The organism is Pseudarthrobacter enclensis, assembly GCF_001457025.1.
Taxonomy (GTDB): Bacteria; Actinomycetota; Actinomycetes; order Actinomycetales; family Micrococcaceae; genus Arthrobacter; species Arthrobacter enclensis.
In genome coordinates this window covers 228,722-325,830 of sequence record NZ_KQ758604.1, presented here as the reverse complement: position 1 = coordinate 325,830, position 97,109 = coordinate 228,722, and the positions used below count along the sequence as shown (strand labels likewise).

At 68.1% G+C, this 97,109-nt stretch carries 96 protein-coding genes and 3 tRNA genes (1 of these 99 cut by a window edge); 59 read left to right on the top strand and 40 right to left on the bottom strand.

Annotated elements, in window-relative coordinates; all coding sequences use genetic code 11:
- From AS031_RS15435 to AS031_RS15415, 5 genes are all read right to left on the bottom strand, one after another.
- Positions 1-386 (bottom strand): DUF3618 domain-containing protein (locus AS031_RS15435; RefSeq protein ID WP_141688847.1); only part of this gene is annotated, 386 nt, incomplete at its 3' end.
- Positions 383-811, bottom strand: coding sequence for a phage holin family protein (locus tag AS031_RS15430; protein WP_058269029.1), 429 nt, complete (start codon positions 809-811; stop codon positions 383-385). The genes AS031_RS15430 and AS031_RS15435, both read right to left, overlap by 4 nt.
- Positions 811-1,824, bottom strand: a complete 1,014-nt coding sequence (locus AS031_RS15425; RefSeq protein ID WP_058269028.1) for a hypothetical protein — start codon at positions 1,822-1,824, stop codon at positions 811-813. The genes AS031_RS15430 and AS031_RS15425 overlap by 1 nt, the downstream gene beginning before the upstream one ends.
- A gap of 199 nt (positions 1,825-2,023) precedes the next feature.
- On the bottom strand, positions 2,024-2,662 hold the full coding sequence (locus AS031_RS15420; RefSeq protein ID WP_058269027.1) for a hypothetical protein: 639 nt from the start codon (positions 2,660-2,662) through the stop codon (positions 2,024-2,026).
- 130 nt (positions 2,663-2,792) lie between these two features.
- The gene (locus AS031_RS15415; RefSeq protein ID WP_058269026.1) at positions 2,793-3,833 is read right to left on the bottom strand and encodes an NAD-dependent epimerase/dehydratase family protein; all 1,041 of its coding nucleotides are present in this window, start codon (positions 3,831-3,833) and stop codon (positions 2,793-2,795) included.
- Between the two features lie 147 nt (positions 3,834-3,980).
- Here AS031_RS15415 and AS031_RS15410 point away from each other — a divergent pair, with 147 nt between their 5' ends.
- The 11 genes from AS031_RS15410 to AS031_RS15360 all read left to right on the top strand — a co-directional run bounded on the left by AS031_RS15410 (position 3,981) and on the right by AS031_RS15360 (position 15,941).
- On the top strand, positions 3,981-4,952 hold the full coding sequence (locus AS031_RS15410) for a sigma-70 family RNA polymerase sigma factor (RefSeq protein WP_058269025.1): 972 nt from the start codon (positions 3,981-3,983) through the stop codon (positions 4,950-4,952).
- Between the two features lie 159 nt (positions 4,953-5,111).
- Entirely contained in the window at positions 5,112-5,645 is a 534-nt protein-coding gene (locus AS031_RS15405; protein ID WP_058269024.1) for a D-glycero-alpha-D-manno-heptose-1,7-bisphosphate 7-phosphatase, read from the top strand.
- The gene (locus tag AS031_RS15400; RefSeq protein WP_058269055.1) at positions 5,645-6,739 is read left to right on the top strand and encodes a glycosyltransferase family 9 protein; all 1,095 of its coding nucleotides are present in this window, start codon (positions 5,645-5,647) and stop codon (positions 6,737-6,739) included. Before AS031_RS15405 ends, AS031_RS15400 begins: the two co-directional genes overlap by 1 nt.
- Positions 6,736-7,764, top strand: coding sequence for a glycosyltransferase (locus AS031_RS15395; protein ID WP_058269023.1), 1,029 nt, complete (start codon positions 6,736-6,738; stop codon positions 7,762-7,764). The genes AS031_RS15400 and AS031_RS15395 overlap by 4 nt, the downstream gene beginning before the upstream one ends.
- Positions 7,761-9,026 (top strand): glycosyltransferase, encoded by a 1,266-nt coding sequence (locus tag AS031_RS15390; RefSeq protein WP_058269022.1) that lies wholly within the window; start codon positions 7,761-7,763, stop codon positions 9,024-9,026. Before AS031_RS15395 ends, AS031_RS15390 begins: the two co-directional genes overlap by 4 nt.
- Positions 9,023-9,724 (top strand): D-sedoheptulose-7-phosphate isomerase, encoded by a 702-nt coding sequence (locus tag AS031_RS15385; RefSeq protein ID WP_058269021.1) that lies wholly within the window; start codon positions 9,023-9,025, stop codon positions 9,722-9,724. The genes AS031_RS15390 and AS031_RS15385 overlap by 4 nt, the downstream gene beginning before the upstream one ends.
- On the top strand, positions 9,721-11,145 hold the full coding sequence (locus tag AS031_RS15380; protein WP_058269020.1) for a PfkB family carbohydrate kinase: 1,425 nt from the start codon (positions 9,721-9,723) through the stop codon (positions 11,143-11,145). The genes AS031_RS15385 and AS031_RS15380 overlap by 4 nt, the downstream gene beginning before the upstream one ends.
- Before the next feature lie 72 nt (positions 11,146-11,217).
- Positions 11,218-11,919, top strand: coding sequence for an SDR family oxidoreductase (locus AS031_RS15375; protein ID WP_058269019.1), 702 nt, complete (start codon positions 11,218-11,220; stop codon positions 11,917-11,919).
- A 42-nt stretch (positions 11,920-11,961) separates the two neighbouring features.
- Positions 11,962-13,407, top strand: a complete 1,446-nt coding sequence (locus AS031_RS15370) for an aldehyde dehydrogenase family protein (RefSeq protein WP_058269018.1) — start codon at positions 11,962-11,964, stop codon at positions 13,405-13,407.
- Positions 13,404-14,960 carry a D-glycero-beta-D-manno-heptose 1-phosphate adenylyltransferase gene (gene rfaE2 / locus AS031_RS15365; protein ID WP_058269017.1) on the top strand — a complete coding sequence of 519 codons (1,557 nt, stop codon included), beginning with the start codon at positions 13,404-13,406 and terminating at the stop codon, positions 14,958-14,960. The genes AS031_RS15370 and rfaE2 overlap by 4 nt, the downstream gene beginning before the upstream one ends.
- A 60-nt stretch (positions 14,961-15,020) precedes the next feature.
- Positions 15,021-15,941 carry a spermidine synthase gene (locus AS031_RS15360; protein ID WP_058269016.1) on the top strand — a complete coding sequence of 307 codons (921 nt, stop codon included), beginning with the start codon at positions 15,021-15,023 and terminating at the stop codon, positions 15,939-15,941.
- On the opposite strand, the gene AS031_RS15355 is transcribed toward AS031_RS15360, so the two are convergent.
- Positions 15,938-16,834, bottom strand: a complete 897-nt coding sequence (locus AS031_RS15355; protein ID WP_058269015.1) for a LysR family transcriptional regulator — start codon at positions 16,832-16,834, stop codon at positions 15,938-15,940. The genes AS031_RS15360 and AS031_RS15355 overlap by 4 nt on opposite strands.
- Before the next feature lie 130 nt (positions 16,835-16,964).
- On the opposite strand from AS031_RS15355, the gene AS031_RS15350 reads away from it, so the two are divergent.
- Positions 16,965-18,344, top strand: a complete 1,380-nt coding sequence (locus AS031_RS15350; protein ID WP_058269014.1) for an MFS transporter — start codon at positions 16,965-16,967, stop codon at positions 18,342-18,344.
- A 43-nt stretch (positions 18,345-18,387) separates the two neighbouring features.
- Positions 18,388-19,137, top strand: a complete 750-nt coding sequence (locus AS031_RS15345; protein WP_058269013.1) for a 3-hydroxybutyrate dehydrogenase — start codon at positions 18,388-18,390, stop codon at positions 19,135-19,137.
- Between the two features lie 41 nt (positions 19,138-19,178).
- Here AS031_RS15345 and AS031_RS15340 read toward each other — a convergent pair whose 3' ends face one another.
- Together AS031_RS15340 and AS031_RS15335 are read right to left on the bottom strand one after the other, a co-directional pair.
- Positions 19,179-19,442, bottom strand: coding sequence for a hypothetical protein (locus AS031_RS15340; RefSeq protein ID WP_058269054.1), 264 nt, complete (start codon positions 19,440-19,442; stop codon positions 19,179-19,181).
- A gap of 227 nt (positions 19,443-19,669) precedes the next feature.
- Entirely contained in the window at positions 19,670-20,047 is a 378-nt protein-coding gene (locus AS031_RS15335; protein ID WP_058269012.1) for a winged helix-turn-helix transcriptional regulator, read from the bottom strand.
- Positions 20,048-20,170: 123 nt separating this feature from the next.
- Between AS031_RS15335 and AS031_RS15330 the strand changes: the two genes are divergently transcribed.
- Complete coding sequence (locus AS031_RS15330; RefSeq protein ID WP_058269011.1) at positions 20,171-21,034, top strand: SDR family oxidoreductase; 864 nt, start codon at positions 20,171-20,173, stop codon at positions 21,032-21,034.
- A gap of 93 nt (positions 21,035-21,127) precedes the next feature.
- Here the strand turns inward: AS031_RS15330 and AS031_RS15325 are convergent, their stop codons facing one another.
- Together AS031_RS15325 and AS031_RS15320 are read right to left on the bottom strand one after the other, a co-directional pair.
- Complete coding sequence (locus tag AS031_RS15325) at positions 21,128-21,763, bottom strand: LysE family translocator (RefSeq protein ID WP_058269010.1); 636 nt, start codon at positions 21,761-21,763, stop codon at positions 21,128-21,130.
- 36 nt (positions 21,764-21,799) lie between these two features.
- On the bottom strand, positions 21,800-23,287 hold the full coding sequence (locus AS031_RS15320) for an amino acid permease (protein WP_176716558.1): 1,488 nt from the start codon (positions 23,285-23,287) through the stop codon (positions 21,800-21,802).
- 243 nt (positions 23,288-23,530) lie between these two features.
- Between AS031_RS15320 and AS031_RS15315 the strand changes: the two genes are divergently transcribed.
- Positions 23,531-25,099: an HNH endonuclease signature motif containing protein gene (locus tag AS031_RS15315; protein ID WP_058269009.1), complete on the top strand. Its 1,569-nt coding sequence runs from the start codon at positions 23,531-23,533 to the stop codon at positions 25,097-25,099.
- Positions 25,100-25,166: 67 nt separating this feature from the next.
- Here the strand turns inward: AS031_RS15315 and AS031_RS15310 are convergent, their stop codons facing one another.
- Positions 25,167-25,757: a DinB family protein gene (locus tag AS031_RS15310; RefSeq protein ID WP_058269008.1), complete on the bottom strand. Its 591-nt coding sequence runs from the start codon at positions 25,755-25,757 to the stop codon at positions 25,167-25,169.
- Between the two features lie 177 nt (positions 25,758-25,934).
- On the opposite strand from AS031_RS15310, the gene AS031_RS15305 reads away from it, so the two are divergent.
- The 4 genes from AS031_RS15305 to AS031_RS15290 all read left to right on the top strand — a co-directional run bounded on the left by AS031_RS15305 (position 25,935) and on the right by AS031_RS15290 (position 30,757).
- Positions 25,935-26,750 (top strand): IclR family transcriptional regulator, encoded by an 816-nt coding sequence (locus AS031_RS15305; protein ID WP_058269007.1) that lies wholly within the window; start codon positions 25,935-25,937, stop codon positions 26,748-26,750.
- 210 nt (positions 26,751-26,960) lie between these two features.
- Complete coding sequence (locus AS031_RS15300) at positions 26,961-28,661, top strand: urocanate hydratase (protein WP_058269006.1); 1,701 nt, start codon at positions 26,961-26,963, stop codon at positions 28,659-28,661.
- A 103-nt stretch (positions 28,662-28,764) separates the two neighbouring features.
- The gene (hutH, locus tag AS031_RS15295; protein ID WP_058269005.1) at positions 28,765-30,357 is read left to right on the top strand and encodes a histidine ammonia-lyase; all 1,593 of its coding nucleotides are present in this window, start codon (positions 28,765-28,767) and stop codon (positions 30,355-30,357) included.
- A 163-nt stretch (positions 30,358-30,520) separates the two neighbouring features.
- On the top strand, positions 30,521-30,757 hold the full coding sequence (locus AS031_RS15290; RefSeq protein WP_058269004.1) for a hypothetical protein: 237 nt from the start codon (positions 30,521-30,523) through the stop codon (positions 30,755-30,757).
- Positions 30,758-30,851: 94 nt separating this feature from the next.
- Here AS031_RS15290 and AS031_RS15285 read toward each other — a convergent pair whose 3' ends face one another.
- The gene (locus tag AS031_RS15285; protein ID WP_058269003.1) at positions 30,852-31,112 is read right to left on the bottom strand and encodes a hypothetical protein; all 261 of its coding nucleotides are present in this window, start codon (positions 31,110-31,112) and stop codon (positions 30,852-30,854) included.
- 189 nt (positions 31,113-31,301) lie between these two features.
- Between AS031_RS15285 and AS031_RS15280 the strand changes: the two genes are divergently transcribed.
- Complete coding sequence (locus AS031_RS15280) at positions 31,302-32,171, top strand: fumarylacetoacetate hydrolase family protein (RefSeq protein ID WP_058269002.1); 870 nt, start codon at positions 31,302-31,304, stop codon at positions 32,169-32,171.
- Positions 32,172-32,202: 31 nt separating this feature from the next.
- Here AS031_RS15280 and AS031_RS15275 read toward each other — a convergent pair whose 3' ends face one another.
- Genes AS031_RS15275 through AS031_RS15260 form a run of 4 tightly spaced genes read right to left on the bottom strand, consistent with a single transcriptional unit; the run spans position 32,203 to position 35,679 of the window.
- Positions 32,203-32,595: a universal stress protein gene (locus AS031_RS15275; RefSeq protein WP_058269001.1), complete on the bottom strand. Its 393-nt coding sequence runs from the start codon at positions 32,593-32,595 to the stop codon at positions 32,203-32,205.
- A 32-nt stretch (positions 32,596-32,627) separates the two neighbouring features.
- Positions 32,628-34,166 carry a tripartite tricarboxylate transporter permease gene (locus tag AS031_RS15270; protein ID WP_058269000.1) on the bottom strand — a complete coding sequence of 513 codons (1,539 nt, stop codon included), beginning with the start codon at positions 34,164-34,166 and terminating at the stop codon, positions 32,628-32,630.
- A complete protein-coding gene (locus AS031_RS15265) occupies positions 34,166-34,669 on the bottom strand; it encodes a tripartite tricarboxylate transporter TctB family protein (protein WP_058268999.1) in 504 nt (167 codons plus the stop codon). The genes AS031_RS15270 and AS031_RS15265 overlap by 1 nt, the downstream gene beginning before the upstream one ends.
- A complete protein-coding gene (locus AS031_RS15260; RefSeq protein WP_058268998.1) occupies positions 34,666-35,679 on the bottom strand; it encodes a Bug family tripartite tricarboxylate transporter substrate binding protein in 1,014 nt (337 codons plus the stop codon). The genes AS031_RS15265 and AS031_RS15260 overlap by 4 nt, the downstream gene beginning before the upstream one ends.
- Positions 35,680-35,928: 249 nt before the next feature.
- Between AS031_RS15260 and AS031_RS15255 the strand changes: the two genes are divergently transcribed.
- Positions 35,929-37,503, top strand: a complete 1,575-nt coding sequence (locus AS031_RS15255; protein ID WP_058268997.1) for a sensor histidine kinase — start codon at positions 35,929-35,931, stop codon at positions 37,501-37,503.
- Positions 37,500-38,174, top strand: a complete 675-nt coding sequence (locus tag AS031_RS15250) for a response regulator (protein ID WP_058268996.1) — start codon at positions 37,500-37,502, stop codon at positions 38,172-38,174. Before AS031_RS15255 ends, AS031_RS15250 begins: the two co-directional genes overlap by 4 nt.
- 36 nt (positions 38,175-38,210) lie before the next feature.
- On the opposite strand, the gene hutG is transcribed toward AS031_RS15250, so the two are convergent.
- Entirely contained in the window at positions 38,211-39,188 is a 978-nt protein-coding gene (gene hutG / locus AS031_RS15245) for a formimidoylglutamase (RefSeq protein WP_058268995.1), read from the bottom strand.
- A gap of 184 nt (positions 39,189-39,372) precedes the next feature.
- Here hutG and AS031_RS15240 point away from each other — a divergent pair, with 184 nt between their 5' ends.
- A complete protein-coding gene (locus tag AS031_RS15240; RefSeq protein WP_058268994.1) occupies positions 39,373-40,677 on the top strand; it encodes a cation:proton antiporter in 1,305 nt (434 codons plus the stop codon).
- Positions 40,678-40,710: 33 nt separating this feature from the next.
- Here AS031_RS15240 and AS031_RS15235 read toward each other — a convergent pair whose 3' ends face one another.
- Positions 40,711-42,156 (bottom strand): NCS2 family permease, encoded by a 1,446-nt coding sequence (locus AS031_RS15235; RefSeq protein ID WP_058268993.1) that lies wholly within the window; start codon positions 42,154-42,156, stop codon positions 40,711-40,713.
- Between the two features lie 111 nt (positions 42,157-42,267).
- Between AS031_RS15235 and AS031_RS15230 the strand changes: the two genes are divergently transcribed.
- Positions 42,268-42,888: a copper resistance CopC family protein gene (locus tag AS031_RS15230; RefSeq protein ID WP_058268992.1), complete on the top strand. Its 621-nt coding sequence runs from the start codon at positions 42,268-42,270 to the stop codon at positions 42,886-42,888.
- A 36-nt stretch (positions 42,889-42,924) separates the two neighbouring features.
- Here AS031_RS15230 and AS031_RS15225 read toward each other — a convergent pair whose 3' ends face one another.
- Positions 42,925-43,551 carry an FAD-dependent monooxygenase gene (locus tag AS031_RS15225; protein ID WP_058268991.1) on the bottom strand — a complete coding sequence of 209 codons (627 nt, stop codon included), beginning with the start codon at positions 43,549-43,551 and terminating at the stop codon, positions 42,925-42,927.
- Positions 43,552-43,982: 431 nt separating this feature from the next.
- On the opposite strand from AS031_RS15225, the gene AS031_RS15220 reads away from it, so the two are divergent.
- The 5 genes from AS031_RS15220 to AS031_RS15200 all read left to right on the top strand — a co-directional run bounded on the left by AS031_RS15220 (position 43,983) and on the right by AS031_RS15200 (position 51,074).
- Positions 43,983-45,029, top strand: coding sequence for a universal stress protein (locus AS031_RS15220; RefSeq protein ID WP_058268990.1), 1,047 nt, complete (start codon positions 43,983-43,985; stop codon positions 45,027-45,029).
- Between the two features lie 42 nt (positions 45,030-45,071).
- The gene (locus tag AS031_RS15215; RefSeq protein WP_058268989.1) at positions 45,072-47,942 is read left to right on the top strand and encodes a PEP/pyruvate-binding domain-containing protein; all 2,871 of its coding nucleotides are present in this window, start codon (positions 45,072-45,074) and stop codon (positions 47,940-47,942) included.
- A gap of 75 nt (positions 47,943-48,017) precedes the next feature.
- Entirely contained in the window at positions 48,018-49,229 is a 1,212-nt protein-coding gene (locus AS031_RS15210; RefSeq protein ID WP_228379650.1) for a LolA family protein, read from the top strand.
- The gene (locus tag AS031_RS15205; protein ID WP_058268988.1) at positions 49,226-50,203 is read left to right on the top strand and encodes an ABC transporter ATP-binding protein; all 978 of its coding nucleotides are present in this window, start codon (positions 49,226-49,228) and stop codon (positions 50,201-50,203) included. The genes AS031_RS15210 and AS031_RS15205 overlap by 4 nt, the downstream gene beginning before the upstream one ends.
- The gene (locus AS031_RS15200; protein ID WP_228379649.1) at positions 50,193-51,074 is read left to right on the top strand and encodes an ABC transporter permease; all 882 of its coding nucleotides are present in this window, start codon (positions 50,193-50,195) and stop codon (positions 51,072-51,074) included. The genes AS031_RS15205 and AS031_RS15200 overlap by 11 nt, the downstream gene beginning before the upstream one ends.
- A gap of 33 nt (positions 51,075-51,107) precedes the next feature.
- Here AS031_RS15200 and AS031_RS15195 read toward each other — a convergent pair whose 3' ends face one another.
- From AS031_RS15195 to AS031_RS15180, 4 genes are all read right to left on the bottom strand, one after another.
- Positions 51,108-52,583 carry a C40 family peptidase gene (locus AS031_RS15195; protein ID WP_058268987.1) on the bottom strand — a complete coding sequence of 492 codons (1,476 nt, stop codon included), beginning with the start codon at positions 52,581-52,583 and terminating at the stop codon, positions 51,108-51,110.
- Between the two features lie 191 nt (positions 52,584-52,774).
- A complete protein-coding gene (locus AS031_RS15190) occupies positions 52,775-53,203 on the bottom strand; it encodes a metallopeptidase family protein (protein WP_058268986.1) in 429 nt (142 codons plus the stop codon).
- A gap of 9 nt (positions 53,204-53,212) precedes the next feature.
- On the bottom strand, positions 53,213-54,178 hold the full coding sequence (locus tag AS031_RS15185; RefSeq protein ID WP_058269050.1) for a DMT family transporter: 966 nt from the start codon (positions 54,176-54,178) through the stop codon (positions 53,213-53,215).
- A gap of 117 nt (positions 54,179-54,295) precedes the next feature.
- A complete protein-coding gene (locus AS031_RS15180) occupies positions 54,296-55,321 on the bottom strand; it encodes a PHP domain-containing protein (protein WP_058268985.1) in 1,026 nt (341 codons plus the stop codon).
- Positions 55,322-55,486: 165 nt separating this feature from the next.
- On the opposite strand from AS031_RS15180, the gene AS031_RS15175 reads away from it, so the two are divergent.
- From AS031_RS15175 to AS031_RS15165, 3 genes are all read left to right on the top strand, one after another.
- A tRNA-Glu gene (locus tag AS031_RS15175) sits at positions 55,487-55,559 on the top strand.
- Positions 55,560-55,652: 93 nt separating this feature from the next.
- Positions 55,653-55,726, top strand: a tRNA-Asp gene (locus AS031_RS15170).
- A 48-nt stretch (positions 55,727-55,774) separates the two neighbouring features.
- Positions 55,775-55,850: transfer RNA gene (locus AS031_RS15165), tRNA-Phe, on the top strand.
- A gap of 263 nt (positions 55,851-56,113) precedes the next feature.
- Here AS031_RS15165 and AS031_RS15160 read toward each other — a convergent pair.
- Complete coding sequence (locus AS031_RS15160) at positions 56,114-58,657, bottom strand: polysaccharide deacetylase family protein (RefSeq protein WP_158505832.1); 2,544 nt, start codon at positions 58,655-58,657, stop codon at positions 56,114-56,116.
- 592 nt (positions 58,658-59,249) lie between these two features.
- On the opposite strand from AS031_RS15160, the gene AS031_RS15155 reads away from it, so the two are divergent.
- The 6 genes from AS031_RS15155 to AS031_RS15130 all read left to right on the top strand — a co-directional run bounded on the left by AS031_RS15155 (position 59,250) and on the right by AS031_RS15130 (position 63,331).
- The gene (locus AS031_RS15155; RefSeq protein WP_058268983.1) at positions 59,250-60,848 is read left to right on the top strand and encodes a glycoside hydrolase family 68 protein; all 1,599 of its coding nucleotides are present in this window, start codon (positions 59,250-59,252) and stop codon (positions 60,846-60,848) included.
- A 201-nt stretch (positions 60,849-61,049) separates the two neighbouring features.
- The gene (locus AS031_RS15150; RefSeq protein WP_058268982.1) at positions 61,050-61,508 is read left to right on the top strand and encodes an Asp23/Gls24 family envelope stress response protein; all 459 of its coding nucleotides are present in this window, start codon (positions 61,050-61,052) and stop codon (positions 61,506-61,508) included.
- Positions 61,505-61,696, top strand: a complete 192-nt coding sequence (locus AS031_RS15145; protein WP_058268981.1) for a hypothetical protein — start codon at positions 61,505-61,507, stop codon at positions 61,694-61,696. Before AS031_RS15150 ends, AS031_RS15145 begins: the two co-directional genes overlap by 4 nt.
- Positions 61,693-62,070 (top strand): hypothetical protein, encoded by a 378-nt coding sequence (locus AS031_RS15140; protein WP_058268980.1) that lies wholly within the window; start codon positions 61,693-61,695, stop codon positions 62,068-62,070. Before AS031_RS15145 ends, AS031_RS15140 begins: the two co-directional genes overlap by 4 nt.
- A complete protein-coding gene (locus AS031_RS15135; protein WP_058268979.1) occupies positions 62,067-62,723 on the top strand; it encodes an Asp23/Gls24 family envelope stress response protein in 657 nt (218 codons plus the stop codon). Before AS031_RS15140 ends, AS031_RS15135 begins: the two co-directional genes overlap by 4 nt.
- Positions 62,720-63,331: a hypothetical protein gene (locus AS031_RS15130; RefSeq protein WP_058268978.1), complete on the top strand. Its 612-nt coding sequence runs from the start codon at positions 62,720-62,722 to the stop codon at positions 63,329-63,331. Before AS031_RS15135 ends, AS031_RS15130 begins: the two co-directional genes overlap by 4 nt.
- A gap of 10 nt (positions 63,332-63,341) precedes the next feature.
- Here the strand turns inward: AS031_RS15130 and AS031_RS15125 are convergent, their stop codons facing one another.
- Positions 63,342-65,162, bottom strand: a complete 1,821-nt coding sequence (locus tag AS031_RS15125) for a glycoside hydrolase family 13 protein (RefSeq protein WP_058268977.1) — start codon at positions 65,160-65,162, stop codon at positions 63,342-63,344.
- 140 nt (positions 65,163-65,302) lie between these two features.
- Here AS031_RS15125 and AS031_RS15120 point away from each other — a divergent pair, with 140 nt between their 5' ends.
- The 5 genes from AS031_RS15120 (at position 65,303) to AS031_RS15100 (ending at position 69,942) form a co-directional block, all read left to right on the top strand.
- Entirely contained in the window at positions 65,303-66,586 is a 1,284-nt protein-coding gene (locus tag AS031_RS15120) for an ABC transporter substrate-binding protein (RefSeq protein WP_058268976.1), read from the top strand.
- Between the two features lie 6 nt (positions 66,587-66,592).
- Positions 66,593-67,630: a carbohydrate ABC transporter permease gene (locus tag AS031_RS15115; RefSeq protein ID WP_058268975.1), complete on the top strand. Its 1,038-nt coding sequence runs from the start codon at positions 66,593-66,595 to the stop codon at positions 67,628-67,630.
- Positions 67,627-68,523 carry a carbohydrate ABC transporter permease gene (locus tag AS031_RS15110; protein ID WP_058268974.1) on the top strand — a complete coding sequence of 299 codons (897 nt, stop codon included), beginning with the start codon at positions 67,627-67,629 and terminating at the stop codon, positions 68,521-68,523. Before AS031_RS15115 ends, AS031_RS15110 begins: the two co-directional genes overlap by 4 nt.
- Positions 68,520-68,765 carry a hypothetical protein gene (locus tag AS031_RS15105; RefSeq protein WP_058268973.1) on the top strand — a complete coding sequence of 82 codons (246 nt, stop codon included), beginning with the start codon at positions 68,520-68,522 and terminating at the stop codon, positions 68,763-68,765. The genes AS031_RS15110 and AS031_RS15105 overlap by 4 nt, the downstream gene beginning before the upstream one ends.
- 124 nt (positions 68,766-68,889) lie before the next feature.
- The gene (locus AS031_RS15100) at positions 68,890-69,942 is read left to right on the top strand and encodes a LacI family DNA-binding transcriptional regulator (RefSeq protein ID WP_058268972.1); all 1,053 of its coding nucleotides are present in this window, start codon (positions 68,890-68,892) and stop codon (positions 69,940-69,942) included.
- 18 nt (positions 69,943-69,960) lie between these two features.
- Here the strand turns inward: AS031_RS15100 and AS031_RS15095 are convergent, their stop codons facing one another.
- Together AS031_RS15095 and AS031_RS15090 are read right to left on the bottom strand one after the other, a co-directional pair.
- Positions 69,961-70,845, bottom strand: a complete 885-nt coding sequence (locus AS031_RS15095; RefSeq protein ID WP_058268971.1) for a DUF8083 family protein — start codon at positions 70,843-70,845, stop codon at positions 69,961-69,963.
- Positions 70,846-70,879: 34 nt separating this feature from the next.
- Positions 70,880-71,686 (bottom strand): exodeoxyribonuclease III, encoded by an 807-nt coding sequence (locus AS031_RS15090; protein WP_058268970.1) that lies wholly within the window; start codon positions 71,684-71,686, stop codon positions 70,880-70,882.
- Positions 71,687-71,871: 185 nt separating this feature from the next.
- Between AS031_RS15090 and AS031_RS15085 the strand changes: the two genes are divergently transcribed.
- The 4 genes from AS031_RS15085 to AS031_RS15070 are packed head-to-tail and all read left to right on the top strand — an operon-like array spanning position 71,872 to position 76,208.
- Positions 71,872-73,371, top strand: a complete 1,500-nt coding sequence (locus AS031_RS15085; RefSeq protein WP_058268969.1) for a CoA-acylating methylmalonate-semialdehyde dehydrogenase — start codon at positions 71,872-71,874, stop codon at positions 73,369-73,371.
- Entirely contained in the window at positions 73,371-74,483 is a 1,113-nt protein-coding gene (locus tag AS031_RS15080; RefSeq protein WP_058268968.1) for an enoyl-CoA hydratase/isomerase family protein, read from the top strand. Before AS031_RS15085 ends, AS031_RS15080 begins: the two co-directional genes overlap by 1 nt.
- Positions 74,476-75,435: a 3-hydroxyisobutyrate dehydrogenase gene (gene mmsB, locus AS031_RS15075; protein ID WP_058268967.1), complete on the top strand. Its 960-nt coding sequence runs from the start codon at positions 74,476-74,478 to the stop codon at positions 75,433-75,435. Before AS031_RS15080 ends, mmsB begins: the two co-directional genes overlap by 8 nt.
- Positions 75,432-76,208 (top strand): enoyl-CoA hydratase, encoded by a 777-nt coding sequence (locus tag AS031_RS15070; protein WP_058268966.1) that lies wholly within the window; start codon positions 75,432-75,434, stop codon positions 76,206-76,208. The genes mmsB and AS031_RS15070 overlap by 4 nt, the downstream gene beginning before the upstream one ends.
- Here the strand turns inward: AS031_RS15070 and AS031_RS15065 are convergent.
- Positions 76,195-77,172: an NAD(P)/FAD-dependent oxidoreductase gene (locus tag AS031_RS15065; RefSeq protein WP_058268965.1), complete on the bottom strand. Its 978-nt coding sequence runs from the start codon at positions 77,170-77,172 to the stop codon at positions 76,195-76,197. The two genes, AS031_RS15070 and AS031_RS15065, sit on opposite strands and share 14 nt — an antisense overlap.
- Positions 77,173-77,239: 67 nt before the next feature.
- Here AS031_RS15065 and AS031_RS15060 point away from each other — a divergent pair, with 67 nt between their 5' ends.
- The 3 genes from AS031_RS15060 (at position 77,240) to AS031_RS15050 (ending at position 79,718) form a co-directional block, all read left to right on the top strand.
- Positions 77,240-77,836 (top strand): helix-turn-helix domain-containing protein, encoded by a 597-nt coding sequence (locus tag AS031_RS15060; protein ID WP_058268964.1) that lies wholly within the window; start codon positions 77,240-77,242, stop codon positions 77,834-77,836.
- A gap of 88 nt (positions 77,837-77,924) precedes the next feature.
- Complete coding sequence (locus tag AS031_RS15055; protein ID WP_058268963.1) at positions 77,925-78,578, top strand: DedA family protein; 654 nt, start codon at positions 77,925-77,927, stop codon at positions 78,576-78,578.
- A gap of 165 nt (positions 78,579-78,743) precedes the next feature.
- Positions 78,744-79,718, top strand: a complete 975-nt coding sequence (locus tag AS031_RS15050; RefSeq protein WP_058268962.1) for an SDR family oxidoreductase — start codon at positions 78,744-78,746, stop codon at positions 79,716-79,718.
- Positions 79,719-79,733: 15 nt separating this feature from the next.
- Here the strand turns inward: AS031_RS15050 and AS031_RS15045 are convergent, their stop codons facing one another.
- From AS031_RS15045 to AS031_RS15025, 5 genes are all read right to left on the bottom strand, one after another.
- On the bottom strand, positions 79,734-80,519 hold the full coding sequence (locus AS031_RS15045; protein ID WP_058268961.1) for a MerR family transcriptional regulator: 786 nt from the start codon (positions 80,517-80,519) through the stop codon (positions 79,734-79,736).
- Between the two features lie 64 nt (positions 80,520-80,583).
- Positions 80,584-80,904 carry a hypothetical protein gene (locus AS031_RS15040; RefSeq protein WP_058268960.1) on the bottom strand — a complete coding sequence of 107 codons (321 nt, stop codon included), beginning with the start codon at positions 80,902-80,904 and terminating at the stop codon, positions 80,584-80,586.
- Positions 80,905-81,029: 125 nt separating this feature from the next.
- Positions 81,030-81,233, bottom strand: a complete 204-nt coding sequence (locus AS031_RS15035; protein ID WP_009357211.1) for a cold-shock protein — start codon at positions 81,231-81,233, stop codon at positions 81,030-81,032.
- A gap of 132 nt (positions 81,234-81,365) precedes the next feature.
- Positions 81,366-81,992 (bottom strand): response regulator, encoded by a 627-nt coding sequence (locus AS031_RS15030; protein ID WP_058268959.1) that lies wholly within the window; start codon positions 81,990-81,992, stop codon positions 81,366-81,368.
- A complete protein-coding gene (locus tag AS031_RS15025; RefSeq protein ID WP_058268958.1) occupies positions 81,989-83,182 on the bottom strand; it encodes a sensor histidine kinase in 1,194 nt (397 codons plus the stop codon). The genes AS031_RS15030 and AS031_RS15025 overlap by 4 nt, the downstream gene beginning before the upstream one ends.
- A gap of 195 nt (positions 83,183-83,377) precedes the next feature.
- On the opposite strand from AS031_RS15025, the gene AS031_RS15020 reads away from it, so the two are divergent.
- Positions 83,378-83,947 carry a GlcG/HbpS family heme-binding protein gene (locus tag AS031_RS15020; protein WP_058268957.1) on the top strand — a complete coding sequence of 190 codons (570 nt, stop codon included), beginning with the start codon at positions 83,378-83,380 and terminating at the stop codon, positions 83,945-83,947.
- A gap of 9 nt (positions 83,948-83,956) precedes the next feature.
- Positions 83,957-84,649 (top strand): ankyrin repeat domain-containing protein, encoded by a 693-nt coding sequence (locus AS031_RS15015; protein ID WP_082642024.1) that lies wholly within the window; start codon positions 83,957-83,959, stop codon positions 84,647-84,649.
- A gap of 124 nt (positions 84,650-84,773) precedes the next feature.
- Here AS031_RS15015 and AS031_RS15010 read toward each other — a convergent pair whose 3' ends face one another.
- From AS031_RS15010 to AS031_RS14995, 4 genes are read right to left on the bottom strand one after another with little or no spacing between them, the layout of a single operon-like run.
- A complete protein-coding gene (locus tag AS031_RS15010; protein WP_058268956.1) occupies positions 84,774-85,967 on the bottom strand; it encodes an acetyl-CoA acetyltransferase in 1,194 nt (397 codons plus the stop codon).
- A complete protein-coding gene (locus tag AS031_RS15005) occupies positions 85,964-86,635 on the bottom strand; it encodes a 3-oxoacid CoA-transferase subunit B (RefSeq protein ID WP_058268955.1) in 672 nt (223 codons plus the stop codon). The genes AS031_RS15010 and AS031_RS15005 overlap by 4 nt, the downstream gene beginning before the upstream one ends.
- A 40-nt stretch (positions 86,636-86,675) precedes the next feature.
- Positions 86,676-88,112 carry a short-chain fatty acid transporter gene (locus AS031_RS15000; protein WP_058268954.1) on the bottom strand — a complete coding sequence of 479 codons (1,437 nt, stop codon included), beginning with the start codon at positions 88,110-88,112 and terminating at the stop codon, positions 86,676-86,678.
- Between the two features lie 28 nt (positions 88,113-88,140).
- A complete protein-coding gene (locus tag AS031_RS14995) occupies positions 88,141-88,857 on the bottom strand; it encodes a CoA transferase subunit A (RefSeq protein WP_058268953.1) in 717 nt (238 codons plus the stop codon).
- A 179-nt stretch (positions 88,858-89,036) separates the two neighbouring features.
- Between AS031_RS14995 and AS031_RS14990 the strand changes: the two genes are divergently transcribed.
- A complete protein-coding gene (locus AS031_RS14990) occupies positions 89,037-89,828 on the top strand; it encodes an IclR family transcriptional regulator (RefSeq protein ID WP_176716557.1) in 792 nt (263 codons plus the stop codon).
- A gap of 101 nt (positions 89,829-89,929) precedes the next feature.
- On the opposite strand, the gene nadE is transcribed toward AS031_RS14990, so the two are convergent.
- Complete coding sequence (nadE, locus tag AS031_RS14985) at positions 89,930-90,784, bottom strand: ammonia-dependent NAD(+) synthetase (RefSeq protein WP_058268951.1); 855 nt, start codon at positions 90,782-90,784, stop codon at positions 89,930-89,932.
- A 73-nt stretch (positions 90,785-90,857) separates the two neighbouring features.
- Between nadE and pyrE the strand changes: the two genes are divergently transcribed.
- The gene (gene pyrE / locus AS031_RS14980; RefSeq protein WP_058268950.1) at positions 90,858-91,442 is read left to right on the top strand and encodes an orotate phosphoribosyltransferase; all 585 of its coding nucleotides are present in this window, start codon (positions 90,858-90,860) and stop codon (positions 91,440-91,442) included.
- Here pyrE and AS031_RS14975 read toward each other — a convergent pair.
- On the bottom strand, positions 91,400-92,104 hold the full coding sequence (locus tag AS031_RS14975; protein WP_082642027.1) for a flavin reductase family protein: 705 nt from the start codon (positions 92,102-92,104) through the stop codon (positions 91,400-91,402). The two genes, pyrE and AS031_RS14975, sit on opposite strands and share 43 nt — an antisense overlap.
- 64 nt (positions 92,105-92,168) lie before the next feature.
- Here AS031_RS14975 and AS031_RS14970 point away from each other — a divergent pair, with 64 nt between their 5' ends.
- The 4 genes from AS031_RS14970 to AS031_RS14955 all read left to right on the top strand — a co-directional run bounded on the left by AS031_RS14970 (position 92,169) and on the right by AS031_RS14955 (position 95,552).
- Positions 92,169-92,879, top strand: a complete 711-nt coding sequence (locus AS031_RS14970; protein ID WP_058268949.1) for an ArsR/SmtB family transcription factor — start codon at positions 92,169-92,171, stop codon at positions 92,877-92,879.
- A 41-nt stretch (positions 92,880-92,920) separates the two neighbouring features.
- Entirely contained in the window at positions 92,921-93,688 is a 768-nt protein-coding gene (locus AS031_RS14965) for a GAF and ANTAR domain-containing protein (RefSeq protein ID WP_058268948.1), read from the top strand.
- 103 nt (positions 93,689-93,791) lie between these two features.
- Positions 93,792-94,430 carry a hypothetical protein gene (locus tag AS031_RS14960; RefSeq protein ID WP_058268947.1) on the top strand — a complete coding sequence of 213 codons (639 nt, stop codon included), beginning with the start codon at positions 93,792-93,794 and terminating at the stop codon, positions 94,428-94,430.
- 81 nt (positions 94,431-94,511) lie between these two features.
- On the top strand, positions 94,512-95,552 hold the full coding sequence (locus AS031_RS14955) for an alpha/beta fold hydrolase (protein WP_058268946.1): 1,041 nt from the start codon (positions 94,512-94,514) through the stop codon (positions 95,550-95,552).
- Here AS031_RS14955 and AS031_RS14950 read toward each other — a convergent pair.
- The gene (locus AS031_RS14950) at positions 95,549-96,379 is read right to left on the bottom strand and encodes an HAD-IIA family hydrolase (protein WP_058268945.1); all 831 of its coding nucleotides are present in this window, start codon (positions 96,377-96,379) and stop codon (positions 95,549-95,551) included. The genes AS031_RS14955 and AS031_RS14950 overlap by 4 nt on opposite strands.
- Positions 96,380-96,473: 94 nt before the next feature.
- On the opposite strand from AS031_RS14950, the gene AS031_RS14945 reads away from it, so the two are divergent.
- Positions 96,474-97,109: the 5' portion of a TrmH family RNA methyltransferase gene (locus AS031_RS14945; RefSeq protein WP_228379648.1), read on the top strand. 39 nt of this gene lie beyond the right edge of the window; the window shows 636 of its 675 coding nt (coding positions 1-636); its start codon is at positions 96,474-96,476; its stop codon lies beyond the right edge, outside the window.

The window sequence follows — 97,109 nt, the reverse complement described above, 5'->3', positions numbered from 1 at the left end:
CCGAAGGCGATCAGGCCTGCGGCCAGGGGGTTGCCGGCGGTTTTGGCTTTGACCTGGTCCGGGGCGTGGGAGACGGCCTGGCCGGCGTCGCTGAGTTTGGCGGCGGCGGTGTCTTTGGCGTCGTGGAGGGTGTCGCCGGTGTGGTGGAGGGCGTTGCCGGCGTGTCCGGTGCCGGTGCCGGCGGCGTTATGCACGCGGGTGGTGGTGTGGTCTGCTGCTCCCATGACTTTCTCCTTCACGCCGGTCACGGCGTCTTTGAGTTTGTCTGTTTGGCGGTGGACGATGTTGGACGGGGTGACTTTGTCCGCGACGGCGTCGACGTTGGTGCCCAGGCGTGCCCGGGTTGCTTCAATGTCTGCGCGGATTGCGTCCGGGTTCTCGCTCATCGGTTTACCTCACCTGGTTTGAGGGTTGGGGGGATTTCGGAGAGTGTTTCCCCGGTTTGGGGCAGTCCCTTGATCTGTTTGAGTTCCTTGCGGCCGATACTGGCCAGGATGGCGGCGATGATGCCCCAGATCGCGGCGACGATCACGGCGGCCCAGCCCAGGGGCATGAGGGCGCCGAGGGCGAACATCAGGGCCAGGGACAGGAAGATCAGGACGAAGTGGCCCGCGACGCCGGCGCCGGCGAGCATGCCGCCGCCTTTCCCGGCGCGGGTGGCCGACTGCTTGGCTTCGGCTTTGGCCAGTTCCACTTCCTGGCGCATCAGGGTGGACAGGTCCCGGGTCACATCACCCAGGAGCTCGCCCAGCGAGGCGTTATCCGCTTTCTGATGCGCCAGATCCGGCGACTCAGGAATCTGACTGCTCATCAGAGCCTGCCGGACTGACCGTCCGAGGAGCGGTCGCGCGTGAGCGGATCGTTGGCCATCGGATCATCTGCGAGTTCCCGGTCCCGGAGTGGATCGTCGGAAATGCGGTTGCCGGACCACGGTTCCTCCACCAGCTGCGGGCTGTCCAGCCCGCTGGCAGGCCGTGCGGGCTCGGGGTAGCCGCTGCCGGGGGCGCCGCCGTCGTACCCTGCGGTGGTGGTGGCCGGGCCGGGGAGCTGCACCGGTGGCGGGGGAACGGCGCCGCCTGCAACGGAGGGTGAGTTGTTGTACTGGTCGCCGTACTGGGTACCCGAGTACTGCGAACCTGTGTAGCCGGTGGTGAGGCCGGACCGTCCGGTTGCGGTTCCTGTTGATTCAGGGGCACCCGCGGTGAGGCTGCGGGTCAGCCGTCCGGCGAGTACGCCGGCGCCTGCGGCGAGCAGCAGGAAGGTGCCGGGCTTGTTGCGGGCGAACCGCTGGACCTCGCCGAGCAGGTCTCCCGGCTCACGGTTCTCCAGCCAGGAAGCCACGGACTCGCTGCGCTGCGCGGCCTGACGGATGAGGTCGCTGGCCACGCCCTGCTGGTCCGGGGCGCTGGCCATGCTGTGCAGCTGGCCGGAAATGGTGCGGATTCCCTCGGCAGCCTTCTGCTGCTGGGTTCCCGCCTGGCTGGTCAAGCCTGCCCGGGCCTGGTGCAAAAGGTCCTGTGCACTGGACTTCGCCTCGGCAGCCACATTCGCGGCCTCCTCCTTGGCGGTCTGCGCGACGTCCTGGGCAGCGGATGCCGCCTGGCCTGCCACGTTGGACGCCTCCTGCTTGGCGGCGTCGGTCTTGGACGTGCCGCCCGTTGTGGTCCCCGCTGAGGTTCCGGTGGTGGCATAGGTTCCGGCGTCCAGGTCGCCGGCGGGAGGAGTGGTGGCGTTGGGGAAGGTGGCGGCAGCTCGCTCACCCGGGATTCCTGTACTGGCCGTGGGAGCCGCATTGGGGTCCTCGGGCCATTGGTTCTCTGTCATCTTCGATCTCTCTTTCCAAGAAGGCCGGTTATTGATGAAGAACCAGCAATACTGGCCGTAAAATGATAAGCATGATTACTAATGAAAGGTAAGTACCCTTCGTAAACGAGTTGTAACCGGTCTCGACGGATCAACCGGTAGGGCGAGGGCCCGCCCGGTCACAACCTAGGTGAAAGTGGTGGGTAGCGTGGATACAGCGTCATGGATATGGATAGTGGTCGCCGTTGTGGTGATCGTGGCTATTTTGCTGCTCCTTCTCGGTGGGCGGCGCCGGAAGGCCATGCAGCAGAAGCGCGATCAGGAGCACCGGGAAAAGGCAGCCGAGATCCGCAGGGAAGCGGAGAACAAGGAAATCGACGCCCGTGAGCGGGAAGCCAAGGCGGCCCGTGCGCGTGCGGACGCCGAGCAGGCGCAGGTCAACGCCGCCCGGCTGCGGCAGGAAGCCGAGCAGCAGGCGCATGAGGCGGAGGAGCTGCGCACTGAGGTCGCCGGTCACGCCCGCAAGGCCGACGAGATAGATCCCGACGTCGGCAGTGGCGGCGGCCGACGTGCCCGCCGCGAGGATGGGGAGGGCCAGCCGCTCCACCCTGATGCGGCAGCGGGGGAAGTCACGGGCCGTCGACAGCAGGAGGAATACAGCGCCGGGCAGGATGGCCGGGTGGACGGAATCCGGGAGCCGCACGCAGGCGGGCGCGCTGATGACCAGGCCGGAGGCGTGCACGGCATGCGCGAGCCGCAGCCGGGGGAGCGGGCCGATGGCCGCCCGGATGACCGGACCGGCGGCGCGGACGGCACGGACAGGGTCCGTGAACCTCGCGCCGCTGACCGGAATCCGCATGACGGAATCTAGTCTCCGGGGCACAGCTTCCAAGGACCCGAGGCGGGCGGATCCAACCTGCTTTAGATTCCGCTCGACGCCCGGAGTTCCTCGACGCCCGGAGTTCCTCGGTGTGAGGAGTTCCTTGGTTTCAGGAGTTCCTGGGTTTTAGGAGGGGGGAGGGGCGCGCCCCTTCCCCCTTTCCCATGCCCGCGAGTACGTCCCGAACGGCATCCAGGGACGACGTGGCCGGCTCCCACCCCAGGACGCGCCTGGCCCGGCTGGTGTCCATCACGGGTGCGCCGGCAGCCATCTCCACCCACCCTGCGTCCGTCGGCTGCACCCGCAGACGCCAAGTAAGATCCACCAGCCCACGCAGCAGCCCCATGGGGATGGGAAGGATCCTCCGGGCCCCCACCAGGCGGGCAAGTTCCTGCGGGGTGAGGACCGGTTCGGCGGCGATGTTGAAGGCCCCGCTGGCGCGCTGGTCCACGGTGCGCCAGTAGGCCTCTGCGACGTCGTCGGCATGGACCGCCTGGAAGACCAGGCCGTCCGGAACCGGAAGGAGGGGGATCCGCAACCGTGCGGGCAGCAGCCGCGGAATCAGTCGGCCCAGGAAGTACTTCCCGATCTCGCTGCCTGCGTCAGACTGGAAGATCAGGGCGGGCCGCAGCCGGGCCACTGCGATGGCAGGGTTGGCCTCGGCGAAACGGTCCAGCAGCTTTTCCTGCTCCGCCTTGTGCCGGCTGTAGTGGGAGCCCTGCATGCCCCCTGCCGGCCAGGATTCATCCGTGCGCCGGTCCTTCGAAGCCTTGCTGTACGCCCCAACCGAGGACGCGCACACCACCTGTTTGACTCCTGCCCTCCGCGCCGCCTCCAGGACATGCTCCGTCCCCACGACATTGGTCCGGTACAGCTGCTCAAGGTCCCGGTTTGGTTGGATCTGCCAGGCGAGATGGACTACTGCGTCCACTCCACGAAGGGCTGCTTCGAGCCGGGGCAGGTCCTCCTTCAGCCCGACGTCGAGCGTGTGCCATTCGACGCCGGCGTACGGCTGCGCGGTGGTGTCCGGGCGACGGCGGCTGATGCCGCTGAGCTGCAGGCTGCCGGGCTTTCGTGACAGCTGGCCTTGAAGGTTGCGCAGGAGCGCGGTACCCGCGTTTCCACTGGCTCCGGTGACGGCAATGCGCATGGCGGCGGCTCCTTGGGAGTGGTTGGCGGAACTGCTTACCCGACGAGCCTATAGCGGAAGAGGATTGTTTTATAAGCAACCTTATGATTTGCTGCTTCTAAGTCTTGCCGCAGGCTTTCGGAACCACCCCCGAGGGAACCAACGACAATGCCAGAATCATTTTCCTCAGTTTCCGTGGATACTCCCACACCCTACGATCACCCGATCGTCCATCAGCAAAAACCACTCCACCCAGCAGCCAGGCGAACCCACGCCGTCGGCGCCGGGTCCCCTCATTCGAGTTCCGTTCCGGCGAACGGCGGGCAGCTCCGGGAGACCTTCGAGAACGATCTCGTCCTGGGCTACCTTGACCTCGCCGAAGCACTGGCGGCACGGTTCGAAGCCCGTGGCCGCGAACGCGCCGACCTGAACCAGGTGGCTTACCTCGGGCTGGTCAAGGCCGCCAAGGGGTTTGATCGGTCCAAGGGGGAGAGCTTCCCGGCCTATGCCGCGCCCACGATCACGGGGGAGTTGAAGCGCTACCTGCGTGACCGCACCTGGGTGGTCCGGCCGCCCCGGAACATCCAGGACCTTCGAACGCGGATGTTCAGGGCGGAGCCGGAACTGACGCAGACGCTGGGGAGGAGCCCCAGCGTGGCTGAGCTCGCCAGCGAACTGGAGTCCGATCCGGCCGACATCCAGGAAGCGATCTCGGCATCCAGCAGCATGCATCCGGATTCCCTGGACGCGGTGAACCCCCATTCGGACGCTCCGTCCATCGGGGACATGCTCGCCTGCCCGGACACGCCCTTGGAGCGGCTGGAAGAGCTGGCCTGCCTGCGTGAGGCCATGCAGGACCTGGACCCGGCGGACCGGGAGCTCCTGTACCGCCGCTACTTCTGCGAAGAAACCCAGGTGCAGCTGGGCAAGCGGCTGGGCATGTCCCAGATGCAGGTATCGCGCCGCCTGGCCAAGGTGCTGGTGGAACTCCAGCGCCGGCTGGAGATGGGCTCGCAGCCGGCAGCCGCGTCCGCGGCTGGACCGCTCCGCAAGGCCGGAGGGCCTGCCCCGCGCGAACACCGGGAACACGCCCGGCGGGCACCGGCACGCCGGGGCTTCGGCCGGCCGGCCACCTCCTGAGCCGCAACGCCACCACGCCGCTGTCCGCCGCTAGCGGACAGAAGAAAAGCGCCACCCAAGCCCTATCGTGCCTGCTCAGCGGGCCGGCACTACCCGGTGCCGGTCCCCAATTACCGCTGGCCGTGTTTAGGAGCAACAGAAGGAGGGAACAGGTCATTTATGGGAAGCTCCACATCCGGCAGGATCCGCGCTGTGCTGTTTGACCGGGACGGCACGCTCGTCGTCGACGTGCCCTACAACGGGGATCCGGACCTGGTCCGGCCCATGCCCGGAGCCAAGGCAGTGCTGGACAGCCTCCGGGACCGCGGGATCGCCACCGGCGTAGTCAGCAACCAGTCAGGGATCGCCCGCGGGCTCATCAGTGAAGCGGACGTTTCCGCGGTGAATGCCAGGGTGGAAGAGCTCCTCGGTCCCTTCGACGTATGGGAAATCTGCCCCCACTCGGACCAGGACAACTGTGAGTGCCGGAAGCCGGCGCCGGGCATGGTGCACAGCGCCTGCCGGCGGCTGGGGATCGACGAATCCAGCACTGCCCTGATCGGAGACATCGGCGCGGACGTCCGCGCAGCTGCCGCCGCCGGCGCCACCGGTGTCCTCGTTCCCACTCCCGTCACCCGGGCCGAGGAAGTCCGTGCAGCGCCGCTGGTGGCACGGGACCTGGCCCACGCCGTCGCCCTGCTCGGGGAGTCATGATGGGGCGGGTTCTGGTGGCCCGGCTGGACAGCATGGGCGATGTGCTGCTGGCCGGACCGGCGGTCCGGGCCGTCGCCAACGGCAGGTCCGGGCAGTCGGACAGCGGCGCAGGGAACCATGTGGTCATGCTGTGCGGCCGGCAGGGCGAGGCAGCGGCAGGCCTCCTGCCCGGAGCCGCCGAGGTCTACAGCTGGGACAGCCCCTGGATCATGAACCCGGCACCTGCCATGACGGGCCCGCATGCGGACCGGCTGATCGAGTACGTCCGCAATTCAAGGATCTCCGAGGCCGTCATCCTGACCTCCTTCCACCAATCCCCGCTGCCGCTGGCGCTCCTGCTGCGGCTCGCCGGCGTGGAGCGCATCACCGGCGCCTCCACTGACTACGCAGGATCCCTCCTGGACGTCCGCTTGAAGCCCGGTGAGGACTTCCCCGAGGACCAGCCCGAGGCAGAGCGGGCCCTGGGAATCGCCGAGGCCGCCGGGTTCCGGCTTCCACCCGGGGACGACGGAAAACTCCGCCTCGCCGACATCCCCGACGTGCGTGGCCTCGTCGGGGACGAACCCTATGTGGTGGTCCATCCGGGCGCGGCCGTCCCGGCCCGGGCCTGGCCGCCGCTGCACCACGCAGCCGCCGTTGAACTCCTGCAGGGATCCGGGCACAAGGTGGTGGTGACGGGCGGACCCAACGAGACGTCCCTGACAGCCACTGTGGCCGGCCCGTCCGCCTTGGACCTCGGCGGCCGCACCGACCTGTCCACGATGGCCGGTGTCATGGCCGGAGCCCAGGCCGTGGTCGCCGGAAACACGGGACCGGCCCACCTGGCCGCCGCCGTCGGCACCCCGGTGGTCAGCCTCTTCTCACCCGTGGTTCCAGCCATCCGCTGGGCACCGTACGGGGTGCCGCTGGAACTGCTGGGCGACCAGAACGCTGCCTGCCGCCTGACCCGCGCCCGCGTCTGTCCCGTTCCCGGCCACCCCTGCCTGGACTCCGTGTCCCCCGAGGAGGTGGTGGCAGCCGTGGAACGCCTGATCAGCGGCGTGAGCTCCCTCAGTACCCACGTCAGCACCCGTAGAAAGGCCCGCAACAGATGAGAATCCTGCTCTGGCATGTCCACGGTTCCTGGACGGACGCCTTCGTCCGCGGCAGGCACGAATACCTGCTCCCGGTCCTGCCGGAGGGCGGAGCCTGGGGGCTGGGCCGTGCCGGGCGCAACTGGCCGGCCTCGGTCCGGGAGGTGGATCTGGCCGCGCTGGACGCGGACTCCGTTGACGCCGTCGTGCTTCAGCGCCCGGAGGAGATCGGCGAAGTAACGCGCATCCTCGGCCGCACGCCGGGACGGGACCTGCCGGCGGTCTTCGTGGAACACAACACGCCCAAGGGGGATTTCCCGTTCACCCGGCACCCGCTGGCGGACCAGCACACCATCCCCATCGTGCACGTGACGCACTTCAACCGGCTTGCCTGGGACAACGGATCCGCCGTTTCCACCGTCATTGAACACGGCATCCCCGACCCCGGCCACCTCTACACCGGGGAACTTCCGGACCTTGGCGTGGTGGTCAACGAGCCGGTGCGCCGGGGCAGGGTGACCGGCACGGACCTGCTTCCGGCGTTCGCCTCGGTGGCGCCCCTGCAGGTGTTCGGCATGAAGACCGAGGGGCTGGCGGTGGCCACCGGCATTCCCACGGACCGGTTGACGCCCCGCGGCGACCTGAAGACCGCCGAACTGCACCGGGAACTGGCCCGCTGCCGCGTCTACGTGCACCCGATGCGCTGGACGTCGCTGGGCCTGTCCCTGCTGGAGGCGATGCACCTGGGCATGCCGGTGGTGGCCCTGGCCGCCACCGAGGCGCCCCGGGCGGTGCCTGCGGAGGCCGGCGCGGTGTCCGCGGACATCGACGAGCTGCTCCGCTGCGCCCGCCGGCTGGTCGCCAACCCGGAGGAAGCCCGACGGCGGGGTGCGGCTGCGCGGGAAGCCGCACTGGAGCGGTACGGCCTGGGCAGGTTCCAGGACAGCTGGGACCAGCTCCTCGCCGACCTCGGCAGCAGCCTTTCCGCCACCCACCGGCCGGAGGAGCGGATCCTCGTTCCGGCCCGAGAAAGGAAGACCCCATGAAGATCGCCATGATTTCCGAGCACGCCAGTCCGCTGGCGGCACTGGGCGGGGTGGATGCGGGCGGGCAGAACGTCCACGTGGCAGCACTGTCCGAAGCCCTGGCCAAACGCGGACACCACGTCACCGTCTACACCCGCCGGGACGCAACGGAGCTTCCCGCCCGGGTCCGGGTGGGGCGCCGCTTCGAGGTGGTCCATGTCGACGCCGGCCCGGCCCGCCACGTGCCCAAGGACGAGTTGCTGCCCTTCATGGGTGAGCTCGCGGACGGCGTGGCCCGCGACTGGGGGCACCGGCCGCCGGACGTGGTGCACGGCCACTTCTGGATGTCCGGGGTGGCTGCCCTGGACGCAGCCCGCCGGCCGGACTCCGGATACCGGGTGCCGGTCATCCAGACGTTCCATGCGCTCGGCACGGTCAAACGCCGGCACCAGGGCGCGGAGGACACCAGCCCGCAGGAACGCCGGTGGCTGGAACCCGGCGTGGGCCGCTCCGCGGACCGGATCATCGCCACCTGCTCCGACGAGGTCTTTGAACTGAAGGCCATGGGCATCAACACCGGAAAGATCTCCATTGCCCCCTGCGGCGTGGACCTGGACGTGTTTGCCCCGACGGGACCCGTGGCTGCCAGGGGCCGCAGGCACCGGATCCTGTCCGTGGGCCGGCTGGTCCCGCGAAAGGGCGTGGACCTGGTGATCCGTGCCCTGCCGTACCTGAAAGCAGCCGGCTTCGACGACGTCGAGCTGCTGATCGTGGGCGGCGGCGGTGACTCGGGCGCCCTGCACACCGACCCCGAGGTGTGCCGGCTGCTGGCCCTCGCCGACGAGCTCGGTGTCCGGGACCAGGTAGTGCTCGAAGGCCAGGTGTCCCGCGGCGAGATGCCCGGCATCTTCCGCAGCGCCGACGCCGTGGTCTGCGCCCCCTGGTACGAACCCTTTGGCATCGTTCCCCTGGAGGCGATGGCCTGCGGGGTGCCCGTAGTGGCGGCAGCGGTGGGCGGCCTGCGGGACACCGTGGTGGACCACGCCACCGGCCTGCACGTTCCCCCGCGGGACCCGGAGGCCATCGCCTCCGCCCTGGCCATGCTGCTGGGCAACCGGGACCTGCGCGCCGAACTCGGCGACGCCGGCCAGCGGCGCGCCCGCGCCCGGTATTCCTGGGACCGTGTGGCTGCCGAATCCGAAAAGGCCTACCAACTCGCCGTGGCAGGGGCCGCCGCGAGCCCGGCAACGGGCGTAGTCCCCATGGAAGGAGCTGCACTGTGACTGCCGAATCATCCCTGCGCGACGTGGACCTGGCCCGGCTGACCGGGACGCCCGAGCTGCCGGTCCTGCTGCCGGAGGCAGCCGCGGACCCGGCAGGCACGGACGCCGTACGGCAACACCTGGACAACGTGGTGCCTGCCCTGGAGTCCCTGCGCAGCCAGTCCGGGCGGCTGGCCGCCTGGGGTGGGGAACTGGCCCAGCGGCTGCTCCGCGGGCAGCGGCTGCTCGCCGCCGGGAACGGCGGGTCCGCGGCAGAAGCCCAGCACCTCACCGCCGAACTGGTGGGGAGGTTCGACGGCGAACGGGTCCCGTTCTCGGCCATCTCCCTGCACGCGGAAACGTCCGCCGTGACGGCGATCGCCAATGACTACGGATACGACGACGTCTTCGCCCGGCAGGTGCGGGCGCACGGCCGCTCCGGCGATGTGCTCATGCTGCTCTCCACCAGCGGCAAGAGCCCCAACCTGCTGCGGGCGGCGGAGGCGGCATCCCGGCTCAACATCACCACCTGGGCGCTTACCGGCGCCGGGCCCAACCCGTTGGCGGACGCCTGCGACGAAGCCGTGATGATCGATGCCCTGAACGCCAACGCCCAGGAAGGGCACCTGATCGCCCTGCACGCGGTCTGCCGGGCCTTCGACCTTGAAGTGGGACGCCGTGCCACCGCCACCGGACTGCCGCAAGGGGGCAGGGCATGAGAATCGTGGTGGTGGGAGACGTCATGCTGGACGTGGACCTCTCCGGCGAGGCAACCCGGCTGAGCCCGGACGCGCCCGTTCCCGTGGTGGACGTCACCGGCACCCGCCGCCGCGCCGGCGGGGCCGGGCTGGTGGCACGCATGCTAGCGGAGGACGGCTGGCCCGTCACCCTGGTCACGGTGCTCGGAGACGACGACGCCGGCAGGCAACTCCAGGACCATCTCGCCGGTGTGCGGCTGGTGTCCGGGCCCAGCGGCCACGCCTCACCGGTCAAAACCCGGGTGCGCGCCGGATCCCATCCGGTGGTCCGCTTCGACCAGGGCTGCGATAAGCCGCCGGTCCCGGAAATGACCGGCGCCATGCTCCGGGCCGTGGAGGAAGCCGGCGTTGTCATCGTGGCCGATTACGGCAGGGGAGTGGCGGCCAACCCGCAGCTGCGCAGCCTGCTGGCCAGGCTCGCGGCTGGCATCCCCGTGATCTGGGACCCGCACCCGTCCGGTCCGGAGCCCGTGCCGGGAGTCGCCGTCGTGACACCGAACCTGGCGGAGGCCACCAAGGCCGCCGCGGCGTACAGCCAGGACCGCGAAGCTTCGGGAGGCCAGGAGCACGCCGACCCGGCAACGGCAGCCGCGCAGACCCTGCTCACCCGCTGGGCCAGCCGCGCCGTCCTGGTCACCAGGGGAGAGGACGGCGCCCTGCTGGTGCGGGCGGACGAACCGGAGCCCCTGGCCGTCCCCGCACCCCGGGTGGCGGCCGGCGATCCCTGCGGCGCCGGTGACCGGCTGGTGGCCGGACTCGCAGTGCACCTGCTCGCCGGCCGGCCCCTCCCGGAAGCATCCGCACTCGCCGTCCAGGAAGCCGCAGACTTCCTGGCCGCGGGCGGGGTCTCCGCCCTGCCGGACCGGGCCGTGGAGGAACAGCCGTCCGGTCCGGCGCCGCGTGGCAGCAGCGGCCCCCTGCTCCGCACCACGGAGCCGCTCCTGCTGGCCCGTGCCGTCCGCGGCAGCGGCGGCACGGTGGTGGCCACGGGCGGCTGCTTCGACCTGCTGCACGCCGGGCACGTGCGCACCCTCGCCGCCGCCCGGGAACTGGGGGACTGCCTGATCGTCTGCCTGAACTCCGACGAGTCCGTCCGGCGGCTCAAAGGCCCCGAACGACCCATCATCGGCCAGCACGACAGGGCCGAACTCCTGCTCGCCATGGAATGCGTCGACGCCGTCATGGTCTTCGACGAGGACACCCCCGAGGCTGCCCTGGACCGGCTCCGCCCGGACATCTGGGTCAAAGGCGGCGACTACAAGGGCGCCCGGCTGCCCGAATCGGATCTCGTGGAACGCTGGGGCGGCCGCTGCCTGACCGTCCCCTTCCACCCGGCCCGCTCCACCACTGGGCTGGCCGAGGCCCTGGCAAAGGTCAGCTGACCCCGGCGGGGGCTGCCGGGCCATCCGGCGCCCTCCACCCCTCACGATGTGATGCCCAACGAAAGGAACACCATGACTGAAGATGCCAACAACCCCGGACGCGTGCTGGTCACCGGAGGTGCCTCCGGACTGGGCGCCGCCGTCGTCGAAGCAGTCCTCCAGGCGGGCGGAACGCCCGTGGTGCTGGACCGCGACATCAGCAGCGTTTCCGGCGTCAAGGCGTTCGAAGTGGACGTCGCGGACCGGCAGGCCGTGGAAGCGGCCGTCCGCGAAGCCGCCGACACCGTGGGCGGCCTGGACGCCGTGGTCACCGCGGCCGGAATCGACCGCTGTGGCAAACTGGCCGACGTCGAAGCCACCGAGTGGGAAAAGGTCATCGGGGTCAACCTGATGGGCACCGTCTCCGTGGTGCGCGCCGCGCTGCCCTACCTGAAGGAAACCCACGGCCGCGTGGTGACGGTGGCGTCCACGCTGGGCAAGCGTGCCGTGGCCGACGCCACCGCCTACTGCGCCTCCAAGTTCGGGGTGGTGGGCTTCAGCCACGCCCTCGCGGCCGAGACCGGCGGCGAAATCGGCGTGACCACCCTGATCCCCGGCGGCATGAAGACGCACTTCTTCGATGACCGCACGGAACAGTACAAGCCGCAGGACGACTCGCGGCTCAACGACCCCGCCAACACGGCCAAAGCCATCCTGTTCGCGCTCAACCAGCCCCGGGGCTGCGAGGTCCGCGAAATGCTGGTCTGCCATGAGGAAGAGGGCTCCTGGCCCTAACCCCGGCCATCTGCCCTATATACATACGACGGGAGGAACACCATGCCCACCACAGCGATTGATACGGCCGCAGGCCGGGAAGCGGCAGCAGCCGCCGGCATCACCATCAGCGATCCGCGCACGGGCGAGGTCCTGTGGACCGTTCCCGAAGCCGACGCCGGCACGGTGGCCCAGGCCGTCGAGGTGGCACGCAGCGCCGCGCCGGACTGGGCTGCCGCGGCACCGGCCGAACGGGGCGCGGCACTGAAGGCCGCTGCCCGGGCCCTGGACGCGGCGGCCCGGGAGCTGGCGGGGCTCAATGCCAGCGAAACCGGCCGCCCGGTGGAGGAAGCGCTCGCCGGGATCGGCGCCGCGGTGTCCACGCTGGAGCAGTACGCCGAACTGGCCCCCGTCCACCGCGGCCACAGCCTGCGGGGCAACCGGCTCGCAGCCGACTACACGGTGGCAGAACCGCACGGCGTGGCCGTCCTCCTCACCCCGTGGAACGATCCCGTGGCCGTGGCCTGCGGCCTGATCGGAGCCGCGCTGGCCACCGGCAACGCCGTCATCCACAAACCCAGCGAGCGCTGCCCCCGGCTGGGGGAGGCGCTGGGCGAAGTGCTGGCCCCGGCGTTCCCGCCAGGGGTTTTCCTGACAGTCTCCGGCGGCGCCGTGGTGGGTGCCTTGCTCTCGCAGTCCGAGGTGGATGTGCTGGCGCATGTGGGTTCCAGCGCCGCCGGCGCCAGGATTGCCCGCGCGGGAGCCCTCACCGGCGCCCACGTCATCCGGGAAAACGGTGGCAATGATCCCCTCCTGGTGGACCGCGACGTGGACCCGGCCTGGGCCGCGGAACAGGCAGCCATTGGGGCCTTCAGCAACAGCGGCCAGATCTGCACCTCTGTGGAGCGGATCTACGTCCACCGGGACATCGCCGAGGACTTCACCGCGGCACTCCAGGCGGAGGCGGCGCGCCGCAACGCCGACGGGTCGGTGGCACCCCTGGTGGACCTGCGCATGCGGGACCAGGTGCACGCCCACGTGGCGGACGCGCTGGAACAGGGTGCCCGGGCCCTCGAAGGCGGAGCGGTTCCGGACGGGCCGGGCTCCTTCTACCCGGCCACGGTCCTGTCCGGCTGCACGGACCGGATGCAGGTCATGGCGGAGGAAACCTTCGGCCCGGTTGCCCCCATCCAGGTGGTGGACACGTTCGACGACGGCCTGCGGCAGGCGTGCAGCGGCAGGTACGGCCTCGCGGCCACCGTCCTGAGCAGCAACATCGCCCACATCCAGCAGGCGGTGGCGGCACTGCCGGTGGGCACGGTCAAGGTCAACGAGGTGTTCGGCGGCGCGCCGGGCGGAGCGGCCCAGCCGCGGGGCGAAAGCGGCGCGGGCTTCGGGTACGGGCCGGAACTGCTGGACGAGTTCAGCCGGGTCAAGGTGGTCCACATTGCCGCCCCTCCTTCCGCCACCGATGAATCGCCCCACTCCCCGGAAGAGGCCCGGCCATGACCACGGTCCCGGACGCCGCCGACCTCTCCACCCAGCGGGCGCTCGCCGACTGGCTGCCGGGACGGCTGGCCGCGGAGGCGCCGTCCGTCCTGGTCATCGGCGACCTCATGCTGGACGGCTGGTGGAACGGCACCATCGAACGGCTGTGCCGGGAGGCTCCCGCGCCCGTGGTGGACCTCCAGGCCCGCCACTCCGTCCCCGGCGGCGCAGCCAATACCGCCATGAACCTAGCCGCCCTGGGAGCGCGGGTCTCCGTGGCGGGGATCATCGGCACGGACGACGCCGGCGCGGACCTTCGCCGCCAGTTGGTGGCGGCAGGCATCGACGTCACGCACCTGCACTCCCACCCGGACATGGTCACCACCACCAAGATCCGGATCAGCAGCGGAGGGCAGGTGATGCTCCGCCTCGACGACGCCGCCCGGACGGTGCCCGCCCCGGCGCTCGCCGCCCTCGCCTCGTCGGTGCGCGCCGCCGTCGAACGCCGCGACGCGGTACTGGTGTGCGACTACGGCAACGGCGTCCTTGCCGGCCCCGTGCACGAGGGCCTGGTGCAGGCCCTCGCCCGCTCCGCCACCGGCGGTTCGGGGCCGGATCGGCCCCTGGTGGTGGTCGATTCGCACGATCCCCGCCCCTGGGCCGCCCTCAACCCTGACCTGGTGACGCCGAACGCGCAGGAAACAGCCCGGCTGCTGGACCTCCGGCTGCCCGACGGGCAGGACCGGGCTGAGACGGTCAGCGGGCACGGGCCGGCCCTGCTGGCGGCCACGGGAGCCGCGGCCGTGGTGGTCACCCTGGACCGGGACGGAACCGTTTTGGTCAGGCCCGACGGCGGCACGCACCGCACGTGGGCGCGCCCGGCGGCCGAGAAACAGGCTTCGGGCGCAGGCGATACCTTCGTGGCCGCCCTGACCCTGGCCCGTTCGGCCGGCCTCCCGCTGACGGCCAGCCTCGACCTCGCCCAGGCCGCCGCCGACGTCGTGGTCCACCAGCCCGGGACATCCGTGTGCAGCACCAGCCAGCTGGGCCGGTACCTGGCGGCCTTCGCGGACACCGCGCTGGGGGCCGATGAGTTGGAGCAGCAGTTGGAACTCCACAGGTCCGAGGGGCAGCGCATCGTGCTGACCAACGGCTGCTTCGACGTCCTGCACAGCGGCCACACCCGCTACCTGAACCAGGCCAAGCAGCTGGGCGACATCCTGGTGGTCGCACTGAACAGCGACGACTCGGTCACCCGGCTCAAGGGCCCCGGCCGGCCCATCAACCCCGTGGCGGACCGGGCCGCCGTGGTGGCGGCCCTGAGCTGCGTGGACTACGTGACGGTCTTCGACACCCCCACCGCCGAACCGCTGATCCGGCAGCTGCGGCCCGACGTCTACGCCAAGGGCGGTGACTACAGCCCGGAGATGCTGGCGGAAACCCCCGCCGTCGAGGAATCCGGCGGACGCGTGGCCATCCTCGACTACGTCGCCGAACGCTCCACCACCGCCGTGGTCAACCGCATCAGGGGCGGCGAGGGCGTGGCCGCCGTCCTCCCCGGCCCCGGGGACTGAACCCGGGGACTGAGGCTGGGTCCACTAGGGTTGGAGCATGACTGAAGCGGGGCAGGGGTAATGGCGAAACGCGGAAAGTCAGGGGGCAGGAACAGCCGGAGCCCGGGCGCGGTGGACGTCGCCTCTGCGCCTGCCGCCAAGGGCAGCTCCGGGAAGGGGCCCGTGGAGGGTGTCTACTACATTGACACCGGCGACTGCGAGCTGATCGCGGACCAGGACAACTCCACCGGCTGGCTGCTGAAGATCAACGGAGTCATGAGCTCCCACATCGACCTCGCGGACCCGCTGTTCCTGGACTTCGAATACATGCGCTGGATTGCCGCGCTCATCGAGTCCCGCTGGCCGCCGTCGGACGTTGCCGGAAACGGGCAGAAACTCCGCGGACTCCACCTGGGCGGCGGTGCCTGCTCCCTGGCCCGCTATGTCGCGGCCGCCTACCCGGACGCCCGGCAGGTGGTGGTGGAGCTGGACGGCAAACTGGCCGAGTACGTGCGCGGCTGGTTCGACCTCCCCAAGGCTCCGCTGCTCCGCCTCCGGGTAGGGGAGGCCCGGGCCGTCACGGAGACGCTCACCCCGGATACCCGCGACTTCATCATCCGGGACGTCTTCGCCGGTGCCTTCACGCCGCGGCCGCTGACCACTGCCGAATTCACGGCGCACGCGCGCCGGGTCCTGGCCCCCGGCGGTCTGTACGTGGTGAACTCCGGCGACGCTCCGGACCTGAAGAATGCACGGGAGGACGCCGCCACCATCGCCGCGGCCTTCAAGCACACCCTGATCATCGCCGATCCCGCCATGCTCAAGGGCCGCCGCTACGGCAACATGGTCATGGCCGGCAGCGACGTTCCGTTCGGCGACGATCCCCAGCTGGCGCGCCGCCTGCTGGGCGGGGCGGTGCCGGCGCACATCTGGGACGACGCGCAGGTCCGTGCCTTCGCCGCCAACGCCCCGATCCGCCACGACCCCGTGGAAGAGCCCTAACCCCGCCCCAGCAGCGCGTCCCGGTGCTCGGCCATCCGGTCGCGCAGCGCCTGGACCACGGCCGCCACTGCCGGCCGGCGCAGCGAGTCGGGCCGCAGCACCATCCAGTAGGGGAGCAGCTCCGCGATGTCCTCCGGCAGGAGCCTGACCAGGTCGTCATGGAGGTCGCCCATGAAGCAGGGCAGGAACCCGATGCCCGCGCCCGCCCTGGTGGCCTCCACGTGCACAAAGACGTTGGTGGACGTCAGTCCGTCCCGCATGGCCGGGACCAGGCGCCGCGGCGCATCGAGATCGTCCACCTGCAGCATGGAATCGACAAAGTAGACCAGCGGATGGCTGTTCAGCTCCGCCACGGTGCCGGGTGCGCCGTGCTCCTTCAGGTACTCTCGCGACGCGTACATGCCCAGCATGTATTCGCCCAGCCGGACGGCTTCGGCACGGTGCACCTGCGGCTCGCCCACCACCACCTCGATGTCCAGGCCGGAACGCTGCTGGAGCGCCCGCCGCGTCATGGTGACCACTTCCACGCTGAGTCCGGGGTGCTCCCGCCGCAGCCGGGCCACGGCCGGTGCGGCGATGTAGGCGCTGAACCCGTCCGTTGCCGTCATGCGCACGACGCCGGTAACCGGGTCCGGTGCCTGGCCGCCGGGTCCCAGCGTGGCCAGCACCCCCTCCACCTGTTCGGCCACGCGGACGGCCTGCGCTCCCAGCTCCGTCAGTTCCCAGCCGCCGGCGGCACGCGCCAGGACCCGGCCGCCGAGCGCCTTCTCCAGCGCGGCGATCCTGCGTGAGACGGTGGTGTGGTTCAGGCCCAGGGCTTGCGCCGCCGTCGTGAATTTCGCCGAACGGGACACCTCGAGGAGGACCAGCAAGTCATCGGGATTCGGGTTCATATCTGCAATTGTGCACATGCAGGGTGCCCCTTTGGGCATTGAAGGCGCATCTTTGTGCAGCAATACTCAGGGTAGTCACTTGTGCTGGAGATCACAGCACGTGTCAATGTGGACACTAAGGAGAAAACCAGTGAGCGTAGGAGAACGCCCGGCCAGCCAAACCGGGGCCCCCACAAAGGGTGAAGGGCTGAAGAAGATCGTTGCCGCCTCCATGGTGGGCACGGTGGTGGAGTGGTATGAGTTCTTCCTCTACGCCACCGCGGCCACCCTGGTGTTCGGCAAGTACTTCTTCCCCTCCACCGGCAATGAACTGGACGGCATCATCCAGGCCTTCATCACCTACGCGGTGGGCTTCGTGGCACGTCCGCTGGGCGGCATCGTCTTCGGCCAGATCGGCGACAAGCTGGGCCGCAAGCCCACACTGCAACTGACCATCGTGATCATCGGCGTCTCGACCTTCCTGATGGGCTGCCTGCCCGGCTTCGCCGAGATCGGTTACCTGGCGCCGGCGCTGCTGGTGTTCCTCCGCTTCATCCAGGGCTTCGCGCTGGGCGGCGAGTGGGGCGGCGCCGTGCTGCTGGTGGCTGAACACAGCCCCAACAAGACCCGTGCCTTCTGGTCCAGCTGGCCCCAGGCCGCGGTGCCGGTGGGCAACCTGCTGGCTACGCTGGTGCTGTTCGTCATGTCCTCCACCCTCAGCAGCGAAGCCTTCCTCGGCTGGGGCTGGCGCGTGGCGTTCTGGCTTTCCGCAGTGATCGTGTTCGTGGGCTACTACATCCGCAAGCACGTCTCCGAGGCGCCCATCTTCCTCGAAGCCAAGGAACTGGTGGAGAAGGAAAAGGCCGTCAGCTACGGCGTCGGCGAGGTCATCCGGAAGTACCCCAAGGGCATCCTGCAGGCCATGGGGCTCCGGTTCGCCGAGAACATCATGTACTACCTGGTGGTCAGCTTCGCGATCGTCTACCTGAAGAGCGTGCACAAGTACGACACCTCATCCCTGCTGCTGGCGCTGCTGATCGCCCACGTCATCCACTTCCTGGTCATTCCGCAGGTGGGGCGCCTGGTGGACCGCTGGGGACGCAAGCCCGTGTACATGGTGGGTGCGGTGACCGGTGCCGTGTGGCCGTTCTTCGCCTTCCCGATGTTCGACACCCGCAACGCCGTCATCATCGTGCTCGCCGTGACCATCGGCCTGTGCCTGCACGCCTTCATGTACGCCGGCCAGCCCGCCATCATGGCCGAACTGTTCCCCACCCGCATGCGCTACGCCGGCGTTTCGCTCGGCTCCCAGGTTACGTCCATCTTCGCCGGTTCGCTGGCTCCGCTGCTGGCCACCCAGTGGCTGAAGGACACCGGCTCCTGGGTTCCCACGGCCATCTACCTGGTGGTCGCCTGCGCCATCACCGCCTTCGCCGTGCTGAGCCTGCGCGAAACCAAGGGCATTGCGCTGGAGGACGTGGACAAGGCCGACGCCGCCCGCGAAGGACTGCTCAAGGCCACCGCCCGCTGAGCTTCCGGGAGTCCGGGGCAGCGTGCGCAGGAAAGGATTTGATATGGAACACGAACTGAACGGCCGCAAGGCGCTGGTCACCGGCGGTGCAAGCGGCATCGGCGCAGCCTGCGTCCGGGAACTCGCGGCCCGCGGGGCAAAGGTGGTGGTGGCCGACGTCGACGCCGACGGCGCCGCGGCCCTCGCCGACGAAGTGGGCGGCACCTCCTGGGCCGTTGACCTGCTGGACGTGGACTCGCTCGCCACCGTGAGCCTGGACTGCGACATCCTGGTGAACAACGCCGGGATCCAGCGGATCAGCCCCATCGAGGAGTTCGATCCCGTGCAGTTCCGGCGGATCCTGGCCCTGATGCTGGAAGCGCCGTTCCTGCTCATCCGGGCTGCGCTGCCGCATATGTATGCCAACAGGTTCGGCCGGATCATCAACCTGTCCTCCGTGCACGGGATCCGTGCCTCCCCGTTCAAGAGCGCGTATGTATCCGCCAAGCACGGCCTGGAGGGGCTGAGCAAGGTGACGGCGCTGGAGGGCGGGGAGCACGGGGTCACCTCGAACTGCGTCAACCCCGGGTACGTGCGTACCCCGCTGGTGGAGAAGCAGCTAGCCGACCAGGCTGCCGTGCATGGCATTCCCGAGTCCGAGGTCCTGGCCAAGGTGATGCTCACGGAAGCCGCCATCAAGCGCCTCGTGGAGCCTGAAGAGGTGGCTTCCCTGGTGGCGTGGCTTGCTTCGGACCATGCAGGAATGGTGACCGGGGCCAGCTACACCATGGACGGCGGCTGGTCCGCCAAGTAACTGACCGCTACGCCCGAAGGCTGGGCTGGCCGCAGCCGCGGTCAGTCCAGCCTTCGCAGTTGCCGGTGGTCGTAGAAGAACAGTCCGCGCGCGGTTTTGACCCCCACGGTGGCGCCCTCCTGCGACACCACCGTGCCCTCGTGCCGGCCGTTGAAGGGATCGTCCCCCAGCACGGCGTCACCGATCCGGTAGGGGCTGCGCGGGCTCAGGGCCCCGACGGCCCGTTCCCAGCCCCGGGCAACGGCCGTGGCGAGGCTGATGGGCCGGCCCATTCCGGACAGGTCCTGGACATCGTTCGTGGCCATGGTCACCAACTCCCTGGCGGCAGCGCGCCGCGCAGTAGCGGTGCCGGTTGCCGGAACGCTCCCAGCAGAGGATGGTCCTCCTATTCCGGCCAGGCACCTTACGCCAACGCTATGCGCTAATCACACCAGTAACACCAGTAACAGGTACTCGGGTTTGGTGGGGCAGGCTACGCGTTTTTGGACACGGAATTATTACGGCGCGGGATACGGCCATACCGGCGCCGGCTTCAGGCTTTGCCGTTGATGATTTCCTCGGCGTTGTCGAACGCCCAGGCCACCAAGGGCACCAGCAGGGCGCTGAGCTCGTAGCCTTTGCCGGTGAGGCTGTAGTCCACCCGCGGCGGGATGACCGGCTGCGCCTCCCGGCTGACCAGGCCGTCCCGTTCCAGTGTCTTGAGGGTCTGGGCCAGCATCTTTTCACTGATTCCCTCAGTCCGGCGCCGCAGCTCACTCCAGCGCTGCGCCCCTTCGGAGAGCGCGATCAGAATCAGGACGCCCCATTTGCTGGTCACGTGGTCCAGCAGGATACGGCTGGGGCACCCGGCCGGGAACACGCCGTCGGTAAAGCTCAGCGGGAGGGGCGCGGGCCGCACGTCAGCTTCCATGGGAACAGCTTACCGCGGGGTCAGTACCTTACTTCAAAGTGCGTACTCTCTTTCGGGAAGTAAACCCGCGGGGGCGTCGTTGTCCCTTTCGACAGCGAAAAACTTCCCGAAAGGAACCACGCCATGAGCATCGTCGTTACCGGAGCCACCGGACACTTGGGCCGCCACGTCCTCGAAGCACTCCTGGAACGCAACGTTCCCGCCTCCGGCATTGTTGCCGCCGGACGCTCCGTGGACAAGCTCGCGGACTTCGCGGCCAAAGGCATCCGTGTGGTCTCCATCGACTACTCCGATCCCGCCAGCGTGGCAGCAGCCCTCAAAGGTGCCACCCGCGTGCTGCTGATCTCGGGCAGCGAGGTGGGCCAGCGGGTGGAACAGCACCGGACCGTCATCGACGCCGCGAAGGCGGAAGGCGTGGAACTGCTGGCCTACACCAGCATCGCCAACGCAGACACAACCGCCATGCTGCTCGCGGACGAGCACAAGGCAACGGAGGAACTCCTGCGCGCCTCCGGCGTCCCCTTCGTGCTGCTGCGCAACGGCTGGTACCTCGAAAACTACACGGAACAGCTGCCCGGAACCCTTGCCCAGGGCGCCATTGCAGGCAGCGCCGGGGACGGCAAGGTCAGCGGAGCCACGCGGCAGGACTACGCCCAGGCAGCGGCTGCCGTCCTGGTGGCCGAGGACCAGGCCGGAAAGGTCTACGAACTGGGCGGGGACAGCGCGTTCAGCATGGCTGAGCTGGCCGCCGAGATCACCGCGGCCACCGGCAAGGAGATCAGCTATAACAACATGCCCGGGGGCGAGTACGCCGGCCTCCTCACGCAGGTTGGCGTTCCCGGGGCCTTCGCGGAAATCCTGGCCGACTCGGACCTGGGTATCGCCCGCGGGGACCTCCTGGTGAGCAGCGGCGACCTGCAGAAGCTGATCGGGCGCCCGACGACGTCACTCGCCGACGCGGTCCGGGCCGCCGCCGCCTCGGCCTAGGAAGCGCCTTGGCCCCGGGGGACCCCCGGGCCCGTGAACCAGGGAAGGTGCCCGGCTCCGTTGGGGCCGGGCACCTTTGCCGTTTCCGTGCTTTTAGTTCTTGCTGCCTGTCAGGGCCAAAGTGCCGCCGAGACCGATCATTAACACCCCGCCTGTCGCTTTCACGGTGGAAACCCGCCGCGGCGAGCGCGCGAACCACTGCCGTGCCGTTCCGGCGGCAAGCGCCCAGAGGCTGTCCGACACCACGGCAATCAGCAGGAACACCGTGCCGAGGACTCCCATCTGGAGCGGAATGGAACCGGCCGGATAGTCGACGAACTGGGGCAGCACCGCCACGAAGAACACCACGGATTTGGGGTTCGTGGCACCCACCACAGCACCCTCGCCCACAAGCCGCCAGGGCCGTCCGTCAGTTACCCTGCCCCGCGGACCGGCCGGACTGTGCCGGTGCCGGATGGCCTGGACGCCGAGGTAGACGAGGTACGCCGCGCCCGCAAACTTCACGGCGCTGAACAGGAGCAGGGACTGCGCCACCAGGACGCCGACGCCCAGGGCCACGGCCACCACCTGGAGCAGTTGCCCGCAGGCATTTCCCAGGACCGTCAGGACGCCGCCCTTCCAGCCCAAAGCCAGGGCGCGGCCAATGACAAACAGGACGCTCGGGCCGGGCACAGCGATCAACACTACCGATGCCAGCGAGAAGGCCAGCAGGTTTGAGGCAGGAACCATGCCTGATCTTAGCCCCGGGGAAGTCCTCTAGGCGCGTCAGTTGTGTCGGGCTGGCTTGACCACCGGAAGCGGTGAGGTTTCGTCCTCAAGGTGGGCCCGCCGTCGTCCGTCACCCTTGACCCAGAGACGGTAGCCCAGGACCAGGAGCCCCAGCCAGGCCGCGCCGACGTACAACGCGATCCGCGTGTCCTCGAACGCGCCCAGCACGCCGATCACCAGGGCCATGAAGGCGATGGTCAGGACGGACGCCGCCGGCCACCATGGCGACGGGAACTCTGACGGCGGCAGTCCGCCGCGCGCGATTTCCCGTTTCATGGCCACGTGGGAGGCGAGGATCATGACCCAGACCCACACGGTGGCGAAGGTGGCGATCGAGGCGATGACCAGGAAGACATCCTCGGGAATGACGGCGTTGAGGACCACGCCCACCAGCAGGATCGCGGTCATCATGACCACCGTCATCCAGGGCACCCCGTGCCGGGAGATTTTGCCGAACGCACCGGGCGCGTGGCCCTGACGGGACAGGCCGAAGAGGATGCGGCCGGCACCGAAAATGTCGCTGTTGATGGCAGACAGGGCCGCTGTGATCACTACCGCATTGAGGATGTGCGGCGCGGCCGGGATGCCCAGGCCGCTGAAGATCTGGACGAACGGGCTGCCGTTGGTGCCCACTTCGTTCCATGGGAAGAGGCTCATGAGCACGCCCAGGGTGAGGACATAGAACAGGAGGACGCGGACCGGGACGGTGTTGACGGCCTTGGGGATGACCTTCTTGGGGTCGGCCGCTTCGCCGGCGGTGATGCCCAGGGTCTCGATCCCTCCGAAGGCGAACATCACCACGGCAAAGGAGGCCAGGAGTCCGCCGAATCCGTTGGGGAACAGGCCGCCATGCTCAACCAGGTTGCCCAGGCCCGGGGCAACGCTGGAACCGCCCGTTTGGAAACCGAAGGCGATGATGGCGGCGCCGCCGGCGATCATCGCGATGATCGCCGCCACCTTGATCAGCGAGAACCAGAATTCCAGCTCGCCGAAGACCTTCACGCTGAGGAGGTTCAGGGCGGCCAGGAAGCAGATGACCGCCAGGATCCAGATCCAACGGTCCACCTGCGGGAACCAGAAGCCCATATAGATGCTGAAGGCGGTGACGTCGGCGATCGCGACGATGGCCATCTCGAACACGTAGGTCCAGCCGGTCACGAAACCGGCCAACGGGCCCAGGTAGCGGCTCGCGTACTGGCCGAAGGAGCCGGAGACGGGGTGCCGCACCGCCATTTCGCCGAGGGCGCGCATCACCATGAACACCGCGGCGCCGCCGATCATGTACGCCAGCAGGACAGCGGGGCCCGCCTTCTGGATGGCTGAAGCCGAGCCGTAGAAGAGCCCGGTGCCGATGGCTGATCCCAGGGCCATGAACCGGATGTGCCGGACGTTCAGGCCTCGGTTCAGGACGCCTCCGACGGCGGCTGCGGGCGTTTGGGGACCGGTGCCGCTGTGGTTCCGGGTTGGGGATGGTGCTTGCTGCATACACTTACCTTCTCGTCTTTGGGAGGGGAGCCGCTAACCAGCAGACCATTTTCGGGCCCGCCGTGATGCGGCTCACGCGCCCTTGGTGTCTTTGATCTCAGACTGTCCGGGCGGCGTAGATCCGGTTGCCCTTTCCGGTGGTTGAGATTGTCGAAACCGGGTTGGTGGGCGCGTTGCGGTGGCTGTTCCAGTCGAAACCCGGCGTCGGCTCTGATTGTCGTACCCCTTTGCCATAGTGGGGTTATGGGGACAGCGGCGGTGGTGAGGGCGTTCGAGGAGATCCGGGCTGCCCTTGCCGTGCTGGACGCGGAGGTAGGCGGTGCCTTGGTGGATGGTGCCGGTTGCGGGTCGTTTGCCGGGCGGGGTGCGGTGGCTGATCCGTTGGCTGCTCTGGCGGGCGTGTGCTTGGACATCCTGGCTGCTGCCCGGGCGGTTGAGGCGCGGGTCGCGGGGGTGAAGGCGAAGGCAGCGGTCGCGTACGCTGAGAGTGCCGCGGTGGTTGCGGGGCCGGGGGTGCCGGCGCAGGTGCAGGAGATGTCGGCCGCGGCGGAAATCGGCTGTGTCCTGGCGTTGGGGCCGCGGGCCGCGGCATCGTTCCTGGCCACCGCACACGCCGTGGTCACGACGTTGCCCCGCACGTTGGCGGGGCTGCAGGCCGGGGACCTGTCCTGGCAGCACGCCCTGGTGATGGCCGACGAAACGGCCGGACTGGACACCGCGGGCACGGCCGCGCTGGAAGCGCACTTCCTGGATCCGGACGCTAACAACCCTGCGCGGGGGTGCCGGGTGGGGGAGTTGCCGGCGCATCGGTTCCGGGTCAAGGCCCGGACCTGGCGCGAACGCCACCACACCGAAAGCATCGAGGCCCGGCACGCCAAGGGGGTGGCGGAGCGGCGGGTGGAGTACCGCCCGGACCGGGACGGGATGGCCTGGCTCACCGCGTACCTGCCGGCTGACCAGGCTTCGGCGGTCTGGGACCGACTCACCTCCGAAGCCCGCGCCCTGCAGGGCCCGCACGAGCGGCGCACCCTCACCCAGCTCCGCGCCGACACCTACACCACGGCCCTGCTCGCCACCCACCCCGCACCCCGCCCCACCCACACCCGCCCTGAACCCACCAGCCTTGACCGCACCCGCCAGGAGAGCGGCGGCACCCGTGCCATCACCGGTACCCGTACGGGCGGGGTGCACGGGCCGGTCCGGGCGCAGGTGCTGGTGACCGTGCCGGTGCTCTCACTCATGGGCCTGACCGACGAGCCGGCGGTCCTGGACGGGTACGGTCCCATCCCGCCCTCGATGGCGCGGAACCTGGTGGCCGGCGGGGCAGACTCGTTCTACCGGGTCCTGGTGGACCCCCGGGACGGGGCGCCGCTGGAAATCGGCCGCACCAGCTACCGGCTCACCAAAGCCATGCGGGCCTGGCTGCGGCTGCGCGACGGTAGATGCCCGTTCCCCGGCTGCAGCAACCATTCCCTGGACAACGACGCCGACCACCTCCTCGCCTGGGCCAACGGCGGCACCACCGGGATCAGCAACCTGGGACAACCCTGCCCGAAACACCACAGGCTCCGCCACACCACCGCCTGGAAACCCACCCCCGCCACCAAAACCACACCACCGGGCTGGACCTCACCCACCGGCCGCCACTACCAAAGCGAACACCAGGACTGGGAACCACCCCACCGGCCACCCCCACACCACCCGCACGCCCCTTGGCCGCCACCGGCAGCGACCGGCGCCATCGACATCACCCGCCACCGCGGATCCCCCTGGGAAGACGCCCTCAACCAATACCTCAACACCCACACCTGACCAACGCCAGGACACTGGGTCGTTCGCAGCACTGACGCTTCAAGATGCAACGCCGGCCATGCTGTGATTACTTCTGCCAGGTGCCTGCGGCGTCGCGCGCTGCCCCTTCGATTTCGGCACTGTGGGCGGTCCACTCTTCCGGCGTCCTGGAGGTCAGATTCGGGTCGCCAGGCCGCTGGCCTGCGGTTCCGTCGATCATTTCGCGGAGTATGTCTGCGTGGCCCAGGTGGTGCGCACGTTCGGCAACCATGTGAACGAGGATCTGGTGGAGGGTTACCTGGCGGCGCTCCTCCGGCCACCAGGGCACGGTCCCCGGAGCGTCGAGGGGCAGGGCTTCGATGGTCGCGTCGCTGTGCTCCGCGGCGAAATGGTGGAGCTCGACGATGTCTCCCACTGACTCCCCGGCCGTTGCCCACATGTCCGCGTCCGGGCGGGCATCGTCATCGAGCCAGGGCAGGTGGCGCCCACTGGGCCGGCCGAACACCGCGCCGAAGTAGTCCAGCTCCACGCTGGCAACATGTTTGACCAGGCCCAACAGGTTGGTGCCGGTGGGCGTGAGGGGCCGGCGCATGTCGTACTCGTTCAGTCCATCAAGTTTGCCCAGCAGGTTGTCCCGTCGTATCCGCAGGTACCGGTGCAGTGTTTCTTTCCCGTCCATGGTCCGGACTCTACCGAAGCCTGCGATGCAAAAGGCACCAAAGAAACAACCATCGGAAGCATATGTCTGGTATACCGGACACAAGGCCAAGGAAGCGCCATCTTCTGAACCAGGGGAACGTCCACACTGGAGTACGGGATACCGGACACAGCCGCGGTTCCCGGAAGGAGGAATGCGATGGCCACCCAGGCAACACAGGCGGGCCGCGATGCCAGAGCCACGTCCAAGGTGCCGGCGGCGGAGAACACCCTGCGGATCCTGAAACTGCTGGCCTCACGGCGCGGACCCATGGCCGCATCCCAGATCGCCTCGACGCTGGGGCTCCCGCGGTCCAGCGTGTACCACCTGCTGGGAGTCATGGAGGCGAACGGGTTCGTCATGCACCTGCACGAAGAACAGCGGTACGGCCTGGGCATCAGTGCGTTCGAGCTGAGTTCGGCGTACTCCCGCCAGGAACCCCTCTCACGGCTGGGCCGGCCCCTGCTGGCCTCCCTGGTCGATGCGCTGGGGGAGAGCGCCCACCTGGCGGTGCTCCATGGACGGGACGTGCTCTACATCGTGGAGGAGCGGGCCAAGAACCGCCCCTCCCTGGTGACCGACGTCGGGGTCCGGCTGCCCAGCCACCTGACCGCCAGCGGCCGCGCCATACTCGCCGCCCTGCCAAAGTCCCAGGTCCGGGCGCTGTACCCGAACGCCGCCGCCTTCACGGCCAGGCATGAAACCGAATCACCCATCATGAAGTACTCGGCCCTGTCCTCCCACCTGGACCAGGTCAGGCAACGCGGCTACGCCACCGAACATGGTGAGGTGACGCCGGGCTTCGGGTCCATCGCCGCAGCAGTAACGGACCATCTCGGCTGGCCCACCGCCGCCGTCGCCGTCACGTTCCTGGAGGGCAAGCTATCTGCCGGGGAGTGGCCCGTCCTGGCCGCCCGGGTGCAGAAGGTCGCCGACGAACTGTCCGTCCGCCTCCATGGGCGCCCCGTGAAATAAAACCACCGTTGCCCTATCACTTTGAGTCCCTAAAACAGGGTTTTAGGGACTCAAAGTGATAAAGCAACGCAGGGGGTGGGAGTGTCTGGAATGCCGGACAGTACCCCTCTGAAACCCCTGTATGGCCCGTCTCCAAAGGGCTTTAGTAGATACAGAAGATCTTTCCCTCCCCGACTTTTGAACAACCACCACGATTGAAAAGGAGCCATCATGGCACCCGCCGATTTCACCACCGGTGCCCGCCCGGTCAAAGCAGCCCGCGGCGCCAAGCTCACCGCCAAGTCCTGGCAGACTGAGGCGCCGTTGCGTATGCTGATGAACAACCTGGACCCCGAGGTCGCCGAGCGCCCCGATGACCTGGTGGTCTACGGCGGCACCGGCCGGGCCGTCCGCTCCTGGGCTGCGTTTGACGCCATCACCCGCACCCTGGAAACCATGGAAAAGGACGAAACCCTGCTGGTCCAGTCCGGCAAGCCGGTGGGCGTCTTCCGCACCCACGAATGGGCTCCGCGGGTCCTGCTGGCCAACTCCAACCTCGTGGGCGACTGGGCCACCTGGCCCGAATTCCGCCGGCTCGAGGCCGAGGGTCTGCTGATGTACGGGCAGATGACTGCCGGTTCCTGGATCTACATCGGCACCCAGGGCATCCTGCAGGGCACCTACGAAACCTTCGCCGCCGTCGGACGCAAACTCCGGGACGGCTCCACCGAGGGGCCGCTTGCCGGAACCCTGACCCTGACCGGCGGCTGCGGCGGCATGGGCGGCGCCCAGCCGCTGGCCGTCACCCTGAACGACGGTGCCTGCCTGATCGTCGACGTCGACGAGACCCGCCTGCGCCGCCGCGCCGGCAAGCGTTACCTGGACGAGGTGGAAACAGACCTCGACGCCGCCATCGCCAAGGTACTCAAGGCCAAGGAAGAGCGCCGCGGCTGGTCCGTGGGCTACGTAGGCAACGCCGCCGAGGTCTTCCCGGAACTGCTGCGCCGCCACAAGGCCGGCGAGCTGACCGTGGACGTCGTCACCGACCAGACCAGCGCCCACGACCCCCTGTCCTACCTGCCGGAGGGCATCTCCGTGGCCGAATGGCACCGCGAAGCCGAGGCGGATCCCGAAGGATTCACCAAGAAGGCCCAGGCCTCGATGGCCCGCCACGTGCAGGCCATGGTGGAATTCCAGGACGCCGGCGCCGAGGTCTTCGACTACGGCAACTCCATCCGCGACGAGGCCCGCAAGGGCGGCTACGCCCGCGCTTTCGAATTCCCCGGCTTCGTCCCCGCCTACATCCGCCCGCTCTTCTGCGAAGGCCTTGGCCCCTTCCGCTGGGTGGCGCTCTCCGGCGACCCGGAGGACATCCGCGTCACCGACGAAGCCATCAAGGAACTCTTCCCCGAGAACAAGCACCTGCATAAGTGGATCGACGCCGCCCAGGACCGGGTGGAGTTCGAGGGCCTGCCCGCCCGCATCTGCTGGCTGGGCTACGGCGAACGCGCCAAGGCCGGGCTGCTGTTCAACCAGCTCGTCAAGGAAGGCAAGGTCAAGGCGCCCATCGTGATCGGCCGCGACCACCTGGACTCCGGCTCCGTCGCCTCCCCGTACCGGGAAACCGAAGCCATGGCCGATGGTTCGGACGCCATTGCCGACTGGCCGCTGCTGAACGCCCTGCTCAACACCTCTTCCGGGGCCACCTGGGTGTCCATCCACCACGGCGGCGGCGTCGGCATCGGCCGGTCCATCCACGCCGGCCAGGTGTCAGTGGCCGACGGTACGGACCTCGCCGCCGAAAAGCTCGAACGGCTCCTCACCAACGACCCCGGCATGGGCGTCATCCGCCACGTCGACGCCGGCTACGACCGCGCCGCCGACGTCGCCACGGAACGCGGCGTCCGCATCCCGATGAACGAAACCAACTAACTGACATCCCGCTAACCCAACTGAGTCGCAGTAGATGTCGTTTTGAAGGCTCAGAACGACATTTACTGCTACCTAGTTGGGAGCAACCACCGAAGTAGGAATCATGACCATCACAACCCACGAACCACTCACCGTCACCCTCGGATCGGCGGGAGTCACGCCCGAGGATGTCCTCGCCGTCGCCCGCCACGACGCCAAGGTGGCCATCGCGCCGGAAGCCCTGGAAGCTGTCGCCAAGGTCCGCGCCCACATCGACAGCCTGGCCTCCAGCGACACCCCCGCCTACGGCATCTCCACCGGCTTCGGCGCCCTGGCCAACCGGCACATCCCCAACGAGCTGCGCACCCAGCTGCAGAAATCCCTGATCCGCAGCCACGCCGCCGGCATGGGACCGGCCGTGGAACGCGAAGTGGTGCAGGGCATCATGTTCCTGCGCGCCAAGACCCTGGCCTCCGGCCGCACCGGCGTCCGCCCTGTCGTCCTGCAGACCATGGTGGACGTCCTCAACGCCGGCATCACGCCCGTGGTCCGCGAATTCGGTTCCCTCGGCTGCTCCGGCGACCTCGCCCCGCTTTCGCACTGCGCGCTGGTGCTGATGGGTGAAGGCGAAGCGGAAGGGCCCGACGGCGCCACGTACGGCGGACACGGACAGCCACCTGTCGCCGAGCTGCTGGCGAAACACGGCATTGAGCCGGTCACCCTTGCCGAAAAGGAAGGGCTGGCGCTGGTCAACGGCACCGAGGGGATGCTGGGCATGCTCCTGATGGCCATCGCGGACCTTCGCCGGCTGCTCACGACGGCGGACATCACCGCCGCGCTCAGCGTCGAGGCGCTGCTGGGCACCGACCAGGTGTTCCTGCCCGAACTGCACGCCGCGCTGCGGCCGCACCCCGGCCAGGCCGCCAGCGCGGACAATATGCTGCGGGTCCTGTCCGGTTCACCGATCGTCGCCTCACACCGAGTGGGGGACTCCCGCGTCCAGGACGCCTACTCCCTGCGCTGCGCCCCGCAGGTGGCCGGCGCCGTCCGGGACACCGTGGACCACGCCGAACTGGTGGCCACCCGCGAACTGGCCGCTGCCATCGACAATCCGGTGGTCCTGCCGGACGGCCGGGTCAGCTCCAACGGCAACTTCCACGGCGCACCCGTGGCCTTCGTTTTGGACTACCTGGCCATCGCCGTCGCCGACCTCAGCTCCATCGCCGAGCGCCGGACGGACCGGATGCTGGACCCGGCCCGGTCACACGGGCTGCCGGCCTTCCTGGCCTCGGACCCCGGCGTTGATTCCGGCCTGATGATCGCGCAGTACACCCAGGCGGGGCTGGTCTCGGACAACAAGCGGCTCGCTGTTCCGGCGTCCGTGGACTCCATCCCCAGCTCGGCCATGCAGGAGGACCACGTCTCCATGGGCTGGCACGCCGCACGGAAGCTGCGCAAGGCCGTGGAGAACCTGCGCCGTGTCCTCGCCATCGAACTGGTGACGTCGGCCCGCGCGCTGGACATCCGCACCCAGCTCTCCGGCGGCGAACTGGTGCCCGGTGCTGCCGGTGCCGCCGTCGTCCAGGCGCTGCGGGCAGTGGTGGACGGGCCAGGCACTGACCGGTTCCTCTCACCCGAACTCGAAGCGGCTGACCGGCTGGTCGCGTCCGGTGACGTGTTGCGGGCGGCCGAATCCGCCGTCGGAACCCTGGCCTGACGCCGAAGGATCTTCAGCTCCACTGCACTCCGCGTCCACCTGTTGGAATTTTGGCCGACACTGCCAACGGTGGGTCGCGAATTGTAGTAGAACTGAAGGTGTAGTGAAAGTCACACCGAAGACGCTGTGACGGCAGAACGCATACAAAGGGGTAGTAGTTCAAATGAAAGCACGTGGGGCAGTCCTGTCGAGGCGCCATGCCCATTCCGCCACAGTCTCCGACTGGAAATCCCTCCAGGTGGGCGACCGGGTCGAGATCATGAAGCATGCGCATGTGGTAGCCGCCGGAGAGGTGGAAGAGGTGTCCCAGAGCGGGAACGTCCTGTGGCTGGTGCCGGCCGGACCGGCAGAGAAGCAGCTCTTCCTTAAATCCGACGGCGTGCAGGTGCGCCGCAGCTAGCAGTACCCGTAGAACGTGAACAACAAAATCCCCGCTCCTGCCTCAGGCAGGGCGGGGATTCTTGCGTTCCCGGCACCTGCCGGGGCTGCCGCAATCAGGCAGCGATGGTCTCGTACGTCTGGCCGAACGGCACCGATTCATCCAGGGCCACCGTGTAGCGTCCCGGGTACAGGCGCGTCACCAGGATCCCGCAGGCGGCGTCCCGGGCGGCGACGCTGATCAGTTCGGCAACGGCGTCTTCGAGCCCGGCGTGGACTTCGCTGGCGCTGGAGAATTCCAGGTCGATGGACCGGTTCGCGGCTGCTTCGGCGGGGCCGGCGGCGGCGGGACGGCGTTCCAGGGTGGCTGTACTCATGTGCTGAACTTTCTGTGGTGCTTGCCGGAGGGCTAAGCCATTCTACCCGGCGAAGTGTCCAGATGTCAGATGTCTGCTGTCCGAGGGCTGGTCACAAACCGTCCGTTCATGGGGCGCCGCCCGGATCGGCGACCATGGATAAGGGGCCGGAAAGCCCGGCTCCGACCCCACCACCCGAGGAGATCCGCCATGCGAATCATGCGCCTGGGCGAGGCCGGCAAGGAACGGCCGGCAGTCATGGTCCCGTCCCACGACGCACCGGACCGGTACTTCAGCCTCCTGCCCCTCACCGCCGATGTGGACGGCTCCTTCCTGGCCGACGGCGGACTCGGCCGGGTGCGGGATGCGCTGGCCGAGGGGAGCCTGCCGGTCCTGGAGGATGCCGGGACGCTGCGCGTTGGCGCCCCGGTGGCCCGGCCCGGAGCGGTGGTGGGCATCGGCATGAACTATGCGGCCCACGCTGCCGAGTCCGGTTCCGCCCCGCCGGACGTCCCCGTGGTTTTCCTCAAGCCGTCCAATACGGTTGCCGGGCCTTATGATCCCGCACCGGTTCCGCCGCATTCCCGGAAATACGACTGGGAGGTGGAACTTGGCATCGTCATCGGCCGCGAAGCCAGCTACCTGGCCTCCGAAGAGGACGCCCTTGCCTGTATTGCCGGCTACGTCACGGCCAACGATTTTTCCGAGCGCGAGTACCAGCTTCCGGGTGCGGGCGGGCAGTGGACCAAGGGCAAGACGCTGCCCGGTTCCACGCCCCTTGGGCCCTGGCTGGTTCCCGCGGAGGACGTCGACGCCCGCAACCTCACCTTGCGGAGCCTGGTCAACGGGGAGCTCCGCCAGGACTCCTCCACGGCGGGGCTGATCTTCGGGCCGGCCACCGTGGTGCACCACTGCAGCCAGTACATGCGGCTGGAGCCCGGTGATGTGATCATCACCGGAACTCCGGAGGGGGTGGCGCTGAGCGGCCGCTTCCCGTACCTGCGGCCGGGGGACGTGGTGGAGGCAGAAGTCGCGGGGCTGGGCCGCCAACGCCAAAAGCTGTACCGCGCAGGCTCCTGAGCCTGCGCGGTACAGCCGGCACGCGTCCGGGCTAGCCGGCCTTGACGGCCAGGACGGGGCAGTCGGCTTCCAGCAGGATCCGCTGGGAGACGCTGCCCATGATCAGCTTGCCCACCGGGGTGCGGCGGCGCAGGCCGATGACGATCAGCTCGGCGTTGTGCTCCTCCGCCGCGTCCAGGACCTCCGCGGCGGCATCGTGCCCACGGACCGGCTGCTTGATCACGTGGTCGATGCCCTGGGTGGCAAGACGATCCTCGATGCTTTGGATGTCCTGCTCCTGGGCGTAGCGGTTATCCACCAGCGCATCACCCCTGGAGGAATTGATCACCAGCAGGGTGGAGCTGCTCTTGCGGGCCTCGGCGATCGCCTGGGTCAGGGCGGCTTCGCCCTCGGGGGTCGGAACGTATCCCACCACGATGGTCATGGAGTCTCCTTGTCTTTGCGCGCCGTCGGCGGCTAGTCGCTGTAGTCGGCTGCCCCGGAGTTGGCCGGCAGCAGGCTGCTGTTCTGGGGGCGGTTGCGGCGGATCAGCTTGTAGGCGAGCGGCCACAGCAAAATCAGGCCAATGATGATGTAGATCCCAACGGCGATCGGCTCGCTCCACAGGCCTGCCGGGTCGCCGGCGCTCAGCTGGAGCGTCTTGCGCAGCTGGCCTTCCAGGCGCGGGCCCAGGATGACGCCCAGGATCAGCGGAAGCACCGGCAGGCCGAAGCGCCGCATCATGAAGCCCAGCGCGCCCAGGACCAGCAGGATCACCAGGTCGAACGCCTGCAGGTTCACCGAGTAGGCGCCCAGGGTGGCGAAGAACAGGATGCCCGCATACAGGTACGGCCGGGGGAGCTGCAGCAGCTTGGCCCACAGCGGGGCCAGTGGCAGGTTGATGAGCAGGAGCAGCAGGTTGCCGATGAAGAGGCTGGCGATCAGCGCCCACACCAGCGGACCTTCGCTCGAGAACAGCTGCGGCCCGGGCTGGATGCCGTACCCGGTGAACGCAGCCAGCATCACCGCCGCCGTCGCGTTGGTGGGCAGGCCCAGGGCCAGCATGGGGGTGAGCGTGCCGGCGGCTGCCGCGTTGTTGGCCGCCTCCGGCCCTGCGACGCCCTCGATGGCGCCCTTGCCGAACTCCTCGGGGTGCTTGCTGAGGCGTTTCTCGGTCACGTAGGACAGGAACGTGGGGATCTCGGCGCCGCCGGCAGGCAGTGCGCCGAACGGGAAGCCGAACACCGTACCGCGGAGCCAGGGCTTCCAGGACCGCTGCCAGTCCTTCTTGCCCATCCACGGCCGGCCCACCGGAATCACATGCAGCGGGGTGCGGCGCAGGTGGGCCGCCACCCAGAGGGCCTCGCCCACGGCGAAGATTGCGACGGCGACCACCACGATGTCCAGGCCGTCCGCCAGCAGCGGCTGGCCAAAGGTCAGGCGGCGCTGGCCGGTTACGGAGTCAATGCCCACCAGGCCGATGGCCAGGCCCAGGGCCAGTGCTGCGAAACCGCGCAGCCGGGACGAGCCAAGGACCGCGGTGACGGCCAGCAGCGCCAGCAGCATGATCGCAAAGTAGCTCGGGGAGCCGAGGCTGACGGCGAACTGGACCACGATCGGTGCGCAGACCGCCAGGAGTGTGGTGCCGATGGTGCCTGCAACGAACGAGCCGATGGCCGCCGTCGCCAGCGCCTGCGCGGCCCTGCCCGCCTTGGCCATCTTGTTGCCCTCGATCGCCGTCACCACGGACGACGACTCGCCGGGCGTGTTGAGCAGGATGGAGGTGGTGGAGCCGCCGTACATGCCGCCGTAGTAGATGCCGGCGAACATGATGAACGCGCTGGTGGGTTCCAGGGCGTAGGTGACGGGCAGCAGCAGGGCCACGGTCATGGCCGGGCCGAGTCCGGGCAGGACACCGACGGCGGTGCCCAGGATGACGCCGATGACGGCGTACAGGAAGTTCATGGGGGTCAGGGCGGTGGCGAAACCGTCCATCAGGGAGGACCAGACGTCCATTAAAGGATTCCTTCCAACAGTCCGGCCGGCAGTGCGATGCCGAGTCCGAGGTAGAAGCCGTAGAAGGTCAGGAGGGACAGGAGGACGGAGATGATGCCGTCACGCACGTAGTGCCGGCTGCCCAGGGCCAGGAGGCTGCCCCAGAACAGGACCGTCCCGGAGATCACCCATCCGGCCCAGTCGATCAGCAGGATGTTGAGGATGAACGCACCCGCCAGGGGCAGGACGGTCTTCCAGTCGGCCGGGTGGCCCAGTTCCACGTCCTCGCCGCCCTCGGCTTCGCCCTTGCCGCCGCGGAGCACGTTGACGGCCAGCAGGACAGCGCAGACCACCAGCAGGCCGGCCACGATGAACGGGACGGTCTTGGGGCCCACCGGGTCGGTGTGCGAGTACGGGGTGGAGAGGCCGTTGGCGTCCAGGAAGACCAGGACGCCGGCCGCGCCGAGCAGGAGGGCGACCCCCAGCTCGGCGCGGCCTTTCAAACCTGAGGTTTTGGAGCTCACGCCAGGCCCAGCTTGGTGAGGACGTCCGCCACCCGCTTGTCCTGCTCGGTGAGGAAGGTCTTGAACTCGTCACCGGTGATGAAAGCGTCGGTCCAGCCGTGGGTCTTCAGGGCTTCCTTCCAGCCCTCGGTGCCGTGCATCTTCTCCAGGGCCGCGATCAGGGATGCCTTGTCCTCGTCGCTGATGCCCGGAGGCGCCACGATGCCGCGCCAGTTGGTGAAGACCAGGTCGATGTTGGATTCCTTCAGCGTGGGCGCGTCAACACCCTCAAGCCGCTTCTCGCCGCTGGTGGCCAGAACTCGGACCTCACCGGACTCGATCTGCTTCAGGTATTCGCCGGCGCCGGAAGCAGCGAAGCCCAGCTTGTTGCCAAGGATCGCGGGGAGGAGGTCGCCGCCGCCGTCGTAGGACACGAAGTTGACCTTGGTGGCGTCGATTCCCACGGCGCCTGCCAGCTGCATGGGCAGCAGGTGGTCAGGGCCGCCGGGGGAGGAGCCGCCGCCCACGGCGATGGACCCCGGGTCGGCCTTCCAGGCCTTCACCAGGTCATCGATGGTCTTGTACGGGGAATCCTTGCTCACCATGATGGCGCCGGGCTCTTCGATGAGGCGGGCCAGCGGGGTGGTCTCGGTCAGCTTCGACTCGGACTTGTTGGTGTAGCTGGCGCCCACCACGCCCAGGCCCATCAGCATGGCGAGGTCGCCGTTGCCCTTTTCGTTGACCACACGGGCCAGGCCCACGGTGCCGCCGGCGCCGGCGAGGTTGAAGACTTCGGTGTTGGTGGAGATCTTCTCGTCGTCGAGGACCTTCGCGGCGGCACGGGCAGTGGTGTCGTAGCCGCCGCCCGGGGTATTGGGGACCATGATCTGGAGTCCGGTGATGGGCTTGGCCGCGGCGGAGCCGGAGCTTTCGGTTCCGGTGGAGCTCTTTCCGGTGGCACCGCAGCCGGTGGCCATCAGGGCGATGCCGGCAGCGACGGCGGCGATTCGCAATGCGCGGATCTGGCGCATGGGGTTCCTCTTCTCATGAAAAACAAGACTGACTGGTGCAACCGATGCTAGGGCCGCCCGTGATGCCGGTCACTCTTATGTACGCAGAAAAAGTTAAGTACATTGCGTTCACGTTTCCACGGTCCCACCGCCGTGCTTCCGCAGGCCTCCGGCCAACGAAGGTGGGATATAGTTCCCACGTATTGCGGCAGGCACCCTGCCCGCCGGACGCCGTACAAAGGACCAGCAACTGTGACTCGACGAAGAGGCATGTCCCTCGCGGGGCAGTACCTGGTGCTGCAGTTGCTGATTGTCCTGGCGGTCCTGGTGGCGGTGGTGGCCATCTCCCTGGCACAGTCCGCTGCCGCGTTCGAACGCGTCGAGGGCCGCCGCGCCCTGTCCGCGGCCGAGGCGCTTGGCGCCAATCCGGCGGTCCGCGAACTGCTTCCCACAGCGGAACCCCGCGGCGGCGCCGCCCTGCCCGCCGTCGCGGAATCCGTGCGCATCGTCTCAGGCTCATCCCAGGTGGCCCTCGCCCGCAAGGACCGGACCGTGGTGGCGGCCTCGGATCCCGGCCTGCTGGGACAGCGGCTGGAACTGGGCGAAAGCCGGGTCATGGAAGGGCGCGCCTGGACCGGCGTGCTGACCCCCGGCGGCACGGCCGTGCTGTCCGCCCATGTCCCCGTCCTCGCCGACGACGGCAGCATGATCGGTATCGCCTCCATCAGCCGCAACTATCCCACCACGCTGGAACGCCTCGGTGATGCGGTACCCAACCTGTTGACCTATGTGGGGGTGGCGAGCGTCCTCGGCGTCGCCGGTTCGTTCCTGCTCTCCCGCCGGGTCAAGCGGCAGACCCTGGGCATGGAACCGAGCGAGATCACCGGCCTGGTGGAGAACCGTGAGGCCATGCTGCACGGCCTGAAGGAAGGCGTGGTGGCCCTCGATCCGCACGAGCGGATCACTGTTGCCAATGACAGTGCGCGGGAACTCCTGGGCCTGCCGGCGGACTGCGTCGGCCGGAAGCTGGCGTCCCTTCCCGTGGACCCGGCACTGAAAGTGGTCCTCACCCGGGAACAGCCGGACCCCGACCGGCTGGTGCTGGTGGGGGAGCGGCTGGTGGTGCTGAACCGGGTGCCCATCCGGTCCCGCGGCCGGGAGATCGGTTCCGTCACCACCCTGCGGGACAGGACGGAGCTGTCCTCCCTGGAACAGGAACTGGGTGCCACCCGGACCGCCACCGACACGCTGCGAGCCCAGGCCCATGAGTTCGCCAACCAGCTGCACGTGATCTCCGGACTCATCCAGATCGGCGACTACGATTCCGTGGTCCAGTTCGTCAATGGGGCCACCGTGGACAGGACCCGGCTCAACGACGAGGTGACCGGCCGGATCAAGGACCCGGCCCTGGCCGCCCTCCTGATCGCCAAGTCGAGCCTCGCAACCGAGCGCGGCGTGGCCCTCCAGCTTGACCCCGAATCCGCGCTGCCGCCCGTGGATGACGACCTGTCCCGTGACCTCGTGACAGTGGCCGGGAACCTGGTGGACAACGCGTTCGACGCCGTCTCCGGGCTCCCGCAGGCAGCTGTCCGGGTCCTGGTGGAAGACGGGGAGGGGCGGGTGACACTGACGGTCCGGGACAACGGGCCCGGGGTGCCGGACGGTGCCGAGGAACAGATCTTCCGGCAAGGGTTCACCACCAAGGAGCACCGGAGCGAGGGCGGCCGGGGCTTCGGCCTGGCGCTGTCCCGCGTGGTGTGCCGCAGGTCGGGCGGGGACCTCACGGTGGCCAACGACAACGGGGCGGTCTTCACCGCCGGCTTCAACAAAGGTGCACGCACATGATCAAGGTCCTGATCGTCGATGACGACTTCATGGTGGCCAAAGTCCACGCCGGCTTCATCCAGCGCAGCCCCGGCTTCACGGTGGTGGGAGCCGCGCACACCGGCGCGCAGGCCGTCGTCGAAACCGAAAGGCTCCGGCCGGACCTGGTGCTGCTGGACATCCACCTCCCGGACATCAACGGCCTGGACCTGATGCACCGGCTGCGGGAGGTGGCTCCGGAGCTCGATGTGCTGGTGATCAGCGCTGCCCGCGAAGTGGAAACGGTGAGGAAGGCGCTGCGCGGCGGGATTGTGCATTACCTGATCAAGCCCTTCTCGCAGGCGGACCTGCAGGAGCGGCTGGACCACTACCGCAGCGCCTACCACGGCCTGGATTCGTCCAAGGACGTGGCGGAACAGTCGGACGTCAACAGGGTCTTTGGCCTCGAAAGCGCCGCCGCCCACGGGCGGCCGCTGCCCAAGGGCTGCAGCGTGGAGACCCTCGCGCTCGTCGAAGGGGCACTGAAGACGGCCGACGGCGATGTGTCGGCTGCCGAGGTTGCCGAACAGTTGGGCACGTCCAGGGTCAGCGCCCGGCGCTACCTCGAGTACCTCCACGATGAAGGGCTGCTGGAAGTACGGCTGAAGTACGGAGTGGGCCGTCCCGAGCGCAGGTACGTGCTGAAGTCCTGACCGGTGGCCCGGGCTGGATGCCGGTTCGGCCGATGGTCAGCGCAGGAGGGTGTCCACCAGCCGTGCCGCCACCCGGGCGGTCCGGCTGTCCAGGTCGAACTCCGGGTTCAGTTCCGCCACGTCACAGTGCAACAGCTTGCCGCTGCGCGCCACTTGCCGGCAGACGGCACTGATGACCGGGAGCGGCACCCCGTAAGCAGCCGGGGCGCTGACGCCCGGGGCCACCGCTGCCGGCAGCACATCCAGGTCGATGGTGAGGTAGAGCACATCGATATCCGCCAGGAAAGATGCCACGAAGTCCCGAACCCGCTCCTCCGAGCAGTCCTCGTCCAGCAGGTAGCGGACCCCCAGCCGGTCTGCGGTCTCGAACAGCGCACGGGTGTTGTTGGCTTCGGAAATGCCCGCCACCGCGTACCTGAACCCACGGCCGGCAGCTGCCTCGGCCCTGGCCATCTGGAGGAACGGCGTTCCGGAGCTGGCCACGGGCTCGTCCCGCAGGTCGAAGTGGGCATCGAGGTTGAGGACGCCCAGCCGTTTGCCTTCGGTGACGGCGCGGGAGGCACCGACGCCGAGGTAGCTGGCGTAGGCGGTCTCATGGCCGCCGCCCAGCACCACTGTCAGGTGCCCGGTGTCGAGGAGGGACGCCACCGCGCGGCCCAGCCTGGCCTGCCCGCCTTCCAGGTCGCCGCCGGCCACGGCAACGTCTCCTGCGTCATACACGGCCCGGTCCAGGTGGAAGGCCAGCGGACCGAGGGCCCTTCGCAGCGCCTCCGGTGCCGCCGCCGCACCCGTCCGGCCCTTGTTGCGCCGGACGCCCTCGTCGCTGGCGAACCCGAGGATGGCGGCAGGCCGGGCAGCCGGTTGCGGGGCTTCCTGCGCGGCACCTGCCGGTCCCGTCACTGCGGGCAGCGGCGCCACCGCCTGCCACCACCGCCGGTGCTCGGGCCCGTCGCCGTCAAACCTGCCGGTCCACGGGGCGGACGGGGTGTCGACATCGGGAATGAGGGAAGTCATGCTCCAAGCTCACCGCATGCCGGCGCCGAAAGCGAGCAGGGCCGGCGTCGTCCTGTCTGGAATGCGAGAACTCCGCGCCAACCGGTCCGGCGCCGGCAGCAGGGGTTAAGGTGGAGCAATCCCGTCCGGGACGCATGACGTTGCCTGCGCCGTCCCGGCGCACCGAACAGCTGGAGAACAGCGCGTGTTTGAAGCCCCCAACATCCTTTTCGCAGCAGCGGGCGTGGCAGTGTTCGTTGCGGCGGTGCTGCCCAAGCTGCTGCGGAACATGCCGTTTTCCATGCCGATGGTCTTCCTCGGAACCGGGATGGCGGCGTTCGCTCTCATTCCCACCCTGCCCAGCCCTGATCCCGTGGCGCACGGGGACTTCGTGCTGCACCTTTCGGAAATCTGCGTGATCGTCTCCCTGATGGGCGCCGGGCTCGCCCTGGACCGCCCGGTGGGACGCAGCGGCTGGTCAACAACCTGGCGGCTGCTGGGAATCGCCATGCCGTTGTGCATCGTGGCTCTGACGCTGCTCGGGCTGTGGTTCCTGGGCCTCGGGCTCGGCGCCGCGTTGCTGGTGGCCTCCGGCCTGGCCCCCACGGACCCGGTCCTGGCCTCGGAAGTTCAGGTGGGCGAACCGGCTGACGATGAGGAGGGCACCGGCAAGGAGGACGAAGTGCGGTTCGGCCTCACCTCGGAAGCCGGGTTGAACGACGGCCTTGCCTTTCCGTTCGTGTACCTGGCCATCGCCATCAGCATCGCCGGCGCGGACCCTGCAGCATGGTTCCCTGAATGGTTCGGGCTGGACGTCCTGTGGCGGCTGGCCGCGGGCCTGCTGGCGGGGTTCCTGACCGGAAAGATGCTGGCCCGGCTCTTCTTCTCCGCGCGGACGGAGAGCCTGCGGCTGTCCAACCACTCAGAAGGGTTCGTGGCTCTGGCGGCCACCTTCCTCGCGTATGGATTGACAGAGCTGGTGGAGGGGTACGGCTTCATCGCCGTCTTTGTCTGCGCCGTGACCATCCGCGCCGCCGAACGGACACACGGATACCACCGGGTCCTGCATTCCTACGTGGAGCAGCTCGAGCGGCTCATCACCGTGGTCATCCTGGTCCTGCTGGGCGGGGCCATTGCCCGCGGACTCCTGTCCGGCATGGGCCTGGCGGAGGTGCTCGTTGCCCTGGCATTCCTGCTGCTGGTCCGGCCACTGGCGGGGTGGCTGAGCCTGCTCCGCGGGAAGACCGGACCGCGGGAAAGGATCGCACTGTCCTTCTTCGGCATCCGCGGAATCGGCTCCCTCTACTACCTGTCCTACGCGCTGGGCAAGGGCAGCTTCCCGGGAGAGGCCGAGTGGCTGTGGGGTTTTGTCGGCCTGGTGGTGGCCATGTCCATCGTGATCCACGGCGCCACCACCTCGCCCCTGATGAACAGGCTGGACCGGCTCAGGGTGAGGAAGGCCAAGGCGGTGACTGGCGACGAAGGCCTGGCTCCCAACACTCCCGTGTAGGGCCAGGCCTTCGGTGGTACGCCGCGGTGCCGTTTAGAGCATGCCCAGCGCGGCCTCGATGGGACCAATGGCGAAGAACAGCAGGAACGCTGCGGCCACGGCCCACATGAGGGGGTGGATTTCCCTGGCCTTGCCCTGGACGGTACGGATCAGCACATAGCTGATGAAGCCGGCACCGAGGCCGTTGGCGATCGAGTACGTGAACGGCATCAGCGCGAAGGTCAGGAATGCCGGGATGGCGATGCCCCAGTCCTGCCAGTCGATCTTGCCCACCTGGGACACCATCATGAAGCCGACCACCACCAGGGCGGGGGCCACTGCCTCGAACGGAACCAGGTTGATCAGGGGGGTGAAGAACATGGCCACCAGGAACAGCAGGCCGGTAACGATTGACGCGATGCCGGTCCGGGCGCCTTCGCCGATGCCCGCGCCGGCTTCAACGTAGATCTGGTTGGAGGACACCGAGGCGCCGCCGCCCACGATCGCGCCGAGGGCATCCACCTGCAGGACGCGGTCCACATCGGGGATGTTGCCGTGCTCGTCCACCGTGCCGGCCTCGTTGGCCAGGCCCACCATGGTGCCCATGGCGTCGAAGAAGATGCTGAGCAGGATGACGAAGGCCAGCAGCGTGGCAGCCACGAAGCCCAGGTGCTCGAAGGCGCCAAACGGGTTGGCCTTGCCGATCAGGGACAGGTCAGGTGCGGCCCATTCCGAGAAGGCGGGGGAAACCAGGGACCAGCCCTGCGGGTTGAAGGGCTTGTCCGGGGAGACGCTGGGGCCGATATGCAGGGTCATCTCGAGGATGACGGCCAGGACGGTGGAGGTGATGATGCCGATCAGGATGGCGCCTTTGACCTTGCGGACCACCAGCGCGATGGTGAGGACCAGGCCGAAGACGAAGACCGCCGTCGGCCAGCCCAGCAGCTTGCCGTCAAAGCCCAGGCCCACCGGCACGGTGGTGCCGGCGACGTCGGGGATGCGCCGGACAAAGCCGGCGTTCACCAGCCCGATCAGCGCGATGAACAGGCCGATGCCCACCACGATTGCCGTCTTCAGGCCATCGGGCACAGCCTTGAAAACCGCCGTACGGAAGCCGGTGAGCACCAGGATCAGCATTGTGACGCCGGACAGCACCACGAGCCCCATCATGTCCGGCCAGGTCAGGCCGGGGTTGGTGGCTACGGTGACCGCCACGAAGGCATTGACGCCCAGGCCGGTGGCCAGTGCGAACGGGTGTTTGGCCCATGCCCCCATCAGGATGGTCAGGATGCCGGCCACGAAGGCCGTCACGGCGGCCACGGCGGTGAAGCCGAGGGTGTTGCCGCTGGAATCCGCCCCGGAGAGGATGAGCGGGTTGAGCACCACGATGTAGCTCATGGCGAAGAACGTGGCGAACCCGCCGCGGATCTCGCGGGAGAGGTTGGAGCCGCGTTCGGTGACCTTGAAGTACCGGTCCAGGGCAGAGCCTTGCTTAAGCATTAGTCCTCCGGGGAATGATGTGGGGATACCTGCATCCTAAGGCGGGGGCGGTGGGACGGCCGCCAATTTCACCTAGTCTGTAAGGAAGCCAACACAAGGAGCAGTACACCCATGCGTCCCTTCCGCCGTTTCCGGGCCCTTCTGCTGGGGGCCGCCGTCCTGGCCGCCTCGCTGGGCCTTGCAGGTCCCGCCGCCGCCCACGATGCCGCCGAATCCAGCAGTCCTGCCCAGGGTTCTTCCGTCCCGGTCCCTCCGCAGCAGGTATCGGTCACGTTCAACAACAAGCCGCTGGGCCTGGGCGCGTCCTTCTCCGTCAAGGACGGCTCCGGGGCCGAATGGGCCGAAGGTCCGGTGGAGATCCTGGACAACGTGGCGTCGCAGAAGTTGCGGGCAGGCGCTCCGGCGGGCGGATACACCGTGGCCTGGCGGGTGGTGAGTTCCGATTCGCACCCGATTGAAGGAACGTTTACGTTCACTGCGGCCGCCGCCGCTGGAGGTGCGGCGGGAGCAGCCACCGGCAGCGCCGGCCCGACGGCGGGCGGAGACGTCCCCGGGATGGGCACCGCCCAGCCCGGTGCCACGGCCGCGTCCGAGGCCGGAAGTTCCGCAGAGCCCTTCCAGTGGAGCATCGTCATCTTCGCCATCGCCGCCGTGGGGCTGCTGGTAGCGCTCGCGGTCATTGCCAGGCGCCGGCTTGCCAATGGCGGCGACGAGGACGACGCCGAAGAGTAGGCGAGCGGCTGCCCTGCCGGAAGCTCCCGCAGGGCGTCAGCAGGTCAGCATGGCCAGGCTGCCCGTTGCCGGGAAGGCCACGCTGTCCGGGTTGACCTTGGCGGAGATGGCATGACCCACGGTCTTGGCCTGGCGCAGCACCTCCTTGGGGGAGGGGGTGATCAGTTCCCCCACCCCCACCAGGTAAATGCCGATCGCCCGCATCGCTGCGGCCAGGTTCCTGCCGACGGCGATGCCGAAGTCGTTGAGCATGCGCCGCAACTGGCTCTGGGCGCAGCGCGTCAGGACAATGTGGTTGGCCCTCAGGACGCCCGTCGGGGTGTGCACTTCCCAGAACGGACCGGAGGCGTCAGCCTGGCCTTCCTCCACCTTGGCCAGATGGACTGCCCGGGTGGTGGAGCGGACGTCCACGTCGTGGCTGGCTGCATAGTTGCGCAGATGCCGCATGATCTCGGTGCGTTCCTGCAGGGTGGCCGAATCAGGTGCGTCGATGCGCTGAAGCGAGGTGGTGACCGCCGGCGGTGCGGCACCAAAGGAGTCCAGGCCGTCCACCACGATCGAGTCGATTCCCCGGCGGCGCAACTCGGCCGCCACTGCGAGTCCGGACAGCCCCGTGCCAATGATCACCGTAGTGGTCTGTTCGGTCCCGGCATTTCCAGGCATGCTTGACACTGCTGTTTCCCTCCTTCGACATGTCTGCAGGTGCCGGCGTCATCACCGGCGGTGCGGTCCCGTTGCCCCAAATGCAAGGCCGCACAGTGGTGCCGGGCAGCCGTCGAACGGAAGTTACTGTCGGCGTCCCGGACCAACAATGTCCAGAAGACTACAGAACAATTCGGGCGGTGGATAGCCCAAAACGCAAAGATTCCTCAGGGGCTGAACGCGCTTTCCATGGCCTTGTGGAAAAACTGTGGATAACGTGTGGTTACGCGCCCTGAACAGGCTTGCTATGGGTTGGCGGACGCGCAATAGTGAGAATCGGAAGCGGTTCCTCTGCCGCCCGCTCCGGGCTCCGGCCGGGGGTGTGCGGAGAGGCTCCCGGTTTCTGGCAGAATGGCCCGAACATCAGGCAACAGCGCAAGGAGGCGGCCCCCATGGGCGCACACGAATTGCACCCGGATCCGGCACGCGACGGTGGTGGCACGTCCACCGCCCCCGAAGGAATCGTCGTGGGCGTGGACGGCTCCGATCACGGCCAATGCGCCCTGGTCTGGGCTGCGCGCGAGGCCAGCCGCCGGCGCCGCCCCCTGCATATCGTTACGGCCTACTCCGTACCCATCTTTGCGGCCTCCGGACTGGACGGGGGATACGCCACCGTGGACGACTCCGTCATCCGCGAGGGCGCAGAGGCCATCGTCAGGCAGGCCATGGACAAGGTGGCCGGCTACGACATCGACGTCACTGCCTCGGTGGAAAACGGGGACGCCTCAGGAGTCCTGCTGGAGATGTCCGAAACTGCCGAGCTGCTGGTCTTCGGCACCCGGGGCCGGGGCGGGTTCGTGGGGCGGCTGCTGGGCTCTGTCAGCAGCGCCCTGCCCGCACACGCCAAGTGCCCCACCGTCACTGTTCCCCTGATTTGCTCCGACCGGCTCGGTGAAACCACTGACGACAGGCGCGTCCTGGCAGAGCAGGCAAAGTCCGGCCACCAGCGGGTCGAGAACGTCGTGGTGGTGGGCGTGGACGGTTCCGAGCAGGCCCGCATCGCCGTGCTGGAGGCTGCAGACCAGGCCCAGCGCCTCGGTGCGTCGCTGCGCGTGGTCTGCGCAGTTCCCCAGTACAGCGGCTCCCTCGCCTGGGTCCCTGCCCCGATGGACCGCAAGGCGCTCTTTGCCGACATCCAGGTCACCCTGGACGCCGGCATGGCCTGGCTGCGCAGCCACTACCCGGGGCTCGACGCCACGTCCGCCCTCGTGGACGGTTCGCCGGTTGATGTCCTGGTGGGAGAAAGCAAGCACGCTGAACTGGTGGTGGTGGGGACCCGCGGGCGCGGCGGCTTCACCGGCATGCTCCTGGGATCCACGTCGGACGGCGTGCTCCACCACGCAAAGGGCCCGGTCATGGTGGTACCGGACCGTGAGGACCCCCGCCTGGCCGACCGGCCGAAGTTTGGGCCCATCCTGGGCGACGCGGACGCGGCCTGATACCGCGGAAACGCAGTACGGCAGGGACGGGCAGGGCGAGTCATGGAGCCGCCGGCAACAGCGCAGGATGGTGAGGACCGGTCCTTGCCCGGGTCCCGCTTGGTCCTGGACCTGAGGGATCTCAGGGCCGGGATGCTCGCGCAGGTGGGCGGCAAGGCTGCGAACCTCGGAGAGCTCCTGGCGGCCGGTCTGCCAGTCCCTGAAGGCTTCTGCCTCACCACCGGGGCGTACCGGATGGCCACCGGTGGTCCGGATGCGCTGCTGCCGGAGCTGGCGGCCCTGCACGCCGCCCTGCGGCCGGACCGTGCGCCCGCTGTGCAGGGGCAAGCTGCCGCCGGACCGGACATCCCCGCGCTGGCCGCCCGCGCCCGTGCCGCCGTCGCCTCCGCGCCGTTGCCGCCCGAGGTGCGTGCCGCCGTCGGGCACGCCTACGCGACGCTGGGCCCGGACGTGCCGGTGGCGGTCCGCTCCTCAGCCACCGCTGAGGACCTTCCCTTCGCGAGCTTCGCCGGGCAGCAGGACACTTACCTGAACGTGGTGGGAGCCGCCGCGGTGATCGAAGCTGTCCGGAACTGCTGGGCGTCGCTGTGGACGGACCGGGCCACCACCTACCGCGCCGGCCTGGACATCAACCCCGCCGGTGTAGCCCTCGCCGTGGTGGTGCAGCGGATGGTTGAGGTGGAGACGGCAGGGGTCCTGTTCACCGCCAACCCCGTCACCGGGCGGAGGAAGGAAGCTGTCATCGACGCCAGCCCGGGCCTGGGTGAAGCCGTGGTGTCGGGCGCGGTCAACCCCGACCACTTTGTGCTGGACGCCGTCACTGGACGGGTCCTCGAACGGCGGCCGGGAGACAAACGGATCGCCGTCGTGGCACTTCCCGGCGGGGGTACCCGGACGGTGGAAGCCGCTGCCGGGAACGGGTTCTGCCTCACCGACCGGCAGGCTGCCGAGCTGGCACGGCTGGGGCTTGCAGCCGAACGGCATTTCGGCGCGCCGCAGGACATCGAGTGGGCCGTCAGCCGGGGCGGTGAGCTCTGGCTGACCCAATCCCGCCCCATCACCACGCTCTACCCGGTCCCCCGGCGCGGTGACGGCGCCCCCGGCACCAGGGCCTTCCTGTGCTTCAGCCTCGCCCAGGGGCTGACCAGGCCCATCACGCCCATGGGGCGGGCGGCCATCCGCCTTATTGCCGCGTCCGTGGCGCGGACGGCACGGTTCACCCTGCCGGACCCGCGGCAGGGTCCACCCGCCTACGCGGAGCCCGGGCAGCGGATCTTTGTGGACTTCACCGTCCCCATCCGCAGTGCGGCGGGCCGCTGGATCCTGCCCCGGGTGTTCGATGTCATGGAGGCCCGCTCCGCCGCGGTCACGCGCCGGCTCATGGATGATCCTGCGTTCTCAGTGACGCAGCGGACGCCCCTGGGCCTGCTCCGGCGGATCCTGCCCGTAGCCGTCCGTGCGCGCGTGCCCGAAGGCATCCTGCGTGGCTTCTTCCGGCCCAGGGCCGCACTGCGCCGCCTGGACCGGTTCAGGCGCGACTATGAAGCAGCCCTTGAGCTGGAGCGCTGTGCCGGTGCGAGGCCGGGAGCAGGCGGTGCCCCTGGCGGTGCTCCCTCCAGCGCGCCCTCTGGCAGAGACCGGCTGGCGCACGCCGAAGGCCTCCTGCAGAACCGGCTGTTCGCCATCATCCCCGCAATCCTCCCGTTGGCGGCGCTTGGCTTCGCCATGCTCGGGGTGGCGGGAAAACTGCTCGGCGGGAACAGGTGGAGCGACCTTCAACCCGTCCTGCGCGGAATGCCCAACAACGTCACCACGGACATGGACCTGGAACTGTGGCGCCTGGCCGCCGCCATCCGGAATGATGCCCAGTCACGCGCTGTCTTCGCCGGCCAGGACAGCGCGGCACTGGCCGCCGCCTACCGTGACGGGAACCTTCCGCCCCGCCTGGAGGCCGGCCTGGCCCGGTTCCTGGACCGCTACGGGCACCGGGCCGTCGCCGAGATCGACGTCGGCATGCCCCGCTGGGCAGACGACCCCACCCACATCCTGGGCGTCCTGGCCAACTACCTCAGGCTCGACGACCCGGGCCTGGCACCCGACGTCCAGTTCAGCAACGCCGCTGAGGCGGCCGAAGCACAGGTGGAGCGTCTGGTTGCCGAAGCAGGCCGGCGGGGCAGGATCCGCGGCGTCCTGATGCGGGCCGTGCTGCGCAGGGCACGGCTCTTCGCGGGCCTTCGGGAACTGCCCAAGTACCAGCTGGTGCTCGGACTTGCCGAGGTGCGCCGGCAGCTGCAGCACGTCGGCTCCGCCTTGGCGGAGGCGGGCGTCCTGGCCGATCCGGCCGATATCTTCTTCCTCGACTTCGATGAGGCCGGCCGCGCCGTCGATGTCCTTGACGGCGGCAACCCCGGTGCCGGGCCGGAGCTTCGGGCCCTGGTGGAGGCCCGCCGGGCCGAATACAGCCGGGAGCTGGGGCGCCGGCACATTCCCAGGGTGCTGCTGTCCGATGGCACGGAACCCGAGGCGGCCCAGCGGTCCACGGAACTTCGTGCCGAGGGCACCCTTGTGGGCAGCCCCGCCTCAGCCGGAACGGTCACCGGAGTTGCCAGGGTCATCCTGGACCCGGTGGGCGCCCACCTGGAACCGGGCGAGATCCTGGTGGCACCCTCCACGGATCCCGGGTGGACTCCGCTGTTCCTGACCGCCGGCGGGCTGGTGATGGAGATGGGCGGAGCCAATTCGCACGGAGCCGTGGTTGCCCGCGAATACGGCATCCCCGCCGTCGTGGGAGTTCCCGACGCCACCACCAGGATCATCCCGGGGCAGCAGATCACGGTCGACGGCGGTTCGGGAACCATCGTGCCGGCCCCGCCGTCTGCCCCGCCCGGCACGGCCCCGCTGCCCGGCGCTTAGCGACAGTACCGCAGCGGCCCCTGCGGTGTGACAATCTGCCGTGTGACGAAGCCCCTACAGGCGTACGCTTGGACTATGGGCTCCGAGACCATGGGCTCCTTCACTGCGGGCTCCGACTCCACGTTCACGCCGCACCCGCCGCCGGACCGGCGCCGCGGCAACCCCGCCTTGCGGCGCTGGCTGCCAGCGCTGGCGGTACCGGCCGTCATTGCGGCGGGGGCGTTGGCCGGGACGATTCCTGCCAGCGCCGGGGATCCCCTGCCGGCGAGAACGCCGGCCGAGGTTCTGGCACTGGCCGCGTCGCACCAGGTGGAGTCCTTCTCCGGAACGGTGGAGCAATCCTCGGACCTGGGCTTGCCCGCGTTGCCCTCGACAGGTCCGGGCGCGGATCCTGCATCGGCAGGAGGAGCAGCCTCCGTGGTCGGCTTCCTGTCCGGCACGCACACCGCCAGGGTTTACGTTGACGGCAAAACCAGGGCACGCATCCAGGTGTTCGACCGCCTGGCCGAGCGGGACATCATCCGCAATGGCAACGACGCCTGGTTCTACTCATCCAAGGACAACTCCGCGGCGCACCTGGCCCTGCCGGAGCACGCCTCGGACCTGCCGCTGTCCGCGCCCGCCCAGGGACAAGATCCCTCCGCCCCGGGCCTTCCCGGTGATCCGCCCACCACGGCGGTGAAAACCCCGGAGGAACTCGCCCGGCAGCTCCTGGCCAAGGTTGATCCCACCACGGCGGTGACCACCGGCGCCGACGTGCAGGTGGCGGGCCGAACCGCCTATAACCTGCTGATCAAACCACGTTCCGACGCCACCCTGGTGGGGCAGGCCGCCATCGCCGTTGACGGCCGGACCGGAATGCCGCTCTCCGTCCAGGTCACCGCCCGGGGTGCTGCCTCGCCGGCTTTCCGCGTCGGATTCACCAGCCTGGACCTTGCCGCGCCGGACGGGTCACTCTTCACGTTCTCTCCGCCCCCGGGCAGCACAGTGAAGGAACTGGCTGTGCCCGCGGACGGACAGGCACACCACGGGCAGGGCTTCCAACCCCCAACGGTCTCCGGCACCGGCTGGGACACCGTGGTCGGGCTGCCTGCCGCGGCAGCGGGCGGAGGCGCCGCCGCGGCCCTGCTGAACGATCCTTTGCTGGCCCAGGCCGTCGTCGTCGTACCCGGCGGGCGGCTGCTGTCCACGGCGCTCGTCAATGTGCTGGTCACGGACGACGGGCGCGTCTTCACAGGCATGGTGCCGCCGGACAGGCTGCAGGCAGCCGCGTCGGCGGCCCCATGAACCCAGGCTCCCGCCCGGATACCGGGAACGCCGCGCTGACCATAGAAACGCGGGGACTGACCAAGCGGTTCGGCCACCAGCTCGCCGTGGATGCGGTGGACCTGGCCGTGCCGCCCGGCAGCGTTTTCGGCTTCCTGGGGCCCAACGGCTCAGGCAAGACCACCACCATACGGATGCTCCTGGGACTGGCGGCCGCCACGTCCGGGACAGTGAACCTGCTGGGCATGGACATGCCGGGAAGGTTCCAGGAGGTGCTGCCGCGGGTAGGTGCGCTGGTGGAAGGACCCGCGTTCTACCCTTTTCTCTCGGGATCGGCGAACCTGCACCGGCTTGATGCGGCAGGCCGCCACACCGTCCCGGCAACGCGGCGCGCCCGGGTTGACGCGGCCCTGGAACGGGTGGGGCTGGCCCATGCCGCCCGGAAGCGTGTGCACGCCTATTCGCTGGGGATGAAGCAGCGGCTGGGGATCGCCAACGCCCTGCTGTCGCACCGCGACCTGCTGGTCCTGGACGAACCCACCAACGGGCTGGACCCCCAGGGCACCCGCGAGGTGCGCCACCTGGTCCGCTCGCTGGCCCGCAACGGCACCACCGTCTTTGTCTCCAGCCACCTGCTGCCGGAGGTGGAACAGATGTGCACCCATGCCGCCGTCATGAGAGCCGGCAGGCTTGTGGCCCAGGGTTCCCTGGCCGAGCTTCGCCGCGCCGGCAGCACCCGCGCCCGCATCCTCACGCCCGACGCCGGCGACGCGCGGAAGGTCCTGCTCCACCTGGGGCTGGAGCCCGCGGACGCTGCCGCCCAGGCTGAGGGTGGCGTCCTGGTGGCTGACCTTGACGGCAGCATCCCCGCGGAGGATCTCGTGGCCCACCTGGTGGCCGCCGGAGTCCGGGTGCGCGGATTCACCGTCGAACGGGAGAGCCTTGAGGACCGGTTCGTGGCGCTGACGGGGGAGGGGTTCGACGTTGCCCAGTAGCGTTCCCGCAGAGGTTCCCGGTGCACCGGCCGTGCCGGACCTCGCGCTGCCGCGCCGGTCCGGGCTGTCCCTGATGGTGTCCGAACTGAGGGTCCTGTTCGGCCGCCGCCGCACCTGGGCATTGCTGCTGGCGCTCGCCGCCATCCCCATCCTGATCGCCGTCGCCGTGCGGCTCTCCTCCTCCGTTCCTGCCGGCCGAGGCCCCGCCTTCCTGGACCGCATCACGCAGAACGGGCTGTTCGTGGCCTTTACCGCCATGCTGGTATCGGTTCCGCTGTTCCTCCCGCTCACCGTGGGGGTGGTGGCGGGAGACACCATCGCGGGCGAAGCGAACATGGGAACCCTCCGGTACCTCCTGGTGGCACCAGCGGGGAGGGTGCGGCTCCTGCTGGTCAAGTACGCCGCAGCGCTCACGTTCTGCATCGCGGCGCCCCTTACCGTGGCCGCCGCCGGGGCGGCGGCCGGAGCCGCGCTCTTTCCGGTCGGCCCCGTCACTCTGCTGTCAGGTGACGTGATCCAGCCCGGGGAAGCGGGACTCCGGATGCTGCTGATTGCTGCGTACCTGGCGGTTTCACTTGCCGGGCTGTCCGCCATTGGCCTGTTCCTGTCCACCCTGACGGTGGTGCCGGTGGGTGCCATGGCAGCCACCGTGGTGGTATCCGTGGTTTCCCAGGTGGCCGATCAGCTGCCTCAACTGGAGTGGCTGCACCCGTGGCTCTTCAGCCACTACTGGCTGGGATTCGGGGACATGCTGCGCCAACCGGTCCTGTGGGACGCTTTTGGCCGGAACGCGTTGCTGCAGACCGGCTATATCGCTGTGTTCGGTGCGCTGGCCTACGCCCGCTTCACCACCAGGGACGTGCTGAGCTGACGGCCACGGCCGGCGGGCTGTGAGGCCCTTGTCCTAGTAGCGCGCCACGTAGGGGTGCAGCTGCATGCCCGCCATGGCGCTGAGCTGGGTGACTCCAATGCCTTCCTGCGGGTTGAGGGCCTGAACCACCTGACCGTTCCCCAGGTAGATGGCCACATGGTAAAAGTCCGGGCCGGAGCCCCACACCAGCAGGTCACCTCTCCGTGCCTGGGACAGGGGAACGTGGACGGGTGCTGCCGCGTACTGTTGCCCGGCGGTTCGGGGCAGGTACTTCCCGGCGGACGCAAAGGCCGTCTGCACCAGGCCTGAGCAGTCAAAACCCGTGGGCCCGGTGCCGCCCCACTGGTAGTGGTAGGGCGCACCCACCTTGCTGAGTGCCACGGAAATGGCTGTTTCCAGGGTCCCTCCACCCGTCGGCGGAGCCGGTGCCGGTGCTGGCGGCGGCGCCGGGATGGAAGGCGCCGGAGGCGCCGGGGCAGGAGCTGCCGGTGCCGGAGCTGGAGCCGCCGGCGCGGGAGCGGACGGCGCGGCAGGCGCGGGAGCGGGCGGGGCGGCAGGCGCGGCTGGCGCGGGAGCGGGGGCGGCCGGAGCAGCGGGTGCCGGGTTCGCCGGGACCGCCGCCGGTGTGCCGGCCGGCTGCGCCGGGCCTGCCGGGTTGGTGCCCGTACCTTCATCTGCCGTGGCTGATGCCGCGGCCGCGACGGCTGCGAGGCGTGCTTCGGCCCGCTGGCGTTCCAGCGCGTCAACGCGGGCGGACTCCAGTTCGGCCGTGGTGTTGCGCAGCTGCGCGAGCTGGTCCACCAGGACAGTCCGGCGGGCCTGGGTATCGGCCACCACCTGTGCCTGTGCCGTGTTGGCCTGGTTGGCGGCCGTCTTCCGCGCCTCAGCCGTCCGGGCCGCGTCATCGGCCGCCTTGGTGGCGTCCTCCGCGGCGGCCGTCAACGCCCGGGACGCCGCAGCAGCGGTCTCCGCGGCGTCGAAGGCCCGGCTTCGGCTGGCGGAGAGCGCCTGCAGGGTTGCGGCCTGCTGGAGGCTTTCGCCGTTGCCGCTCACCAGGGTTCCCAGCGTCGGGTTCAGCCCTCCGTTGCGGTAGAGGTCCCCCGCCAGCTGACCCACTTGTTTGCGGGTTTTGCCCTGCTCCTCCTGCGCGGCCGCGGCACGGGCGGATGCAGCCAAGGCAGCATCGGTCCGCTGCTGCAGTTCCACCAGGGCCTCGCTGTAGGCGTTGTTGGCCTGCATGGCCGCGGTGAAGGCAGCCTGCCGGGCATCGGATGCGTCGCCAAGGATGCGTTCGATCGCCGACACCTGGTCCGCCGTCGCCGCTTCGCTTGCTTTCGCCGCGGCAATGTCCTCGGCGGACGGGATGGCGGGCGCGGCAGGCGCAGCCGGCGGAGCGAGGGGAGCGGCCCCGGCGGGCAGTCCTGCCGACCCAAGAAGGACGACGGCGGCGCACAGCACGGCCGCCGGGCGGCCGGCAGCAGCAGGGAACCCGGGCAACAACCTCGGCATGGGCACAAACCTCGCAGCGCTTGGGGCTGGGAGTGAGGCCCTGGTGGTGACACACGGCAGTGTTCCTCGGCAGCTCGCCAGCACGTCCGAGGCTACGTCACCCTTTGCGCAATGGCAACAGGTGTCACATCAATAACAGTAATCACACATGGCTGAGTGCAGGTGACGGTGCGTACGGCGTGTCGTGGGATTCAGCCCCACCCCAGCTCATGCAGCCGCTCGTCCGATATCCCAAAATGGTGTGCCACCTCATGGACCACCGTCACTGCCACCTCGTGGATGACGTCCTCCCGGGAAGCGCAGATCTCCAGGATGGGTTCCCGGTAGATCGTGATGCGGTCCGGCAATGACCCCGCGTCCCACCAGGAGTCCCGCTCCGTCAGGGGGACGCCTTCGTAAAGCCCAAGCAGGACGGTGTCAGGGTCTTCCCCTGGACCCGGCACGTAGTCGTCCTCGATGAAGACGGCCACGTTGTCCATGGCCGCGGCCAGCCTGGCCGGGATGCTGTCCAGGGCATCGGAGACTGCGGCCTCGAACTCGTCCGGGGACATGCTGAAGCCCAGGGGTTCGTGCGGGCCCTCCGGAACGATGGGAAGGCCTGGGGGAAGGCTTGCGGGCATACTCCGACTTTAGTCCCGGGCGCCCCGTGCGCGGGACCGTGTCCGGCGGCGGGTCAGGCTGACGCCCACCAGGCAGACCAGGCCGCCCACCAGGCCCCATGTGGTGGGGATTTCGCCCAGCAAGAGCCAGGAAATCAGCACCGTTGTGCCGGGCACCAGGTAGGTTGTGGCAGCCAGTTTGCCCGCATCCACCAGGGACAGCGCATAAGCCCACGTGGTGAAAGCAATCGCCGTCGGGAAGACCCCCAGGTACACCAGCCCCGCGGTGGCGGCGGGAGGGGCCGCCTGCACTTCGGACACCAGTTGCCCGGCGAACGGCAGGCAGCAGGCCGCGCCCACCACGATCCCGAACCAGGTGGCCTGCGCCGCCGGGAACTTCCGCAGGACCGGTTTCTGGATGATGACGCTGACCGCGGCGAGTACCGCGGCCAGGAGGCAGAGCAGCACGCCGGCAACGTCCGCCGTCGGGCTTTCCCCGTGGGCGCCGGGCTGCCCGGAGCCCAAGGCGATGAGCGCCACGCCGGCAAAGGCGATGGTGCTCCCGATCAGCAGCCACCGCGGGAAGCCTTCCTTGAGGAAGATGCCTGCCATGATGGCCACCAGAATGGGATTCACATTGATGAGCAGTGCGCTCGTGCCCGCGTCCAGGACGTGCTCCGCGGCATTCAACGCAACGTTGTAGCCCCCAAACCACATGACCCCGTAGGCCACGATCGGCCACCATTCCCGCCCCCGGGGGACAAGCCGGCTTTTGATCAGCTTCGGCAGCGCCACGAAGCCCAGTACGACGGCGGCAACCGCCAGCCTGCCCAGCGTCAGCGAGCCGGGAGAGAAGTGGGGCCCGATGGCGCGGATTCCCACGAATGCCGACGCCCACAGCACCACGGTGGCCACCATGGCCGCGATTCCCAAGGCGGTGACAGGAGCCGCCGCCGACGGTGCGGCGGGCTTTCTCATGGAAACTCTGGAGGGCATGAAGCCAATGTAGCCGTGCGGCACCCTGCGGGACTGGCGGAAATCGGTCACGTGTGGCCAACATCCTGCCAAAGTTGTTCCGGAGTCTCCCTTGGCGGGGCGGCAGTGGGCGGCGGGCTACTTCGCAGCCCACTCCAGGAGCTTGTCCACCGGCCAAGTGGTGATGATGCGCTCGAGCGGGACGTTGTTTCGCTCGGCCCGTTCGGCCCCATACTGCAGGAAATCAAGCTGCCCAGGGGCGTGGGCGTCGCTGTCGATCGAAAACAGGCAGCCTGCTTCAAGGGCCAGCTGGATCAGGTTGTCCGGGGGGTCCTGCCGTTCCGGGCGGGAATTGATTTCCACCGCAACATTGTTCTCGGCGCAGGCGGCAAAGACCTCTGCCGCATCGAATTCGGACTGCGGCCGCGTCCCTCGCCCGCCTTCCACCAGGCGGCCGGTGCAGTGGCCCAGGATGTTGGTGTGCGGTGCCGTGATGCCGCCGAGCATCCTCTCCGTCATGGTCTTCCGGTCTGCCCGAAGCTTGGAATGGACGCTGGCCACCACGATGTCCAGCCTGTCCAGCATCTCCGGCTCCTGGTCCAGCCGCCCTGATTCCAGGATGTCCACCTCGATGCCGGCCAGCAGCCTGACCTTGCCGTTCTCCCCACCGGCGGCGGCATTGATGGCATCCACCACGTCGAGTTGATCCGTGAGGCGTTCGACGGACAGCCCGTTGGCGATAGTGAGGTTGGGGGAGTGGTCGGTCAGGGCCAGGTACTCCCGTCCAAGAACCTCCGCGGCGGCGACCATGGCCTCGATGGGGGATCCGCCGTCGGACCAGTCGCTGTGGCTGTGCAGGTCCCCGCGCAGGGCGTTCCGGACGCTGGCTCCGCCTGCGGCCAGGGGCGCGGCTCCCTTGTCGCGGAGGTCGGCCAGGTACTCCGGGACGGATCCCTCAACGGCCTGCTGGATCACCTGGAAGGTCCTGTCGCCAATGCCCTTCATCGATTTCAGCCGGCCGGTCCGTGCCCTGGCGGCGACCTCGTCGGGTGGCAGGCTGCCGATGGCGGCGGCGGCCTTCCGGAAGGCCTGGACCTTGAAGGTGGCGGCGCGTCCGCGCTCCAGCCAGAAGGCGATCTCATTGAGCGCTGCTACGGCATCCATCCGTCCATCTTCACCCGTTCTTCCTGTTCAGGCACGGGGTCTTTGGCCGATTTTGGATAATCCGCGACTAGGCCCTATAGTTGTGGAGTCCCGTTCGGAGAAACGCAGAGGACAAAGACGGAAAGCCTCGCTTTACGCCTTTTATTTTGTTCCGGACAGGTTCTGGCCCCCATCGTCTAGCGGCCTAGGACACCGCCCTTTCACGGCGGCGGCACGGGTTCGAATCCCGTTGGGGGTACGCAAGGAAGCTGGTCAAACAGACTAAAAAAGTCTGGTAGGCTGGAGGCCTTGAAAAAATGCGGTAGCGATACTGCAGAAGCAAGAAACGCAAGGCCCTGTAGCGCAGTTGGTTAGCGCGCCGCCCTGTCACGGCGGAGGTCGCGGGTTCAAGTCCCGTCAGGGTCGCTCTGATTGTTGGAAGCAATTCCGGCTCTCAAGGTGACTAGTCACCTAGGCTCTGTAGCTCAGTTGGTAGAGCGTTCGACTGAAAATCGAAAGGTCACCGGATCGACGCCGGTCGGAGCCACCACTGGGAAGCATCAGTTCTGCGGAACTGGTGCTTTTCTGCTTTAACGCCCAACGTCCCTGGGGCCGGCGGTCCCCGCCCTGCCCGTGGCTCAGAACCTTGTTCGCTGAGCAGAACCTTGACGGCGGAGTTTTGCGGACAAGCTTCTGATCTCCGGCAGCAGGCCCTCCCCCGGACACGGCTGCTCCCCGGTGCCGGACCTGGAACTGCGGTCCGGCTGCCGGGGAGCAGCTGAGGGGTCAATCCGGTTTACGCACCTGCTTCTGTCAGAGGAAGTACCCCGAGACGTCGGCGATCAAATGTGTGGTGCCGGTTGAGCTGTTTGTGAGATTGACCTTGCCGTTTCCGCCCAGCGGGACCGTGACGCTGTTCGGGACAATCTGCCCGGCGGCGTAGTTCACGTTGGAGGCGTTCGGCAGGTTGGCGCCGGACGGGTAGGCCGTGACGAAACCGTTCCGGGTCGGGTTGGCGACGGTCAGGTTGAAGATCGTTGCCGAGGCCGTTGCCGGGACTCCGCTCACGCTTCCGATCTGGACCGAGATGGTTCCGTTGGCAGCCACCGGGCTGCCGGACCTGGTGTCCAGGAACCGGGTGGGTGCAATCGGCTTGAACATGCCGGGAAGGGTGACTTCTCCTGACATGTAGTAACCGGAAACATCCGCGATCAGGTGGGCGGTCCCTGTGGATTCGTTGTACAGCGACACCTTTCCGTCCGCTCCCACGGGAACCGTGACCCTGTTGGGGACAATCTGGCCCTTGTCGTAGTTCAGGTTCGATGCCGTGGGGATGGACGTCCCGGAGGCATAGGCGGTGACAAACCCGTTCGAGGTGGAGTTGGCGACGGTGAGGTTGAAGGTCACTGCCGAAACGCCTGCCGGGATGCCGCTGTTGCCGCCCACCTGGAAGGATACGGTGCCCTTCGGACCCACGGGCGTTCCCGTGTTACGGGTGTCCAGGAACCTTGACGGTGCCACAGACCGGAAAGCTCCGCCGGCCACCGGTGTTCCTGCCGCGTAGTAGCCGGACACATCGGCGATCAGCTGCGCTGTGCCCAGGGACTCGCTGTACAGGGTGACCTTTCCATCCGCTCCCACCGGGACAGTGACGCTGTTGGGGATGGTCTGCCCGGTGTCGTAGTTCAGGTTGGATGCGTTGGGGCGGGTGGTACCTGAAGCGTAGGCGGTGATGAAGCCGTTGGACGTCGGATTCGTCACGGTCAGGTTGAAGGTTACGGCGGCAACATTAGTGGGAATGCCGCTGGCGCCGCCTACCTGGAAGGACACGGTCCCCTTGGGGCCGACGGGTCCGCCGCTGGTCCGGGTGTCAAGCAGGCGTACCGGAGTCATCGGCTGGAAAGCGCCCGGGTCAACGGCGGCCTTGGTCAGGCTGTAGTCGTCAGTCACCAGCGTGCCCGTGCTGAACAGGGTCAGGGCCATGCTCATGGCCGTGGCTCCCGCCGGGACCGCCGGCGATGTCCATGTGGCCTGGGTAAACGTGGACGCAGGCCCGAAGTAGGGGCTGGAGGTCCAGTACTGCCAGTTGCCGGAACCTATCCGGTAGTACAGCTCGAACTGCGTGTTGGCCGTGGAGGTGTACCAACCGGACATGGTGTACCGCTGGCCGGGTGTCACCGTAGGCGTGCACTGGCCGGTATCGAGCGGTGGCAGCACCTTTGCGTTGCCGCTTTGGTAGGAGGACACCACCAGCTGCTGCGCAGCCGTGCCGCTGTGCGCGGCCCCCACAGTGCTGTAGGTGTAGGCATTGGTACCGTAACCGCCGGGAACCCAGCAATACGGGGCATCCCCGGCAATGGGGCCAGCAGTTTCGAAGCCCGGATTGCGGATGAGGTTTCCTGACGTCAGCGGCGCCGGCGGCTGCGGCCCTGCCGCGTTGTTCTTGACCGCACCGCCGATGACCTGGTCCACCGTCTTGACGATGATCCGCCCGGCGCTCTGTTCAGCGGCCAGGAAATCGACCAGGGCGTTGAAGTTGGCCGTGGTCACGTTCAGCGGCTCGGTGTCGACCCCGACGTGGTGGAACGTGTACTGGATCCACCCGCCGCCGGGCTGTGCCTTGAGGGTCAGGTCCTCCAGGTTCTGGAGGGTCCACGTGTTGTCGACCTGGTCCGGGGCCTTCGTCAGGAAAGGGTCCGCCGGAGGGATGGTCTCAGCCAGCGGGAAGGTTTCGCTCCCGGGAGTGTGGCTGGCGATGTCGCCCAGGCCGCGGGCGCTGTTGTAGCCGCAAGTGTTGGCGATGCTTTCGATGGCCGGCGTCGAGGAAGCGTACGGATAGGCGAAGCTGGTGATGCGGAAGCCCAGGTCCCGCAGGCTGATGCGGTCGTTGCAGATTTGCCGGGTGACTTCGCCGGTATCGGCGAACGCCAGGTCCGCGTGGGTAACACTGTGGCCACCGATTTCGTTGCCCGCCGTCTGCAGGGCGAGCGCCTGGGCGGTGCTCATGTGGGAGCCGTCGGCATTCAGGTAGCCGGAGGGCACATAGAACGTGCCCTTCAAACCCTTGGCATTCATGTAGGCGGCGGCCCCGAGCTGGTCCGCGTGGGCGTCGTCGAAGGTCAGGGTCACCACGAGCGGGTCTGCAGCCTGGGCGGCAGGGGCGAGGGCGACGGTGCTGATGAAGGTGGAAAGGACCAACAGGGTTGTTCCAAGTGCGGTTCCGGCTGTCCGTCCGGTCTTGAGCGACCGGCTGAGCCTGCGGCCCGTAAACGTGGGGATTCTCCAGCGGCTCTGGGGCGGCGGAGGGGGTTTCTGCAGGGCCTCGCCTTTCGGGGCGCGCTGCATTGATCGTTCCATGCGATTTTCTCGATTCACAACAGCGGCTTGCCGGCCCACCCCCATACCCGGAAATGGCCCGTCGAAACCGTAACGGGCGTTTCTGTCTGCCATCCCAGCCACTGGCTGGCCGACTGCTCCCAAAATATATTCGCTGGGTTAATGCATCGTGAGTGTCCGCTACCTGTCTTTCGGGGCCAACCACTCTACTGCCGCGGTCCTGCCCGCGACCTGGAGGCCTGGGTGATGCCGGATGCTGCGTGAGGTTCACAACAGATTTGTCAGACATGTGAAACATTTGACTCCGAAAAAACGTTGTGGCACGCGCGCGCCTTGGGATGCGTAAGCGCTTGCATTTGTGAGTCAAACTAGGTTTTCGCGGTTCTGAAACACGGTTTGAAATGTCCCGCGGGCCTTGCCTAGCGTTGTCATCGGCCCGGACATCCCCGAATGTCAGCAGGGCCCGCTCAGGGACTCCACCCAGGTCCCGCACCCCCAATACAACGGCGTCCCCGATGACACATGCCGTGTTGCCGGGGGTCGCCGGAGTGCGGGGGCAGAGGGCAACCGCCCGTCTTCCACGAACAGTTTGTACTCCGCGAGAAGAGCAAAAATGCACAAGCACCCCCAACCACCCCGGACGCTGCGGTGGCGCACAGCTGCCGCCGCCCTGGCGGCCTCCGTTGCTGCCTCGGCATTCCTGGCCGTCCCTGCGGCGCAGGCCAACGAACCTGCCGACCCGCCGTCCACGCAGCAGCTTCCGGCCCCCACCCCGGGGTTCCCGCTGCCCAGCAAGCACTCACAGCAGGCCTTCGATCCGGCGTCGGACTTCACGTCCAAGTGGACCCGCGCCGACGCCAAGCAGATCATGGCCCAGAGCAACCCCAACGTCGCCCCGGGCCAGAACTCGATGAGTCCCGACGTCACCATGCCGGAAATCCCCGAGGATTTCCCTCAGATGAACGATGACGTCTGGGTCTGGGACACCTGGTCCCTGACGGATGAGAACGCCAACCAGATCAGCTACAAGGGCTGGGACGTCATCTTCTCCCTGGTGGCCGACCGCCATGCAGGCTACGGTTTCGACCAGCGCCACTGGAACGCCCGCATCGGGTACTTCTTCCGCAAGACCAACGCCGACCCGGCCAAGGACAAGTGGAACTACGGCGGTCACCTGTTCATGGACAACACGTCCATCGGCAACACCGAATGGTCCGGCTCCACCCGCCTGGAGCAGGGCAACCACGTGAACGTGTTCTACACGGCCACCACCTTCCACGATGTGGCGGAACGCAACGCAGGCGGCGGCGGCATCGCCCCGGACGCCGCCATCGCCAAGGCGCTGGGCAACATCCACGCGGACAAGAACGGCGTGACCTTCGACGGTTTCCAGCACACCAAGCTGCTGGAACCGGACGGCAAGATGTACCAGACCAAGGCGCAGAACCCCGGTTTCGCTTTCCGCGACCCGTACACCTTCGCCGACCCTGCCCACCCCGGCAAGACCTTCATGGTTTTCGAAGGCAACACCGCCGGCACCCGCGGCGATTACCAGTGCAAGGGCGAAGACCTGGGCTACCAGCCCGGCGACCCGCACGCCGAGAGCCTGACGGATGTCCAGAACAGCGGCGCCAAGTACCAGACCGCCAACGTGGGCCTGGCTGTGGCTGACAACAAGGACCTGACCAAGTGGTCCTTCCTGCCGCCGATCCTCTCCGCCAACTGCGTCAACGACCAGACTGAGCGTCCGCAGATCTTCATCCAGAATGAAAACGGCAAGAACAAGTACTACCTGTACACGATCAGCCACCAGTTCACCTACGCGGACGGCATGCGCGGTCCCGACGGCGTCTACGGCTTCGTGGGCGACGGCGTCCGCTCCGACTACCAGCCGGTGAACAACAGCGGCCTGGCCCTCGGCTCGCCGACCGACCTCAACCTGCCGGCCAACAACCCGAGCGGCACCATCTCGGGACAGCAGAACGGCCGCCAGTTCCAGGCCTACTCGCACTACGTCCAGCCGGGCGGCCTGGTGCAGTCGTTCATCGACAACGTCAATGGCGTCCGCGGCGGCTCCCTGTCGCCCACCGTGAAGATCAACTTCAAGAACGGCGTGACCCAGGTTGACCGCAGCTTCGGCCAGAGCGGCCTCGGCCCGTTCGGCTACCTGCCCACCAACAAGCGCATCGGTGGCGAAGGCCTTTACAAGTAAACAGACTGCGGCATCTGCCGCTCCGCCGCTGAGACAGCGGCACCGCCCAGGCGGGGATGCTCTTGGGGGCATCCCCGCCTGGGTCCTTTAACAACCGGTGGTCCAGCAAACGAAGTCCCGGGCCAGGTGGATTCAGGAGCCATCCAGCACATCGTCGCAGGCTGGGGATAGGGTTGGAAGCAACAGAAGGGGGAGTGCCTGATGGAATACCAGAACCCGCAACCCAAGCCGGGCGTCCACCGCGGGACCGAGCCGGTCCCCGCTTCCGTGCCGGGGCCTGGCCGCACCGTGATTTCCGAGACGGCGGTAGCAAAGGTGGCTGGCATCGCGGCCCGCGCCGTACCCGGGGTCTACTCCCTGGGCTCCGGCCCGTCCCGTGCGCTGGGCGCCATCCGTGACGCTGTCGGCAGCACGGACCACGCCACGGGCGTGCGGGCGGAAGTCGGCGAAACCCAGGTGGCCGTGGACATCAGCCTGGTTGCCAGCTACGGCACCCCGCTGCATTCACTCGCCAACCAGGTGCGGGCGGCGGTCTACCGTGCCGTCGAGGAGCTCGTCGGGCTCCAGGTCATTGAAGTCAACGTCGAAGTCACTGATGTCTATGTGCCCCCGCCCGTCAAACCGGCTCCGGGGCAGACCGAAAGGGAGGCACTGCTGTGAACCTAACTGTGGCAGGCATCGCCGTGGGTGCCTTCGTTGCGTTCATGTCGCTGCAGTTCGGGCTGTGGGGCTTCCTCGTCTCCCTTCTCTTCATGGCCATTGGAGCGCTCCTGGGCCGCGCGGCTGAAGGGAAACTGGACCTTCGCGGCGTCATTGACGCCATCACCGGCCGGCGATCCTCGTCATGAGCGCGCCGGCGCCGGCCGTGCCGGGGCAGGCACTCCACGGCCACAACAGGATCAGCACCCAGGCGCTGACCAGCCTCGCCAAGGCGGCCGCCGCGAGCGAGTTCGGCGTCGATGCGCAGGATGTCCGGGCAGACTGGACGGACGACGACGGGCTGCTGGCTTTGTCGCTCGTCACGCCCATCAGCGTCCCGCCGCTGCACGCTGCCGCCGACCCCGGCCGGGTCCATGCGGTGGGCGGATCCATTTGGGAGCGCGCGGTGCGGGCCAAGGCAAGCATCATGGCCGCCGTGACCGAGCTCAGCGGGGCGAGCCTTAGCCGGGTGGACATCAGGATCAGTGGCGCAAGGATCAGTGAAAGGGGACGGGTGCAGTGAGCAGCAGCGTGGAAACCCGCACCGGCGGCAACCGCAGCCCGGGCGGTCGTCACAACAACGGCAGGCATCCTGATCTGGCCAGGATCGTGCGCCGCGAAACGCACTCCTCCCGCGCCGCCGTCGCCATCGCCGCAGCGGTGCTGGTCATGGTCCTGGCCGGGTACGGACTGCTTGAGGCGGCGGTGCACGCCATCGGGCAACCGCCCTGGCTGATCGAGCCGCAGGTTGCAGCCGAGCAGCTGACGGCCCTGCCGGCAGGGATTTCCCCACTCCTGTTGGGGGCCATCGGCGCAGTCCTGGCCATGCTGGGCCTCATTTTCTTCCTCAACGGGATTGCACCGGGCCGCCGTGCCCGCCATACCCTTGCCGGAGCCTGGCACGAAGCCGGGCGTCCCGCCGTCGTGATCGACGATGAAGTGATTGCCTCGTCGCTGGCCCGCCGGGCCCGGCTCGCGGCCAACGTCATGCCGGAACAGGTCATGGTGGTGGTATCGCAGCGCCAGGTCATGGTGAACGTGCGCCCCACGTCAGGTGTGCCGGTGGATGGTGACGCGCTCCTCGCCGCCGTCCAGGACGAACTGGACCAGATGGCGTTGGATCCGCAGCCTGCCGCCCGCATAAACGTTGCGCCGTCCGGGGTGGTGGGGGCATGAACAGCACACCCACCCTGCTCAACCGCGTCCTTTTGACCCTGCTCGGCCTGAAACTGCTGGCCGTCGGGGCACTGCTGGTTCTGCTGGCCACGGTTCCGGCCGTGGCGGACTGGTGGCATTCTTGGTCCGCCGCTGCCTGGAGCGCCGCCAGCCAGGCCTTCGACGCCACGCGCTTCCCCGGCCGCCCCGAAAGCTGGCTGTGGATCGTGGTGGCCCTGGTCCTGCTGGTGGTTGTGGGCCTGATGGTCGCCTGGATAGCGCAACAGGGCAAAGGGCGCTCCAACCTGCTGGTCGCGGAAGAGGACCCGGGGGATGTGCCCGGCGACGTGCGCATCGGCGGGGGAGTTGCCGAACAGGCCCTGAAGCAGGCGCTGGCGGGCCGCCCGGACCTCGCGTCGGCCAGCGTCACGACCTACGACATCAAGGGAACCCCGGCGCTGAAAATCCGCCTGCTGCCCCGCCAGGGCGTGGCACCGCACCTGCTGGCTGAGGAAGTGGCCGGTCTGGTCGACGCCCTCGAAGCCGTGGTGGGCCGGAAGACGCCGGTCCTGATCCATATTGGGGCAGGGGCGCGGACGAGGTTTGGCCGGGCCGAACGCGTCCGGTGACGCCGCTGTGTCAGGGCGTTGGGTAGGCTTCCTGTTTCCTGAGGTAGACGGTGCAGTCCACGGGAACTTCGCGCATGGCTTCCCACTCCGGGCGGGGTTCGGGTCCACTGGACAGCACCACGGCGTAACCGTCGGGAACAGGCGTGCTGGCGAAGCCCATGTTGGCCAGGACCAGCACCTTCCTGTTGGTGAAAGCCAACACTCCGCTCCCGGGCGCGTGGGGTTCGGCCCATTCTGCGGTGCCCGTGCCCAGGTGCTCCGCCTTACGGAGCGCCAAGGCGGCACGGTACAGCTCAAGCGTTGATCCTTCCTCGCCGTCCTGCAGGTCCGCGGAGTGCGGGCCGAAGCTGTCCGGCTGGGGGAGCCACGGATCCGGGACAGTCCCGCCGGAAACCTGCGGGAAGCCGAACCCTGGCGCGTCCGCCTGCCACGGCAGCGGTACCCGGCAACCGTCCCTGCCGATTTCCGCGCCCCTCGTCCGGAAGAACGTGGGATCCTGCCTCGATTCAGCGCTCAACGTGGTGTGTTCCGGCAGTCCGAGCTCCTCGCCCTGGTACAGGTAGGCCGAACCGGGGAGGGCCAGGGACACCAGGGTGGCCGCACGGGCGCGGGCAAGCCCCAGAGCCGGATCGGGCTGTTCGTCATCGGGGCCGAGTCCCTTGGGGAACGCGGTGGGATCCGCCAGGCCGAAACGTGTGGTGTGGCGGACGGTGTCGTGGTTGCTCAGTACCCAGGTGCACGGCGCCCCCACCGATGCTGCCGCCGCCAGGGACGCCTCGATGGCTTCGGCCATCCGTTCCGCGTGCCAGCCGGCCAGCAGGAAGTCGAAATTGAAGGCCTGCTGCATCTCGTCCGGCCGCACGTAGCGGGCCAGCCGTTCCGCCGGTTCAACCCAGGCCTCCGCCACCATCATGCGGTCGGGGCCGTACGCGGAGAGGACATTGTGCCAGTCCCGGTAAATGTCGTGGACACCGTCCTGGTCGAAAAAGGGCGAGGGGGGATAGACAGGGGAGACGGCGCGGTGCGGCTCCTCGGCGTCGGTATGGGCGCCGGGGGCATCTCCGGGGCGCAGGGGATCCGGGTGGGCAGCCGTCCCTTCAACCATAGCGGCAGCCCCGTCCCAGTCGGGCAGGCCGGGTTCCTTGACCAGGCCGTGGGCAACGTCCACGCGGAAGCCGTCAACCCCCCGGTCCAGCCAGAAGCGCAGCACGGACCGCATTTCCTCCTGGACCTCGGGATTGTCCCAGTTGAGGTCAGGCTGCTTCGTGTCGAAGAGGTGCAGGTACCACTCGCCTGGTGAACCGTCTGCCGCGGTGGTCCGGGTCCAGGCCGTGCCGCCAAATATGGACTTCCAGTTGTTGGGCGGGTTGCTGCCGTCACCGGACCCGGGTTCGCGGTCCCGGCCCGCACGGAAGATGTACCGGTCGCGTGCCGCAGACCCGGCCGGGGTTGCGAGGGCCTCCCGGAACCACTCATGTTCGTCGGAGGTGTGGTTCGGCACCAGGTCTACGATGACCTTCAGGCCCCTGCCATGGGCCTCCCGGAGCAGGGTGTCGAAGTCGGCTAGGGAGCCGAAGAGGGGGTCCACCTGGCGGTAGTCCGCAACGTCGTACCCGCCGTCGGCCTGCGGAGACTTATAGAACGGCGAGAGCCAGACCGCATCCACGCCCAAGCGCTCCAGGTACGGGAGCCGGGACGTGACCCCGCTAAGGTCCCCCATTCCGTCTCCATTGCCGTCCGCGAAGGAACGCGGGTAGATCTGGTAGACGACTGCGTCCTCCCACCACTCGCGGCGGGCGGCCGGGCTGCCGGGAACGGGCGGGTTGGACATTTGGTTCCCCTTAGATAACTTTTTGATGTAAACGCTTGCATGATTGCCAGCCACCTTACTAGTGTGATGGGCACCACATCAACCTCACTTAACTACTGCAGTGTCGACTTACTTGTCTCTCAGCGAGGAGCTTCAAGCTAATGAAAACCCCTGGATTCCTTCTTCCGGTTGCCACGGCCGGCGTACTTGCCCTGTCCCTGTCCGCGTGCGCTGGAGGCGGCGGGACATCGGGCGGCGGCGGCAGCGACGCCGAGGCCAACCTCGACAGCCGCGGCCCCATCACGTACGTGCAGGGCAAGGACAACAGCAACGTTGTCCGTCCCCTGATTGAAAAGTGGAACGCGGCCCACCCCGATGAAAAGGTGACGTTCAAGGAACAGACGGACAACGCCGACCAGCAGCATGATGACCTGGTTCAGAACTTCCAGGCGAAGAATGCTGATTACGACGTCGCCAGCGTCGACGTCGTCTGGACCGCCGAGTTTGCCGCCAAGGGCTGGCTGCAGCCGCTCAAGGACAAGATGGCGATTGACACCAACGGCATGCTGGAGCCCACCATCGAGGCCGGTTCGTACAAGGGCACCCTCTACGCGGCTCCGGTGTCCTCCGACGGCGGCATCCTCTACTACCGCAAGGACCTGGTTCCCACGCCGCCGAAGACCTGGGACGAGATGATGGGCATGTGCTCCATCGCCAAGCAGAACAACATCGGCTGCTACTCCGGCCAGTTCAAGCAGTATGAGGGGCTCACCGTTAACGCTTCGGAGGCCATCAACTCCGCCGGCGGATCCGTCCTCGACAAGGACGGCAAGCCCAGCCTGAACACCCCTGAAGCCGAGGCCGGCCTGAACAACCTGGTGGAAGCCTTCAAGAACGGCAACATCCCGGCTGAAGCCATCACCTACCAGGAAGAGGAAAGCCGCCGCGCCTTCCAGGACGGCAAGCTCCTGTTCCTGCGCAACTGGCCGTACGTCTACAACCTGGCCACCACTGAAGGCTCCTCGAAGGTCAAGGACGTCCTGGGCATGGCAGCCCTCCCGGGCAAGGACGGCCCCGGTGCCTCCTCGCTCGGCGGCCACAGTGCTGCAGTCAGCGTCTACTCCGACCACAAGGCCACTTCCCTGGACTTCGTGAAGTTCCTGGTTGAGGAAGAGCAGCAGAAGTTCTTCGCGACCCAGGGTTCGCTGGCCCCGGTCCTCGGAGACCTGTACGAGGACCAGGAACTGGTGGCCAAGCTGCCGTACCTGCCGGTGCTCAAGACGTCCATTGAGAACGCCGTCCCGCGCCCGGTGACCCCGTTCTACCCTGCTGTCACCAAGGCCATCCAGGACAACGCCTACGCGGCGCTGAAGGGTGAGAAGCCCGCCAAGGATGCCCTGTCCGACATGCAGAAGTCCATCGAAACCGCCGGCGCAGGATCGTAACCAGCCATGGCTACCGAATTGGGCCCGACGCCGGTTAAGCAACCGGCGTCGGGCGCCGCCCCGGTCCACCACGGGCCCAAGGGGGTAGGCGAAGACAACAAGATCCTCAGCCAGGGCAAGTGGGCTACCTGGCTGCTGGCACCCACCATCATCGCGCTGGCCATCGTGATCGTTTACCCGATCATCAGCGCGATCGTGATGTCCTTCCAGAAGGACGCCGGGCTCGACCCCGTCACCGGACTGTTTACCGACGGCGGTCCCGCGGGCATCCAGAACTACGTGAACTGGCTCGGGCAGCAGTGCGCGGCCCAGGGCGGCGGCACCGTGGCGTGCCCGCCGGGTACCCTGGGTGGGCAGTTCTGGACTGCCACGGCAACGACGTTCTTCTTCACCGTTGTCACGGTGGCCCTGGAGACCGTGCTTGGTTTCTGGATGGCCATGATCATGGCGCGCTCCTTCAAGGGCCGCGGCCTGGTCCGTGCAGCGGTCCTGGTGCCGTGGGCTATTCCCACCGCCGTCACCGCCCAGCTGTGGCTGTTCATGTTCGACTTCAACGGCATCATCAACAAGCTGTTCAACGTGTCCATCCTGTGGACCGGCAGTGAGTGGCCGGCCAAGTGGGCGGTCATCATCGCCGACACCTGGAAGACCACGCCGTTCATGGCGCTGCTGATCCTCGCGGGCCTGCAGATGATTCCGGCCGAAGTCTACGAGGCATCCAAGGTGGACGGTGCCAGCGCCTGGCAGCGCTTCCGCCTCATCACGCTTCCGCTGGTCAAGCCGGCACTGATGGTCGCCATCCTGTTCCGCACCCTTGACGCACTGAGGATGTTCGACCTGCCCTACATCCTCACCGGCGGTGCCAACAACACCACCACGCTGTCCATCCTGGTGATCAACCAGATCAGGCAAGGGTTTAACTCAGCGGCGGCCTTGTCCACCATCACGTTCATCATCATCTTCCTGGTGGCGTTCATCTTCGTCCGCTTCCTGGGAGCCAACGTGGTGGAGCAAAGCGGCGCAACCGGTAAGGGGAAGAAATGACAACCGCAAGCGTTCCCACCGGGATGCGGCCGCAGCAGGACGCCCCGCGCAAAGCAGCCCAGAACCGGGAAAAGTGGGCAAGCGTCCGGACGTACATCAGTGCCGCCGTCATCCTGATCTGGTGCCTGGCGCCGGCGTACTGGATGGTGGTCACGGCCTTCCGCGAGGTGGGGTTCACCTACGACACCACCCCGTGGCCGACGCACATCACGCTGGACAACTTCATCACCGCCTTTGACACCTCGTTCGGCAACAAGTTCGGCCAGGCGCTGCTGAACAGCATCATCATCGGCGTGACGGTGACGGTAGTTTCGCTGGTCATCGGCGTCTTTGCCGCCTATGCCCTGGCACGGCTCAACTTCCGGTTCAAGTACCTGGTGCTGGGGTTCATCCTGGGCGCGTCGATGTTCCCCGGCGTCGCCCTGATCACCCCGCTGTTCCAGCTCTTCACCAACATCGGCTGGATGGGCACCTACCAGGCGCTGATCATTCCGAACATTTCCTTCGTCCTGCCGCTGACGGTGTACACGCTGACGTCCTTCTTCCGCGAAATGCCGTGGGAGCTGGAGGAATCCGCACGCGTTGACGGCTGCACCCAGGGCCAGGCGTTCCGGAAAGTCATCATGCCGCTGGCAGCTCCGGCCATCTTCACCACGGCGATCCTGGCGTTCATCTCCTCCTGGAACGAGTTCCTGATCGCCAGCCAGCTGTCCAACGAGGCTACCCAGCCGGTGACCGTGGCCATCGCCAGCTTCGCCGGCGCCCAGCCAAACCAGATCCCGTACACCGCCATCATGGCCGCGGGCACCATCGTCACCATTCCGCTGGTGATCCTGGTGCTGGTCTTCCAGCGCAAGATCGTCGCCGGCCTGACGGCAGGCGCGGTTAAGTGACAGGCGATGCTTCCCGGTCCCCCGCAACGGGGCCGGGAAGCCGCGGGCGGGCCAGGACCGGCGAAGACTTCGACATCATCATCGGGTTCCTCGGCTTCTGGGCCGTGGTCCTGCTGGTGGTCACTGTCTGGATGGAAGTCACGGCCCAGCCTGCCCTGGGGTGGGGACTGGGCCTGCTGGCCACGCTGTTGGCCATCTACGGCATGGTGCGGCTTCGGCGGAAGCTCCCGCCGCGCCGCTAGCCGGGGCACCCCGGCCCTCCGTGCACGGTTAACACCGCGCCTGCGCAGAATGCGAAAATACGAAGTCTTGGGGGTAACGCAGGGCGGACCGCCTTACGCTGCAAGGAGTTATTAAGGGGACACCGTGGCACGCACAACAGAAAGATCCCAGCGGGGCGGCCATAACGGAGTCAGCATCGAGGACGTGGCCGCAGCCGCAGGTGTATCGACTGCCACGGTGTCCCGGGCGGTCCGGGGCCTGCCCCGGGTGTCGCCGGCAACGCGCGAGAAGATCCTGGAGGTCGCGGGGAACCTGGGCTACGTGGCCTCCTCATCCGCCTCCGGACTGGCCACCGGCCGCACCAGGACCATCGGCGTGCTGGCACCGTTCGTGAGCCGCTGGTTCTTCTCCAAAGCCATCGAGGGCGCCGACCGGGAGCTCCACGCCCGCCAGTACAACCTCTCCCTCTTCAACCTGGGCGGCCACGGCAGCCACCGGGAACGTCTCTTCAGCAAGACCATGGTCTACAAGCAGATCGACGCCCTGTTGGTCCTCTGCATGGCGCTGACCCACGAAGAGCTGGACCACCTGCAGAAGATCGATATTCCCCTGGTGGTGGTGGGAGGGCACGTCGAGGAATGCGCCTACATCGGCATCGACGACTATGCCGCCGCATCCACCGCGGTCCGGCACCTGATCGACCTCGGCCACCGGGACATCGCGCTGCTGCACGGCGACGACGAGACGGACCTGAACTTCGACGTTCCACGGGTCCGCATCCTGGCCTTCCGGGACGTGATGACGGCGGCCGGCCTGGACATCCGCCCCGAGTGGGACGAATGGGGGGACTTCACCGTCCGCAGCGGCCAGGAAGCGTTCCGCCGCCTCTGGTCCGGCCCCGGCCCGAAACCCACGGCCATCTTCTGCGCGTCGGACGAGATGGCCATGGGGGTCATGTTCGAAGCGGCCCGGCTGGGCGTCAGCGTCCCCGCGGACCTGTCGGTGGTGGGCATCGACAACCACGACTTTTCCGACGCCGTGGGTCTGACCACGGTGGGCCAGCGGCCCGATGAACAGGCGGAACTGGCCACGAAGATGCTCCTGGACGAGCTGGACGGCCAGGAAGGGTCCGTGCAGTCCGCGGTCGCCCCGCATGAGCTCATTGTCCGGCGCACCACCGCGCCGCCGCAGCGCTGAACCGGCCCGGCGCGGAGGTCAGGAAGCGCGGGCCAGTTGCCGGATGGGGATCCACCGCGAGGCCAGCCGGCGGTAGGCAGCGGCCGCCCCGGTCATGTCCCCCTCGGCGAGGCACTCGATTCCGAGCCGGATGTCCATGGGGGAGTCGTCCGGGTAGACCTTGTCCGCCACGGCCCCGTAATCCAGTTCCACCATTGACTCCACGTGGAACTGCTCCAGCCACTCGGTCAGCTGCGCGAGGTCGTCCAGCATGTCCAGGTCCGGCGCGGCCAGCGCCAGGTTGGCCACAGCGTACCGTGCCCGCTCAAGGGCGTCGGTGATGGTGGCCCATACCCGGACGGTGACAATCCGGCCGGAGGCCTCCACCACGTCCTTGTGGTCCGATTCCATGAACAGCGAAAACCAGCTGAAGGGGATGCCCCAGGTGGATGCCCGGGTGTGGACGCGGACGGAACCGTCGCGGGCCTTGACCTGGTCGATCCGCTCCTGGTGCCTGTCCCGCTGTTCCTCCGGAATCAGCAGCTCGGCGAGCGGCCCGTGGATTCCTTCCATCAGGGCATTGGCCGCCAGCCCGGCGCGCAGCACGAGCTGGCTGGGACAGTAGAGGAGCACCGGGTCCGCGTCAGCCCCGGCGTCGTCCGTGCCGTCGTTGCCGGCGGGCGCGCTGGTGACGCGCACCAGGTCGGTGCGGCCCGTGGGAAAGGGGTCCCCGCCGGAGCGGGTGATGCGTCCCAGCGACGCCAGCAGTTCGGCGTTTTCGACGGCGGCGCGGGAGACGGCCCGTTCCCCGGCGGCCTGGATGGCAGCCCGCTGCTCCTCCGGGAAAGCGCTGAGCGGTTCGTAGACGCGCAGGGTCGACGAAAAGGGCAGGCCTGCCTGGCCCCGGTAAAGGTTTCCCGTCATGACGGCCTCCTTAGCTGGGTCCAGGATTCCGCCATCAGTCGGCCAGTTCCACCAGGACGGGCGCGTGGTCGGAGGCTCCCTTGCCCTTGCGCTCCTCCCGGTCGATCGAGGCGCCGGTGACGCGGGAGGCAAGCGCCTGCGAGGCCAGGATGAAGTCGATGCGCATGCCTTCCTTTTTGGGGAAGCGCAGCTGCGTGTAGTCCCAGTAGGTGTAGACCCCGGGCCCGGGAGTGTAAGGGCGGACCACGTCGGTGTATCCGGCGGATTCGAAGGCGTGGAACGCCTCGCGCTCGGGCGGGCTGACATGCGTGTACCGGTTGTTGACGAACAAGTCGATGTCCCAGACGTCCTCGTCGAACGGGGCGATGTTCCAGTCGCCCATGAGTGCCACCTGGGCCTGGGGGTTTTCGGTGACGAGGCTTTGGGCGTGGGTCTTGAGGCTCTCAAGCCACTTCAGCTTGTACGGCATGTGCTCGTCGTCCAGCGAGCGGCCGTTGGGGATGTAGAGGCTCCACACCCTGATGCCGCCGCAGGTTGCGGCCATGGCGCGGGCTTCCTGGACGGGGTCCTTGCCTGCCTTGCCGAAGGCCGGCTGGTCCAGGAAGGTCCGTTCAACATCTTCCAGGCCCACTCGGGAGGCGATGGCGACGCCGTTCCACTGGTTGACGCCGAAGTGGGCCACCTCGTAGCCCATCCGCTCAAAGAGTTCCCAGGGGAAGTTCTCGTCCTTGCACTTCGTTTCCTGGATGGCCAGGACGTCGCAGTCGCTGCGCTGGAGCCAGGCTTCAACGCGGTCGGCGCGGGCACGGAGCGAGTTCACATTCCAGGTAGCTATCTTCACGCTCCTAACTTACCGTGGGCGCGCGGCTGCGGGTAAAGCCGCCCGTATGGGTGCTGCGCTGCGGCGTTGCGGCAGGGCCGGGGGCGTCCCCCGCTGATGGAAGTTAGTAGGAAGCCCGAGTATATTCGCATCCAGAATGACCTGCGTCACAACCTGCCGGACCATATGCGAAGGGGGATCCAGCCATGGTGCGCGAGCTCTCCCATTACATTGGCGGCCGCCACGAGAATGGCATCTCCGGCCGCTTCGGTGACGTCTTTGATCCGTGCACCGGCACGGTCCAGGCCCGGCTTCCACTGGCTGGCACCGGGGAAGTGGGCCGTGCCGTGGCGGCCGCCAAGGCGGCGCAGCCCGGCTGGGCGGCCACGAACCCGCAGCGGCGCGCCCGGATCCTCCTCAAGTTCGTGGATCTGGTGAACCGGGACATGGACAGCCTGGCCCGGCTGCTCTCCTCCGAACACGGCAAGACGGTTGCCGACTCCGTTGGCGACATCCAGCGCGGCCTGGAAGTGGTGGAGTTCGCTGCCGGCGCGCCGCACCTGCTGAAGGGCGAGTTTTCCAGCGAAGCCGGCCAGGGGATCGACATCCATTCGCTCCGGCAGCCGCTGGGCGTAGTTGCCGGCATCACGCCGTTCAACTTTCCGGCCATGATTCCGCTGTGGAAGTCCGCGCCCGCACTGGCGGCAGGCAACTCCTTCATCCTCAAGCCGTCCGAGCGGGACCCCTCGGTGCCGCTCAGGATCGCCGAACTCTACAGCGAGGCCGGGCTGCCGGACGGCGTGTTCAACGTGGTCAATGGAGACAAGGAAGCGGTGGACGCGCTGCTGGCGGATCCTCTCGTCAAGGCCGTGGGGTTCGTAGGCTCCACACCGATCGCCCAGTACATCTACGCCACGGCTGCCGCCAACGGGAAGCGCGCCCAGTGTTTCGGCGGAGCCAAGAACCACATGGTGGTCATGCCGGACGCGGACCTGGACCAGGCAGCCGATGCCCTCATCGGATCCGGTTACGGCTCGGCCGGTGAACGCTGCATGGCCATCTCCGTCGCCGTGCCCGTCGGGGAAGAAACGGCCAACGGGCTGGTGGAGCGGCTCGGGCAGCGGATCAGCAAGCTCACGGTGGGCCCCAGCCTGGATCCTAGCTCCGATTTCGGTCCCGTGGTCTCCGCGGACGCCCGCGAGCGGATCGAGGGCCTCATCCAGTCCGGGGTGGACGACGGCGCCACCCTCCTTGCCGACGGCCGCGGCGCCAGGGTGGAGGGTTTCGGCGGTGGCTTCTGGGTGGGTCCCACCCTCTTCGACCACGTCACCACGGACATGGCCATCTACCGGAACGAGATCTTCGGTCCGGTGCTCAGCGTGGTCCGCGCCGCCGACTATGACGAAGCGCTCCGGCTGTGCAGCGACAACCCGTTTGGGAACGGCGTGGCCATCTTCACGCGCGACGGTGACGCCGCCCGGGACTTCGCCACCAGGGTGGACGTGGGGATGGTGGGAGTCAACGTCCCCATCCCCGTACCGCTGGCGTACTACACCTTCGGCGGCTGGAAGGCCTCCGGTTTTGGGGACCTCAACCAGCACGGCGCGGACGCGTTCCGCTTTTACACCAAGACCAAGACGGTCACCACGCGGTGGCCGTCGGGGATACGCCACGGAGCCAGCTTCGTGATGCCGGAAGGAAGCTGATGACGGACACGCGCGCCGCCACCGAGGCGGAAGTGCTTTTCACGCGGCGCGGCCGGTTGGGCGTCGCAACGCTGAACCGGCCCAAGTCCGTCAACGCACTCACCGCCGGCATGGTGGAGGCGCTGCTGCGCCACCTCACCGAGTGGGCTGGGGACGACCGCATCAAGACAGTCCTGGTGCAGGGTGCCGGCGGCCGCGGCCTGTGCGCCGGAGGGGACATCGTTGCCATCTACCGGGACATGATGGAAGGCGGAAATGCCACCGCTGCCTTCTGGCAGGCCGAATACCGGCTGAATTACCTGATCTCGAGGTACCCCAAACCGTACGTGGCGCTCATGGACGGGCTGGTCCTGGGCGGCGGCGTGGGCATCTCCGCCCACGGTTCGGTCCGCGTGGTCACTGAGCGCACCCGCACCGGAATGCCGGAGACCACCATCGGATTCGCGCCCGACGTCGGCGGGACGCTTTTGCTGGCGGGCGCACCGGGGGAGTCGGGAACCCACGCAGCCCTCACCGGGGCGCACCTGGACGGCGCGGATGCCATCCACCTTGGTTTGGCGGACCACTACGTCCCGTCCGGCCGGCTGGACGGGCTGGTGGCGGCGCTGGGGGACGGAACCCCGGATGACGCCGTCGGACGCGTTGCCGTGGTCCCGCCGCCGTCCAGCGTTGCGGCGCAGCGGCCATGGATCGACAGCTGCTACAGCCCGGCGGAGGCTGAAGAGATCGTAAGCCGGCTCCGCGCGTGGAAAGGGCCCGGCAGCGCCGACGCTGCCCAGGCCGCGGACACCATCGAAGCGAAGTCGCCCACCTCCGTCAAAGTCACCCTGGCCTCCCTGCGGCGGGTCAGGGGCCTGCGCCTGGACCAGGCCCTGGCGCAGGAATACCGTGTGGGCCTCCGGTTCCTGGCATCTCCCGACTTCCGGGAAGGGATCCGGGCGCAGGTGATCGACAAGGACCGGTCGCCCCGGTGGCAGCCGCCCACCCTGCCGGCCGTTTTCCCAGGCCAGGTGGAGGCCTTCTTCGCCTCGTTGGGGAGCGCAGAGCTTGATGTCACCGGCAGCGGCGTGCCGCCGGAGGCCCGGCAGAAAGAGGTGGGGGACCGTGTCTGAAAAATACACCGTGGCTTTCTTGGGGCTGGGGCACATGGGCGGCCCCATGGCCGCAAACCTGGCCAGGGCCGGGCACCGGGTGGTGGGTTTCGACGTCGTCCCGGCGGCCCTGGAGGCCGCCCGCGCCAACGGCATCCCCGTGGCGGAAAATGCTGCCGGAGCCGTGGCCGGAGCGGACGTGGTGCTCACCATGTTCCCTAGCGGCCGGCACGTGCTGGACGCCTACCGCGGAACTGACGGCGGTCCCGGGCTGCTTGCGGCAGCTGCACAGGGCACCATGTTCCTGGACTGCTCCACCATCAACGTGGACGAAGCCAGGGACGCTGCGCAGCTGGCCCTCGACGCCGGACACAGGTCCGCGGACGCGCCGGTGTCCGGCGGCGTGGTGGGCGCAGAAGCCGGGACGCTGACGTTCATGGTGGGCGGCGGCGCAGACGACTTCGAAGCAGTGAAGCCGCTGCTGGAAGCCATGGGCAAGCGCATTGTGCACTGCGGCGGGCACGGGGCCGGGCAGGCGGCCAAAGTCTGCAACAACCTGATCCTGGGCGTCTCCATGATTGCCGTCAGCGAGGCCTTTGTCCTGGGCGAAGAGCTGGGCCTGACGCATCAGGCGCTGTTCGACGTCGCCTCCGCCGCGTCCGGCCAGTGCTGGGCCCTGACCACCAACTGCCCGGTTCCCGGCCCTGTCCCCACGAGCCCCGCGAACCGCGACTACCAGCCCGGGTTCGCGGGGGCGCTGATGGCCAAGGACCTGAATCTTGCCGTGAACGCCCTCAACAGCACCGGGGTGGCCGGCCGGATGGGCCCGCTGGCTGCGGAAATCTACGATACGTTTGCGGCGGAGGGCGGCGCCGGCCGGGACTTCTCCGCGATCATTACCCACATCCGGGAGAAGTCCGGTACCGCACCGCACATGGCAGCAACAGCGCACGACGACGGGAGTCCTGAATGACGGAGTACGCCAACATCCTGGTGGAGCAGCGCGGGAGGGTGGGGCTGGTGACGCTCAACCGGCCCCAGGCGCTCAACGCGCTGAACAAAGCCACCATGGAGGAGCTGGTGGATGCCGTCAGCGCCATGGACGCCGATCCCGGGACGGGCGCGGTGGTGGTCACCGGCTCCGGGAAGGCCTTCGCCGCCGGGGCGGACATCAAGGAAATGGCCGGCCAGGGCTACATGGACATGTATGCCGCGGACTGGTTCCGCGGCTGGGAGGACTTCACCCGCCTGCGCATTCCCACGGTGGCCGCGGTGTCCGGATTCGCGCTCGGCGGCGGCTGTGAACTGGCCATGATGTGCGATCTGCTCATCGCCGGGGACAACGCGAAGTTCGGCCAGCCGGAAATCAACCTCGGCGTCCTGCCCGGCATGGGCGGCTCCCAGCGGCTCACCCGGGCCGTGGGCAAAGCGAAAGCCATGGACATGATCCTCACAGGCAGGTTCATCGGCGCCGAGGAAGCCGAACGGGCCGGGCTGGTGTCCCGAGTGGTCCCTGCCGAAAACGTGGTGGAGGAAGCCCTCAAGGCCGCTGAGGTCATCGCCGGCAAGTCAAAGCCGGTGGCAATGGCCGCGAAGGAAGCCGTCAACGCCGCCTTCGAAACCGGGCTTGCCCAGGGGGTGCTGTTCGAGCGCCGCCTCTTCCACTCGCTGTTCTCCACCGAGGACCAGAAGGAAGGCATGGCGGCGTTCACGGAAAAGCGTGAACCGGAGTTCAGGCACCGGTGACCGCCGGCGTTTTCCGGTAGGCGGCGAGGTCGCGTTCCAGTTCCTCGGCCATCAGGGAGTTGTTGATGATCACCGCCGTCCAGGAAGCGGCGGCCGCTGACGCCAGGACCTGCGCCCGCATGTCCGTGACGTTCCCGGCGGCCCATACACCGGGAACGGACGTAGCTCCCTCGGCATCTGTTTCCAGGTAGTCACCGATACCCATCGGGTGCGGCGAGGGTGCCAGGCCGAGCCCGGCGAAGGCGTCCAGCCGTGCATGCACCCGGGTGCCCACCACGACGGCGTCCACCGCCACCTCGGGCCCGCCGGCCAGCACCACGGCCTTCAACGCGTCGTCCTGGACCCGGACGGTTTCCACTGCGCCGTGCACCACCTTGACGCCGCGGGCTGCCAGTTGCTCCAGCTCGCTTTCCACGGGGACCACGGTGCCGTTGAGGAACAGGGTGATGTTGCTGCTCCATTGCCGGAACAGCAGGCTTTGGTGCACCGACCAGGGGCCGGTGCCCAGTATGCCGATGGCCTGGTCCCGGACTTCCCAGCCATGGCAGAAGGGGCAGTGCAGCACGTCACGGCCCCACCGTTCACGCAGGCCAGGGATGTCCGGCAGTTCGTCCACCAGCCCCGTGGTGATCAGCAGCCGGCGCCCGCGAAGCCGCCGGCCGTCGTCGAGCGTTACCTCGAAGCCTTCCTGCAGCGTGCCGCCGGCGGCCACCACTGAGCCCTGGACCAGGTTCGCACCGTAGTGCCGGGCCTGGTCGCGGCTGGCGGCAAGGAGTTCCGCCGGGCTGATGCCGTCGCGGGACAGGAAGCCGTGCACACCGTGCGCGGGCGCATTGCGGGGTTCGCCGCTGTCCACCACCGCCACCGACCTCCTGGTGCGGCCCAGCATCAAGGCGGCGCTGAGGCCCGCGGCACCGCCGCCGACAATCAGCACGTCGTAGATCGAATCTTTGTGTGAAGTCATGGATCCATCGTGTTTGCCGCGTAGGTATCTTGGCAAAGTATTTTGCTGCTCTGGCAAACTGGACGTTATGGATGAGAACCTCGACGACGTCCTGGCAGCGGTTGGCCCCCGGCTCAAGGCGCTGCGGTTGCGGCGGGACGTCACCCTGACGGCGCTCGCGGAAGCCACCGGCATTTCCGTCAGCACCCTGTCCCGGCTGGAGTCCGGCCAGCGCCGCCCCAACCTTGAACTCCTGCTGCCGCTGGCCAAAGCCCACCAGGTGCCGCTGGACGAACTGGTGGGGGCTCCGGCCACGGGGGACCCCCGGGTGCACCTGCGCCCCATGACCGCGCACGGCATGACCATCATCCCGCTGACAAGGAAACCCGGCGGGATCCAGGCGTACAAACACATCGTGCCGGCCGGACCGGCGGAGGAACCGAGCCCCCAGGTCCACGAGGGCTACGAGTGGCTGTATGTGCTCAACGGCAGGCTGCGCATGGTCCTCGGCAGCCAGGACCTGGTCCTCGGCGCCGGTGAAGCGGTGGAATTCGACACCCGGGTGCCGCACTGGTTTGGGCGCGCCGATGGGAAGGCAGTGGAGTTCCTCAGCCTTTTCGGGTCGCAGGGGGAGCGCATGCATGTCCGGGCAAAGCCGGGTTCCAGGAAGAGTGGAAACGGCTGAGCGGGACCTGCGCTGCCAGCGGGCTTTCAGGTCCATAGGGTAGACAGGGACGGGCAGGCAAACACGCGGCGGAAACGGGGAACGGCACATGTGGGCAACAGCGGGGGACGCTACCAGCGCGGCCGGCGGACTGGGTGGCCTGGTCGGCGCCGCTGCCCAGGCCATCGAAAACCTCGGCGAATGGGGTGTCGGCGCTTTTACCCTGGCCGAAACGGTGGTGCCGCCCATCCCCAGCGAAGTCATCTTGCCGCTTGCCGGCTACCTCGCCAAGCAGGGCTCGCTCAACCTCGGACTCATCTTCGTGACCAGCACGCTCGGCGCCTACCTGGGCGCGCTCTTCCTGTACTGGCTGGGCGCAAGGCTGGGCCTGGAACGGTCCATCCGCGGGCTGTCGAAACTGCCCCTGGTGGACCGCGAAGACTTTGAACATGCCGCTGGCTGGTTCCGGCGGCACGGCCGGTCCTCGATCTTCTTCGGCCGGCTGCTGCCCGGCGTCCGGAGCCTGATCTCCCTCCCGGCCGGCGCCTCATCCATGCCGCTGGGCACCTTCACCATCTTCACTTTGGCCGGCAGTGCCTTGTGGAACGGTGCGCTCATTGGCCTCGGCTACCTGCTGGGGACGCAGTACCACCTGATCGAGGGCTACTCCAAGTACCTCAACTACGCCGTGTACGCGGCTATCGCCATCGCCGTGGTGCTCCTGGTGGTCCGCCGGGTCCGGCGGGCCAAGGTCAGCCGCTGACGAGGCTATGCGAAAGTCGCCGGCGGCCCGCCGGTGTGCCACCCTGGTGCCCGCCCCGCCCAGCTCCCGCCGTTGTCCGGGGAGGCCGCACTCGCTAGCATCAAACAGGTAAGCATACTTACTGTTGTTCTCCGCCCAGTGCGGGGATGCGGGATGGAGTGTCACATGCGCCTCGGGAATCCGGTCGTCGTCATTACAGGGGCCTCCAGCGGCATAGGCCGCGCCACTGCCCTCCGCTGTGCAGACGAGGGGGCGCGCCTGGTGCTGGCCGCCCGCGGTGCCGCAGCGCTGGAATCGGCGGCGCGTGACTGCCGGAAGCGCGGCGCCACGGTTGTTGCCGTCACCGCCGACGTTTCCGACGCCGCGCAGGTGGAGACCCTGGCTGCCCGCGCCGTGGAGGAGTTCGGGCGCCTGGACGTCTGGGTCAACAACGCGGCCGTGGGTGCCTTCGGGCGGATCGCTGACGTCCCGCCGGAAGATTTCCAGCGCATCCTCGACGTCAACATCACCGGGTATGTCAACGGCGCCCGGGCTGCCCTGGCGCGCATGACGGCGCAGGGCGGGGGCGTGCTGATCAATGTGGCCTCCATCGTGGGGGAGACACCGCTTCCGTACTCCGCCGCCTACTCCATGTCCAAAGCTGCGGTCCGTGCGCTCAGTGTCAGCCTGCGGTCCGAGCTTGTGCTGGACGCCCGGCAGGACGTCAGCGTTTGCACGGTCCTTCCTGCCACCATCGACACGCCCTTCTACCAGCACGCCGCCAATTACAGCGGCAGGAAGCCCGTGGCCATGCCGCCTGTCTACACGGCTGACCGGGTGGCCAAAACCGTGCTGCGGGCCATGCGGCACCCACGCCGCGAGGTAGTGGCCGGCGGAGTGGCCGCACGCCTGCTGATGCTGCAGCACAAGGCCACGCCGGGCACGGTGGAACGGGCCATCGCCCGGCAGGTGGACAGGACCCAGCTCCGCCGCAAGCCCGCAGCCACCACGTCCGGAAATGTCCATCGCAGCCTGGACGCCGGCCGCAAAGGATCGGTCGACGGCGGATGGCACGGGCGGCGGCGAACGGCCCGGCGGCGCGTCCTCACCGCCGCCGTCCTCGCCGGAGCGGCGGCGGTGGTCCGGAAAAGGATGGCCTAACTCCCCGCCGCGGCACTACAGGTTCCGGTCCGAATAGACCCGCAGGGCGTGCCGGACGAACGCCGCCCCGGTTTCCCCGCCGTAGGTGGCCGCGAACCGGGGGTCCGCCACGTACATGTCCGCCAGGCCGCTGACGTAGCCCTTGATGTCCCCGCCGGGCTCTGCGGCCGGAGTGCCCGGGATGGAACGGAGCCAGGCAACGTGCCGGGCGGCCAGGTCCTGGGCCTCTGTGCTGTCAGGCGCCGCGCCGGATCCTGCAGCGGCCATCCAGTCCCGGCCCAGGTCTCCGGCCCGGGCCTTCCATTCACGCTTCTGCGACTCGTCCATGCCGCGCCACCACGAGTCGCCCTTGGCGTATGCGTCCTTGCCCCAGCGCTCCTCCACTTCATCCTTGTACTGCGTGTGGTCGAAGCCATCGAACATCTTTTCTGCCATGAGTTCGCCTCCTTCTTGTACTGTCCTGATGGTTTGCCGGACGGACCGGATCTGCCGGGCCAGGCGTTCCTGTTCCTGGCCCAGCCAGTCGAGGTGCCGGGTCAGGGCCCTGACGGGGTCCGTCTGCTGCTGGAAGACCTCAGCGATGGCCGGCAGCCCCAGGCCCAGCTCCCGCAGCAGAAGGATCCGCTGCAGCTGAAGGAGGGCGCCGCCGTCGTAATAGCGGTAGCCGTTGACGCCCACCCGGGTGGGCGTCAACAGCCCGATGTCGTCATAGTGGCGAAGGGTGCGGCTGGTGGTTCCCGCCATTCTGGCCACGTCCTGGATGGGCCATTCGGTGCCTTGCCGTGCTGCGGTTGCTTCCATGCTTTGAGCGTAGGGGTTGACGCAGCGTCAAGGTCAAGGGGCAGCGACCCGCCCTGTGGGACAGTCAGCGGGCGTGCCGGTTGCGTGCCTGGGCCACCAGCCGGGTGAAGGAAAAAACAAAAATGGCCTCGATCAGGACCATGAGCCCCACCAGCAGCCATTGCTGGCGGGCGGCAAACACGACGCACCCGGTCAGGACCAGGACGGTACCCAGCGCCAGGGCGTAGACGGCGAAGCCTACGGCCACCCGCGCGCTCCGCACCCCCGTCCGGAACCCGAAACCGTAGGGTTCGCCGCCGGGCTGCCCGGGAACACGGTCCGGCACGCCGGGGCCGAGCCGGTCGAATTCCTCCCAGGGATCCCCGTGCTGTTCCTTGCCGGTCATGGGTCGATTATCCCAAAAACCGCCGGGCAGCGGGTGGCGTGGACCGTAACAGGGACAAAAAACGGTGGCCCCGCCAACCTGGTTGACGGGGCCACCGTGGCTGCAGGCGTTGCCTGCGGCAAGACTTAGAGGGGGCGGATGTTCTCTGCCTGCGGGCCCTTGGGTCCCTGGGTCACATCGAATTCGACCTTCTGGTTCTCGTCCAGTGAGCGGTAGCCGCTGGTGGCGATTGCCGAGTAGTGGGCGAAAACGTCAGCGGACCCGTCATCGGGGGCAATGAAGCCAAAACCCTTTTCGGCGTTGAACCATTTAACTGTGCCTGTTGCCATGGCTGCATTCCTTCGTGTGACTCTGATTCTGTCCCCGGCTATCGGGCCGGAGTGCGCGGAGAACGTCCCCCGCTGTCCCCAAACGTACGGGGCTGAAAGCCTGCTGGCAAGGGTAAACGCCGTTTGGGGACGCTAACGCATGCCCTCCCGGCGGATTGCGGTGGCAATGGCCGCGGCGCGGGTCTCCACGCCAAGCTTCGCGTAGATATGGGCCAGGTGGGTCTTGACGGTGGCCTCGGAGATGAAAAGCCGCCGTCCCAGTTCGCGGTTGCTGAGCCCTTCGGTGAGCAGTCCCAGCAGTTCGGCTTCGCGCGGCGTGAGGATCCCGTCCGGGTTCCGCAGCTGCTGGAAGAGGCGTGACGCCACCGGGGGACTCATCACGCTCCGGCCCTGGACGGCGCCGCGGACAGCGGCGAAGATTTCCCCGGGTGCCGCGTCCTTCAGCAGGTATCCCATGGCGCCGGCGTCCACCGCCCTGACGATGTCGGCGTCCGAGTCGTAGGTGGTGAACACCAGGATGGCTTGCCGGGTATTGACCTGCCGGAGGCGCCTGATGGCCTCGATCCCGTCCATGCCGGCTCCCATCGCCAGGTCCATGACCACCACGTCGGGCGCATGCTCCCGGACCAGGTCAAGTGCTTCCTCACCGGAGGCAGCCTCCGCCACCACGGCCAGGTCGGGCTGGGTCCCCAGCAGGGCGCGCAGCCCGCTGCGGACCACCAAGTGGTCGTCCACCAGGAGCACGGTGGTGGGGTTCATACGGTGGTCCCGTCCTCTCGTGCGGCTGCAGGCAGCTGGGCCGCCACAATGGTGCCCTGGCCGGGGGAGCTTTCCACGGAGAATGTTCCGCCGAGCTGCTCCACGCGCCGGCGCATGGCCCGCAACCCGTAGCCGCCCGCGTCCGACGGCGGTGCTGCCGCCGCCGGGTCGAAGCCGGCGCCGTCGTCGTAAATGTCCAGGGTGACGGCCTCGGCAAGGAATCCGAGGGTGATCGTGGCCGTTTCCGTGGAGGCATGGAGCCGGACGTTGGACGCTGCGCTCTGGACCACCCGCAGCAGCGCATGCCGGACGTCCGCGGGCACCGGCCTGGAGTCGCCGGTCACCAGGATGCGCGCCGCGGGAAGGTACTGCCGGGCAGCCACCAGCAGGGACTCCTCCAAGGGTGATCCTTCCAGTCCGGGGGACGCCAGTTCATGGACCAGGCTGCGGGTCTCCGCCAGGTTGCTGCGAAGAAGGGACGTTGCCTGCTGCACGCCGACGTGTGCCGCCGGCGAGGGCCACGACCGTCCGGCGGCTTCCAGCAGCAGCAGGCTGCTGGCCAGGCCCTGCGTGACGGTGTCGTGGATCTCGCGGGACACGCGTTCGCGCTCCGCGATGGTTCCGGCCCGCCGCTCGCTGGCCGCAAGCCTGCCCTGGGTTGCGGAGACCTCCGCATGCAGGCGCCGCTGTTCCTCGGCGTCACGGCTGATCCGGTCGTAGACCAGGGTCAGCATCACGCCCACGGCCAGGGGGCCCAAGAGCATGGCGATGTCCGTACCGTCGCTGAGCCGGAACAGTCCGGCGGCGGTGGCAGCCGCGGTCAAACCTGCCGCGACGTAGCCGGCGGCACCGCTCATGGCAGTACGGCCCAGGACGAAGAGGGCAAACGAGCACCAAGCGAAGCTCGGGGCGGCAATGACCAGGACTGCCCATACCGTTACCAGCGCAGCCATCCAGGCGAGGCCCGGCCGGCCGCGCCGTGTCCGCACCGCCACGACGGCGTACAGCAGGCAGGCCGCCAGGGCGATGCACAGGACCATCAGGTTGTCCGCGGGGGCATGGCGCATGGCGTAGCGCACCGCTGAGGCCACCAGCAGGACGGCGAATCCGGCGTGGACCGCGGTGTCGATGGCGCCCAGCCGGGGCAATGCTGCAGGGACGGCGGGCGGAAGGGGTGCTGCGGACGTCATGGAGCTTCCGGTCTGGTACTGGGATTGGCTGCCTTTCCATGCTAGGGCCCGCGGTGGCGGCTGGTCTCTCATCCGTTTGGCTGATCCGGCTGGCCGAAGGTGGCAGGAGGGGACAGGCGAAGGGCCGATGGCAGGGACCGGAGCGCCCGGAAGGATGGATGCGTACCCCAGACAGTTTGAGCCCCAAGGAGCACCATGAAGCAGTCCAGCAAAGCCCTCGCCGCCGCCGCGGCCGGAGCGGTCATCCTCACTGCGGGAGCCACGGCAGCGGCCAACGCCGGCACCGGGACGGCCCCGGCAGCCGTTCCCGCGGTGGACGTCCGGCCAGCACCGGAGACCGTGGTGCAGCAGAACCGGATCTCAGTGGGTGCCTCGTCGACGGCGGTGGCCGCCGCGCTGGCCAAGTGCCAGGCGGACAAGCTGCCGTTCGTCACCGTGGCCGTCGTTGACCGGTTCGGCACCGTGCAGGCCCTTCTTCGGGGTGACAATGCTGCCGAACACACCATCGAAGCCGCCCGGCAGAAGGCCTACACCGCCGCCGCGTTCGGCGCGCCCACCAGCGACCTGGCCAAGCGCATCAACGGCACCGGCCCCTCCATTGCGGACCTGCCCGGAACGCTCTTCCTCTCCGGCGGCGTCCCGCTGAAGGTTGACGGCGTCTCCGTGGCGGGGATCGGCGTCGGCGGTGCACCCGACGGCGCCCTCGACGAGGCCTGCGCCGCGGCAGGCGCGCAGGCGATCGCCGGTGCGGCCGCCGGGAAGTAGGCTGCCGGCATGATGCGCACTGTCCGCAGGGCCTTCCTGCTGCCGGCCGCGGGAGTCCTGGCCGTGGCCCTCGTGGCCTGCCAAGGTCCCGGTCCGGCACCTTCGCCAGGGCCGGCATCGGGCTCTCCTTTCCCGGAAAGCACAGCGCCCGCCACCGCTGCTGCACCCACAACTGCGCAGGCTCCGCCGCCGTTGTCCGCGGAGGCCCAGGCGCAGCTTGACCAGCAGTTGGTTGCCGCCGCCAAGGCGAACAATGCGCAACTGGTTGCCGGGCTGATAGGGCGCGGCGGCGGCGTCAACGCCAAGGACTCCCTCCAGGACTCGGCCTTCCTGTACGCGGGAGCGGAAGGTTACAACGAGGTCCTGCAGCTGACCCTGGCGGCGGGAGCGGACGTGGCCAGTACCAACAGGTACGGCGGGACCGCGCTCATTCCGGCGAGCGAGCACGGGCACGTGGAGACGGTGAAGATCCTGATCGCGGCAGGCGTCCCGGTCAACCATGTCAACAACCTGGGCTGGACGGCCCTGCAGGAGGCCATCCTGCTGAACGACGGCGGGCCGCGCCAGCAGGAGGTGGTGCGGCTGCTCCTGGCCGCCGGGGCTGACCCGGACATCCGCGATCCCCAGGGCCGCACGGCGCTGCAGAACGCCGGGCGGCTGGGATTCACGGAGATCGCTGCCCTGATCCAGGGCCACGGTTAGCGCCAGTTTGCCTGCCGGCTGCCGAAATTCCCCACCTTTGCCAGCTAACGACGGCGGCGCGCCGCACTTTTGGTGCGACGCGCCGCCGTCGGCCGTGAAAGCCGGGGAAATCCAGCGGAGCCGCTCAGACGGCCTCGAGGATGCTGACGTAGTTGGCGATGCCGACCCCGCCCATGTTCTGCACGGCGGCGCGGCGGGGACTGCCGAGCTGCATGTCACCTGCGGTGCCGGTGAGCTGCATCGCGGCCAGGACGTGCTGGGACACGCCGGTGGCGCCTACCGGGTGGCCCTTGGACTTGAGGCCGCCGGAGACGTTCACCGGCAGCTTCCCGTCCTTGAACACCCAGCCTTCCTCGAGCGCGCGGGCGCCCTGGCCTGGTCCGGTAAGTCCCATGGCCTCGTACATCAGCAGTTCGGCAATGGTGAAACAGTCGTGCACTTCGGCGAGGTCCAGGTCTTCGATCCCGACGCCGGCCATCGCCAGGGCCCGCTGCCAGGACACCCGGGTGGCCTCGAAAGCCGTGGGGTCGCGGCGTGCGGCAGGGAAGAAGTCATTGGCCTGGCCGAAGCCGGCCAGCCTGACGGCAGGGTTGGTGCCGCCGGTGGGCGCAGTGGACAGCACGACGGCGGCAGCACCGTCCGAGACCGGCGAACAGTCGGTGCGGCGCAGCGGATCGGCCACCATCGGGTTCTTGTCGGAGACGGTGCGGCAGAATTCCTCGCCGAGGTCCTTGCGGAGCTGGGCGTAGGGGTTGTCCACGCCGTTGCGGTGGTTCTTGGCCGCGATGGTGCCCAGGACGTCGCCCAGGGTGCCGTCGGCGTCGTAGCGCTTGGCATAGTGCTTGGCCACTTCTGCGAAGAGGCCGGTAAAGCCGGTGGTGGAGGGCTTGCCCGCCATGTCGTAGTCGGCGCCGAGCAGCCCGGCCCCCACCACGTCGGCGCCGGCGTGGGTCATCTTTTCGGCGCCGATCACCAGGACGGTCTTGGCGGTGCCGGCCAGCAGGGATTTGGTGCCCTGCTGGAGCGCGGCGGAGCCGGAAGCGCAGGCGTTTTCCACGCGGGTGGAAGGGACGTTGGCCAGGTCGGGGGAGACCTGGAGCGCCAGGGAGGACGGGAAGGCCAAGGGCATCATGCCGGAGTTGAACTGGCCCACGTAGATCTCATCGATCCGGCCCGGCTCCACCCCTGCGGAGCTGATGGCATCGGTGGCCACCTGCACGATCAGTGATTCCAGGGTGTCATCGGTGAGCTTGCCGAACCGGCTGTGCCCCCATCCGGTGATCAGGACGTCCTTGCCGAATTGTTCCTTCAGGCTCATGCGTTGGCTCCTTCACGGTCCAGGGCGATGTCGAATTCTGCGTCTGTTTTGTCGTGGATCTCAGCCAGGCCCACGCCGGGGGCCAGCCTGGTAAGCGTGAGCCGCCGTCCGCCGTCGTCCGTTTTGTAGAGGTCGAAGACGGCGAGGTCGCTGATGATCCGGTCCACGCAGCTCAGGCCCGTGAGCGGGAGGGTGCATTCCCGGACGATCTTCGCCGTGCCGTCCTTGGCGTTGTGCTCGGTGAGGACCACCACGCGCGGGGTCCCGGCCACCAGGTCCATGGCGCCGCCCATGCCCTTGACCATCTTGCCCGGGATGGTCCAGTTGGCGAGGTCGCCGTTGCCGGAGACCTGCATGGCGCCCAGGATGGCGACCTTGACGTGGCCTCCCCGGATCATGCCGAAGGACGTGGCGGAGTCGAAGATGCTCCCGCCGGGCAGGACCGTCACGGTCTGCTTGCCGGCGTTGATCAGGTCTGCGTCCTCCTCGCCCTCGTACGGGAACGGGCCCATGCCCAGCAGGCCGTTTTCGCTCTGCAGGACCACCCGGACGCCGTCGGGCAGGTTGTTGGCCACCAGCGTGGGGATGCCGATGCCCAGGTTCACGTAGTCGCCGTCGTTCAGTTCCCCGGCCGCGATCGCAGCCATTTCATCCCTGGTCCAGGCCATGGTCTTTCCTCTTTTCGATGGGTGTGTGGAGGCCCGGCAGTCAGGGGATGACCGGCGGGACGAAGTCGAACGTCATGCCCAGCAGCCACGCCAGCAGCAGGACCACGGGCAGGTGGAACAGGAACTGCTGGAACGTGAAGCCCACCAGGTCGCGGGCGCGCAGTTTCAGCACAGCCAGCAGGGGCAGCATGAAGAACGGGTTGATGAGGTTGGGCAGGGCCTCCGCCATGTTGTAGATCTGCACGGTCCAGCCCAGGTTCATGTTCACGTCGGTGGCCGACTGCATGACATACGGTGCTTCCACCAGCCACTTGCCGCCGCCCGACGGGACGAACATGCCCAGGAACGCCGTATAGAGGGCTATGACGACGGCGAATGCGCCGTTGCTGCCGACGCTCGTGAAGAAGTGCGCCAGATGTTCGGACACGGACAGCCCTCCGGCACCGGTGGCCTTGGTGAGGATGGCCGCCATCGCCGCGTAGAGCGGAAACTGGACCAGGATGCCCGCCGTGGCCGGAACAGCCTTGGTGACAGCCTGGAGGAACTTGCGCGGTGTTCCATGCAGCACCAGGCCCAGCATCAGGAAGACCAGCAGGTAGCCGTTGAGCGAGCTGACCACGGTGAGTATGGGCAGGGTCAGGAGCTGGGACACCAGCCAGCCCAGCGTCAGGACGCCCGCGATGACCGGGAGGATCCGGCTGTACTCAAGCCACTCACCCGGGCGGGACTTTTCCGCCGGGGCCTCGGGCTCGTCGTCCAGGTCAACTCCCATGTCCGCCGCCGTCCGGATGGCACCGCCCGTGGGCGCGGAAAAGTGCGCAATCACGGTGGTCAGGAGCATAAGGATCACCAGCGTGAGCAGGGATTGCCAGGTGAAGATGGTGGTGCCGAAGTCCAGGACGCCGGTGATCTCCAGCAGGGCAGGCGGGATGGAGGACTTGGTGGCCTGCAGCTGGGCGGCGGACGACGACAGTCCCAGTGCCCACACGGCGCCGAGCCCCATGAAGGCGGCTGCTCCGAGGGCGCGGTAGTCGACGGCCAGGTCGGTGCGCCGGGCGATGGCCCGGGCCAGGAGTCCGCCGAAGATCAGGCTCAGGCCCCAGTTGATAAAGGACACGGACATGGACATGACGGCCACGAAGCTCACGGCGGTGCGTGCCGAGCCGGGAACCTGTGCCAGCCGGCTGATCAGGCGGGCCACGGGCGGGGACGTTGCCACCACGTAGCCGGTGAGGACCACCATGGCCATCTGGAGGGTGAAGGCGGTGAGGTCCCAGAACCCGTTGCCGAAGGAGTCCACTACGGCTTTGGGGGAGGCCCCGATGGCCAGGGCCGCGATGGCTACGAGGACCACGCCGGCGAGGGCGAAGATGTAGGCGTCCGGAAACCATTTTTGGGTCCATCCGGCCAGGCTCTCCGCCATGCGGGCCAGGCCCTTCTGGCGAACGTCCTGTTCCTGAAACTGCGCTGTGCTCATTGCTCTCCCTGGGGATGCCGCGGGCGGCTCAGGCGGACACCAGGCCGGGTCGGGCGCGCACGGTCCGTTGCTCGATGTCCTTCACCCGGCCCGTGGCCTGCACCAGCCGCTGGACGAACACGCCAGGGGTGACGATGTGGTTGGGGTCCACCTCTCCGGGCTGCAGGATCACCTCGGCTTCGGCGATGGTCAGCTGTCCCGCCGTGGCCACCACCGGGTTGAAGTTGCGGGCGGTGTAGCGGTACACCAGATTGCCGTCCGTGTCCGCGGTGTGGGCGTGGACCAGTGCGACGTCGGCCCGGATGGCGCGCTCGCGGACGTATGTTTCGCCGTCGAATACCTCGACCGGTTTGCCCTCGGCCACCAGGGTTCCCACACCGGTCCTGGTGTAGAAGGCAGGTATGCCTGCGCCCCCTGCGCGGAGCCGTTCGGCCAGGGTGCCCTGGGGGGTAAACTCCACCTCGAGCTTTCCGGCCAGGTACTGCTCGGCGAACAGCTTGTTCTCGCCGACGTAGGAAGCAATCACCTTCCGGACCTGTCCGGCTTCAATCAGGATGCCCAGCCCTTTGCCGTCCACGCCCATGTTGTTGGAAACGACGGTAAGGTCCTTCACGCCGGAGTCCCGGACCGCTTCGATCAGGTCCGCGGGAATGCCGCTCAGGCCGAACCCGCCGACGGCGAGGGTGATGCCGTCCTGCAGGGCGCCGTGAAGGGCGGCTGCTGCCGAATCCTGGAGTTTGCTCATGGTTCCGTCTCCTCTTTGAGTCCGATTACTGTCCACTTTGTGGACCAAGGGTCTGGATATGGAGACTATGGGCCATTCCCGCGGGCCGTCAAGGCTGGATTTGATGCCCTGCAAGAGCTGTTTTACAGTATGGACTGAAAAGGATGAAGTATCCATATTGTGGACGAAGAGGTGCAGAAGTGAGTAACAGCCCCATCCAGGGTGCCCAGGTGGTCAGCCGGATAGCCGGCCTGCTCCGCCTGGTGGGCCGAAGCCCCGAGGGCATGCCGCTGGCAGGCATCGTCCGGGAATCGGGCCTCACCCGGCCCACGGTGCACAGGCTGTTGTCCTCCATGGCCTCGGAGGGATTGCTGGACCACGATCCCGCCACCGGCAACTGGGTGCTGGGGCCGGAAATCCTGCTCATGGGATCGGTGGCCTCAGCCAGGTTCCCGCTGGAGGACATCGCCCGGCCCAGCCTCCGCCGGCTCGCTGAGGCCACCGGTGAGAGCGCCTTCTTCTCCATCCGCCGCGGCAACGAAACGGTCTGCCTGCTCCGGGAGGAAGGCAGTTTCCCGGTCCGCTCCTTCGTGCTGCACGAGGGCGTCCGCTTCCCCCTTGGCGTGGCGTCCGCCGGCACCGCCATCATGGCGTTCCTGCCGGAGGGGGAGCAGGAGGAGATGCTGAGCCACTGGAGCGCGCATGCAGGCACCTTTGCGGACGGGCACACCGAGGAGACCGTCAGGAACAACCTTGAACGGACCCGGCTCACCGGCTATTCCGTCAACCCCGGCCTCATCCTGGAGGGCAGTTGGGGGATGGGCGCCGCGGTCTTCGACCGTTCGGGCCGCCCCGCCTGGGCGCTGTCGCTCACAGGGATCGAGCCGCGCTTCAAGCCGGAGCGGCAGGAAGAACTGGGCGGCCTGCTCATGGCCGAGGCGCACCGGATCACACAGCAGCTCAGCGGGGGAGACGCGGGCCCGCAGCGCTGAGTCTCCCCGGCTTTGCCGGCGTACGACGACGGCGCGCCGCCTTTGCCAGGCAACGCGCCGTCGTCGTCCTCCAAAGGAGGGAAAAACCAGCGGGCAGGCTCCTACAGTCCCGCGCGGGGCTCCACCGGCCCCTGGTCCTTCCACCAGGTGTCGAAGATGCTCACCGGGACAGTGCGCTTATGACGGGTGCGGAGGAACTTCTGCTCGATGGACTCCGCAACTTCGTCCGGGACGTCGCGGCCTTCAAGGTAGTCATCGATCTGGTCATAGGTGAGGCCCAGTTCGTCCTCGTCGGTGCGTCCCGGCTGGTCATCGAGCAGGTCGGCGGTGGGCACCTTTTCCCACAACCGGGCGGGGGCTCCGAGCTCGGCCAGGAGGGCGCGGTTCTGGCGCTTGTTCAGCCCGAAGAGGGGCAGGATGTCGGCGCCGCCGTCGCCGTACTTGGTAAAGAAGCCGGTCACGGACTCGGCGCCGTGGTCCGTGCCGATCACCAGGTAGTTGAATTCGCCTGCCAGCGCGTACTGGGCAATCATGCGGGTCCGGGCTTTGGTGTTGCCCTTGTGGAAGTCGGAGATCTCGGTGCCGGCAGTCTTTTCGAACTCGTCCTCGAAGCCGTCAACTGCGGCCGCGATGTTGAAGGTCCACTCGGTCTTCGCATTGATGAAGTCCAGTGCGGCCTGGGCGTCGTCCTCGTCGTGCTGCACGCCGTAGGGCAGGCGGACCGCCACGAAATTGGCTTCCACGCCTTCGGCGGCAAGCTCGTCAACGGCCAGCTGTGCGAGCTTGCCTGCGAGGGATGAATCAAGGCCGCCGGAAATGCCCAGGACAAAGCCCTTGGTGCCGGTGGCCTTGAGGTATTCCTTCAGGAACGTGACGCGTTTGCGCACCTCCCCGGCGGGGTCGATCCGGCGCTGGACGCCCATTTCTTCGATGATCTTGGCCTGGAGTTCGCGCATGTGACCCAGCCTAGCCAGAGCTGTCAGCGCTGCTCAAGCAAACCACCGTCCCGCCGCGACTAAACTGGAAACCATGACTTCCCCCAGTGAGACTGCAGTGGACTCTGCAGCCGCCCGCGCCCGCCTGCTCGAACTGATCAAGGAACTCGCCGTGGTCCGCGGCAAGGTCATCCTTTCCAGCGGGGCGGAAGCCGACTACTACATCGACCTGCGCCGCATCACGCTCCACCACGAGGCCTCCAGGCTCGTGGGCGAGGTCATGCTGAAGATGGCCGACGACGCCGGCATCGCCTTCGACTGCGCCGGCGGCCTCACCATGGGGGCCGACCCCGTGGGCACGGCAGTGATGCATGCCGCCCGTGACGCAGGGCGCGCGGTTGACGCGTTCGTGGTCCGCAAAGCCCAGAAGTCCTACGGCATGGGCCGCCAGGTGGAAGGCCCCTCGGTGGAGGGCCGCAACGTCCTGGTCCTCGAAGACACCTCCACCACCGGCGGCTCCGCGCTGACCGCCGTCGAAGGTGTCCGCAAGGCCGGCGGCAACGTGGTGGCCGTCGCCGTGATCGTTGACCGCGACACCGGCGCCAAAGAGAAGATCGAGGCGGAAACCGGCGTGCCTTATCTGTTCGCGTTCGGCAAGGACGAACTGGGACTCGACTGACCCAACCCGCCGGCGTCGGGCACTGCGTCCGCAGCATAGTGCCCGGCGGCGGTGGGCCCCTCCCGGCGCATCAAGCGCTGCTCTGCCCGGGGGTTTTCGCCCAGGTGCTCACCCTGCCCGAAGTAGTGGCGGAACGTGTAGAACAGCGGTTCCCAGGCGCGCACGTCGATATAGCCGGTGTCCGCAACCAGGTCCTCACGGGCGTGCACCCTGCGCACCCGCACCTGGACCGCGTCGAGTCCGTCCTCCAGGGGCATCGCGTTTACCAGCACAGCCTCAATCTGGACCGGGCATTCGGCGATCCGATGCGGGGAAACCTCCGCACCCGGCAGCGGGGTCCAGCCCGAGAGTACCCATTTGTCCACGGCAGTCCTGTACAGCCCGCTCTTTTGCGGGGGCACGGGATCCATCCCGGTGGTCATCGCAATGTCCTCGATGTCCCGTACGAGGGCGGCCTCTGGCAGATTAAGCACCACCTCGTGCGTACGCATCAGGTTGGCATACCCGCGATTGGCGGTTCCCAGGCCCAGGACGTAGTGGTCCCCCAGTGACCACGCTGACGAGATGGGCGTGATGTTCGTGCTCCCGTCCGGATTCGTGGTGGTGAGCAGGACTACGAGCGAGCCGAAGTAGTGGGCCCGGGGTGTGATGGCGGTAAACATTCCCCCATGCTCGCCCGCCAAAAGTTTGGCCCCGGCCAAACCATCGGCATGAAAACATTGGTTCATGGCACCTTACTGGGCGGAAGACCTGGCCCTGACAGCAAAGGCCATGGGCGAGGAATCACGGGCCAGGATGCTGCTGGCGCTTCTGGACGGGAGGGCGTGGACGGCGGCGGAACTCGCCGACTGCGCAGGCATCACCCGCGGCACCGCCACTACCCACCTGAACCATCTCGCCGACGCGGGGCTCTTGGAGGAAGTCCGGCAGGGACGGCACCGGTACGTCCGGCTGAAGAACACGGATGTTGCTGACGCCATCGAGGCGATGGTCCGGTTGAGTCCCCGTTCCAGGCCGCTGATGCCCAGGAGCTTTCAGGGCCACAAGCACGGGCAGGAACTGAAGCAGGGGCGGACCTGCTACCGCCACCTGGCCGGGGCCTTGGGCGTGGCGGTGACCAGGCAATGGCGTGACCAGGGAATCATCGGTGCGGACTGGACCCTGACCGGCGCCGGCAGGTTGTGGGCGGACTCGGCCGGGCTGCAGCTGCCGGAGAAGCCGGGGCGTGCGTTGGCGCGGCCCTGCCTGGACTGGACGGAACGGGTGGATCACGCGGCCGGCCTGTTCCCCGAACTGTTCGTCCAGGTTGCGCTGGAGCGGCGCTGGCTGGAAAGGGGCGCCCACCCGCGGGCCATACGCCTCACGGCCAAGGGTGCTGAGGAGCTGCAACGAATCGGGCTGGTGGTGCCACTTGGTTCGAACCCGACGCTGTCCTAATATGTGCGTTAGCCCCGTATGCATCCTTGGAGAACGTGCCCATGCCCACCCCGAACGAGCCTTTGAGTGCCACCGAAAAAGTCCAGGACCTCATCCTGGACAGCGCGGACTTTGAAGAGTTCCTCAACGAGCTGGCACGGTTTTCCGCGCACCAAGTGGCAGGCGACGGCGACGACGCCCTCTGCGGCATCACCCTGCTGCGGGACAGGAAGGTTGCCACCATCGGCTGGAGCAGCGAGTCCGCCCGCGAAGTGGACGAGATCCAGTACTCCCTGTCCCAGGGTCCCTGCCTGACGGCCGCCCAGGAGGAACGCGAAGTCCACGTCCCGGATATTCTGGCCGAGGACCGGTGGGGACCCGAATACGCCAATGCCGTGGCCTCCTACGGACTGCGCTCCGTGCTCTCGCTGCCCTTCAACCTGCAGGGCGAGGCGAAAGCTGCGCTCAACCTCTACTCGGACGTCCCGCACAAGTTTGACGAACGGGCCGCAGCCAAGGCCCGGGGCTACACCCGGGAAATCTCGCAGGCTCTGCGCCTGGCCGTGCGGTTTTCGCTCCACACGGACAGCGCGGCGAACCTCCGGGCCACGCTTGAATCGCGCACCATCATCGACATCGCCGTCGGCATCGTCATGGCGCAGAACAGGTGCAGCCAGGAAGCGGCCATCAGGATCCTCACCGACGCGTCCAGCAACAGCAACACCAAGCTGCGCGACATCGCCAAGTCCCTGGTCGACTCGGTGGGTGGCGCCGGGACCCGCACCTATTACCAGGAGCCGGGCAGCCGGAAACCTGAACAGTCCGCCTGAGGGGCCGTTCTCCGCAGGTAGGGGGCAGGTTGAACCCACTCTCCATCGGGGATACGCTGGCCGTGGTTGAGCCGTCGGCCATAGACCTTCTTTTGGAGTACCTATGGACCGCTCGCTTCATGCGTTAGTAAACCTTGACGTCCCCGCAGACCTTGTCCGGATAGAAGTCCGCGGCAGCCTCACCCACGAATCCCGGCCCGACCTGGTGCACATCATCCGCAGGGTCCGGCGCATGGGAATCCGGGCCCACATCCGTGTCGATTTGTCACAGGCGGCGCTGGTCGAATCCGCTGCACTGGCCGGCCTGCGCGCCGACCTGAACAACATGGACGCCCTGACGCTGCCGGGAATCTACCGCTCGGGCGTCTCCCTGCACCTGGCGGGGTCCTACGACGAGCTGCCGGCCGGGCCGCCTGCAGACGACAGGACCTCCAGGGACGTGACGCCGCTCAACATCCTCGACGACGACAGCCACCTGACCCACGGCGGAGCCTTCGGCGACGAATACCCCGTGGCGCCGGACGCAGCCCTGGAAGAACTGTTCGGCAGGGAACTTGTTGAGTATTCGAACGAGGAACTGCTCGCCGCCAGCGACGCCCTTTTTGCGCTGCTGGACCAGCCCCGGGCATTCCCGGGAGCCGACCTCCTGGGGCGCTACAACGACATCGGCCGCGAACTCGGCCGGCGGCAGCCGGAGCCCGAAGCCCCATCACCGGCCGCGGAGGGAAAAGCAGCCAGCTGATCCGCCGGACACACCGGAGTCGCCGAATGGTTACACGGGCGTCCTTGCGGTGGTGTCTTCCGTTGTGCCTACGGTAGGGGCGTGCCGTATGAGGGGGAGGTAAATCCGCAGGACCGGCGCGGGGCTACCGGTGCCCGGCTGCTGGCAGAAGCGGCTGCCCTGAAACGCTTTTCAAGGCGCAGCTTCCTGGCGGGCGCCGGAGCGTCCGGCGTGCTCGCCGCGGACATGCTGCTCACCCGGCAGGTGCAGTCCCAACGGCGCACGGACAGGATTCTGCCCGTCCCGGATGACTTCGCCGACGCTTACTACCCGGACGCCAGCTGGTTCCTGTTTCCCGGCTATAAGACCAGTTGGGAGGAAGCCCAGTGGATCCTGAACTCGCTGCGCGGGTCGCTGAACAAGCGGGCCCGGCTGGCCGCCGTCGGTTATTCCAACCAGGGGCTGGACATTGATGACATCGTGATTGCCGTCATCGAGTACGTGCGGGAACAAAAGCTGCAGAAACTCTTCTTCTACGGCCACAGTTTCGGCGGAATGGTGGCCACGCAGGTGGCGGCCCGGCTCCTGGAGATCCACGGCGTCCAGGTGGAGTTTGTGGTGCTCGACTCCAGCCCGTACAGCAAGCATGACGTCCTGGACCAGAGCTGGTTCGACGGCGTGGTGTTCCTCTACGAGAGCGGCTTCCGGTTCCCGTCTACCCTGCGCGGCGGCTACGAGCTGGGCGAACGGGTCATCCACAAGGACGAGCGCAGTTGGCGGCAGATCCTGGACCAGACCCTCGAGCAGCTTTCACCGATCGCGCCGTCCAGCGTGCTGATCCAGACGGAGTCCGCCTACATCTACCACTTCGACGGCACGCGGTTCGCCGGCAAGATCGGGAACGCCAAAATGGCTTACCTGGGAAACCCCAAGGACCGTACCGTCCGGTATGAAACAGCCGTTGAGGCCTGGGCGGTGGCCTTCAAGGACAACTTGGTTTCCGCCGGGCTGCAGACCACCGGGGCAGCCCCGGCGCACGCCAGTCCGCAGTGGAACCCGCACATATACCGGCCCCTGCTGGACCAGCTGCTGGACGAGTACTTCCCGCTGCCCGCCGGCGGTTCCCGGGTGACCGTGTTCTAGAGCTGGTTCTTCAGGTCAGCCACCGAGTTCAGTACCTGGTTGGGCCGGAACGGGTAGGCGCCGATCTCCTCCCGCTGCGTTATGCCGCTGAGCACCAGGACCGTGTGCAGGCCTGCCTCCATGCCGGCAATGATGTCGGTGTCCATGCGGTCGCCGATCATGGCGGTGGTTTCCGAATGTGCGTCGATCTGGTTCATGGCCGAACGGAACATCATGGGGTTGGGCTTGCCAACGATGTACGGTTCCCGACCGGTCGCCTTGGTGATCAGCGCCGCGATGGCACCGGTGGCGGGCAGCGGGCCGTCCTTGGAGGGGCCCGTGGCGTCCGGGTTGGTGGCGATGAACCGTGCGCCGGCCAGGATCAGCCGGATCGCGGTGGTGATGGCTTCGAAGGAGTACGTGCGCGTTTCACCAAGCACGACGAAGTCCGGGTCCTGGTCGGTGAGGATGAAGCCCGCCTCGTGCAGCGCCGTCGTCAGCCCTGCTTCGCCAATCGTGTAGGCGCGGTTTCCGGATCCGGAGCCCTGCACCTGGTCCTTGAGGAACTGGGCGGTGGCAAGCGCCGATGTCCAGATGTTCTCCTCCGGGATTTCGAGGCCGGAGGCGCGCAGCCGGGCGGCAAGGTCGCGGGGGGTGAAGATCGAGTTGTTGGTCAGCACCAGGAAGCGCCTGGACGTGTCCACCCACCTCTGGATCAGCTCGGCTGCTCCCGGCACGGCCTGGTTCTCGTGGACCAGCACGCCGTCCATGTCGGTCAGCCAGCACTCGATGTCCTGGCCGCTGCGGTAAACCGCCGGTGCACCCTTGACCTTGTCCGCTTCTGCCATGCCTGCCTCCGACTGTTGACGCCCGTGATGAAAGAGCCGTGATGATTGCCCGAAAGGTCCAGTCTAGTGTTGAGGGGTGAACCAAACGCCCGGCATGACAGACGAGCCCCAGCAACCGCCCGCCGAAGCCGGGACGGAAGACGCGGCACCCAGGGCGGAGGTCGGCGTCGGGCCCTGGGAAGGGGAACTGCCGGAGGGCAGCCACTGGGATCCGGACCTGCTGGCTGACGGGGACCGGCGGAACGTACTGGACAAATACCGGTACTGGAAACACGAAGCCATCGTGGCCGACCTGGACTCGCGGCGGCACAACTTCCACGTGGCCATCGAAAACTGGCAGCACGACCTGAACATCGGCACCGTGGTGCGCACCGCCAACGCCTTCCTCGCCAAAGAGGTGCACATCATTGGCCGACGGCGGTGGAACCGGCGGGGCGCCATGGTCACCGACCGCTACCAGCACGTCCGCCACCACCCCACGGTGGAGGATTTCGTCGAGTGGGCGCAGGGTGAGGGGCTGGCCATTATCGGCATCGACATCTTCCCGGACTCCGTGCCGCTGGAAACCTACGAACTGCCGCGGGACTGCGTGCTCGTGTTCGGCCAGGAGGGGCCGGGCCTGACCCCTGAAGTCCATGAAGCCGCCGAGGCCACGCTGTCCATCGAACAGTTCGGGTCCACCCGGTCCATCAACGCGGCCTCGGCCGCGGCGATCGCCATGCACGCCTGG

Coding starts and splice junctions, on each gene's coding strand:
- AS031_RS15430 (WP_058269029.1), bottom strand. CDS start 811: ATGAGCAGTCAGATTCCTGAGTCGCCGGATCTGGCGCATCAGAAAGCG.
- AS031_RS15425 (WP_058269028.1), bottom strand. CDS start 1,824: ATGACAGAGAACCAATGGCCCGAGGACCCCAATGCGGCTCCCACGGCC.
- AS031_RS15420 (WP_058269027.1), bottom strand. CDS start 2,662: ATGCGGATTCCGGTCAGCGGCGCGAGGTTCACGGACCCTGTCCGTGCC.
- AS031_RS15415 (WP_058269026.1), bottom strand. CDS start 3,833: ATGCGCATTGCCGTCACCGGAGCCAGTGGAAACGCGGGTACCGCGCTC.
- AS031_RS15410 (WP_058269025.1), top strand. CDS start 3,981: ATGCCAGAATCATTTTCCTCAGTTTCCGTGGATACTCCCACACCCTAC.
- AS031_RS15405 (WP_058269024.1), top strand. CDS start 5,112: ATGGGAAGCTCCACATCCGGCAGGATCCGCGCTGTGCTGTTTGACCGG.
- AS031_RS15400 (WP_058269055.1), top strand. CDS start 5,645: ATGGGGCGGGTTCTGGTGGCCCGGCTGGACAGCATGGGCGATGTGCTG.
- AS031_RS15395 (WP_058269023.1), top strand. CDS start 6,736: ATGAGAATCCTGCTCTGGCATGTCCACGGTTCCTGGACGGACGCCTTC.
- AS031_RS15390 (WP_058269022.1), top strand. CDS start 7,761: ATGAAGATCGCCATGATTTCCGAGCACGCCAGTCCGCTGGCGGCACTG.
- AS031_RS15380 (WP_058269020.1), top strand. CDS start 9,721: ATGAGAATCGTGGTGGTGGGAGACGTCATGCTGGACGTGGACCTCTCC.
- AS031_RS15375 (WP_058269019.1), top strand. CDS start 11,218: ATGACTGAAGATGCCAACAACCCCGGACGCGTGCTGGTCACCGGAGGT.
- AS031_RS15370 (WP_058269018.1), top strand. CDS start 11,962: ATGCCCACCACAGCGATTGATACGGCCGCAGGCCGGGAAGCGGCAGCA.
- rfaE2 (WP_058269017.1), top strand. CDS start 13,404: ATGACCACGGTCCCGGACGCCGCCGACCTCTCCACCCAGCGGGCGCTC.
- AS031_RS15360 (WP_058269016.1), top strand. CDS start 15,021: ATGGCGAAACGCGGAAAGTCAGGGGGCAGGAACAGCCGGAGCCCGGGC.
- AS031_RS15355 (WP_058269015.1), bottom strand. CDS start 16,834: ATGAACCCGAATCCCGATGACTTGCTGGTCCTCCTCGAGGTGTCCCGT.
- AS031_RS15345 (WP_058269013.1), top strand. CDS start 18,388: ATGGAACACGAACTGAACGGCCGCAAGGCGCTGGTCACCGGCGGTGCA.
- AS031_RS15340 (WP_058269054.1), bottom strand. CDS start 19,442: ATGGCCACGAACGATGTCCAGGACCTGTCCGGAATGGGCCGGCCCATC.
- AS031_RS15335 (WP_058269012.1), bottom strand. CDS start 20,047: ATGGAAGCTGACGTGCGGCCCGCGCCCCTCCCGCTGAGCTTTACCGAC.
- AS031_RS15330 (WP_058269011.1), top strand. CDS start 20,171: ATGAGCATCGTCGTTACCGGAGCCACCGGACACTTGGGCCGCCACGTC.
- AS031_RS15325 (WP_058269010.1), bottom strand. CDS start 21,763: ATGGTTCCTGCCTCAAACCTGCTGGCCTTCTCGCTGGCATCGGTAGTG.
- AS031_RS15320 (WP_176716558.1), bottom strand. CDS start 23,287: ATGCAGCAAGCACCATCCCCAACCCGGAACCACAGCGGCACCGGTCCC.
- AS031_RS15315 (WP_058269009.1), top strand. CDS start 23,531: ATGGGGACAGCGGCGGTGGTGAGGGCGTTCGAGGAGATCCGGGCTGCC.
- AS031_RS15310 (WP_058269008.1), bottom strand. CDS start 25,757: ATGGACGGGAAAGAAACACTGCACCGGTACCTGCGGATACGACGGGAC.
- AS031_RS15305 (WP_058269007.1), top strand. CDS start 25,935: ATGGCCACCCAGGCAACACAGGCGGGCCGCGATGCCAGAGCCACGTCC.
- AS031_RS15300 (WP_058269006.1), top strand. CDS start 26,961: ATGGCACCCGCCGATTTCACCACCGGTGCCCGCCCGGTCAAAGCAGCC.
- hutH (WP_058269005.1), top strand. CDS start 28,765: ATGACCATCACAACCCACGAACCACTCACCGTCACCCTCGGATCGGCG.
- AS031_RS15290 (WP_058269004.1), top strand. CDS start 30,521: ATGAAAGCACGTGGGGCAGTCCTGTCGAGGCGCCATGCCCATTCCGCC.
- AS031_RS15285 (WP_058269003.1), bottom strand. CDS start 31,112: ATGAGTACAGCCACCCTGGAACGCCGTCCCGCCGCCGCCGGCCCCGCC.
- AS031_RS15280 (WP_058269002.1), top strand. CDS start 31,302: ATGCGAATCATGCGCCTGGGCGAGGCCGGCAAGGAACGGCCGGCAGTC.
- AS031_RS15275 (WP_058269001.1), bottom strand. CDS start 32,595: ATGACCATCGTGGTGGGATACGTTCCGACCCCCGAGGGCGAAGCCGCC.
- AS031_RS15270 (WP_058269000.1), bottom strand. CDS start 34,166: ATGGACGTCTGGTCCTCCCTGATGGACGGTTTCGCCACCGCCCTGACC.
- AS031_RS15260 (WP_058268998.1), bottom strand. CDS start 35,679: ATGCGCCAGATCCGCGCATTGCGAATCGCCGCCGTCGCTGCCGGCATC.
- AS031_RS15255 (WP_058268997.1), top strand. CDS start 35,929: ATGTCCCTCGCGGGGCAGTACCTGGTGCTGCAGTTGCTGATTGTCCTG.
- AS031_RS15250 (WP_058268996.1), top strand. CDS start 37,500: ATGATCAAGGTCCTGATCGTCGATGACGACTTCATGGTGGCCAAAGTC.
- hutG (WP_058268995.1), bottom strand. CDS start 39,188: ATGACTTCCCTCATTCCCGATGTCGACACCCCGTCCGCCCCGTGGACC.
- AS031_RS15235 (WP_058268993.1), bottom strand. CDS start 42,156: ATGCTTAAGCAAGGCTCTGCCCTGGACCGGTACTTCAAGGTCACCGAA.
- AS031_RS15230 (WP_058268992.1), top strand. CDS start 42,268: ATGCGTCCCTTCCGCCGTTTCCGGGCCCTTCTGCTGGGGGCCGCCGTC.
- AS031_RS15225 (WP_058268991.1), bottom strand. CDS start 43,551: ATGCCTGGAAATGCCGGGACCGAACAGACCACTACGGTGATCATTGGC.
- AS031_RS15220 (WP_058268990.1), top strand. CDS start 43,983: ATGGGCGCACACGAATTGCACCCGGATCCGGCACGCGACGGTGGTGGC.
- AS031_RS15215 (WP_058268989.1), top strand. CDS start 45,072: ATGGAGCCGCCGGCAACAGCGCAGGATGGTGAGGACCGGTCCTTGCCC.
- AS031_RS15210 (WP_228379650.1), top strand. CDS start 48,018: ATGGGCTCCGAGACCATGGGCTCCTTCACTGCGGGCTCCGACTCCACG.
- AS031_RS15205 (WP_058268988.1), top strand. CDS start 49,226: ATGAACCCAGGCTCCCGCCCGGATACCGGGAACGCCGCGCTGACCATA.
- AS031_RS15195 (WP_058268987.1), bottom strand. CDS start 52,583: ATGCCGAGGTTGTTGCCCGGGTTCCCTGCTGCTGCCGGCCGCCCGGCG.
- AS031_RS15190 (WP_058268986.1), bottom strand. CDS start 53,203: ATGCCCGCAAGCCTTCCCCCAGGCCTTCCCATCGTTCCGGAGGGCCCG.
- AS031_RS15185 (WP_058269050.1), bottom strand. CDS start 54,178: ATGCCCTCCAGAGTTTCCATGAGAAAGCCCGCCGCACCGTCGGCGGCG.
- AS031_RS15180 (WP_058268985.1), bottom strand. CDS start 55,321: ATGGATGCCGTAGCAGCGCTCAATGAGATCGCCTTCTGGCTGGAGCGC.
- AS031_RS15160 (WP_158505832.1), bottom strand. CDS start 58,657: ATGGAACGATCAATGCAGCGCGCCCCGAAAGGCGAGGCCCTGCAGAAA.
- AS031_RS15155 (WP_058268983.1), top strand. CDS start 59,250: ATGCACAAGCACCCCCAACCACCCCGGACGCTGCGGTGGCGCACAGCT.
- AS031_RS15150 (WP_058268982.1), top strand. CDS start 61,050: ATGGAATACCAGAACCCGCAACCCAAGCCGGGCGTCCACCGCGGGACC.
- AS031_RS15140 (WP_058268980.1), top strand. CDS start 61,693: ATGAGCGCGCCGGCGCCGGCCGTGCCGGGGCAGGCACTCCACGGCCAC.
- AS031_RS15130 (WP_058268978.1), top strand. CDS start 62,720: ATGAACAGCACACCCACCCTGCTCAACCGCGTCCTTTTGACCCTGCTC.
- AS031_RS15125 (WP_058268977.1), bottom strand. CDS start 65,162: ATGTCCAACCCGCCCGTTCCCGGCAGCCCGGCCGCCCGCCGCGAGTGG.
- AS031_RS15120 (WP_058268976.1), top strand. CDS start 65,303: ATGAAAACCCCTGGATTCCTTCTTCCGGTTGCCACGGCCGGCGTACTT.
- AS031_RS15115 (WP_058268975.1), top strand. CDS start 66,593: ATGGCTACCGAATTGGGCCCGACGCCGGTTAAGCAACCGGCGTCGGGC.
- AS031_RS15110 (WP_058268974.1), top strand. CDS start 67,627: ATGACAACCGCAAGCGTTCCCACCGGGATGCGGCCGCAGCAGGACGCC.
- AS031_RS15095 (WP_058268971.1), bottom strand. CDS start 70,845: ATGACGGGAAACCTTTACCGGGGCCAGGCAGGCCTGCCCTTTTCGTCG.
- AS031_RS15085 (WP_058268969.1), top strand. CDS start 71,872: ATGGTGCGCGAGCTCTCCCATTACATTGGCGGCCGCCACGAGAATGGC.
- AS031_RS15080 (WP_058268968.1), top strand. CDS start 73,371: ATGACGGACACGCGCGCCGCCACCGAGGCGGAAGTGCTTTTCACGCGG.
- AS031_RS15070 (WP_058268966.1), top strand. CDS start 75,432: ATGACGGAGTACGCCAACATCCTGGTGGAGCAGCGCGGGAGGGTGGGG.
- AS031_RS15065 (WP_058268965.1), bottom strand. CDS start 77,172: ATGACTTCACACAAAGATTCGATCTACGACGTGCTGATTGTCGGCGGC.
- AS031_RS15060 (WP_058268964.1), top strand. CDS start 77,240: ATGGATGAGAACCTCGACGACGTCCTGGCAGCGGTTGGCCCCCGGCTC.
- AS031_RS15055 (WP_058268963.1), top strand. CDS start 77,925: ATGTGGGCAACAGCGGGGGACGCTACCAGCGCGGCCGGCGGACTGGGT.
- AS031_RS15050 (WP_058268962.1), top strand. CDS start 78,744: ATGCGCCTCGGGAATCCGGTCGTCGTCATTACAGGGGCCTCCAGCGGC.
- AS031_RS15045 (WP_058268961.1), bottom strand. CDS start 80,519: ATGGAAGCAACCGCAGCACGGCAAGGCACCGAATGGCCCATCCAGGAC.
- AS031_RS15040 (WP_058268960.1), bottom strand. CDS start 80,904: ATGACCGGCAAGGAACAGCACGGGGATCCCTGGGAGGAATTCGACCGG.
- AS031_RS15035 (WP_009357211.1), bottom strand. CDS start 81,233: ATGGCAACAGGCACAGTTAAATGGTTCAACGCCGAAAAGGGTTTTGGC.
- AS031_RS15030 (WP_058268959.1), bottom strand. CDS start 81,992: ATGAACCCCACCACCGTGCTCCTGGTGGACGACCACTTGGTGGTCCGC.
- AS031_RS15025 (WP_058268958.1), bottom strand. CDS start 83,182: ATGACGTCCGCAGCACCCCTTCCGCCCGCCGTCCCTGCAGCATTGCCC.
- AS031_RS15020 (WP_058268957.1), top strand. CDS start 83,378: ATGAAGCAGTCCAGCAAAGCCCTCGCCGCCGCCGCGGCCGGAGCGGTC.
- AS031_RS15015 (WP_082642024.1), top strand. CDS start 83,957: ATGATGCGCACTGTCCGCAGGGCCTTCCTGCTGCCGGCCGCGGGAGTC.
- AS031_RS15010 (WP_058268956.1), bottom strand. CDS start 85,967: ATGAGCCTGAAGGAACAATTCGGCAAGGACGTCCTGATCACCGGATGG.
- AS031_RS15005 (WP_058268955.1), bottom strand. CDS start 86,635: ATGGCCTGGACCAGGGATGAAATGGCTGCGATCGCGGCCGGGGAACTG.
- AS031_RS15000 (WP_058268954.1), bottom strand. CDS start 88,112: ATGAGCACAGCGCAGTTTCAGGAACAGGACGTTCGCCAGAAGGGCCTG.
- AS031_RS14995 (WP_058268953.1), bottom strand. CDS start 88,857: ATGAGCAAACTCCAGGATTCGGCAGCAGCCGCCCTTCACGGCGCCCTG.
- nadE (WP_058268951.1), bottom strand. CDS start 90,784: ATGCGCGAACTCCAGGCCAAGATCATCGAAGAAATGGGCGTCCAGCGC.
- pyrE (WP_058268950.1), top strand. CDS start 90,858: ATGACTTCCCCCAGTGAGACTGCAGTGGACTCTGCAGCCGCCCGCGCC.
- AS031_RS14975 (WP_082642027.1), bottom strand. CDS start 92,104: ATGTTTACCGCCATCACACCCCGGGCCCACTACTTCGGCTCGCTCGTA.
- AS031_RS14970 (WP_058268949.1), top strand. CDS start 92,169: ATGGCACCTTACTGGGCGGAAGACCTGGCCCTGACAGCAAAGGCCATG.
- AS031_RS14965 (WP_058268948.1), top strand. CDS start 92,921: ATGCCCACCCCGAACGAGCCTTTGAGTGCCACCGAAAAAGTCCAGGAC.
- AS031_RS14960 (WP_058268947.1), top strand. CDS start 93,792: ATGGACCGCTCGCTTCATGCGTTAGTAAACCTTGACGTCCCCGCAGAC.
- AS031_RS14950 (WP_058268945.1), bottom strand. CDS start 96,379: ATGGCAGAAGCGGACAAGGTCAAGGGTGCACCGGCGGTTTACCGCAGC.